This is a genomic window from Streptomyces sp. SP18CS02 (genome assembly GCF_036322365.1).
Taxonomy (GTDB): Bacteria; Actinomycetota; Actinomycetes; order Streptomycetales; family Streptomycetaceae; genus Streptomyces.
The window spans coordinates 1-112981 of the sequence record NZ_JAQYXC010000291.1; the positions used below are offsets into that span (position 1 = coordinate 1).

The 112981-nt window shown below is 71.8% G+C and carries 101 protein-coding genes and 3 pseudogenes (1 of these 104 cut by a window edge); 54 read left to right on the top strand and 50 right to left on the bottom strand.

Annotated features, from left to right (window positions below):
- From PUR26_RS22675 to PUR26_RS22715, 9 genes are all read right to left on the bottom strand, one after another.
- The coding region (locus PUR26_RS22675; protein ID WP_329874348.1) for an LLM class flavin-dependent oxidoreductase at window positions 1-255 on the bottom strand (255 nt) is incomplete at its 3' end.
- A 117-nt stretch (window positions 256-372) separates the two neighbouring features.
- Window positions 373-1116, bottom strand: coding sequence for a GPR1/FUN34/YaaH family transporter (locus tag PUR26_RS22680; protein WP_329874350.1), 744 nt, complete (start codon window positions 1114-1116; stop codon window positions 373-375).
- A 17-nt stretch (window positions 1117-1133) separates the two neighbouring features.
- Entirely contained in the window at window positions 1134-3020 is a 1887-nt protein-coding gene (locus PUR26_RS22685) for an amidohydrolase (protein WP_329874352.1), read from the bottom strand.
- Window positions 3017-3970, bottom strand: coding sequence for an alpha/beta hydrolase (locus PUR26_RS22690; RefSeq protein ID WP_329874354.1), 954 nt, complete (start codon window positions 3968-3970; stop codon window positions 3017-3019). The genes PUR26_RS22685 and PUR26_RS22690 overlap by 4 nt, the downstream gene beginning before the upstream one ends.
- Window positions 3971-4226: 256 nt before the next feature.
- Entirely contained in the window at window positions 4227-5057 is an 831-nt protein-coding gene (locus PUR26_RS22695) for an alpha/beta fold hydrolase (protein ID WP_329874356.1), read from the bottom strand.
- A 134-nt stretch (window positions 5058-5191) separates the two neighbouring features.
- Window positions 5192-6619, bottom strand: a complete 1428-nt coding sequence (locus tag PUR26_RS22700) for a dihydrolipoyl dehydrogenase family protein (RefSeq protein ID WP_329874358.1) — start codon at window positions 6617-6619, stop codon at window positions 5192-5194.
- Window positions 6619-7206, bottom strand: coding sequence for a Dps family protein (locus PUR26_RS22705; RefSeq protein WP_329874360.1), 588 nt, complete (start codon window positions 7204-7206; stop codon window positions 6619-6621). Before PUR26_RS22705 ends, PUR26_RS22700 begins: the two co-directional genes overlap by 1 nt.
- A gap of 126 nt (window positions 7207-7332) precedes the next feature.
- Window positions 7333-7845, bottom strand: a complete 513-nt coding sequence (locus PUR26_RS22710; protein WP_329874363.1) for a DoxX family protein — start codon at window positions 7843-7845, stop codon at window positions 7333-7335.
- Between the two features lie 5 nt (window positions 7846-7850).
- Window positions 7851-8513, bottom strand: coding sequence for a hydrolase (locus PUR26_RS22715; protein WP_329874365.1), 663 nt, complete (start codon window positions 8511-8513; stop codon window positions 7851-7853).
- A 537-nt stretch (window positions 8514-9050) separates the two neighbouring features.
- Between PUR26_RS22715 and PUR26_RS22720 the strand changes: the two genes are divergently transcribed.
- From PUR26_RS22720 to PUR26_RS22730, 3 genes are all read left to right on the top strand, one after another.
- Complete coding sequence (locus PUR26_RS22720) at window positions 9051-10271, top strand: low temperature requirement protein A (protein ID WP_329874367.1); 1221 nt, start codon at window positions 9051-9053, stop codon at window positions 10269-10271.
- Between the two features lie 114 nt (window positions 10272-10385).
- Window positions 10386-11237: an nSTAND1 domain-containing NTPase gene (locus PUR26_RS22725; protein WP_329874369.1), complete on the top strand. Its 852-nt coding sequence runs from the start codon at window positions 10386-10388 to the stop codon at window positions 11235-11237.
- Window positions 11159-12274, top strand: a complete 1116-nt coding sequence (locus tag PUR26_RS22730; RefSeq protein WP_329874371.1) for a WD40 repeat domain-containing protein — start codon at window positions 11159-11161, stop codon at window positions 12272-12274. The genes PUR26_RS22725 and PUR26_RS22730 overlap by 79 nt, the downstream gene beginning before the upstream one ends.
- A 96-nt stretch (window positions 12275-12370) precedes the next feature.
- On the opposite strand, the gene PUR26_RS22735 is transcribed toward PUR26_RS22730, so the two are convergent.
- Window positions 12371-13732, bottom strand: a complete 1362-nt coding sequence (locus PUR26_RS22735; protein WP_329874373.1) for a bifunctional o-acetylhomoserine/o-acetylserine sulfhydrylase — start codon at window positions 13730-13732, stop codon at window positions 12371-12373.
- Window positions 13733-14323: 591 nt separating this feature from the next.
- On the opposite strand from PUR26_RS22735, the gene PUR26_RS22740 reads away from it, so the two are divergent.
- Window positions 14324-14980, top strand: a complete 657-nt coding sequence (locus tag PUR26_RS22740; protein WP_329874375.1) for a maleylpyruvate isomerase N-terminal domain-containing protein — start codon at window positions 14324-14326, stop codon at window positions 14978-14980.
- A gap of 39 nt (window positions 14981-15019) precedes the next feature.
- On the opposite strand, the gene PUR26_RS22745 is transcribed toward PUR26_RS22740, so the two are convergent.
- The gene (locus tag PUR26_RS22745) at window positions 15020-16384 is read right to left on the bottom strand and encodes a pyridoxal phosphate-dependent decarboxylase family protein (protein WP_329874377.1); all 1365 of its coding nucleotides are present in this window, start codon (window positions 16382-16384) and stop codon (window positions 15020-15022) included.
- 504 nt (window positions 16385-16888) lie between these two features.
- Between PUR26_RS22745 and PUR26_RS22750 the strand changes: the two genes are divergently transcribed.
- Together PUR26_RS22750 and PUR26_RS22755 are read left to right on the top strand one after the other, a co-directional pair.
- Window positions 16889-17266 carry a winged helix-turn-helix transcriptional regulator gene (locus PUR26_RS22750; RefSeq protein WP_329874379.1) on the top strand — a complete coding sequence of 126 codons (378 nt, stop codon included), beginning with the start codon at window positions 16889-16891 and terminating at the stop codon, window positions 17264-17266.
- Between the two features lie 277 nt (window positions 17267-17543).
- Entirely contained in the window at window positions 17544-19052 is a 1509-nt protein-coding gene (locus PUR26_RS22755) for an alkaline phosphatase family protein (protein WP_329874381.1), read from the top strand.
- Between the two features lie 167 nt (window positions 19053-19219).
- Here PUR26_RS22755 and PUR26_RS22760 read toward each other — a convergent pair whose 3' ends face one another.
- Entirely contained in the window at window positions 19220-19492 is a 273-nt protein-coding gene (locus PUR26_RS22760; protein WP_443077137.1) for an RICIN domain-containing protein, read from the bottom strand.
- A 186-nt stretch (window positions 19493-19678) separates the two neighbouring features.
- Between PUR26_RS22760 and PUR26_RS34730 the strand changes: the two genes are divergently transcribed.
- Window positions 19679-19762, top strand: a complete 84-nt coding sequence (locus PUR26_RS34730; RefSeq protein ID WP_443077146.1) for a putative leader peptide — start codon at window positions 19679-19681, stop codon at window positions 19760-19762.
- A 225-nt stretch (window positions 19763-19987) separates the two neighbouring features.
- A complete protein-coding gene (locus PUR26_RS22765) occupies window positions 19988-21460 on the top strand; it encodes a hypothetical protein (protein WP_329874383.1) in 1473 nt (490 codons plus the stop codon).
- 189 nt (window positions 21461-21649) lie between these two features.
- Here PUR26_RS22765 and PUR26_RS22770 read toward each other — a convergent pair whose 3' ends face one another.
- A complete protein-coding gene (locus PUR26_RS22770) occupies window positions 21650-22285 on the bottom strand; it encodes a GNAT family N-acetyltransferase (protein WP_329874385.1) in 636 nt (211 codons plus the stop codon).
- A 94-nt stretch (window positions 22286-22379) separates the two neighbouring features.
- The gene (locus PUR26_RS22775) at window positions 22380-23858 is read right to left on the bottom strand and encodes a glutamate--cysteine ligase (RefSeq protein WP_329874387.1); all 1479 of its coding nucleotides are present in this window, start codon (window positions 23856-23858) and stop codon (window positions 22380-22382) included.
- A gap of 452 nt (window positions 23859-24310) precedes the next feature.
- Here PUR26_RS22775 and PUR26_RS22780 point away from each other — a divergent pair, with 452 nt between their 5' ends.
- From PUR26_RS22780 to PUR26_RS22805, 6 genes are all read left to right on the top strand, one after another.
- Entirely contained in the window at window positions 24311-25543 is a 1233-nt protein-coding gene (locus tag PUR26_RS22780) for a Cmx/CmrA family chloramphenicol efflux MFS transporter (protein ID WP_329874389.1), read from the top strand.
- Between the two features lie 1137 nt (window positions 25544-26680).
- Complete coding sequence (locus PUR26_RS22785; RefSeq protein WP_329874391.1) at window positions 26681-27907, top strand: cytochrome P450; 1227 nt, start codon at window positions 26681-26683, stop codon at window positions 27905-27907.
- Between the two features lie 4 nt (window positions 27908-27911).
- Complete coding sequence (locus PUR26_RS22790; protein ID WP_329874393.1) at window positions 27912-28157, top strand: ferredoxin; 246 nt, start codon at window positions 27912-27914, stop codon at window positions 28155-28157.
- 306 nt (window positions 28158-28463) lie between these two features.
- Window positions 28464-30701: an MMPL family transporter gene (locus PUR26_RS22795; RefSeq protein WP_329874395.1), complete on the top strand. Its 2238-nt coding sequence runs from the start codon at window positions 28464-28466 to the stop codon at window positions 30699-30701.
- A 254-nt stretch (window positions 30702-30955) separates the two neighbouring features.
- Window positions 30956-33109 (top strand): DUF4139 domain-containing protein, encoded by a 2154-nt coding sequence (locus PUR26_RS22800; RefSeq protein WP_329874936.1) that lies wholly within the window; start codon window positions 30956-30958, stop codon window positions 33107-33109.
- 7 nt (window positions 33110-33116) lie between these two features.
- Window positions 33117-34679 carry a DUF4139 domain-containing protein gene (locus PUR26_RS22805; protein ID WP_329874397.1) on the top strand — a complete coding sequence of 521 codons (1563 nt, stop codon included), beginning with the start codon at window positions 33117-33119 and terminating at the stop codon, window positions 34677-34679.
- A 157-nt stretch (window positions 34680-34836) separates the two neighbouring features.
- Here the strand turns inward: PUR26_RS22805 and PUR26_RS22810 are convergent, their stop codons facing one another.
- Entirely contained in the window at window positions 34837-34992 is a 156-nt protein-coding gene (locus PUR26_RS22810) for a hypothetical protein (protein WP_329874399.1), read from the bottom strand.
- A 312-nt stretch (window positions 34993-35304) separates the two neighbouring features.
- On the opposite strand from PUR26_RS22810, the gene PUR26_RS22815 reads away from it, so the two are divergent.
- On the top strand, window positions 35305-36213 hold the full coding sequence (locus PUR26_RS22815; RefSeq protein WP_329874401.1) for a YihY/virulence factor BrkB family protein: 909 nt from the start codon (window positions 35305-35307) through the stop codon (window positions 36211-36213).
- 198 nt (window positions 36214-36411) lie between these two features.
- Here the strand turns inward: PUR26_RS22815 and PUR26_RS22820 are convergent, their stop codons facing one another.
- The 3 genes from PUR26_RS22820 to PUR26_RS22830 all read right to left on the bottom strand — a co-directional run bounded on the left by PUR26_RS22820 (window position 36412) and on the right by PUR26_RS22830 (window position 39614).
- Complete coding sequence (locus tag PUR26_RS22820) at window positions 36412-37020, bottom strand: TetR-like C-terminal domain-containing protein (protein ID WP_329874403.1); 609 nt, start codon at window positions 37018-37020, stop codon at window positions 36412-36414.
- A 128-nt stretch (window positions 37021-37148) separates the two neighbouring features.
- Window positions 37149-38762, bottom strand: a complete 1614-nt coding sequence (locus PUR26_RS22825) for an MDR family MFS transporter (RefSeq protein ID WP_329874938.1) — start codon at window positions 38760-38762, stop codon at window positions 37149-37151.
- Between the two features lie 159 nt (window positions 38763-38921).
- The gene (locus PUR26_RS22830) at window positions 38922-39614 is read right to left on the bottom strand and encodes a TetR/AcrR family transcriptional regulator (protein WP_329874405.1); all 693 of its coding nucleotides are present in this window, start codon (window positions 39612-39614) and stop codon (window positions 38922-38924) included.
- A gap of 313 nt (window positions 39615-39927) precedes the next feature.
- Here PUR26_RS22830 and PUR26_RS22835 point away from each other — a divergent pair, with 313 nt between their 5' ends.
- Entirely contained in the window at window positions 39928-40287 is a 360-nt protein-coding gene (locus tag PUR26_RS22835) for a hypothetical protein (RefSeq protein ID WP_329874407.1), read from the top strand.
- A 122-nt stretch (window positions 40288-40409) separates the two neighbouring features.
- Here PUR26_RS22835 and PUR26_RS22840 read toward each other — a convergent pair whose 3' ends face one another.
- The 7 genes from PUR26_RS22840 to PUR26_RS22870 form a co-directional block, all read right to left on the bottom strand.
- Window positions 40410-40757, bottom strand: coding sequence for a DUF3140 domain-containing protein (locus PUR26_RS22840; RefSeq protein ID WP_329874409.1), 348 nt, complete (start codon window positions 40755-40757; stop codon window positions 40410-40412).
- 8 nt (window positions 40758-40765) lie between these two features.
- On the bottom strand, window positions 40766-41002 hold the full coding sequence (locus tag PUR26_RS22845; protein WP_329874411.1) for a DUF2945 domain-containing protein: 237 nt from the start codon (window positions 41000-41002) through the stop codon (window positions 40766-40768).
- A gap of 179 nt (window positions 41003-41181) precedes the next feature.
- Window positions 41182-41526, bottom strand: a complete 345-nt coding sequence (locus PUR26_RS22850) for a MerR family transcriptional regulator (protein WP_329874413.1) — start codon at window positions 41524-41526, stop codon at window positions 41182-41184.
- A 927-nt stretch (window positions 41527-42453) separates the two neighbouring features.
- Complete coding sequence (locus PUR26_RS22855) at window positions 42454-42741, bottom strand: SHOCT domain-containing protein (RefSeq protein ID WP_329874415.1); 288 nt, start codon at window positions 42739-42741, stop codon at window positions 42454-42456.
- Window positions 42742-42773: 32 nt separating this feature from the next.
- Window positions 42774-43196, bottom strand: a complete 423-nt coding sequence (locus PUR26_RS22860) for a DUF6325 family protein (protein WP_329874940.1) — start codon at window positions 43194-43196, stop codon at window positions 42774-42776.
- A 161-nt stretch (window positions 43197-43357) separates the two neighbouring features.
- Window positions 43358-44593 carry a PP2C family protein-serine/threonine phosphatase gene (locus tag PUR26_RS22865; protein WP_329874417.1) on the bottom strand — a complete coding sequence of 412 codons (1236 nt, stop codon included), beginning with the start codon at window positions 44591-44593 and terminating at the stop codon, window positions 43358-43360.
- A 172-nt stretch (window positions 44594-44765) separates the two neighbouring features.
- Window positions 44766-45497: a TioE family transcriptional regulator gene (locus PUR26_RS22870; RefSeq protein ID WP_329874942.1), complete on the bottom strand. Its 732-nt coding sequence runs from the start codon at window positions 45495-45497 to the stop codon at window positions 44766-44768.
- A gap of 57 nt (window positions 45498-45554) precedes the next feature.
- On the opposite strand from PUR26_RS22870, the gene PUR26_RS22875 reads away from it, so the two are divergent.
- Entirely contained in the window at window positions 45555-46757 is a 1203-nt protein-coding gene (locus PUR26_RS22875; protein WP_329874419.1) for an erythromycin esterase family protein, read from the top strand.
- Between the two features lie 617 nt (window positions 46758-47374).
- On the opposite strand, the gene PUR26_RS22885 is transcribed toward PUR26_RS22875, so the two are convergent.
- Complete coding sequence (locus PUR26_RS22885) at window positions 47375-48862, bottom strand: extracellular catalytic domain type 1 short-chain-length polyhydroxyalkanoate depolymerase (protein ID WP_329874421.1); 1488 nt, start codon at window positions 48860-48862, stop codon at window positions 47375-47377.
- Window positions 48863-49238: 376 nt separating this feature from the next.
- On the bottom strand, window positions 49239-50006 hold the full coding sequence (gene map / locus PUR26_RS22890; RefSeq protein ID WP_329874423.1) for a type I methionyl aminopeptidase: 768 nt from the start codon (window positions 50004-50006) through the stop codon (window positions 49239-49241).
- Between the two features lie 513 nt (window positions 50007-50519).
- Here map and PUR26_RS22895 point away from each other — a divergent pair.
- Entirely contained in the window at window positions 50520-51245 is a 726-nt protein-coding gene (locus PUR26_RS22895; protein WP_329874425.1) for a dienelactone hydrolase family protein, read from the top strand.
- Here the strand turns inward: PUR26_RS22895 and PUR26_RS22900 are convergent.
- From PUR26_RS22900 to PUR26_RS22915, 4 genes are all read right to left on the bottom strand, one after another.
- Complete coding sequence (locus PUR26_RS22900) at window positions 51235-51435, bottom strand: hypothetical protein (RefSeq protein WP_329874427.1); 201 nt, start codon at window positions 51433-51435, stop codon at window positions 51235-51237. The two genes, PUR26_RS22895 and PUR26_RS22900, sit on opposite strands and share 11 nt — an antisense overlap.
- 91 nt (window positions 51436-51526) lie before the next feature.
- Window positions 51527-51898 (bottom strand): cupin domain-containing protein, encoded by a 372-nt coding sequence (locus PUR26_RS22905; protein ID WP_329874429.1) that lies wholly within the window; start codon window positions 51896-51898, stop codon window positions 51527-51529.
- A gap of 676 nt (window positions 51899-52574) precedes the next feature.
- The gene (locus tag PUR26_RS22910; protein ID WP_329874430.1) at window positions 52575-53357 is read right to left on the bottom strand and encodes a sporulation protein; all 783 of its coding nucleotides are present in this window, start codon (window positions 53355-53357) and stop codon (window positions 52575-52577) included.
- Between the two features lie 203 nt (window positions 53358-53560).
- Window positions 53561-54388 carry a GntR family transcriptional regulator gene (locus PUR26_RS22915; protein WP_329874432.1) on the bottom strand — a complete coding sequence of 276 codons (828 nt, stop codon included), beginning with the start codon at window positions 54386-54388 and terminating at the stop codon, window positions 53561-53563.
- Between the two features lie 192 nt (window positions 54389-54580).
- Between PUR26_RS22915 and PUR26_RS22920 the strand changes: the two genes are divergently transcribed.
- From PUR26_RS22920 to PUR26_RS22940, 5 genes are all read left to right on the top strand, one after another.
- Window positions 54581-55837 carry an extracellular solute-binding protein gene (locus PUR26_RS22920; RefSeq protein ID WP_443077138.1) on the top strand — a complete coding sequence of 419 codons (1257 nt, stop codon included), beginning with the start codon at window positions 54581-54583 and terminating at the stop codon, window positions 55835-55837.
- 25 nt (window positions 55838-55862) lie between these two features.
- On the top strand, window positions 55863-56885 hold the full coding sequence (locus PUR26_RS22925) for a carbohydrate ABC transporter permease (protein WP_329874434.1): 1023 nt from the start codon (window positions 55863-55865) through the stop codon (window positions 56883-56885).
- A 98-nt stretch (window positions 56886-56983) separates the two neighbouring features.
- Window positions 56984-57733 (top strand): carbohydrate ABC transporter permease, encoded by a 750-nt coding sequence (locus tag PUR26_RS22930; protein WP_329874946.1) that lies wholly within the window; start codon window positions 56984-56986, stop codon window positions 57731-57733.
- A gap of 8 nt (window positions 57734-57741) precedes the next feature.
- On the top strand, window positions 57742-59256 hold the full coding sequence (locus tag PUR26_RS22935; protein ID WP_329874436.1) for a beta-N-acetylhexosaminidase: 1515 nt from the start codon (window positions 57742-57744) through the stop codon (window positions 59254-59256).
- Window positions 59253-60683 carry a cellulose binding domain-containing protein gene (locus PUR26_RS22940; protein WP_443077139.1) on the top strand — a complete coding sequence of 477 codons (1431 nt, stop codon included), beginning with the start codon at window positions 59253-59255 and terminating at the stop codon, window positions 60681-60683. Before PUR26_RS22935 ends, PUR26_RS22940 begins: the two co-directional genes overlap by 4 nt.
- A 316-nt stretch (window positions 60684-60999) precedes the next feature.
- Here the strand turns inward: PUR26_RS22940 and PUR26_RS22945 are convergent, their stop codons facing one another.
- Window positions 61000-61770: a response regulator gene (locus PUR26_RS22945; RefSeq protein WP_329874437.1), complete on the bottom strand. Its 771-nt coding sequence runs from the start codon at window positions 61768-61770 to the stop codon at window positions 61000-61002.
- A 108-nt stretch (window positions 61771-61878) separates the two neighbouring features.
- On the opposite strand from PUR26_RS22945, the gene PUR26_RS22950 reads away from it, so the two are divergent.
- Together PUR26_RS22950 and PUR26_RS22955 are read left to right on the top strand one after the other, a co-directional pair.
- The gene (locus PUR26_RS22950) at window positions 61879-63483 is read left to right on the top strand and encodes a sensor histidine kinase (protein ID WP_329874439.1); all 1605 of its coding nucleotides are present in this window, start codon (window positions 61879-61881) and stop codon (window positions 63481-63483) included.
- A gap of 11 nt (window positions 63484-63494) precedes the next feature.
- The gene (locus PUR26_RS22955; protein ID WP_329874441.1) at window positions 63495-64688 is read left to right on the top strand and encodes a PP2C family protein-serine/threonine phosphatase; all 1194 of its coding nucleotides are present in this window, start codon (window positions 63495-63497) and stop codon (window positions 64686-64688) included.
- Window positions 64689-64877: 189 nt separating this feature from the next.
- On the opposite strand, the gene PUR26_RS22960 is transcribed toward PUR26_RS22955, so the two are convergent.
- A complete protein-coding gene (locus tag PUR26_RS22960) occupies window positions 64878-65612 on the bottom strand; it encodes a hypothetical protein (RefSeq protein ID WP_329874443.1) in 735 nt (244 codons plus the stop codon).
- A 77-nt stretch (window positions 65613-65689) separates the two neighbouring features.
- Between PUR26_RS22960 and PUR26_RS22965 the strand changes: the two genes are divergently transcribed.
- Both PUR26_RS22965 and PUR26_RS22970 read left to right on the top strand, forming a co-directional pair.
- Window positions 65690-66262: an ArsR/SmtB family transcription factor gene (locus PUR26_RS22965; protein WP_329874445.1), complete on the top strand. Its 573-nt coding sequence runs from the start codon at window positions 65690-65692 to the stop codon at window positions 66260-66262.
- A gap of 157 nt (window positions 66263-66419) precedes the next feature.
- Window positions 66420-66776, top strand: coding sequence for a hypothetical protein (locus PUR26_RS22970; RefSeq protein WP_329874447.1), 357 nt, complete (start codon window positions 66420-66422; stop codon window positions 66774-66776).
- 66 nt (window positions 66777-66842) lie between these two features.
- On the opposite strand, the gene PUR26_RS22975 is transcribed toward PUR26_RS22970, so the two are convergent.
- The gene (locus PUR26_RS22975) at window positions 66843-69776 is read right to left on the bottom strand and encodes an AfsR/SARP family transcriptional regulator (RefSeq protein ID WP_329874449.1); all 2934 of its coding nucleotides are present in this window, start codon (window positions 69774-69776) and stop codon (window positions 66843-66845) included.
- 80 nt (window positions 69777-69856) lie between these two features.
- Between PUR26_RS22975 and PUR26_RS22980 the strand changes: the two genes are divergently transcribed.
- From PUR26_RS22980 to PUR26_RS22995, 4 genes are all read left to right on the top strand, one after another.
- Window positions 69857-70402 carry a carboxymuconolactone decarboxylase family protein gene (locus tag PUR26_RS22980; RefSeq protein WP_329874451.1) on the top strand — a complete coding sequence of 182 codons (546 nt, stop codon included), beginning with the start codon at window positions 69857-69859 and terminating at the stop codon, window positions 70400-70402.
- Between the two features lie 174 nt (window positions 70403-70576).
- Window positions 70577-71608, top strand: coding sequence for a GNAT family N-acetyltransferase (locus PUR26_RS22985; RefSeq protein ID WP_329874453.1), 1032 nt, complete (start codon window positions 70577-70579; stop codon window positions 71606-71608).
- 49 nt (window positions 71609-71657) lie between these two features.
- Window positions 71658-72230 (top strand): dihydrofolate reductase family protein, encoded by a 573-nt coding sequence (locus PUR26_RS22990; RefSeq protein WP_329874455.1) that lies wholly within the window; start codon window positions 71658-71660, stop codon window positions 72228-72230.
- Window positions 72227-73018, top strand: a complete 792-nt coding sequence (locus PUR26_RS22995; protein WP_329874457.1) for a VOC family protein — start codon at window positions 72227-72229, stop codon at window positions 73016-73018. The genes PUR26_RS22990 and PUR26_RS22995 overlap by 4 nt, the downstream gene beginning before the upstream one ends.
- Before the next feature lie 231 nt (window positions 73019-73249).
- Here the strand turns inward: PUR26_RS22995 and PUR26_RS23000 are convergent, their stop codons facing one another.
- The 6 genes and pseudogenes from PUR26_RS23000 to PUR26_RS23025 form a co-directional block, all read right to left on the bottom strand.
- Window positions 73250-73723 (bottom strand): hypothetical protein, encoded by a 474-nt coding sequence (locus PUR26_RS23000; RefSeq protein WP_329874459.1) that lies wholly within the window; start codon window positions 73721-73723, stop codon window positions 73250-73252.
- Window positions 73724-74021: 298 nt separating this feature from the next.
- On the bottom strand, window positions 74022-75632 hold the full coding sequence (locus PUR26_RS23005) for a glycoside hydrolase family 13 protein (RefSeq protein WP_329874461.1): 1611 nt from the start codon (window positions 75630-75632) through the stop codon (window positions 74022-74024).
- Between the two features lie 121 nt (window positions 75633-75753).
- The gene (locus PUR26_RS23010; protein ID WP_329874463.1) at window positions 75754-76629 is read right to left on the bottom strand and encodes a carbohydrate ABC transporter permease; all 876 of its coding nucleotides are present in this window, start codon (window positions 76627-76629) and stop codon (window positions 75754-75756) included.
- A 15-nt stretch (window positions 76630-76644) separates the two neighbouring features.
- Window positions 76645-77604, bottom strand: coding sequence for a carbohydrate ABC transporter permease (locus tag PUR26_RS23015; RefSeq protein WP_329874465.1), 960 nt, complete (start codon window positions 77602-77604; stop codon window positions 76645-76647).
- A 121-nt stretch (window positions 77605-77725) separates the two neighbouring features.
- Window positions 77726-79138 (bottom strand): extracellular solute-binding protein, encoded by a 1413-nt coding sequence (locus PUR26_RS23020; protein WP_329874467.1) that lies wholly within the window; start codon window positions 79136-79138, stop codon window positions 77726-77728.
- A gap of 493 nt (window positions 79139-79631) precedes the next feature.
- A pseudogene (locus PUR26_RS23025) lies at window positions 79632-79997 on the bottom strand (LacI family DNA-binding transcriptional regulator); the annotation flags it as partial.
- A gap of 231 nt (window positions 79998-80228) precedes the next feature.
- Here PUR26_RS23025 and PUR26_RS23030 point away from each other — a divergent pair.
- The 9 genes and pseudogenes from PUR26_RS23030 (at window position 80229) to PUR26_RS23070 (ending at window position 87611) form a co-directional block, all read left to right on the top strand.
- Window positions 80229-80984: a (Fe-S)-binding protein gene (locus tag PUR26_RS23030; RefSeq protein ID WP_329874469.1), complete on the top strand. Its 756-nt coding sequence runs from the start codon at window positions 80229-80231 to the stop codon at window positions 80982-80984.
- A complete protein-coding gene (locus tag PUR26_RS23035) occupies window positions 80981-82405 on the top strand; it encodes a LutB/LldF family L-lactate oxidation iron-sulfur protein (protein ID WP_329874471.1) in 1425 nt (474 codons plus the stop codon). Before PUR26_RS23030 ends, PUR26_RS23035 begins: the two co-directional genes overlap by 4 nt.
- Window positions 82402-83046 carry a LutC/YkgG family protein gene (locus PUR26_RS23040; protein WP_329874473.1) on the top strand — a complete coding sequence of 215 codons (645 nt, stop codon included), beginning with the start codon at window positions 82402-82404 and terminating at the stop codon, window positions 83044-83046. Before PUR26_RS23035 ends, PUR26_RS23040 begins: the two co-directional genes overlap by 4 nt.
- Before the next feature lie 13 nt (window positions 83047-83059).
- Window positions 83060-83207 (top strand): annotated as a pseudogene (locus PUR26_RS23045) (IS5/IS1182 family transposase); the annotation flags it as partial.
- Between the two features lie 115 nt (window positions 83208-83322).
- On the top strand, window positions 83323-84060 hold the full coding sequence (locus PUR26_RS23050) for a VOC family protein (protein ID WP_329874475.1): 738 nt from the start codon (window positions 83323-83325) through the stop codon (window positions 84058-84060).
- A 153-nt stretch (window positions 84061-84213) separates the two neighbouring features.
- The gene (locus PUR26_RS23055; RefSeq protein ID WP_329874477.1) at window positions 84214-84417 is read left to right on the top strand and encodes a cold-shock protein; all 204 of its coding nucleotides are present in this window, start codon (window positions 84214-84216) and stop codon (window positions 84415-84417) included.
- Between the two features lie 376 nt (window positions 84418-84793).
- Complete coding sequence (locus PUR26_RS23060) at window positions 84794-85354, top strand: GNAT family N-acetyltransferase (protein WP_329874479.1); 561 nt, start codon at window positions 84794-84796, stop codon at window positions 85352-85354.
- A 1122-nt stretch (window positions 85355-86476) separates the two neighbouring features.
- Window positions 86477-86692 carry a hypothetical protein gene (locus PUR26_RS23065; RefSeq protein ID WP_329874481.1) on the top strand — a complete coding sequence of 72 codons (216 nt, stop codon included), beginning with the start codon at window positions 86477-86479 and terminating at the stop codon, window positions 86690-86692.
- A gap of 715 nt (window positions 86693-87407) precedes the next feature.
- Window positions 87408-87611 (top strand): hypothetical protein, encoded by a 204-nt coding sequence (locus PUR26_RS23070; protein WP_329874483.1) that lies wholly within the window; start codon window positions 87408-87410, stop codon window positions 87609-87611.
- 28 nt (window positions 87612-87639) lie between these two features.
- Here PUR26_RS23070 and PUR26_RS23075 read toward each other — a convergent pair whose 3' ends face one another.
- On the bottom strand, window positions 87640-87975 hold the full coding sequence (locus tag PUR26_RS23075) for an EthD domain-containing protein (protein WP_329874485.1): 336 nt from the start codon (window positions 87973-87975) through the stop codon (window positions 87640-87642).
- Window positions 87976-88042: 67 nt separating this feature from the next.
- On the opposite strand from PUR26_RS23075, the gene PUR26_RS23080 reads away from it, so the two are divergent.
- The 5 genes and pseudogenes from PUR26_RS23080 to PUR26_RS34735 all read left to right on the top strand — a co-directional run.
- On the top strand, window positions 88043-88417 hold the full coding sequence (locus PUR26_RS23080) for a MerR family transcriptional regulator (protein WP_329874487.1): 375 nt from the start codon (window positions 88043-88045) through the stop codon (window positions 88415-88417).
- Window positions 88418-88862: 445 nt separating this feature from the next.
- Entirely contained in the window at window positions 88863-89705 is an 843-nt protein-coding gene (locus PUR26_RS23085; RefSeq protein WP_329874489.1) for a ribosome-inactivating family protein, read from the top strand.
- 810 nt (window positions 89706-90515) lie between these two features.
- Window positions 90516-91268, top strand: a complete 753-nt coding sequence (locus PUR26_RS23090) for a hypothetical protein (RefSeq protein ID WP_329874491.1) — start codon at window positions 90516-90518, stop codon at window positions 91266-91268.
- 163 nt (window positions 91269-91431) lie between these two features.
- Window positions 91432-91836 (top strand): hypothetical protein, encoded by a 405-nt coding sequence (locus PUR26_RS23095; protein ID WP_329874493.1) that lies wholly within the window; start codon window positions 91432-91434, stop codon window positions 91834-91836.
- Window positions 91837-91848: 12 nt separating this feature from the next.
- Window positions 91849-92051 (top strand): annotated as a pseudogene (locus PUR26_RS34735) (hypothetical protein); the annotation flags it as partial.
- A gap of 22 nt (window positions 92052-92073) precedes the next feature.
- On the opposite strand, the gene PUR26_RS23100 reads toward PUR26_RS34735, so the two are convergent.
- A complete protein-coding gene (locus tag PUR26_RS23100; RefSeq protein WP_329874495.1) occupies window positions 92074-92577 on the bottom strand; it encodes an N-acetyltransferase in 504 nt (167 codons plus the stop codon).
- A gap of 315 nt (window positions 92578-92892) precedes the next feature.
- Between PUR26_RS23100 and PUR26_RS23105 the strand changes: the two genes are divergently transcribed.
- Complete coding sequence (locus PUR26_RS23105) at window positions 92893-94278, top strand: MFS transporter (RefSeq protein WP_329874497.1); 1386 nt, start codon at window positions 92893-92895, stop codon at window positions 94276-94278.
- Window positions 94279-94332: 54 nt separating this feature from the next.
- On the opposite strand, the gene PUR26_RS23110 is transcribed toward PUR26_RS23105, so the two are convergent.
- The 6 genes from PUR26_RS23110 to PUR26_RS23135 form a co-directional block, all read right to left on the bottom strand.
- Complete coding sequence (locus tag PUR26_RS23110; RefSeq protein ID WP_329874499.1) at window positions 94333-96225, bottom strand: helix-turn-helix domain-containing protein; 1893 nt, start codon at window positions 96223-96225, stop codon at window positions 94333-94335.
- 61 nt (window positions 96226-96286) lie between these two features.
- Window positions 96287-97090, bottom strand: a complete 804-nt coding sequence (locus PUR26_RS23115) for a 3-hydroxybutyrate dehydrogenase (RefSeq protein ID WP_329874501.1) — start codon at window positions 97088-97090, stop codon at window positions 96287-96289.
- A 55-nt stretch (window positions 97091-97145) separates the two neighbouring features.
- Window positions 97146-97628, bottom strand: a complete 483-nt coding sequence (locus tag PUR26_RS23120; protein WP_329874503.1) for an NUDIX hydrolase — start codon at window positions 97626-97628, stop codon at window positions 97146-97148.
- Window positions 97629-97658: 30 nt separating this feature from the next.
- The gene (lnt, locus tag PUR26_RS23125) at window positions 97659-99254 is read right to left on the bottom strand and encodes an apolipoprotein N-acyltransferase (protein ID WP_329874505.1); all 1596 of its coding nucleotides are present in this window, start codon (window positions 99252-99254) and stop codon (window positions 97659-97661) included.
- 234 nt (window positions 99255-99488) lie between these two features.
- Entirely contained in the window at window positions 99489-100046 is a 558-nt protein-coding gene (locus tag PUR26_RS23130) for a hypothetical protein (protein WP_329874507.1), read from the bottom strand.
- 98 nt (window positions 100047-100144) lie between these two features.
- On the bottom strand, window positions 100145-100942 hold the full coding sequence (locus PUR26_RS23135; protein WP_329874509.1) for a glutamate racemase: 798 nt from the start codon (window positions 100940-100942) through the stop codon (window positions 100145-100147).
- Window positions 100943-101000: 58 nt separating this feature from the next.
- On the opposite strand from PUR26_RS23135, the gene PUR26_RS23140 reads away from it, so the two are divergent.
- From PUR26_RS23140 to PUR26_RS23160, 5 genes are all read left to right on the top strand, one after another.
- Window positions 101001-102239, top strand: a complete 1239-nt coding sequence (locus PUR26_RS23140; RefSeq protein ID WP_329874511.1) for a glycosyltransferase — start codon at window positions 101001-101003, stop codon at window positions 102237-102239.
- Between the two features lie 491 nt (window positions 102240-102730).
- Window positions 102731-103213: a DUF6643 family protein gene (locus PUR26_RS23145; RefSeq protein WP_329874513.1), complete on the top strand. Its 483-nt coding sequence runs from the start codon at window positions 102731-102733 to the stop codon at window positions 103211-103213.
- Window positions 103214-103250: 37 nt separating this feature from the next.
- The gene (locus tag PUR26_RS23150) at window positions 103251-104087 is read left to right on the top strand and encodes an MOSC domain-containing protein (protein ID WP_329874515.1); all 837 of its coding nucleotides are present in this window, start codon (window positions 103251-103253) and stop codon (window positions 104085-104087) included.
- A gap of 269 nt (window positions 104088-104356) precedes the next feature.
- The gene (locus tag PUR26_RS23155) at window positions 104357-104965 is read left to right on the top strand and encodes an Rv1733c family protein (protein ID WP_329874516.1); all 609 of its coding nucleotides are present in this window, start codon (window positions 104357-104359) and stop codon (window positions 104963-104965) included.
- A gap of 82 nt (window positions 104966-105047) precedes the next feature.
- Window positions 105048-107492 carry a right-handed parallel beta-helix repeat-containing protein gene (locus tag PUR26_RS23160; protein ID WP_329874518.1) on the top strand — a complete coding sequence of 815 codons (2445 nt, stop codon included), beginning with the start codon at window positions 105048-105050 and terminating at the stop codon, window positions 107490-107492.
- On the opposite strand, the gene PUR26_RS23165 is transcribed toward PUR26_RS23160, so the two are convergent.
- Complete coding sequence (locus PUR26_RS23165; RefSeq protein WP_329874520.1) at window positions 107462-109846, bottom strand: hypothetical protein; 2385 nt, start codon at window positions 109844-109846, stop codon at window positions 107462-107464. The genes PUR26_RS23160 and PUR26_RS23165 overlap by 31 nt on opposite strands.
- 194 nt (window positions 109847-110040) lie before the next feature.
- On the opposite strand from PUR26_RS23165, the gene PUR26_RS23170 reads away from it, so the two are divergent.
- Window positions 110041-110883 (top strand): DeoR/GlpR family DNA-binding transcription regulator, encoded by an 843-nt coding sequence (locus PUR26_RS23170; protein ID WP_329874522.1) that lies wholly within the window; start codon window positions 110041-110043, stop codon window positions 110881-110883.
- Window positions 110884-111002: 119 nt separating this feature from the next.
- Entirely contained in the window at window positions 111003-111518 is a 516-nt protein-coding gene (locus PUR26_RS23175) for an SRPBCC family protein (protein WP_329874524.1), read from the top strand.
- A 91-nt stretch (window positions 111519-111609) separates the two neighbouring features.
- Here the strand turns inward: PUR26_RS23175 and PUR26_RS23180 are convergent, their stop codons facing one another.
- Window positions 111610-112707 (bottom strand): PLP-dependent cysteine synthase family protein, encoded by a 1098-nt coding sequence (locus PUR26_RS23180; RefSeq protein WP_329874526.1) that lies wholly within the window; start codon window positions 112705-112707, stop codon window positions 111610-111612.
- 261 nt (window positions 112708-112968) lie between these two features.
- Between PUR26_RS23180 and PUR26_RS23185 the strand changes: the two genes are divergently transcribed.
- Window positions 112969-112981, top strand: partial view of a hypothetical protein gene (locus PUR26_RS23185; RefSeq protein WP_329874528.1) — the 5' end (the start) only. 359 nt of this gene lie beyond the right edge of the window; 13 of the gene's 372 nt are visible here — the first part of the coding sequence; it begins with the start codon at window positions 112969-112971; the stop codon falls past the right edge of the window.

The window sequence follows — 112981 nt, forward strand, 5'->3', positions numbered from 1 at the left end:
GGTGGTGATCAGCGTCGTGGACGTCGACAGGATCAGGTTCTGCGTGCGGGCCGCGATGTGGCCGAGCATGGTGGTCGGCGACGACGGCACGAACGGCGGGTTGTGGTGCTCACCGGTCGCGAAGACGTCCAGGCCGACCTCCTCCGCCTTGAGCGCGATGGCCACCATGGCCTTGATCCGCTCGTGCTCGGTGGGTGTCCGCCCCGAGGTCGGATCGGGCGTGACGTCGCCCACCGTGAAAATGCCGAACTGCACAGGTATCACTCTCATCAGGACATGGGTTGGTGTGGCGGCGCCGGGAAGGGTCGCCGGTGGTGGGGCCCCGGACCAGGGCCCCGCACGCGTGGTGGTCCACGGGGAGCGGGCGGCGTCTCACAGGGTGCGTCGCACGCCCGCCTGGCGTTCCAGGTTGCGCAGCTGTACCGCGAGGTCGCCCTCGACCGCGGTGTGGGCGGGGCCGCTGCGGCCGATGGGCAGGACCTCCTCGCTGCGCATGTCCTCCAGCATCAGGGCGAACGCCGCGTAGGTCGCGACCAGGGCCACCAGGATCCCGAGGGCGCCGGCCGTGTACGTGAGCCACTCGGCTCCGGTCAGCCCGGCCAGCCCGGTGGCCGTCCACCGGGGCAGGGAGACCACCAGGACGAGCCACAGCGCGCGTTTGGGCCGGGTCACGGCGGTCATCAGTGCCCCGAAGCACAGGAACGCCAGGTTGAACACGCCCAGCACCCGGTGCCCGCCCGCCGCGCCGGTCGCCATGACGAGGGCGTACGCCAGCCAGCTGCCGGCGAACGTCCCCATGAGCGTCGCGGCGATGACGTCCCGGGCCCCGAAGGCCAGCACGCTCACCAGGAGCTGGAGGGCGAACGCGGGCAGCACGCACAGGGCGACGGCGGTGCGGTCCGCGGCCTCGAAGACCCCGAGCTGCATGCAGCCCGTCATCACGGAGGCGATGGCCACCGTGAAGAAGCCCAGCGGCATGGGCGAGGCGATCGGGTGCAGGTTGATCCGGGTCATCGAGCGGAGGTCGGGTTCGAAACGGCGTCCGGGCCGGGTGCCCGCGCCTTCGCCGGGCTCACCGCCGGCGCTCTCGGCGCCGGCGGCGGAGTCGGTACTCATCTGGTGGGTTCCTCTGATCAGTGCGTGAAGCAGGGGTCGACGAAGGGCGCGGGCTCCGGGGACGCGTGACCGCGCGCCACGCGCCACTGACGGTGCTCCTCGGACTCGGCGACGGCCTCCGCCATGAGCAGCGCCTGGCGTGCGCCGCGGGACCGGTATCCGCCGAAGCGGGCCACCGGGCTCCACTCCGGGCTGACCGGCGGGACGGCCTCGTCGAGGCCCTCGTACTCTCCGCTCGCGTAGACGATCCGGCCGCCGACGACGGTGAGCACGGCTTCGATGTCGGGGATGGCGGCGTCGGGCACGGTGAAGTAGTCGTCCGACAGGATCACGAGATCGCCGTAGCAGCCTTCCCGGAGGGTGCCCTTGACGTCCTGTTCGCCGGTGAGCTCCGCGCCGCCCCGGGTGTAGAGGCCCAGCGCGGTCTGCCTGCTGATCAGGTTCGCGGCCGGGTAGAGCGCCGTTCCGCCGACGGTACGGCCGGTCACCAGCCAGTGCAGCGCGACCCACGGGTTGTACGAGGACACGCGCGTGGCGTCGGTTCCGGCGGCCACGGTCAGTCCCCGGTCGAGCATGGCCCGGACCGGAGGGGTGTGGGCGGTGGCCTCGGCGCCGTAGCGGTCGAGGAAGGCGGTGCCCTGGAAGGACATCCGGTTCTGCACGGACACGGCGCCGCCGAGAACCGCGATCCGGTCGAGACTGTCGGCCGAGACGGTCTCCGCGTGGTCGAAGAGCCAGCGGTTGCCGTCCGGGAAGAGCCCTTCGGCCGCGAGCTTCTCGAACACGGCCAGGTCGCGGCGGATCGTCTCGTCGTAGGTGGCGTGGAGCCGGAAGCCCCAGTCGTTCTCCATCAGCAGACGGACCGCCTGCTCGAACTCGGCCTCATAGCCGTCGGCGAGCTCGGGCCGGGGTTCGGAGAAGTTCTCGAAGTCGGCGGCGGCCCAGGTCAGGTTCTCGCCGGCGCCGTTGAGGCGGAGCCACTCGTCCCCGTCCCCCGGCTTCACCGTCCCGGTCCAGCGCTTCAGGTCGGCGATCTCCTGACCGGCCGTCTGCGGGAACAGGTGATAGGCGATCCGCAGTGACAGCTCCCCCGACCGGGCCAGGTCGATGACGGTGGCGTAGTCGTCGGGGAAGTTCTGGAAACCGCCGGCGGCGTCGACCGCCGAGGTGAGCCCGAAGCGGTTGAGCTCGCGCAGGAAGTGCCGCGTCGAGGTTCGCTTGTCGGCCTGGTCCAGGGTCGGGGCCTTGGCCAGGGTGGAGTACAGGATGAGCGCGCTCGGCGCAGCCAGGAGCACCCCGTTCGGTTCGCCGTTCCGCCCCCGCACGATCTGCCCGCCGCGCGGGTCCGGGGTCTCCCGGGTGAATCCGGCGGCCTGTACGGCGGCGCGGTTCATCAGCGCCGACTGGTAGAGGTGCAGGACGAAGACCGGGGTGTCGGGCGCGGCGGCGTTCAGCTCGGCGACGGTCGGCATCCGTCGTTCGGCGAACTGTTCGGCGGTCCAGCCGCCGACGACCCGGATCCACTGGCCCTTGGGGGTGCGGCCTGCCTGTTCGCGCAGCATGGCCAGTGCCTGACGGAGGCTGCGCACGCCGTCCCAGCGCAGCTCCAGCACGTAGTTCAGGCCGCCCCGGATGACGTGCAGGTGCGCGTCGTTGAGTCCGGGGATCACCCGGCGGCCCAGCGCGTCGACGACCTTGGTCGACGGTCCTACGAGGCCGGCGAGGTCGTGGTCGTCGCCGAGGGCCATGACCCGGCCGCCGCGGACGGCCACGGCGCGAGCCTCCGGGCGGGCGGGGTCGCCGGTGAACACCTTCGCGTTGCGGACGAGGAGATCGGCCGCCGGCCGTTCCCGGCCCTCGGCGGGGACGACGCCCGCGACGGGCATGCCGGTCGTGCCGCTCATGCCAGCGCCTCGCGCAGGGTGTCGGCCGCGAGACCGATGGCGAGCTCCGCGGCCCGCGTCTCGCGCAGTGCGTCGAGCATGACGAAGTCGTGGATGGTCCCGAGCACGCGCAGGGCGGTGACCGGGACTCCGGCGGCGCGGAGCCTGGCGGCGTACGCCTCGCCCTCGTCGCGCAGGACGTCGGCCTCGGCGGTGATCACCAGGGCGGGCGGCAGGCCGGTGAGCTCGTCGAGGGAGGCGCGCAGCGGGGAGGCGGTGATCCGCGCGCGCTCGCCCTCATCGGTCGTGTACTGGTCCCAGAACCACTGCATGGCCTCGCGGCGCAGGAAGTAGCCGGTGGCGAAGAGGTGGTACGAGTCGGTGTCGAAGGCCGCGTCGGTGACCGGGTAGAAGAGGACCTGGTGCACGATGCGGACGTCACCGCGCTCCTTGGCCATGAGGGTGAGGGCGGCGCTCATGTTCCCGCCGACCGAGTCGCCCGCCACGGCGATCCTCGTTCCGTCGAGGTCCTTGTGGTGTCCCTCGCGGGCGACCCACTGGGCGACGCTGTAGTTCTGCTCGATGGCGACGGGATAACGGGCCTCGGGCGAGAGGTCGTACTCGGGGAACACGACGGCCGCCCCGGCGCCGACGGCGAGTTCGCGGACCAGCCGGTCGTGGGTGTGGGCGTTGCCGAAGACCCAGCCCGCGCCGTGGATGTAGAGGACGACGGGGAGGGGGCCGGTGGCGCCACGGGGGCGGACGATCCGGGCGCGGACGTCCCCGGTGGGACCGCCCTGGACGGTGATCCACTCCTCGTCGACGGCGGGCAGGGGGACGCCTTCACCGCTCTGGACGTCGTCCACGGCCTTGCGTCCGTCCGCGGGGGGTATCTGGTAGAGGTACGGCGGCTGGGCGGTGGCGTCGGCGAAGGCCTGGGCGGCGGGCTCGAGTACCGGCTGGTTCGGCATGTCAGGTCTTTCTCTCGGAGGTACTGCGGGGAACGTGGCAGGGGTCGCCGGCGGCACGGGCCGGGTGCTGTACGGCGGTGCCGCGGGCGACCGCCCGGCGGGCGGCCGGGAACCCGCTTCGGGCCGGCGGGCGTCGAGAAGCACGCCGGCGTCCGCTCCGGGCGGGCGGCCGCGACGGTGCGCGAGGTGTTCACCCCGTCGTGCGGGAGCCGGCCCGTCGCGCCGTCCGCCGCCCGGCTGCGGGCGGCGGGCGTGCTCAGCCCAGGAAGGCGAGCAGCGCGGTGTTGACCTCGGCGGCGTGGGTCCGGATCAGACCGTGCGGGCCGCCGGGCACGATCTGCAGCTCGGCACCGGCGATGAGCCGGGAAAGCGGGATCGCGGTGGCCTCGATGGGCAGGGTGCGGTCGGCGTCGCCGTGGATGATCAGCGTCGGCACGTCGATGCGCGGCAGGTCCGCGCGGAAGTCGGTGAGCCAGGCCTGGACGCAGTCGAGGGTGCCCTTGGCCGACGCGCCGACGGCGACGTTCCAGCTGGCCTGGACCGCCTGCTCGCTGATGCGTTCGCCGCCCAGGACGTCGACGTTGTAGAAGTCGGCGAGGAAGGAGGTCATGAACGCGAACCGGTCGGCGACGATGGCCTCTTCTATTCCCTTGAAGACGCTCGCGTCCACGCCGCCCGGGTTGTCGTCCGTCTTGAGCAGGAAGGGCGGGACCACGCCGATCATGACGGCCTTGGCGACGCGCTCGGAGCCGTACGTGCCGAGGTAGCGGGTCACCTCGCCGCTTCCCATGGAGAAGCCGACCAGAACGGCGTCGCGCAGGTCCAGCGCGGTGAGCACCTCGTTGAGGTCCGAGGCGAAGGTGTCGTAGTCATAGCCGTCGGCGGGCTGGTCGGAACGGCCGAAACCGCGCCGGTCGTAGGTGATGACACGGTGGCCCGCGGCGAGCAGGGCGACGGTCTGCTTCTCCCAGGAGGCCCCGTTCAGCGGCCAGCCGTGGATCAGCACCACCGGCTGTCCCGTGCCGTGGTCCTCGTAGTAGAGCTCGACGGGGGCGGAGTTGCCTTCGGCGACCTTGATGAACGGCATGGGTGTGCTCCTCTGTTGCGTATGCGCGTGTGTTGCTCTGTCGAGCGGGTGGGACGTGAGGGAAGAGGGCGGGCCGGGCGCCGTGCCGGCCGGCCGTGTGTCCGGGGTCCGGGACGGGACCCGGCGGACACGGCCTAAGGGCCGTAGGCCTCCAGCAGGCGCAGCCAGACCTCGCTGACCGTGGGGAAGGCGGGGACCGCGTGCCACAGGCGATCGAGCGGGACCTCGCCCACGAGGGCGACCGTGGCGGTGTGGATCAGTTCGCTCGCGAGCGGTCCCGTGAAGGTGCAGCCGACCACCACCCCGCGGGTCTCGTCGACGACGAGCTTGGCGTGCCCGCGGTAGCCGTCCGCGTACAGCGCGGCTCCGGCCACGTCGTCGATCCGGTACTCGACCGCGCGCACCGCGATGCCGGCTTCTCGTGCGGCGCGTTCGGTGAGGCCGACGCTGGCGATCTCGGGGCGGGTGAAGACGGCCTGCGGGACGGCGACGCGGTCGGCGTCGGCGCTCCAGACCCGCCACCGGCCGGGGTCGGCGGGGCGGCCCGCGGCACGCTCGGCGATGGCCGCGGCACAGGCGCGGGCCTGGTACTTCGCCATATGGGTCAGGGGCGCGCGGTGGTTGACGTCGCCGACGGCGTACAGCCAGTCGCCGTCCACAGTGGTGACGCGGCAGGTGTCGTCGACCGGGAGCCGGCCCCCGCCGGGCAGGCCGACGTTCTCCAGGCCGAGATCGGCGGTGCGCGGCCGGCGGCCGACCGCGGCCAGCACCTCGTCGCAGACGAGGGTGGCACCGTCGTCCGTCCGCACGGTCACGGCGCGAGTGGTCTCGTCCCGGGCGACCCGGGTCGCCGAGACCCCGAACCGGATGGTGACCCCGAGGCCGGTCAGCCCCCGGGCCACCTCTTCGCCGGCGCACGGCTCCCAGCCGGTCAGCAGGGCCTGGCCACGGACGAGCAGGGTGACCTCGGAGCCGAGGGAACGCCATGCGGTGGCCATCTCGCAGGCCACCACTCCCCCGCCGATGACGACCAGCCGTGCGGGCACCGTGCCGGCCGTGGTGGCCTCGCGGTTGGTCCACACGCCGATCCCGTCCAGTCCTTCGACGGGTGGCAGAACAGCTTGAGTGCCGGTGCTGAGGACGACGGCGAGCCGGGCCCGCAGCGTGCGGACGCCGCCGTCGGTCCCGGTGACCTCCACCCGGCGCTCCCCGGCGACGCGCCCGTGGCCCCGTACGAGCGCGATCCCTGCGCCGCTCAGCCAGTCGGCCTGGCCGGTGTCCTCGCCGCGGCCGGTGAACCGGTCGCGCCGGGCCAGGACGGCGGCCGGGTCGAGGTCTCCGGTCACCGCCTGGCGTGCCCCGTCGACCGACCGCGCCGCCTCCCGGGCCGCGCCGGGGCGCAGCAGGGCCTTGCTCGGTACGCACGCCCAGTAGGAACACTCGCCGCCCACCGCGCCGGCCTCGACGACGGCGGCGGTCAGCCCGGACCGGACGATCCGGTCGGCGACGACCTCTCCGCCCGGGCCCGCCCCGACGACCACGACGTCGTACGTCGCGTCCATCAGGCGCGCACCAGGGGGGTGTCGACGAGGTGTTCGGCCAGGAACCACACCTGTGCCTCACCGGTGCGGACGACCTCGGAGACGAGCAGGTCGTTGCTGCCCTCGTCACCCTCGGCGGCGATCCGGGCGGCGGCGTCCCGGGCGTCGCACAGGATCCGCTCGTGCGCGTCGAGGAGCCGCGACAGCATCACGGGCACCTGCTCCACCCCGTTCGGCGGGCGGGGGACGGACGTCAGCTCCGCGACATGGCGGGGGTCCCCGACCGCGACGCCGCCAAGGCTCTGCACCCGCTCGGCGAGCGCGTCCACGATGGCCAGCTGCTCCCCCGCGTGCTTGTCGAGCAGCAGGTGGAGCGAGTAGAAGGTCGCCCCGCGCATCAGCCAATGGTGCTTCTTGTACAGGGAGTACAGGATCTGTGTGTCGGCGAGCACCTGGTTCAGCCGCTGGCAGGCGTAGAGGCGGGTGTCGTGACCGAGGCCGATCGGGAGCTGCTTGAGGGTGCCGAACGACTGGGTCTCCTCGCCCTTCTGGTGCAGCAACGGCTGACCGCCGCCGCGCGTGGGTGCGGTGGTGGGTGCGGATTCCATCGGGTGCTCCTGATCATGGCTCTTTCGAGCGTCGGGGTGAGGTGGGGAATGCGGGTGGGTGGGCCCGGCCGCCCGCGCAAAAGGGGGTGTACACGGACGGCCGGACCCGGTCTGTGTGTCCGGCGCTCAGCGCCGGACGGCGGCCTGCGCCGTCGCCGGGGGCCGGTGCAGCAGGAGCCTGGTCAGCAGGCCGCTGCCGACACCCGCCGCGAGGACGAGGCCCGTCCACCACAACGGGTACGGCATCAGGCCGAACACCGCGTCGAGGGACCAGGCCCCGGGGCCCGTGGCGGCCAGGGCGGCGGCGGTGACGATCAGGACCAGGGGGTACTCGTAACCATCGTTCTGCGCCCAGAGGCCGTTGTGCCGTTTCACGGTGAGGGCGACGGTCATGACCCCGATGGCCCCCATGGCGGCCAGTGGGGTCAGGAAGCCGAGGGCCAGCAGGAGGCCCGATCCGATCTGCCCGCCGCCCGCCGCGAGGGCGGTGAGGGCCCCGCCGCGGAAACCGTCGGCGCGGAACTCGTCCGCGCCGCCGTCGAGTCCCTTGCCGCCGAGGTGTGAGCTGATCTTCTGCACCCCGTGTCCGGCGATGAGCAGGCCCACCAGCAGACGCAGGATCAGAATGCCGGTGTCCAAGGGACTCAGCCGGCCGCGTGCGCGCCGATGACGGTCTGCGCGTACACGACACCCAGGCCGTACGCGCCTGCGTGGGCCTTGACGATCTCCATCACGGCGCCGTAGGTCTCCTGGCGCGCCCAGTCGCGCTGGAGCTCCAGCAGCACCTGCACCCAGGTCACCGGCACGGCGCCGGCGGCCAGCATCCGCTCGATCGCGTGCTCGTGCGCGGCCGGGCTGACGCCACCGGAGGCGTCGGTGACCACGTAGATCTCGTACCCCTGGCCCAGCGCGGACAGCGCGGGCAGCACCAGGCACACCTCGGTCCACAGACCGGACAGGACGATCTTCCTGCGCCCGGTCGCCTTGACCGCCTCCACGACCGCCTCGTCCTCCCAGGCGTTCATCGTCGTGCGGTCGAGGACCTCGTGCCCGGGGAACACCTCGGCGAGCTGCGGCAGCAGCGGTCCGGAGAACGACTCGGCGGCGACCGTGGTCAGCACGACGGGCACGTCGAACGCCTTGGCAGCCTTCGCGAGACCCACCGTGCTGTTGATGATCGCGGCGCGGTCGCCGCTTCCGGTGCCGAAGAACATCTGCGGCTGGTGGTCCACGAAGAGCATGACCGCGTTGTCGGGCGTGAGCAGGTCCGCGCTCGGGGCAGCCTGCACCTGGGAGATGTCGAACATGAGGGTGTCCTCTCGGAACGGTCAGGAGTAGCGCCTGCCGCGTTCCCACGGCCCGGCACACCCCGAAACTACGACCGCTGCGGCCGTCCGACTTTTCCTCCCGTGCCCGGGAGTTGGCCCGACAGTGCACTGCCGGGTCCTCCGGCCGGTCCGCCCCGCCCGCGTCCCGGCATCCGGGCGGCGACTCCCGGCGAGGGCGGCGGCCTCCGGTCGCCGGCACCCGCCCGCTCGGAACGCGGTGGTCGGCACCGGCTCACGTCACCTCCAGCGGCGGTACCCCGCGCCGAGGAAGGCGAACTCCCGGCGCGGACCGGCGGCGCCGCCGGCCAGGGGAGCCGGACACGACCGAGGAGCGCGGGTCCCCTCGCGATCGCGCGTTCTCGGGCAAGTGCGCGTGCACGGGCGGACAGGTGCTGTCCGCCGGCCGCCGTAGCCTCGACCGGATCGCGCACCCGCGGTATCGACAACGAGGAGAGCCCGGATGAGCCCGGATGAGCAGGCGGACACGGTGGCCGAGACCGCGCCCGGAGGCCGTCGATGAACCCGCCCCTGGCCGGAGGTACGGGCCCGGTGGTCCGGCGCACCATGCTGGGCCGCGACCCCGGGGAAGCGCACCGGCCCGCCACCTCCCTCGAACTGCTCTACGACCTGTGCTTCGTCGTCGCGGTGGCCCAGGCGTCCGAGGGCCTGCTGGAGGCGCTGTCCCAGGGGAAGCACACGACCGGGGCCCTGAGCTTCGCGCTGGTGTTCTTCACCATCTGGTGGGCGTGGATGAACTTCACGTGGTTCGCCTCCGCCTACGACGTGGACGACGTCCCGTACCGGCTCATGGTGCTGGTGCAGATCACGGGGTCGCTGATCCTCGCCGCCGGTGTGCCCCACGCGTTCGAGGGGGGCGATCTGCGGATCATCACCTTGGGGTACGTCGTGCTGCGCACGGCCCTGGCCGCGTCCTGGCTACGGGCCGCGTACTCCGATCCGGCTCGGCGGACCACCGCCCTGCGCTTCGCCGCGGGGGTGACCGGGTGTCAGCTCGGCTGGGTCGCGCTGCTGTTCCTTCCGGCCGGGGTGAGGCTGCCGGGCATCGCCCTGATGATCGCGGCGGAGGTTTCCGTGCCGATCTGGGCGCAGTCCGCCGGGATGACCCCCTGGCATCCGGGACACATATCCGAGCGCTACGGACTCTTCACCCTCATCGTCGTCGGGGAGTCCGTCGCGGCCACCACCGTGGCCGTCCAGGGCGCCTTCGCCCGCCACCACGGCACGGGTTCGCTGTACGCGCTGGCGGCCGGGGGCCTGTGCACGGCGTTCGCCATGTGGTGGCTCTACTTCACCCGGCCCGCGCACACCCTGCTGGCGACCACCCACCGGGCCCACCGCAGGCGCTTCACCTGGGCGTACGGCCACTACCTGATCTTCGCCTCGGCGGCCGCCGAGGGGGCCGGCCTGGCCGCGTACGCCGAGTACGTCACCGGCCACTCGGCCGCCTCGCCGCTCGCGGCCGGTGCCGGGGTCACCGTCCCCGCGGCGGTCTTCCTGCTCACGGTCTGGGCCGTACACCTGCGGCCGCACCGGGCATCCGCCGCCGAGCGCGTCCCGTACCCGGTCGCCGCCGCCGGCATCCTGCTGTCCACCGGCACCCCGGCCCCGGCGCTCGCCGCCGGTGCGCTGCTGGCGGTCCTGGTCGTGGTGGTCACGGTGCGGCGCCGGCGAAATCCCCCCGCACCGCTCGTACCGGGTGGGCCGCTCCCGGGGTGACCGACCCGGTGAAGCGGGCGGCAGGCCCCCAGTGGTTCAGGCGTCAACTACGCCTGGGCCGCCGAAAAAACGTACATTGGTCCTGAGCGGACTGAACGAAGTTGATGGCGATGGATGAGCGTGTCGTCGGCGGCCGCGGCCCTGGTGGGGGCGATGACCACCGACGCCTGGCAGCAGGCCCGCGCGGCCCTCGTCGCCTGGTGGCGCCGTATGCGCCCCCAGCAGGCCGACCGGGTGGACGACGCGCTCGCGGAGTCCCGGGAGCGCGCGCTCACGGCCCGCCGAGCGGGGGACGAGAACGCCGAAGCGCACCTCGTCGCGGCGTGGGAGGCCCGTCTGACCGCGCTGCTGTGGGAGGACCCCGGGCTGGCGGTCGAGCTGCGGCGGGCGGGCCATGTCCTCACCGTGGACGGATACGAGTCCACCGGCGGTATCGCGCACAGTGTGACGGCCGAGGCGGACCGCTGCTTCGACCGGCTGGATCCGCGGGCCCGACGGACGGCGGAGGACGTGTTCCTGCGTCTGGTCAAGTTCGGCGACGGCACCGACGACACGCGTCGACCGGTGCGGTACCGCGAACTGGTGAGCCATGGCGCGCACTCGGCCGAAGCGGCCGAGGTCATCGAGACGTTCACCCGGGGGCGGCTGCTGACCTGCGATAAGGACACCGTCACCATCACCCATGAGGTGCTGCTGCGGGCCTGGCGGCGCCTGCGGCAGTGGATCGAGGCCCACCGCGCGCAATACGTGGTCCGCCAGCGGCTGGAGGACGCGGCCGCGGCGTGGTCGGACGCGGGCCGTGATCCGGGGCTGCTGTACCGGGGCAGCAGGCTGGACGAGGCCCGCGCCCTGGCCGACGACAAGGAACGGGCGGGCTCGATCCGGTCGTGTCCGCCTTCCTGGCCGCCTCGGTACGACAGCGGCGCCGGGCGCGCCGGATCCGCGAGGGCGTCATCGCCGGTCTGACCGTACTGGCCGTACTGGCCGTACTGGCCGTGGCCTTCGCGGTCTTCGCCTTCCAGCAGCGAGGCACCGCACAGCAGGAACGCAACACCGCGCTCCTCGGCCAGATCAGGGCCGAGGCCGACAAGGTGCGCTGGACCGACGCGTCGCTGGCCGCCCAGCTGGATCTGGTGGCCCACCGAATGTCACCGGCCGCGTCGACGGAGACCAACCTGCTCAGCGCCCAGAACATGCCGCTGGCCACCGTGCTGACGGGTCACACGGACCGGGTGAACGCCGTGGCCTTCAGCGACGACGGACGTCTTCTGGCCAGCGCGGGCGGCGAGGGGACGATCCGGCTGTGGACCATCGCGGACGCCGGCCACGCCACCCCTTCGGGTGCCCCGTTGCGCGGCCACCAGGGGGCGGTCCGGGCGCTCGCCTTCAGCCCCGGCGGCACGATGCTCGCCGGCACCGGCGACGACGGCACGGTCCGGTTGTGGGACGTACGCGACCCGCGGCACCCGGCCGGTCACGCCGTCCTTGCCCGGAGCGGCGCGGGCGCCCTGAGGACGCTCGCCTTCAGCCCGGACGGACACGCCCTGGCCGCCGGGGGCGACGACGGCCGCATCCGGCTGTGGGACACCACCGGCCCGGGGCAGCCGCAGCCTCTCACCGAGCCGTTCCCCGCCGCCGTGGGCGAGGTCAGCGGCGTCGCCTTCAGCCCGGACGGACGCACTCTGGTCAGCGGCGGTCTCGACTCGACAGTGCGGTTGTGGGACGTCCGCGACCGGGACCACGCGCGGGCGCACGGCATGCCGCTGACGGGCTTCCCCGACTGGGTGAACGCCGTCACGTTCTCCCCCGACGGGAAGTTCCTCTTCCTCGGCTCCGGTGAGAAGACGGTACGCGTTCTGCCGCTGTCCGCCCGGACCGCCGCCGACTATGTGTGCCGGTCCACCGGTGACCTGCTCACTCCCGCGCTCCGGCGCACCTGCATCCCCCGACTGCCGTACGACCCGCCGTGCACGGGGCGCGGCCGCGCCGGCCCCGGGCGGTGACGCGGCGTCCGCCCCGCCACGCCCCTGCCGACGCGCGCCCGCCGCCGGGGGGCCGCCGCGGGCGGTCCCCCCGGCCGCCGGCCGGCCCCCGTGGTGTCAGGACGCGCCCTTCGCGGCGCGGAAGCCCGCCTCCAGGTCCGCCTTGAGGTCGGCCAGGTTCTCGATGCCCACCGACAGGCGCACCAGGCCCGGGGAGGTGCCGGTGGCGGTCAGCTGCTCGTCGTCGAGCTGGCTGTGGGTGGTGGAGGCCGGGTGGATGATGAGGCTGCGGACATCGCCGATGTTGGCGAGGTGGCTGAAGAGTTCGACGCCGTCCACGAAGCGCTTGCCCGCCTCCACGCCGCCCCGCAGCTCGAAGGAGAGCACGGCCCCGGCGCCACGCGGGAGGTAGCGGCGCCCGGCCTCGTACCAGCGGTTGGACGCCAGTCCGGGGTAGTGGACGGCCGAGACCTCGTCACGCTGCTCCAGCCATTCGGCCAGCGCCTGGGCGTTGGCCGAGTGGCGCTCCAGGCGCAGGCTCAGCGTCTCGACGCCCTGGAGGAGCAGGAAGGCGGAGTGCGGGGCGATGGCGGGGCCGAGGTCGCGCAGCAGTTGCACCCGCAGCTTGACGGCGTACGCGCCGGGGCCGAGTACGGGCCAGTACCGCAGTCCGTGGTAGCTGGGGTCCGGCTCGCTGAAGTCGGGGAACCGCTCGGGACGCGCGCCGAAGTCGAAGGTTCCGGCATCGACGACGACGCCCCCGATGGTGGTGCCGTGACCGCCGAGGAACTTGGTCGCCGAGTGGACGACGACGTCCGCGCCGTGCTCGATGGGGCGCAGGAGGTAGGGGGTGGGGACGGTGTTGTCGACGATCAGCGGGAGACCGGCCTCGTGGGCGACGTCGGCGACGGCGCGGATGTCCAGGACGTTCCCGCGCGGGTTGCCGAGGGTCTCCGCGAACAGTGCCTTGGTCCGGGGCCGGACGGCGGCCCGCCAGGCGTCGAGGTCGTCCGGGTCGTCGACGAAGGAGACCTCGATGCCGAACCTGGGCAGGGTGTGCCGGAACAGGTTGTAGGTCCCGCCGTAGAGGGACGTGCTGGAGACGATGTGATCGCCGGCGCTCGCCAGGTTCAGGATGGCGAGGGTCTCCGCTGCCTGCCCCGAGGAGAGCGCGACGGCGGCGACGCCCCCTTCGAGGGCGGCGACCCGCTGCTCGAAGACGTCCTGGGTGGGGTTGTGGATGCGGGTGTAGATGTTGCCGGGCTCGGCGAGCGAGAAGAGGGCGGCCGCGTGCTGGGTGTCACGGAAGACGAACGAGGTGGTCTGGTAGATCGGGACCGCACGCGCGCCGGTCGCCGGGTCCGGTGCGGCGCCGGCGTGGAGCTGCTTGGTCTCGAACGACCAGGCGGAGGTGTCGGGGCCGGTGGCCTCCTCCTCGGCGGTGTGACCGGCGGTGACGGCGTCGATCGGCTGGCTCATGCTTCTCCTTGGTACGCGTGCGGTGTCCGGAAGGGGCAGAGGTGGGGCCGGTGAGCGGTGGGCGCACGGAGCCTCGGAGAAGCGCGTACGCCGGGGGGTGACGGCGCGGAGAGGAGTCACCGCGATGCCGCGCCCGGCGCCCACGGGACGGGGCGGAGCGGCGAAGGCATCGGGAAGGGGCGGCCCGAAGGGGCCATGACGCCGCCTCAGCGGGCGGTGCGACAACCCGTGGTCGTGACACGCGCGTAGTCCACGTGGCGACGGGTCACGAGTACGGTCATGGGCCCAGGTAACCACAGTCGGGTGGCGCGCACCAGCGCCTTCCACCGTACAGATGAGGATGCGGACGGGTGTGCTGCGGCGGCTGTCCGAACCGGCCGCCCGCCCACCGTTCGGCAGGCGGATTCCCCTGGGGCGGGCGGCAGTTGTGGGTGACGGCCTTCCGGCCAGGGTGTGTGCGTCCTGTGCGGTGAGGGCCACCGGGGGGCGGGAACGGCGGCTGCGGCCGTGGCCCCGCCCGGTCCTCGCGGGCGCGGCCCTGCTGCCCGCGGGTGCTTGTCCGCCGTCGCGGTCACGCACTACCGTTCCGGGGTGCACCTCTTCTCACGCTCGTGGACGGCGTTGCGCACGGCGGTCACCGAGCTCCCGGACAAGGACTTCGAGCAGCCGTCCGGCTGCGCCGGCTGGCTCGTACGGGATCTCGCGTGCCACCTGGTCATCGACGCGCAGGACGTGCTGATCACCCTGGCCACCCCCGCCACGGCGGATCCGACCGTCGACGCGGTGACGTACTGGAACGTCGAGGACCGTCCGCCGACCGGCGAGGACCCGCTCGACGCGCTGACCGTCCGGCTGGCCGCGGCGTACGGGGAACCGCGCCTGCTCACGTTCCACCTGGACGACGTCGGGTCCGCCGCCGGACGCGCCGCCGAACTCGCCGATCCGCGCGCCCGGGTGAGCACCCGCGAGGAGGTCCTCACCGTCGGCGACTACCTCACCGCGTACGTCCTGGAATGGACGCTGCACCACCTCGACCTGATCGCGCACCTCCCGGACGCGCCGAAGCCGCCCGCGGAGGGCCTGGCCGCATCCCGCGCGATGCTGGAGACGATCGCCGGCGCCGCGTTCCCCTCGTCGTTCTCCGACGAGGACGCGCTTCTGGTCGGTACGGGCCGCCGGGCACCGACCGACGCGGAGAAGGCCGAGCTCGCGGAGACGGCCGCGCGTCTTCCGCTCGTCCTCGGCTAACTCGCCGCCGTTCGCGCGGCGGGGAGCGGGGGTGGCGGGTCAGGCCGCGCAGCGGCGGATGGCCGCGAGCGTCCGTGCCACGTCCTCGTCCGTCGTCGACCAGTTGCTCACCGAGATGCGCATGACGCGACGGTCCCGCCACGTGGAACCGCTGATCCACGCCGTTCCGTCGTCGAGCAGCCGGGACAGCACGCGTTCCGTGCGCCCGTCGTCCCCGAACACGGCGCAGACCTGGGTGAACACGACGTCGTTGAGCACCCTGGCCCCGTCGATGCGCGCGATGCCCTCGGCGAACGCCTCGGCGTGCCGGCACAGACGCTCGACGAGTGCGGCGACACCCGACCGTCCGAGCGACCGCAGGACGGCCCACACCGTGAAGGCCCGTCCCCGCCGCGAGAGCTCGGGCACCTTTTCGAAGGGGTCGCCGCGCTCGTCGTCGTGGATCAGGTAGGGGCCGTGCAGTCCCATCGCGGCCCGCAGGGCGCCGGGGTCCCTTACGACGGCGAGACCGCAGTCGTAGGGCACGTTGAGCGTCTTGTGGGCGTCCGTGGCCCAGGAGTCCGCCCGCTCGCAGCCCTCCGTCAGATGCGCGTACCGGGGAGAGGCCGCGGCCCACAGTCCGAAGGCTCCGTCGATGTGCACCCACGCGCCGACGGCGTGTGCGGCGTCGACCGTCTCCCGGAAGGGATCGAACGCCCCGCTGTGGATCTCCCCCGCCTGGAGCGCCACCACCGTCGGTGCCGGTCCGCCGTCCCCGAGGGCGCGCACGAGCGCTTCCGGAACGATCCGGCCCTGATCGTCCGCCTCCACCGGTTCGGGCCGCCCCAGCCCCAGATAGCGCAGCGCCAGGTCGATGGCCATGTGCCGTCCCTCACCGACGAGGACGCGCAGGCGCGGCGCGCCGGTCAGCCCGTCGCGGGCCACGTCCCAGCCGGCCCGCCGGAGCACCTCGTCCCGCGCGGCGGCGAGGCAGGTGAAGTTCGCCATGGTGGCCCCGGTGGTGAACCCGACGGCGCTGCCGCCGGGCAGTCCGAGCAGTTCCAGCAGCCATGCCTCCGCGATGTCCTCCACGGCCGTGTGGGCCGGCGACACCTGGCGCATCACGCTGTTCTGGTCCCAGGCGCTCACCAGCCAGTCCGCCGCGAGCGCGGCCGGCTCACCGCCCCCGACCACGAATCCGTAGAAGCGGCCGCTCGGGAACGCCGTGAGGCCGGGCTCGCAGGCCGTGGCGAGGAGATCCACGACCTCCGCGGGCGGGCTCGGGCCGTCCGGCAGGTCGGGACCGAGGGCCCGTACGACCTCCTCGACCGAGGCGCGGGCCGGCACCCGGCGGCCGGACAGACTTGCCAGCCAGCGGACGGCATGGCCGTACGCCTGCCGCAGCGCCGCCTCGCGCGCGTCCATGTTCCGCACTATGGCCCTCCCCGGGGCGGGTCGCAACAGGACGGCGTGCGCCCCGGGCGGGGCGGGGGGACGGCGTCCGTGACGCCTTGGTTCGCGCACAGCGGCGTGCGGCGGCCCGCCGCCCCGGTGTGCCGCACCGCTCCGCGGGCGGGGCGAGGGAGCCGGCCGTCGGGACCGGGGCCGAGGGCGCGGTGGCCGCGGGACCGGACACCACCTCCCCGAGGTCCGAAGCCCGTCCTGCCGGCAGCCGTGAAACCGTCGACGCCCACGAGCAGGCGGCCCGACCGACACCCGGGACGCGCTTCGCGATCCCCTTAACCGGCAGGCCGCGCTCGACGGACGCCCGCGGAGGGCCGGGCTGCCGCCGGGCCGGAGCCGAATGACGCACCACCGCCTGTTCGATCCCATGGGCCGGCACCGAAGCCGGGCCGGTAGGGTCGACCCGTACCGGCTGATCGGTCGGGTGCGCGCCCTCGTCGGCAAGCAGCCCTTTGAGGAGGGTGGATGGCAACATCGGCACGCCGTGGTCCCTATTTCTGCGGCATCGACGCGGCGATGGACGTCGTCGCCGGCAAGTGGAAGTCGCTGATCCTCTGGGAGCTGCACCACCACGGGACGCGCCGCTTCGCCGAGCTTCGGCGTGGTCTGCCGGGGGTCAGCGAGAAGATGCTGGTCCAGCATCTGCGGGAGATGGAAGAAGACGGGCTCGTGCGTCGTGAGGTGTACGCCGAGGTGCCGCCGAAGGTCGAGTACTCCCTGACGGAGCACGGCGTCTCGCTCAACACCGCGTTGGCGGCCCTGGGGGAATGGGGCTCGGAACGCATCCAGCGGATCGGGGCCGACAAGGTCTCCGTCGACGGGGCCGCGACCGTGCGCCGATAGAGGCCCGGTCGGCGCCGGCCTGCCGGGGTGACGGTCCCGCCGCGCGCGGCGTACGGCTGCTCCAAGTCCCCCTCCTCTCCCCCGCCGTTCTCGTGACGGTGACGTCCGACAACCCCCTTCATCACGAAACGATAACGGGTCTGAGCCAAAAGTCGCCGCCTGTTCAACTCCGTGGAGTTCCGCCGAAACCCGTGGTGGGTCCGGGCGCCCCATGCTCATGACCGCCGGCCGCCCGGCCGCGTCACACCGTTCACGCAGAGCCTCCCAGGGAGATCCCGTGCACCTGACCCGATCCCTCCGCGCCGCCCTCGCGGCCGCCGTCGCGGCGACGCTGCCACTGGTGGCCGCCGTTCAGGCGGACGCGGCGGGCAGCAGCGACACCGCCGGAACCCACGGGGCCAAGCGCCCGAAGTCACTGGTGATCGGCATCGACGGGGCGACGTTCGCCGCGTTCGACAAGGCCGGAATGCCGAACATCAAGAACCTCATGGCGACCGGCATGACCGCCACCAGCAACCTCTACGCAGCTCCCATGGCTCCCACATCCTCGGGTCCGGGCTGGTCATCGATCGCGACCGGCGTGTGGCCCGACAAGCACAAGGTCGTGGACAACGCCTTCACCGGGGCGGACTTCGCGCGGTACCCGGACTACGCCACGCGCATGGAGGCCGCCGCCCCGGCGCTGAACACCCTCGTCGTGGGCACGTGGAGCCCGGTAGCCACCACCGTCTTCGGACCCGCCACCGACACCCGCCTCACCGGGGCCGACGACGCCGACACCACGGCGAAGGCCGTCTCCCGGCTGGCCTCCACCGACGCGGACGCCACGTTCGTCCACCTCGACGAGGTCGACGGAGCCGGTCACTCCTACGGCGCCGCCTCGCCCACGTACCTGAACGCCCTCACCACCGCCGACGCCCGGGTGGGCAAGCTCCTCCAGGCCGTCACCTCCCGCCCCGCCTACGGCGACGAGGACTGGCTGATCATGCTCACCGCGGACCACGGGCACACGGACGGCGGCGGCCACGGCGGCAACAGCCAGCAGGAGCGCCAGACCTTCGTCATCGCCAACGGGGCCGGCTTCGCACCGGGCTCCGTCCGGCACGACGTCAAGGTCACCGACGTCGCACCGACAGTCCTGGACCACGCGGGGATCACCGTCGACCCCGCCTGGCGGCTGGACGGGGAAGTCATCGGCGCCGCGGCTCCCGACGCGTTCGACACGCTGCGCCCCTCCCTGCGCACCCGGGTGGACGAGTCGGGCCTGCCGTCCACCCGCAAGGGATGGACGAACACGCCTCCGTCCGGCTGGACCATCGACAACTCCGCGATGCCCACCGGCGGCGTGACCGAGTGGCGGGGCTGGTCGTTCGCGACGGACGAGTTCTGGACCAATGCCGCCCTCGGCCAGGGGCGCGAGACGAACGTCCGCGCGCGGGACGTCTTCGCCCTGGCGGACTCCGACGAATGGGACGACAAGGCGCACGGCGCCGGGCAGTTCGACTCGACGCTGATCAGCCCGGCCTTCGCCGTGACCGGAGGCGCTCCCGCGACGGTGTCGTACGCCACCCACTACAAGGTCGACGGCCCGCAGACGGGTGACGTCCTCATCTCCTACGACGGCGGGGCGCCGCAGCCTCTGAAGTCGTACCGTACGGATGTCAACACCGTCGAGCGGATCGCGTTCGGCGTGCCGGCCGGAGTCACCTCCGCCCGCCTGCACTTCCGCTACACCGGCACCAACAGTGCGTTCTGGACGGTCGACCGGGTCTCCCTCACCCGCTGACCCGGATGGCCCCGCTCCGCGGGCGCTCCTCGGGACGCGCCGACGGCCCCCACCGCTCCGCCGGGCGGTGGGGGCCGTCGCGCGGCGGGCCCGCGCCGGGCCTGTTGCCCGCGAGGTGCGGGCAGGGTCTCGCGTACGGATCAGGCCCGTCCGGTGGACGACACGGCTCAGCCGGCCAGTGTGAACGTCTGGCCGGCGGCGGTGGTGCGGGGCTGCTGGGACAGCCGAGCGCCGTCGGCGGTCGAGCCGTTGTCGACGGTGAGGCACGTGCCGCTGTGGCGAGCGGTGAAACGGTACGTGCCGGTGGTGCCCACGGGCTCGGGGCGCCACTGCTGGTTGGTACCGCCCTCATAGGTCCACAGGTGGACCCTGGCGCCGTCGCCGGTGGCGGGCGTTCCGTGAGCGACTCGGCCGACCCGTCCGCGTACCCGGTGATCCACTCCGTCCCGCGGCCTGCGCGGGCGCGACGGGCACGGGGGCGACGCGGGCGCGAGTTCGCGGTGACCGGAATGCAACTCCGTTCCCCGCACGACCGGTTGGGGTGACCTCCCGCCTCCGTCCCACTCCGTGGGACACGGGTCGGCGCGCCTTGACCCCATCGTCGGGCGCCTGCTTCGATCATGTCCATGCAGCTCCGGTGCCCGATCCTCACGCGACGACGTCACGTCGATCTCGCGCGGACGTCCGGCGCCCTCTGTCGCCTGTTCTGACCGGGGCGCCCGCCGTTTCCCGGCGCGCCGGCACCGTCACCACTCGTCGGCACCGTACGTCGGTACTGTCACCGCCGCGTTCCCGCGACCGGCCCGGCCCCCGCGCGCCGCGTCGGCGTGCCCACTCCGCACCCGTCCCGGCCGTAGGGGCCGCGTCGCCGTGCGTGGGCCTCCCCTGCTCGCCCGTACGAGCCCACCGTCACCCGGAAGGACCCCGGCCCCGCCATGCCCCTTTCGCCCGTCCGCCGCCGTGTACACCGCGGATCACTGGTCGCCGCGCTGATCTCCGTCCTCACCCTCACGGCCGCCCCCGGACCGGCCGGCGCGGTTCCGGCCGCCGTCGCTCCCTCCACCGCCCCCTCGCACAACCCGTACACGGGTCCCGACGGCACGGCCACCATGCACGGTGACACGGCGTCCTCGGACACCACCCCGCTGGCCGGCCCCGGCGCCGGGAGCCTGGCGTCGACGCGGGTGGCCCTCGCCTCGGCGTGCCCCACCGTGCTCGTGGGTTCCGACGGCCACCCGGTCGTGCTGTGCACACCGATCTTCGGCCAGGTCCCGACCGTCCATCTCCTCGACCCGGCCGACGGCTCCTCCCTCGCCTCCCTCAAGCTGACGAAGGGATCGCTCCTGGGCGGGGTCTACGCCTACCTGGACCACCAGGACCGGCTGGTGGTCGCGGACGGCAGCCGGAACCTGCTCCGCGTCGGCCACCGCCGGGACGCGTCCGGCACCTGGCGCCTGTCGATCGACCAGAGCCTCTCGCTGTCCGCCGTCCTTCCCGAGGGCGACGCGGTCACCGGGCTGTCGCCGGACTGGCAGGGCCGCGTCTGGTTCGCCACCGGCGGCGGTGTGGTCGGTGTGGCCGACGACCGGACGGGACGGGTGACCTCGCTGCGCCTGCCGGCCGGCGAGCGGGTCGCCAACAGCATCTCCACCGCCCCCGAGGGCACTGCCGTCACCAGCACCCACGCCACGTACCTGCTCACCGCCGACGCGGACGGCACGCCCAGGGTCGCCTGGCGCCAGGCGTACGACCGAGGACAGGCCCGCAGGCCCGGGACGTTGAGCTGGGGCAGCGGTTCCACCCCGACGTTCCTCGGCCCGGCCACGGGAACCGATTACGTCGCGATCGTCGACAACGCCGACGCCACCGTCCGGCTGAAGGTGTACCGCACCACCACCGGGGCGGAGGTCTGCTCGGTGCCGGTCCTCAAGGCCGCCGACGGTCCCGCGAGCGAGAACTCCCCCGTCGGCGCCGGCAGCAGCGTCTTCGTCGCGGGCACCTACGGCTACCCGTACCCGGCGCTCCCGGAGGGAGCGGGCGACTCCGTACCGGCCTCCGCCGATTTCGCCGGCGGTCTGACCCGGGTGGACATCCGGCCCGACGGCACCGGCTGCGCGGTCGTGTGGGACAACACACTGCGCTCGGCGGCCGTCCCGAAGCTGTCCACCGCGACCGGCACCCTGCACACCGTCGTGCGCGACCCGCTCGTCCCCGGCACCAGGGGCACGGGACCGCTCGACCCCTTCCGGTACGTCGAGATCGACCCGGCCACCGGGCGTGTCACCCGCTCCGAGCAGGTCGGCGTCGGCTTCCTGTACGACACGCTCCAGATGGCCGGGACCGTCTCCCCTGACGGCGCCTACCTCCAGGGCACCACGACCGGGGTCCTGCGCATCACCGCGGGTTAGCCGGACAGGGCCGTCGCCCGCCCCGACGGGCTCGTGGCGCGAGCCCGTCGAGGGTCCCCGCCCGGGCACTCCGCGGCAGCGCGAGCACCTCCGTCCGCCACCCCTCGCGCGGCGCGTGCGCCGGCGTGGGAGCGGCTGCCGTGCCGCGCGGAGCCGCCCGGCCACGCGGCCCCGTGGCGGTGGCGATCGTCAGCGTGTGGTGGTGACCGGTGCCCGGACATCACCGGCCGGGCGGCGCGGTTCACGCCACATCGTCCACAACACCGGCCCGTCCCCCGGCAGCCGCATCTCGTCGCGCACCGCGAAGCCGAAGTGCTCGTAGAAGGGCAGGTTGGACGGCTTGGACGACTCCAGGTAGACGGGCATTCCGGTCGCGTCGGCGTTGGCCAGGCCCGAGCGCAGCAGGGCGGCCCCGTGCCCCTGCCCCTGCGCGGCCGGGTCGGCGCCGATCACCGCGAGGGACCAGTGCGGCTCCTGGGGTGTGTGGGCAGCGGCCGTCTCGACAGCCTCCCCGAACAGCCGGGCCCGGTCGCCGAGGAGGTCCTGGAGCTCGCGGATGGTCCCGGCGTCCGGAACGGCCTTGGCCTGCGCCTCCGGAGCCACCCAGAACGCGGCCGCCGCCCCGGTGCGCTCGCACACTCCGTGGTGGACGTACTGCCGGGTGAATATCGTGGTGAAGTAGCGGCCCAGCGCGGCCTCGCGCGAGGCGTCGTCGGGGAAGAACCACCGCATCATCGGGTCGTCGTCGAAGGCGCGGGTGAACGTGCGCCCGATGAACGGGGCATCGTCGATCGTTGCTGTCCTCGGAGTGTTCGTCAGCGACATGCACAGCATTCTCCACCCTGTTGATCTTGGTCGACGGGGTGGGGTCCGCCCGGCCGCGAAGCGGCCTCAGCCGCACGGGACGCGGGAGCCGGGGTCAGTCGACCGGCCAGGTGTGGGCGGGAGCGTTCATGTGCATGTAATCGATGTACTGCCTGGTCATCCGCCTCAGTGCCTGGTGCCGGTTCTCGTGGGCGGTGTCGTGGAGGTGGTGGAACATCTCCGACTGCCACACCGCGCCGTTGCGGCCGCTGACGCACCGCTGCTCGATGATCCCCAGCAGCGGCTCCCGCCAGGCCGGGTCCATCCCCGACCGCTCCAGCCCGCGGTGCGCCAGCGGCAGCAGCCGCCGCAGCACCAGTTCGGTCACCGGGACCTCGCCCATCCCGGGCCAGTACAGCTGCGCGTCGATCCCGTGCCGGGCCGCGGCGTGCAGATTGTCCTCGGCGGCCGAGAACGACATCCGCGACCAGACGGGCCGGTCCTCGTCGACCAGGGCGCGGGTCAGCCCGTAGTAGAAGGCACCGTTCGACAGCACGTCGGCCACCGTGGGGCCCGCGGGCAGCACCCGGTTCTCCACCCGCAGGTGCGGTACGTCGTCGACCACCGCGTAGACGGGCCGGTTCCAGCGGTAGACCGTCCCGTTGTGCAGAGTCAGCTCGGCCAGCCCGGGGGTGCTGCCGCGGTCGAGCGTCTCCTTCGGGTCCTCGTCCTCGCACAGCGGCAGCAGGGCCGGGAAGTACCGCGCGTTCTCCTCGAAGAGATCGAAGACGCTGGTGATCCACCGCTCGCCGAACCACACGCGGGGCCGCACGCCCTGCACCTTGATCTCGTCGGACCGGGTGTCGGTGGCCTGCTCGAACAGCGGAATGCGCGTCTCACGCCACAGCTCCTTGCCGAAGAGGAACGGCGAGTTCGCCGCCAGCGCCACCTGTACCCCCGCGACGGCCTGTGCGGCGTTCCAGTAGTCCGCGAACTCGTCGGGTGAGACCTGCAGGTGGAACTGGGTGCTGGTGCACGCCGCCTCCGGCGTGATCGTGTCCGCGTAGGTCCGCAGCCGCTCCACCCCGTCCACCGAGATCAGCAGGTCCTCCCCCCGGGCGGCGAAGATCTGCTCGTCCAGCAGGTGGTAGCGCGGGTTCTCGGACAGCGCCGCCGCGCCCACGTCCTTCAGCCCGAGCGTCGGCAGGATTCCGATCATGACCAGGTGCGCGCCGATCGCGGCGGCCTTCTCCTCGGCGTGGTTGAGCGCTCCCTGGATCTCCCGCTCCCAGGCGTCGGGACCGCCCGCCGTGAGCTGCCGCGGTGCGATGTTGATCTCCAGGTTGAACCGGCCCAGCTCGCTCGACCAGGAGGGATCCGCGATCGCCTCCAGGACGTCCGTACTGCGCATGGCGGGCTCGGCGGCGCCGTCCACGAGGTTCAGCTCGATCTCCAGGCCGACCTGTGGGCGTTCGAAGTCGAACCGTGACTCCCGCAGCATCCGGGCGAGCACGTCGAGACAGCTGTGCATCTTGTTCCGGAATCGGCGACGGTCGTCACGGGTGAACACCAGCGCCGGGACGTCACGTCCCATTCGGCCCTCCCGAGTCTCGTTCGGCACGGACCCGCAACCTCCAGAATCCCACTCGCGGAGCCGCCCAACCACCGAGAGCGGCGGTGAGCGGGACGCGGAGGCCCGGCCGCGCCCCCGCGACTTCGCCGCTCAGGCGGGTCACGCGGGTACGGCCCCATCTCGGAGGCTCCCGCGACGTCCCGCGACGTCGGCGACGCGCTCGAAGCCTGTGAGGTCGAAGCCGGTGAAAACGAGGTGCCTCGATGGCCGGCGGCCGGGTACGGTGCGGTCCATGTCGAGCCCCGAGTCGGACGAGGTGGGGGCTTTCGGTCACGCCGTCAGCCCCCGGGACCACTGAGTTCTCCGCCCTGCCGTCCCGCCGCGATCCGCGGCCGGGCGGATGCGCCCCTGGGTGCTGACCGCGGTGACGAGAGATGCCCTTCTCGTACTTCTCCTCACCTCGGAGCGACTCGATGCCTCTGCCCCTGTACCTGCTCGCCGTGGCGGTCTTCGCCATGGGCACCTCGGAATTCATGCTCGCCGGCCTCCTGCCGGACATCGCCTCCGACCTCGACGTCACAGTCGGGACAGCGGCCATGCTCACCTCGGCCTTCGCGATCGGGATGACCGTCGGCGCCCCGCTCATGGCAGGGATCGCGCGCGACCGGCCTGCCCGGTCCGGCCTGCTCGGATGCGTCCTCGTGTTCTCGGCGTCCCATGCCGTGGGCGCCGCCACGTCGAGCTACCCGCTCCTGCTCGCGACGAGGGTGACCTCGGCCCTGGCGAACGCGGGTTTCCTCGCCGTTGCCCTGACGACCGCCGCCGCACTGGTCCCGTCCGACAAGAAGGGACGTGCGCTCTCGGTCCTGCTGTCCGGCACCACGGTGGCCACGATCGCCGGTGTGCCCGCAGGGTCGGCACTCGGCGCACAGCTCGGCTGGCGGGCCGTCTTCTGGGCCGTCGCCGCTCTCTGCCTGCCCGCGGCCGCCGGCATCCTCGCGGGAATCCCCGCACGCCGTGCGGAGCGGGACGTGGCCGGCGGACCGGCCCTGCGGTCGGAACTCGCGCAGCTCAGGAGCCCGCGGTTGCTCCTGGTCATGCTGCTCGGCGCGCTGGTCAACGCGGCGACCTTCGGGAGTTTCACCTTCCTCGCACCCGTCGTGACCGACACCGCCGGGCTGGGTGAGCTGTGGATCCCGGTGGTCCTGGTGCTCTTCGGCGCCGGTTCCCTGGTGGGTGTCACCGTCGCCGGACGGCTCTCGGACCAGCGCCCCGGCCTGGTCATCGCAGCCGGTGGTCCGCTGCTGCTCCTCGGCTGGCCGGCCCTGGCCATGCTCGCCGAGGAGCCGATCGCTCTGCTCGTCCTCGCCTTCGTGCAGGGCGCGTTGTCGTTCGCGCTGGGCGGCACGCTGATCACACGGGTCCTGTACGAGGCGGCGGGAGCCCCCACCATGGCCGGCTCGTACGCGACCGCGGCGCTCAACGTCGGGGCCGCCGTCGGACCGGTCATCGCCGCCACCACCCTCACCACCGCGGTCGCGGACCTCGGGCCCCTGTGGGCGAGCGGAGCCCTGGTGGCCGTCGCCCTGCTCATCGCGTTCCCCCTCCGGGCCGTGGTCGCGGGGCCGAAGCGCCGCGATGCACCGGTGACACGGGCGAACGCCCCCGTGAACGTCGAGGGACGCAGAAACCCCGTCGAACACTGACGCGGCCGACCGGATGGCCGGAGGGCCGGAGGGCCGGAGGGCCGGGTGGCCGGAGGGCCGGAGGGCCGGAGGGCCGGAGGGCCGGGTGGGCGCTCGGTCGGCCACCGGCGGCGGGGAGAGGGGCAGCACGTGCGGGTTCCGCCCCTCCCCCGTCCGTGGTGTGCGAGGCGGTTCAGGCGTCCGGGCGACGCTTGGCGAGCCAGGTGACATCCCGGGGTCGTGGTGATCGAGGAACAGCGCGCCGGCGGTGTCGAGGGCGGAGATTCCGGGCCTCCGGTCGTCGGTGAGCCGGAAGTCGAAGACGTCGACGTTCTCCGCCGTACGAAGAAGTGCCGAGCAGCAGCGGTGAGGCCCGGCCCACGCCGTCGAGCAAACGGCGGGCGACCGCCGTCTCGAAGGACGGGCCCGGTCCGCGCCCGGGCGCAGTGAACCGCACGATGGCACCGCCTGGCATCACGACGACACAGCGAAGGTCCAACATGGCGCCACATTCACTTGCGGTGGCGCCATATTGGTGCCACTATTCACCCATGGACCTCACCCCCTCCGTCGATGACCTCCACCATGCACGCGCGGCCGCCGCCCCCGCCGACAGGGGCGAGGCGCGCGGCCCGGCAGGGCAACCGACCACTCTTCGATGTCGACTGCCCGGTCCGCCTGCCTGAACCCGCTGTTCACAACGGAGTTGGCGCAACATCCGACGGATGAGCGCCACCAAGGGGCCGACGCCGAGTCCATGGCGACGACTCCGCCCACCCGGGAATCGATGAGCGAGGGCCCGTCCGGCATGGCGGAGTCCATGGCGCCACCTCGACGCCATCGGCGCCACTCGACGGCACCATCGTCAAGGGAAACAGGGCACGACCGCTCCCGGCGCACCTCAGGGGCCGGATCCGAGGACCGGCGTCGGCAGGTGCGGCCCGGCGACCCGAGCCGTACGACGCCGGGGCCGGCCCGGACGGCTTCGACCCGCCGGCGTCCATGCGAGGCATCGCCCCCGCCCGCGCCGGCCATGCCGGGCACGGTCGCGCCAAGAGGCCCCCGAAGACCTTTTCCGCGGACCGCTTCACCCACCACGACACCTGTGCACCGCACCGCACCACTCACACGGCGCATCACTCTCCTACGGAGGACACCATGCAGCACGAACCGTCGCCCCGGCCCGGGAGCGCCGAGCCCGTCACGCTTCCCACGCAGCGCGCCGCCGGCTGCCCCTTCGACCCGCCCACCGGTCTGGCGGAGCTGCGCGAGGCGCGTCCGCTGACCCGGATGACGTACCCCGACGGGCACGTGGGCTGGCTGGCCACGGGCTACTCCGCAGTGCGCACGATCATGGGGGACAGCCGGTTCAGCTCGCGGTACGAGCTGATGCACTTCCCCTTCCCCGGCGGCCCCGACGGCCCGCTGCCGCCCGCCCCCGTCGGTGACATGACCGGGATGGACGCCCCCGAGCACACCCGCTTCCGGCGACTCCTCATGGGCAGGTTCACCGTCCGGCGGATGCGGCAGCTCGCCGAGCGGGCCCGCGAGATCACCGCCGAGCACCTGGACGCGATGGAGCGCCGCGGTCCGGGCACCGACCTGGTCGAGGCGTTCGCCCGGCCCCTCCCCGCGCTGATGATCTGCGAGCTGCTCGGCGTGCCCTACGCCGATCGCCGGCGTTTCCAGGACCACGCCCAGACGATCATGTCCATGGACGCGGCACCCGAGGACACGCACGCCGCCATGACGGGGCTCCAGGAGTACATGGCGGAGCTGGTCGCCGCCAAACGCGCCGAGCCCTCCGACGACCTGCTCGGGGACCTCGCCCGGGACTCCGACCTCACCGACGAGGAACTCGTGGGCGTCGGCGGCTTCCTGCTCGCCGCGGGGCTCGACACCACCGCCAACATGATCGCCCACGGTACTTTCGCGCTGCTCAGCAACCCGGCCCAGGCCGAGGCCCTGCGTACGGACCCGGACCTCGCGCCGCAGGCCGTCGAGGAACTGATGCGCTATCTGACGATCGCCCACACCAGCGTCAAGGCAGCGCTGGAGGACGTCGAACTGGACGGCCAGCTGATCAGGGCCGGTGAGTCCGTCACACTCTCGCTGGAGGCCGCCAACCGGGACGCGGAGAGGTTCCCCGACCCGGATGTCCTCGATCTGCACCGCAAGGCGACAGGCCACCTGGGCTTCGGACACGGCATGCACCAGTGCCTGGGCCAGCAGCTGGCCCGCGTCGAGCTGACTGTGGCCCTGCCCGCACTGCTCGGCCGGTTCCCCACGCTGCGGCTCGACGTACCGGCCGGGGAAGTGCCGCTGCGGACGAACATGAACATCTACGGCGTGCACCGGCTGCCGGTCACCTGGGACGAGGACTGATTCCATGGACGTCCGTGTCGACCGCGACCGGTGCATCGGTGCCGGGATGTGCGCCCTGACCGCGCCCCAGGTCTTCGACCAGGATGACGACGAGGGCCTGGTCGTCCTCCTCGACACCCGGCCGCCCCGCGAACAGCACGCCGCGGTCCGCATCGTCACCGGCGTGTGCCCGGCCTCGGCCGTCAGCGTCACCGCCACTGCCACTGCCACTGCCACTGCCACTGAGCAGGGTTCCTCCCCCGCCTCGTAACCGCGGCGGACTCTCCTCCGGCGTCGCCGACGCGCGACGCGCGATCCCCCGTCCGCCCGCGTCGATCTCCGCGGGCGACTCCCGGCACCGGTCCGGGCCATGGCGGCTCCACAACCCGCCCTGCCGGTCGACGCCGTCCGCCGCCCCCACCCTCGCGGCTCCCCCGGCTCCGGTCCGGGCCCCGCGCGTGGTCCCCGGTGCCCGGTGCGCACCGTTCCTCACCTCCGACATCCCGATCGCGTCGCCGACGGCACCCCTGGCGTGCCGTCGGCGACGCGATCGCCCGACCGACAGGACTCCTCCACCGTGGCTACGTTCCTCTCAGGACTGGGCCGTTTCGCCTTCCGACGACGGGGCCTCGTCGTCCTCCTGTGGCTGCTGGCCCTGGTCGGCGCGGGCTACGCGGCCTCCACCGCCGCCGCCCCTCCCGCCGACACCTTCTCGATGCCGGGCACGGAGTCGCAGAAGGCGTTCGATCTCCTCCGGAAGAAGTTCCCGGACGCCGGCGCGGACGGCGCCGCCGCGCGCGTCGTCATCCGCGCTCCCGGCGCCGAGAAGATCACCTCCCCCGCCCGCACGGCGCAGGTCGAGCGGCTCGTCTCCGACCTCGCCGAGGCACCCGAAGTGGCGGGCGTGGCGGACCCGTTCCAGGCCGGCGCCGTGAGCGGCGACCGTACGACCACGTACGCCTACGTCACGTACCGGGCGAAGGCCGCCGAGCTGACCGACGCGGCCCACGACGGTCTCACCGACGCGATGGAGCGGGCCCGGGGCACCGGTCTCGTCGTCGAGGCGGGTGGCGACGCCGTCGAGATCGATCAGGCGATGAGCGGTACGGGTGAGAAGCTCGGCATCCTCGTCTCCGCCGTCGTGCTGCTCCTCACCTTCGGCTCCCTGGTGGCCGCCGGAATGCCGCTGCTGACGGCCGTCATCGGCGTCGGCATAGGCATCAGCGGCATCACCGCGCTCGGCAGCACCTTCGGCCTGTCGTCCACCACCTCGACACTCGCCATGATGATCGGCCTGGCCGTCGGCATCGACTACGCCCTCTTCATCGTCTCCCGCTACCGTTCCGAGATCGCCGAGGGACGTGAGCGGGCGGATGCCGCCGCCCGTGCCGTCGGCACCGCGGGCTCGGCCGTCGTCTTCGCCGGGCTCACCGTGATCATCGCCCTGGCGGGGCTCGCGGTGGTGAACGTCCCGATGCTCACCAAGATGGGTCTGACCGCGGCGGGCACGGTCGCCGTCGCCGTACTCGTCGCGATCACGTTCGTGCCCGCGCTCCTCGGCTTCGCCCCGGTCAGGGTGCTGTCCCGCATCGACCGCAAGCGGTACCTCGGCAAGCCGCTGTCGAAGCGTCAGCAGCGCGGGGCAGCCAAGCGCGAGGCCCGCCGCAGGCCCAACCTCGGCGCCCGATGGGCCGGTCTGGTACTGCGCCGGCCCGTCACCGTCCTGCTGCTCGGTGTCCTGGGCCTGGGCACCGTCGCCGTACCCGCCGCGAGCCTCGAACTGGGGCTGCCGGGCGAGGGCACCATGGCCCCGCAGACCACCCAGCGCAAGGCGTACGACATGCTGTCGGGCTCCTTCGGCCCCGGATTCAACGGGCCACTGATGATCACCGTCGAGGCGAAGGACGCGAAGGCCGCGGCCGAGCGGGTCCGTACGGCACTGGAGGAGGTCCCCGGGGTCGACGCCGTCTCCCCCGCCACTGTCAACCCGTCCGGCGACACCGCTCTCGTCAACGTCGTCCCCACCACCGGTCCAACCGACAGCAGGACCGAGGACCTGGTGCGCGCCCTGCGCGGCATGGCGGCCGGACTGGAGTCCCGGTCGGGCGCCTCCGGGATCCTGGTCGCCGGCCAGACGGCGATGTTCATCGACTTCTCGCAGACCCTGGACGACGCGCTGCTCCCCTATCTCGGCCTGGTGGTGGGGCTGGCCTTCCTCCTGCTGATGCTGGTCTTCCGGTCCGTGCTGGTCCCGCTCAAGGCGGCGCTCGGCTTCCTGCTGTCGGTGACCGCGGCCCTCGGTGCCGTGGTGGCCGTCTTCCAGTGGGGCTGGCTCGCCGACCTCATCGGTGTCGACCACCCGGGCCCGGTCATGAGCACCCTGCCGATCTTCCTGATCGGCGTGGTCTTCGGGCTGGCGATGGACTACGAGGTCTTCCTGGTGTCCCGGATGCGTGAGGCGTACGTCCACGGCGCCCGGCCCGGCCAGGCTGTCGTCACCGGGTTCCAGTACGGCGGCCGGGTCGTCGGCGCCGCCGCGATCATCATGACCAGCGTCTTCTCCGGCTTCGTCATGGAGGACAACGACTTCGTCAAGATGATGGGCTTCGGACTGTCCACCGCCGTCCTCTTCGACGCCTTCGTCGTCCGCATGGCGATCGTGCCGGCCCTGTTCGCGCTGCTGGGCAAGTCCGCCTGGTGGCTGCCGAGGTGGCTCGACCGGCTCCTGCCGAACGTCGACGTCGAGGGCGAGAAGCTGTCCCGGCGGCCCGGTATCCCCTCGGAGACCGCACGGGAGAAGCACCTCGTGGGCTGACCTGCCCTCACTCTCCCGCCCCCCGGCCCGGCCGAGGCGGCCCGGAACGCGCGCGGCCCCCTGGTGGCCGCGCGCACTCCCGTACCCGGCGCGTGCCCTCCCCGTGCCCGGACGCCCCGGACTCACCCGCCCTTCACCGGTGGTCGCCTCGGGCCGCCGGTCGACCGGGCGGCGGGTCAGGCACCGGCGCGGATGTGTGGTCGGCGTCGGCGTAGTCTTCGCTCAGCATGGACGCAGCGGGGGGGGCGGAGCACATGACGGCCGAGACAGCGCTCGGATGGGGGTCGACCCTCGATTCTGTCGTGGTGTACGCCCAGGGGGCCTTGTGCCGCCGCCTGGCCCGGGGCAGCGTGCCGCCGGACGGCCGGGTGCGGGTGACCGGACTGCCCCGCTCGCTCGACCCGGGCTCGCTACGGGCCAGGGTGCTGGGCGCTCCTGGAGTGCGCGTCACCGAGGCCCGGGTGGAGTACGGGGCCGGGCCGCTCGAAAACGCCCACGGCGACGGCAACGGCAACGGCAACGGCAACGGCAACGGCACGATGGGCACGTCCGACGGGTTGCGGCACGAGGTCGAGCGGCTGCGCGAGGAGAGCGCGGCGGCGCGGGCGCGCCGGGACCGGCAGCTCGGTCTGATCGAGGAGATCAGGACTCTGCACCCCGCTCCGCCGGCCCGCAGGCGCGAGGACCCGCACCGCCGCACCCCGGTCGACGCGTGGCTGGAGCTCGCCGACTTCGTCGACGCGCGGCTGACGGGACTGCACACCCGCCTGGCCGAACAGGAGGAGGCGCTGCGCCGCGCCGAGCACGCGCTCCTCGTCGCCGAGGACCGGCTCGCCCGCACCTCGGAAGGTGCGGCACCGTCAGCGCATGTGCGGACCACGGTCTCCGCGCTCCTCGCACTCGACGGCAGCGGCGACGCGACGGTGGAGCTGGAACTGGAGTACGGGGTGCCGGGCGCCGTCTGGGTGCCGGCCTACCGTCTCGCCCACCGTCAGGGCGAGCCCACCGGGCGTCTGGTGCTGCGCGCCTCGGTCGCCCAGCGCACCGGCGAGGACTGGACCGGCGTATCCGTCGCCCTGGCCACCGCCGACCTGTCGCGCGGCAGCGACCTGCCGAGGCTCCGCTCGATGCGGATCGGACGCCGTCAGCCCGACCCCGCGCCCTCCGGCTGGCGCGAGCCCCCGGCAGGGCTGGCCGACCTGTTCACCGGGTACGACGCGGCAGGCCCCCGCCCCGCCGTCGCCACGGCCGTCGCGGTCGGCTCCGCGCCCAGGGCCGCCGCCGGCGGCCCCGTGTCCGGTCCCGTTCCCCTGGCCTCAGCCGGCGGTCCCGTACCGCCACCGCCGCCGCAGGGCTACGGCGGGCCGCCCGTCGCGCTTCCGGCGCCCGGGGGCCCGGCCGGGGGCCACCCGGTGGCCTTCGGCGGCGGGATGCCCGCCCCCGCGCAACCGGTGCGGTCGCGACCGGACGCGAGACCGCGTCCCGGGGGCAGGGCGCGTTCGGCCCCCGCCGGCCTGGCCCCCTCGGCTCCGGGCCGGGCCGCCCCGCCGCCACCACCCCCCGCGGCCGGGCCGCCGCAGCCGCGAGGCGCCGAGCTCGACTACCCCGCCCTGGTCCTGTGCGGCCCCGACGAGCAGGGCGGTCGCCGAGGCCGGCTGTTCCCCGGCTCTCCCTTCGACCCGGTGGCGGACGAGTACCGCCGCCGCGCCGAATCGGTGGCCGCACTGCCGCTGCCCGGGCACGCCGTGCGGCCCCGCGAGTCGGCGGGTTCCTTCGACCACCGCTTCGACGCCGCCGCCCGCGCCGACATCCCGTCGGACGGCACCTGGCACACCGTCACCGTCGGAGAGATCCCGGTCGGGCTGCGCACCGAGTACCTGTGCGTGCCGTCCGTGGAGCAGACCGTGTACGCGACCCTGGTGCTCTCGAACGCCACCGGTCAGGCCCTGCTGGCAGGCCCGGTGGAGGTCACCGTCGGCGACGACTTCCTGCTGACCGCCGCACTGCCCACGCTCCCTCCCGGCGGTGAGTGCCGGGTGGGGCTCGGGCCGGCCGAGGGCATCCGGGTCGCCCGCCGCACCCATCTGCGCGAGTCGACCTCGGGTCTGCGCGGCACCACCACGGTGCTCGACCACCGGGTCCATGTGGAGCTGGCCAACCGGCTCGCGACGCCGGTCACCGTCGAGGTCCGCGAGCGGGTGCCCGTCACCTCCGAACCGGACGTCCGGATCGAGGAACGGAGCGACTGGACGGCACCCGAGGACGGCGCGGGCGCGGAGCACCACGCGCCGGGCACCCGTGTCTGGCGGGTGGACCTGCCCGTCGGTGGCACCGCCGCCCTCGACGGGGGTTACGAGATCCGCATACCGGCCGGCAAATCCCTGGTCGGCGGAAACCGCAGGAGCTGAACACCCCATGCCCACGGCACCGAAGCCGATCGCCCTTCCCGTCACCGCCGTCACCTGTCTGGAGGACCGCGCCCACATCGAGCGCGCCGCCGTGCTCGATCTGGATGCCGGGGTCCAGCGGCTGCTCCTGGGGCCGGTCAGCGCACTGGCCGTCGACCGTACGCTGCACGCCGAGCTGAGCGCCGGTCACCCCGCGACCGTGCTCGATGCACGGATCGTCCGCGCCTGGACCCCGCGCGGGCCGCTGCCGTCCGCCGACGACGACTCCGCCCTGCGCCGCTTCGTGCACACGCTCGAAGAGGAGCGGCTCGCCCTGGAGCAGCGGCGCGACCGGCTGTACGCCCGCCTGGACGTGCTGGGGCGCCTCGCCTCCGATCTGCTGAGGGAGATCCGCGAAGGCTCCGGTTCCGGGGAGGCCGAAGGGCCGCGCTGGGCAGGCGAACTGGACCGGGTGGACCACGAGCGCGACGTGTGCGGCGAGCGACTGCGTACCGTGGAGGCCCGGCTGACCTCCCTGGCCGCCGAGCTCGTGGAGGCCCGTCGGACCCTTGACCTCTCCGAGGAGGAGCCCGCCGAGCTGGTCGGCCACATCGAGCTGACCGTGGAGAGCGCGGCCGCCGGGCCGGTGGGGCTGCGCCTGAGCCACCTCACCTCCTGCGCGCTGTGGCGGCCCGTCTACCGGGCCGTGCTCGACGGGGACTCCCTGACGCTGGAGACCGACGCGATGGTCTGGCAGCGCACCGGTGAGGACTGGTCGGACGTGCGGCTGACGTTGTCGACGGCCCGTTCGGCATCGGCCACCGACCCGCCGCGGCTGGGCGAGGACCGGCTGACGCTCCAGGACCGCTCCGCCGAGGAGCGCCGCACCGTCGAGGTGGAGCTGCGCGAGGAGGAGATCGCGGATCTCGGCCCGGCGACGGTGCTCGGCCTGCCGGGAGTGGACGACGGCGGTGAGGTCCGGGTGCTGCACGCCCCCGCACCGGTCTCGGTACGCGCGGACGGCCGCGCCCAGCGCGTACCGCTCTCGTCCTTCACCACGGCCGCGAGCGGCGAGTACGCCTGCTCGCCCGAGCTGTCCCCGCTGGTGACCCGGCTGGTGCGGTTCGACAACCTGTCCGGCCACGCACTGCTCGCCGGGCCCGTGGACCTCATCCGCGGCAGCGGCTTCGTCGGCCGCGGCACACTGGACTTCACGGCCTCCGGCGCCCGCGCCGAACTCGCCTTCGGCAGCTGTGACGACCACCGGGTGGTCCGCCGGGCCGAGGAGACCCGCGACACGGCCGGCATCACCCAGCGGACCGTGCTCACCCGGACGGTCCGGCTGCACCTGTCCCGGTTCTCCGCGCCCGGAGAACACGGCGACAGTGTGGTCGTGGTCCGGGAGCGGATCCCGGTCTCCGAGGTCTCGGCGGTGCAGGTGCGTCTGCGCGGCGAAGCCTGTTTCCCCGCCCCCGACGTCGTCGACGCCGACGGCATCGCCCGCTGGGACATCCCCCTGCCGCCCGGTGGCCACCGGTCGGTCACCCTGGTCTACGAGTTGTCGACGAGCGCCAAGGTCGCCGGGATCTGAGCTCCGGCCCGCTTCCTCGCAAGGCCCGCCGCCGGGTGCCGCGTCGGGGCCGGCGCTCGCGGTCCGTCCTCCCCGGGAGGCGGGGACGGCTTCGCGACGGCGGGCCGGAGCCTTGCCGAGCCGATGCCCGGAGCCTCTGCCGGTCACGGTGGCACGGTCACGGCGTCCGGGTGCTGTCGCCCTCGTCCTCTCCCTCCGCCGTGGTGGGCGGGGGCAGCGGGATGCGGGTCTGGCCGTCGATCGGTGGCGGTGTCCGCTCACCGAGCCGTTCCTCTAGCTGCCGCAGCCTGGTACGTGCTTCCGGTGTCGTCATGTTCTCCTCATCACCACTTCGGCGGCCCGGAATCAGGAAGCGGTCCCGTCCCCTCCTCGACGCCCGTGGCGGCCGAGCAGCGTGCGCCGGGCCGTCGTCCGCCTCTGTCCCCGTACGAGCCGGCGGGTACGCTTCACGGGCCGCCCGGTGCGCGAGCCGTGTCGCGGGGTGCCGCCGTACCGTGCCGAGTCGCGCGTTCCCCGCTATGGCGTGATGTTGCCGTCGCGGGGCAGCAGGGAGGAGACCGTGCCGGTCTCCTCCCCCCGGAGGCGGCGGCCGGGTGGTGGCGGGCCGGAACGGAGCGGTGGTTTCATGACGATCGGTGTCCCCGCGAGCGCCTCGGCGTCCGGTCGGCGGCGCGAACGCGGGGCGTATGCCAGGGCCCTGGCCCGCACGCCGGTCGCCGTCTGGGAGGACGACCTCACCGACTGGGCGGCGGCGCTGACGTACTACGCGGTCCTGGCGGTCTTCCCGGCCCTGCTGGTGCTCGTCTTCTCCATAGCGCTGATCGGCACCGGCTCGCCGCAGGAGGCCCTCGCGCAGCTGGGAGCCTTCGTGCCGAAGGCGGCCCGCCCGGTGCTCGCGGAGGCACTGGGCAACCCCCGGAACGAACCGTCGGTGCGCTGGGTGCTCGTCGTGGTGACCGCCGGCGCCGCTCTGTGGTCCTCCTCCAGCTATCTGGCCGTGTTCCGGCGCGCCCTGCACGCGATGCACGGGGTGCCCGACTGCCGTCCGGCGTGGCGCACCTTTCCCGCCATCGTGCTCAGGGCGCTGGCGGTGCTGGCCCTGCTGGTGAGCGGCGTACTGACACTGACCGCCACCGAGCGGGTCGCCCGCGCCATCGGCCGGGGGACGGGTACGGACCATCAGGCGGCCCTCGTCTGGTCGGGCTTGAAGTGGCCGTTGCTGCTCGCCGTGGTCGTCGCCCTGGTCCTGCTGCTGTTCCGGTCCGGGCCGCCCGAGGCGCGCGGGGTGCGGCAGACGGTGGCCGGCGGGACACTGGCGGTGCTGCTCTGGCTGCTGGCGTCGATGGGGTTCGCGTTCTACGCGGCGCACATCGCGACGTACGACCGCCTCTACGGTTCGCTGGCCGGCGTGGTGGCGTTCCTGGTCTGGCTGTGGGTGTCCCACGTGGTGCTGCTGGCCGGCGCGCAGTTCAACGCGGAACTCGCGCGGGACGGCCGGCCGAAGCGGCCCGATCCCTGCTCCTCGGCGGCGTGAACCCCTCCTCGTCGCGGTGGGCGCCGGGGTCGCGGCGGCCGGGGCGAGGGCCATGGCGGCGCCGCCCGCGCCCTCGCCCTCATGACCGGTCCTCTCGCCGTACGGCCCCTGACCGTCCCTGACCGTCCCTGACCGTCCCTGACCGTCCGGTCGCGGCAGCGGGTCGGTCCCGGGTCGACGGTCAGGTCCGGTCGGCGGTCAGGTCCGGTCGGCGGTCATCAGATCGTCCACTTCGGCGGCGAAGAGCAGGGCCGGACCGAAGCCCATCCCGGTGAAGTGTCCGGCGGGTTCCAAGGAGAGGGCGCCGTGCAGCCGGGTCCAGAAATGCAGGGCCCGGTGGAGGACCGCGGTCGGGACGGCGCGGCCGCCGGCCCAGTGCCGATGGTCTTCGAGGTGGGTGGCGAACGGCGCCGTCGAGCCTTCGGGAGCGAGCGCCGTACAGGCGTCGAGCAGGGTTCCCATGATCTCGTCGGCGATGCCGGTGATGTCCTCGGGCGCGTGGTATCCGGGGACGGGGGTGCCGTAGACGAGGAAGTACCGATGCGCGTCCTCCAGGGCCCAGCCGCGCAGGGCGTGAGCCAGCCCGGCGAGGTCGGCACCGTCGGCGGAAGCCGTACGGAGGGTGTCGGCGAGGCTCCGGCAGGCGTCCCGGACAAGCTCCGTGATCAGGTCGTCGCGACTGGCGAAGTAGCGGTAGAGCGCGGGACCGGTCATGCCCATCTGCCGAGCGATGGCGTTCAGGGAGAGCGCGGATGCCCCCGCCGCGGCGATCTGCTCCCAGGCGCGTTCCTTGACCTCTGCGCGCACCTCTTCCCGGTAGCGCTCGCGAGGATTCTTCGCGTCCGTCTTCGGGACGGCCGGTCCCGGGCGGAGGTCATCAGGGACGCCCCCGCCCGGGACCGGTGCCGCACGCGGACGCCCGATGGCGGCCTCCGTCAGTGGATCTTGGCCGGCGACGACGCGGTACCGGCCTCGGCAGCGGTGCCGGACTGCCCGGAGGGGACGGCCGCGGCCCCCTCGTCGTCATTACCGGACTCCTCGGAGAGCCGCTCCATGCCGCTGGTGGTCTTCAGCGGCTTCTCCTTGATGAACACCACGGCGATCAGGGCGAGCAGCGCGAAGGGCGTGGCGACGAGGAAGAGGTCGGCCGTGGCCACGCCGTACGCGTGCTCCACGATCTCCCGCATCGGTGCCGGCAGGGTGGTCATGTCGGGCACTCCGCCCTCCGCGGCCCGGTCCGTCCCGACCGCGACGCCCGCCTGCTCAAGGCCCTTGGTCATCTCGGACGTGACACGGCTGGCCAGGATCGCGCCGAGCACGCTGGTGCCGATCGTGCCGCCCATGCTGCGGAAGAACGACAGCACGGAGGTGGCGGAGCCCAGTTCCGCGGCGGGAACGTCGTTCTGCGCGGCCAGGACGAGGTTCTGCATCAGCATCCCGACGCCGATGCCCAGCACCGCCATATAGACGCTGAGGAGACCGAAGTGGGTCTCCGACCCGATCGTGGAGAGCAGCGCGAGCCCCGCCGCCATGATGGCGGCGCCTGCCACGAGGTACACCTTCCACCGGCCGGTCGCGCTGATGATCTGCCCGGCGACGGTGGAGGAGACGAGCAGGCCGAGGATCATGGGCAGGCCCATCAGGCCCGCGATCGTGGGCGTCTTGCCGAGGGAGACCTGGAAGTACTGGGACAGGAAGACGGTGCCGCCGAACATGGCCACACCGACGAACAGGCTGGCGACCGTGGTCAGCGCCACGGTGCGGTTGCGGAAGATGTCCAGCGGGATGATCGGCTCGGGTACCCGCGCCTCGACGAACACCGCGGCGACCAGCAGGATTACGCCCCCACCGGCCAGAGCGGCGGTCTGCCACGAGGCCCAGTCGAACTCGTTCCCGGCGAGGGTGACCCAGATCAGCAGCGCGCAGACGCCCGCGACGATCAGGAAGGCACCCAGGAAGTCGATCTTCGCCTCACGACGGACGGCGGGCAGCTTGAGGGTGCGCTGCAGCAGCACGATGGCGAGCAGGGCGAACGGCACGCCGATGAAGAAGCACCAGCGCCACCCGAGCCAGGACGTGTCCACCAGGACGCCGCCGATGAGCGGTCCGGCGACGGTACCGACGGCGAAGACGGCACCGAAGATTCCGGCGTACTTGCCCAGTCTGCGCGGCGGGATGATCGCCGCCATCACGACCTGCGCCAGAGCCGTGAGGCCGCCCGCGCCGATGCCCTGGGCGACCCGGCTGAAGATCAGCAGTCCCACCTCGTGGGAGAAGCCCGCGAGCAGCGAGCCGACGACGAACAGACCCAGGGAGAGCTGGAGCAGCAGTTTCTGGTTGTACAGGTCGGACAGCTTCCCCCACAGCGGCACCGTCGCCGTCATGGCCAGCAGTTCGGAGGTGACGACCCAGGTGTAGGCGGACTGGCTGGCTCCCAGGTCGGCGATGATCCGGGGCAGCGCGTTGGAGACCACGGTGCCGGCCAGGATGGCGACGAACATGCCTGCCATCAGGCCGGACATGGCCTGGAGTATCTGCCGGTTGGTCATGGAGGCGGGTGACGCCTCCACCGGCGCCGCTGATGAGTTCACTGCGTCTCTCTCGGTTGTCGATGGGGGCGGCTCGCGTGCCCACGTGTGGGCGACGGGCGCGGCCGCAGGGAAGAAGCAGGAGGGAAGGAGGAGGAAGAAGCACGCGGGGACAGCGGGTCAGTGCTTGCCGGTTCCACGCGGGGACGGTGCCGGAAGGCCGGCGGCGAGGTGGTCGAACGTCTCCCGGAAGACCTCCGTGAAGGTCACCTCCTCCCGCCGCAGGCACCAGTGCTCGATGGCGACGCGGACGGCGGTGGTGCCGACGGCGGCCAGCAGGCGGGGGTACAGCCCCAGGGCCCGTCTGCGGTCCTCCTCGTCCTGCGGGGACACCGCGGGGTCCGCGGAGAGCGGCGGCGAGTCCGCGCCGATGCGCTCGGCGAGCGCCGTGGCCAGACCGAGTTCGTCGGCCAGGTGCGCACCGATGCTGCGCGCGAGCAGATGCGGTGACTTGCGCAGCACTTCGGCGTGCAGGCGCCACAGCTCCTGCTGCTGCTCCACCTCGTCAAGCTCCGCGGCGATCGCATCGCGCAGCGCCCGCAACGGGGTCAGGTCCGGAGAGGCCGCGCGTACGGCGTCCCGGACCCGCTGGTTCGACTCCGCACCGACCATGACGAAGACGTCGTCACGGGTGTCGAAGTAGTTGAAGAACGTACGGGGAGAGACGCCGGCCGCCTCGCTGATCGCGTCGACGGTGACGTGCTCCGCCCCCTGCTCCGCGGCCAGGCGCATGGCGGCCGCCACCAGGGCTGCGCGGGTCGCCCGCTTCTTGCGCTCTCGCAGCCCCCCGGAGGGAGGGCTCACTTCACTCATGACTTGCACGATATGCAAACTTGCACTCTCTGTAAAATTACTCCCCCGTCAGCTCCGCGCCGTCCCCCGCGAGTCGGCGCCCTCCACGGGGTCGGGGGCAGGACGCGTGATGCCGACCGCCGGGTTCGGTGAGCCGCTTGACCGCCACGGATCCGTGGGCCGGCTCCGGGCTGCCAGGACAGGGCGTTCGAACAGATATCGGTCATTGTCGGGCCGAGGCTCACCCACGGCAGCGGGAAGAACTGTCCGGTAGGCCAACACAAGCAGGACAAGGGGTTTCGTGATGCACGTACGCCAACCAATGGTCCGGTCCGTGACACCCGCGCGTCGACGATCCATGACGGTCGCGGCGGCTCTCGCCGTCACCGGCGCGCTGGGGCTGGTGACCGCGGCACCGGCGAGTGCCGAGGTCAAGTCCACATGCGGGACCTACATCTGCGTCGCCACGGCCTATCAGGCCGACTACGTGCAGGACATCACGGTCACGACCAGGGACGGGCTGCCGGGGACGCTGCGCGCGTTCGTGGGCGACCACCGGGACAGCAAGGCGGGTGTGTCACGCTGGCGGTTCGTCGTCAACCAGGAGTTCAGGGCGTACCCGCGGCTGGCTGTCTGCGGTGGCCTCGACCGCAGCGGCAGGGTCATCGAGAACCACTGCGTCATGATTCCCTGACTGCCCGTCGGCCATTGTCCGGCCCGCGAGGGGGCGGAACGGCCGTCGTTCGCGAGCAAGGGGCTCGTGGCGGGGTGCCGCCGGACGGGTCCGCCTCCTGTGCGGGTGCGCCTACGGGTGCGTCAGTCGGACTTGCCCGGGGTGGGGTCATGGCCCCAGTTCATGAGGGAGTGACGCCACCGCGTGTCGCGTACGTCTCCCGACGGCCGCTGCGCGAGGTGACGGCGGATGTAGCCGTTCACCTTGCGCATGTGCTGGTAGTCGGCAGCCGAAAGGTCGCTCTTCTTCTTGCGCAGGATCTCGACGATGGCGCGGCCGGAAGCGTGACCGGTCGACTCGCCGCCGTCCTTGTGCTGTCCGGCCGCCCGCGACTCGTCGCGGGCCAGCCACTTCTCCAGGGCGGAGGGCGTCATGTTGACCAGTTCCTGGAAGGTGTCCCGGATCTCGCTCCGGTCGTCCTCGGTCGGCACGTCGGCGCCTACTTCTTCTTCTTCAGAGCGGAAGGCTTGTGGACGGCCGTACGACCGGACTTGTCGCTGCGTACCTCGTACTGCGGTTCGTCCGGAGAGGCGTCCACGGTGCGCCCGGAGGCCTTTGTCCGCTTGGAGATCTTCTTCTCCACGGTGCCCGTGGTCTCGCTGCCGTGACTGCGCCAGGCGACCTTGTCCCCCTTGGCGGGCTCGTTCTTCGCCGAGGAGTCCTTTTCCTTCGCCATGGTTCCCTCTCCCTCGGAGGCGATGTGCGGCCGGTTTCCACCTTGCGGTCCGATGCCGCGCTTCGCACCCGGAGGTGGCGTCGGGAGGGGCCCGTGGCCCCGTCGCCGACGGGACGACGCCGTCGGACGCAAGGCGGCCCGGCGCGGCGGTGGGGGCCTTCACCTGCCTCCCGGCGGCTTCAGACGGAGGTCTTCGGCTGCGCCTCGGCGGCCCGGGCCTGGGTACGCAGCTGCTCGTTGATGCGCTGGGCTTCCTCGAGCTGGTCTTCGAGGACGACGATGCGACAGGCGGCCTCGACGGGGGTGCCCTGATCGACGAGTTCGCGGGCGCGGGCCGCGATGCGCAACTGATAGCGGGAGTAGCGGCGGTGACCGCCCCCGGAGCGCAGGGGAGTGATCAAGCGGTGTTCGCCGAGGGCACGGAGGAAGGCGGGGGTGGTGCCGAGCATTTCGGCGGCCCGGCCCATCGTGTAGGCCGGGTAGTCGTCGTCGTCGAGACGGCCGTAGGAGTCATCTGCTGTCATCTGCACCTCTCCGTGCAACGCGTCGAGGGGCCCTGGCGCCATAACGGCACCAGGGCCCCGAAGGAACTGCTACACCATCTGCCGACCTCAGCGCTGCGCCGGCCTTCTGTGTCCGCGGCCCCGGCCGGAACGGCGTCGGGGGTGCGGGGATCGCGGTTGCGTGACCGGAGACCACCTGCCTTCGATGTCCTGCGGTACCCGGACCCATGTGCGTGTCCGGGCGATCCTGATGGTGCTCAACCCCTCCGTTCTTCCCTCTGAGGGATCCACTTGCCTCACATGCGGAACCGGAACTGCGTATTGCTGATACTGCGAACCGCTGGTGGCCTCGAACAGCGCCACCCTCCGGCAGCCGGCCCGGTCGCCCTTCCCGCGTCTGCTGCGACCCGGAACCCCGCTGCCGAACTCCTCGGTACGCGCGCCCGCGGCCAGACGCCTTTACCGAGGAACCACTCAATGCCGCACTGCTGATACCGCTGGTACTGCTCATGGCGGCCCCTGGAAACCGCGGGCCACCCGGTCCGGCGGTCAGCCCCGTCGCCGTCCTGCCATCGCTCTGGCTCCGGAACTCCACCACCGCACCGTCCTGCGCACTGCAAACACGGGTACAACTGCTCGGCAGTTCATCTCTGCCGGGCCTTCTCGATCTCGGCTACAAGAGAAACCATAACCGTGCTACCCACCAATGTCTACTCTGGCCGTCATAGATTTTCGCGTGTTCGAGGGTGAGATAGTCGGTCTCGAACAGGGCGGGCAGCGGCGGTGGGACCGGGGGCCGACGCCTGCCGCGTCATGAGCACGCAGGCGCCGCACGGCGGATGCGGCCGGGCGTCCGACGCGCCGCCGTGTCGGTCGCGCCTCACCGGCCCGTGACCGTCCTCGACCGGGTCCCGGGCGCACAACCGATCCGCCGGGACGGGTCAGGGATCAGGAACCGAGGAGCTTGCGCTTCTGGTCCTCGAACTCCGCTTCCGTGAGGATGCCTTGGGCCTTGAGATCGCCCAGCTGCTTCAGTTGTTCGATCCGGCTGGTCATGTCGGAGGCCGACGGATCCGTGGGCTGTACGCCGACGGGTGCCTGCCGCGGAGCGGGCGCCTGGTCCTCGCGCTGCGCCGCCCATCGCCCCTGCTGTCGGCGGGACACCCGGTTCGACACCGCGGTCGCGGTGCCGGCGACGACCGCCGTGCGCGCGACCCCTCGGATGAGTCCCGGCATGGGGATCTCCTTTCTCGCTTCCCGCTCGCTCCTCAGGGAGCGGGTTCGGTCGCGTCGAGCGCGGCAAGGACGGCCGACACGGGGATCCTCCCGGAGGCGACCAGCTCGGCACCGCCGCGGCGCAGGGCGGCGGCGAACGGCGCGGCCCACAGATTCTCGTAGACCAGGACGCCGGCGGAGCTGCCGGGCTCCAGCGCGGCAGCCGCCTCCTCCAGGTCGTCCTGGCCCAGCAGCCCGGAGGACGCACCGTCGAAGACGGCCAGGTCCAGTTCGCCGTCGCCGGTGAGATCGGCGATCTCCAGTCCGGCGACGGAACCGTCGGTGTCCTTGCGGATGAACGTCAGATCGAGGATCCGGATGAGGCCGCGGTCCACCAGATCGACCAGGAGGGGGAAGCCCTCGCCGGTCATTCGGTTGCCCGGGAACTCCACGACCAGATAGTCGATCGGCCCCATCTCGCCGGATGCGTCGATTTCGTCGATTGCGTCGCTCACGGGTCACCTCCGGGCTCGTGGCTGTTCCCCTTGCCCCCTGCCATTGCAGCATCGGGCCGCGGCGGTCGCACGTCGTGCTCCGAGCCGGCCGAGGGGTGAGCCGCACAAGCGGACGCGACAGGTCACAGGCGGATGATGACCAGGGCCGCGTCGTCGGTGGAGCCGGTGGGCGGCAGGAGCTCGGCCAGGAGGGCGTCGGCCAGGTCCTCGGCGTCGGCCTGCCGATGGCGGACGAGGCAGTCGGCGAGGCGGGCCAGACCGATGTCGATGTCCTCGCGGCGACGTTCGACCAGGCCGTCGGTGTACAGGACCAGGACGGCGCCTTCGGTGAAGGCCGTACTGGCCTCCGGCCTCGGAACGTGCTCGGGGCGCGCACCGAGAGGCGGATCGGTCGCCTGGTCGAGAAAGGCCACGGTGCCGTCGTCGTGCAGCAGGGCGGGTGGAGGGTGGCCGGCGGAGCTGTAGGTGATGGTGCGGGCCGTCCAGTCGATGAAGGTCTTCACCACAGTGGTCGACTCGGCACCGTCGACATGCCGGGCGTACAGGCCAAGGGCATCCAGAGCGCGGGCCGGGCCGTCGGCGACACGGGCGGCCGCGCTCAGCGCACTGCGCAACTGCCCCATGACACAGGCCGCTTCCAGGCCGTGACCGACGACGTCGCCGACAGCCACCGCGATGCGGTCGCCGGGCAGGTCGACCAGGTCGTACCAGTCGCCGCACACGTTCAGGGAACCGACCGCGGGCCGGTAGCGGACGGCGGCCCGGTGGTGTCCGACGGGCGTGGGGACGGGCAGCATCGCCGCCTGCAGGGCCAGGGCCACCTCGCGGTCACGCGCCTGGGTCCGGCGCAGACGCTCGTTCACCTCCTGCAGTTCACGGGAGCGGGTGTAGAGCTCGGCCTCCAGCACACGGGCCTGGGTGCTGTCGCTGCCAGCGCCGCGGGCGCGGGCGCGGATGAGTTCGGTGACCTCCTCCACCCGGTGCACGACGAGCGCCACTTCCCCGTCCGGTCCGAGCACCGGTGCGTTGACCGGGCTCCAGAAGTGCTCCACCCATCGGCCGGGGCGTCCGGAATCCTCGATGTCGTAGCGCAGCAGCGCCATCGTGTCGCGCTCGCCGGTGGCCACCACGCGCAGCATCGACTCCCGGGTCTCCTGCATGCCGGCCGCGGCGGGGTCGTGGGGGTTCTCGGGGAAGACGTCGAAGATGTAGCGGCCCAGCAGTTGCTCGCGGGAACGCCCGGCCAGCCGGAGGAAGTCGTCGTTGGCGTCGACGTACACCAGATCGGGGGTGAGCAGAGCCACCATGCCGGGGAGCGCCCGGAACACCGCCGAGTAGTCGATCCGCGGTTTCCTCATGCGCTGCCCGCCTTGGTGCCGACCGTCACTGTGCTGCTCCACGATAGGAGGGAACGCGCCATGGAGCCCGGGACTGCCCCCGCCGGCCCACGGCGGTCATCCGGGCGGCCCGTCACGAGAAGGCACCGGCCCGCGCCGGCAGCGTGCGCGGCCGTCCGCCGTCCGGGAGCCCTCATCCGCGCCCGCGGAGGTACGTCTCCAGCTCGGCGGCCCCGGTCAGCAGCGCCCGTCCCCGGGCGGACAGCCGACGGTGCCAGTCGCACAGTGCGGCCTCCAGCGGTTCGAGCCCGCCGGCCGCCCGCACCTGGGCGATCAGCGGGGCGATCTGCTCCAGCAGGTAGCCGCCCCGCCTGAGCTGGTGGGCCAGCCGGGCATCCCGGACATCGGCCTCGCCGTAGACGCGGTACCCGGTGTGCGGGTCACGGCGCGGGCGGAGCAGTCCGGCGCGCTCCCATTTGCGCAGTGTCGCGGGCCGGATTCCGAGGCGCTCCGCCAGCGGCCCGATGAACATGCCGTCGGGCACGGGGCCCCCACCGGCCTCGGGCGCCGTGGTGGGTTCCAGGTCGCGCAGGGCGCTCTCCACTGCCTGGAGGGTCCGTCGGTCGTCGAGAAGCTGGGCATGGCTCTCGTCGATGAGGCGGAACGCCTCCTCGACCGCGCCCTCGTTCACGGCCCGCATGATCGACGTCGCCGTCCTGTGGCCATGCCCGGGCACCAGTGCGAGAAACGCGCTCAGCGCCCCCGCGTGCAGTGGCGTGTAGGTGCGGTAGCCGTGGGAGGTACGGCCGGCCGCCGGAAGGATGCCGGCCTCCTCGTAGTTCCTGATCGCCTGCGTGGACAGACCGTGCCCGCGCGCCAGATCAACCGGCCTGAGTCGTTCACTGGTTTGAAGGTTTCGTCCCACGGTCTCGCCGTTGTCGCAGAAAGTTTCCACCGAAGGTTCAACGATACCGTTTAAGGCATGGCTACTGACACCAAGAACAGCGCCCATGCCGTCGAGGCAGCCGCCGTCATGGGGCTGCTCCCGGCCCGTCCGCGGCTGCTCGCCCTGGGCGAGCCCACCCACGGCGAGGACACTCTGCTCGACCTGCGCAACGAGCTCTTCCGGCAGCTCGTCGAGCAGGAGGGCTACCGGACGATCGCGATCGAGAGCGACTGCCTGGCGGGCCTGGTCGTGGACGCGTACATCACCTCGGGCACGGGCGATCTCGACGAGGTCATGACTCACGGATTCAGCCACGACTGGGGCACTTCCGCGGCCAACCGCGAGCTCGTGCGCTGGATGCGCGCCTACAACGACGGCCGGCCCCCGTCCGAGCGGCTCCGCTTCGCCGGATTCGACGGCCCGCTGGAGATCAGCGGCGCCGCGAGCCCCCGGCAGGCCATCACCGCACTCCATGACTACCTCTCGGCCCGGGTGGACGCGGACCTGCTCCCCTGCACCGCGGAAACACTCGACCGCCTGCTCGGCCCCGACGACCGGTGGACCTGTCCCGCCGCGATGAGGGACCCTGCCCGGTCAGTGGGGCGGTCGGCCGAGGCCGGGCGGTTGCGACTGCTCGCCGACGAACTGGGGGCGCTGCTCGACGAGCAGACGCCGCACCTGATCACGGCGACACCGCGGGACGCCTGGGACCGGGCGCGCCTTCACGGGCGCACCGCCCTGGGCCTGCTGCGCTACCACTACTGGATGGCCGACACCTCACCCGCCCGCTTGACCCGACTGGTGGGCGTGCGGGACCGGATGATGGCCGACAACCTCCTCGCCCTCGCCGACCGGGGTCCGGCACTCGTCCACGCCCACAACTCCCATCTCCAGCGCGGGAAGAGCACGATGCGGATGGGCGGGACGCCGTTGGAGTGGTGGAGCGCCGGCGCCCTGGTGAGCGCTCGGCTCGGCGAGGACTACGCCTTCGTGGCCACGGCCCTCGGCACGATCCGGCACCAGGGTGTGGACACCCCGCCGCCGGACACCGTCGAAGGTCTCCTGTACGCGCTCCCGGAGGACCGCTGCCTCGTCGGCGCCCCTCGGCTGGCCGCCGCCCTCGACGGCACACGGCTCGCACCGCGCGTGTCCCCCTGGTTCGGCTACGCCCCGCTCGACCCGGCCCGCCTGGCGGACAGCGACGGGATCGTGTTCGTCAAGGACGTCCCGCAGGTATAGGGAGTGTCCGGGGGGCGGCTGTCGTCCCGCCGCGGCGGCCGGGATGGACAAGGGCCCCTCACCGCCGGCCCCTTCACCCATGCCACCGTCCCCGTGCGGATCACGGCGCGAGCACGGCGCATGGACACCCGGATCTCCGGCACCGGGCAGGTCGTCGCGCCCCTGCAACAGAGCCCGGCCCGCAGCGACGCGCCCGTGGAGACGGTCACGCTCATCCCCATGGGAGCCGCGAGACTGCGCGTCTGGGTCTTCCCCATCGCCGCGCCGGACGGACACGTCCGGGTTCCCGCCCCCCTTCCGGCGCGTCCTCAACAGACACAGCGGAAGGGTGCTCGGCGTGGACAACATGTCCACGCCGACAGCGCCCACGTCGTCCAGTTCGACAACACCGGCACTGGGGTCCCGGCCGTCGAGCCGTCGCGGGCCGCACCTCGCCCGCCGGCGGCGGACGGGGGCGGGCTCGTCCCCGGTGGCGGCGGTCCCGTTGCCGGCGTCGGCCGCCGGACGAGCGGAAGCGGCGCGGCGTCGGCGAGGCCGTGGCCGCTGCCACACGGCGACCCCGACGCAGGCAGGGGTGACCCACGGGGTCACCCCCACCGGGGCCGCGTGGAGGGGCGTCAGGCCGGGCAGCCGGAGTCGGCGAGGACGTAGGAGCCGGGGGACGTCTGCTGGAGGGTGTGCGTGGTGAACGCGTTCCACAGTCCCATGGCCTGGCCGGAGCCCTTCGCGAAGGTGTAGCCGCCGCTCTGGTAGGCGCGGCCGGCGGTCGTGTGCTCGTAGTTGCTGGCCGTGTGGCACGTGGGCGTGTGCCCGGTGGTGGTCGCGGTCACGGCCGAGGAGACCGCACCCGCCACACCCGTCGTATCCACGGCCGCCACCGTGTAGCCGTACGTCGTCCCGCTCGCCAGGCCGGTGTCCGTGTAGCTGGTCGAGGTGGCGGTGCCGACCTTCGCACCGCCGCGGTGGACGCTGTACGAGGCCGCGCCGTCGACGGCGTTCCACTTCAGGGTGACGGCGGAATCGGTGTGGCTGGTGACCGTCAGCCCGGTGGGGGCGGGCAGGGCCCCGCCGCCCTGGCCGCCGCCGTCCAGCCCCCAGAAGCGGGCCGTGTGATAGCTGGAGCAGATGGTGTCGAGGTAGTAGGTGCCGGTGGTGCCGCACTGCTCGGTGCCACTGCCGGGGTCGACCGCGAGTCCGTGCGCCATGCCGGAGACGGAGTAGACCTGGACGGCGGGCCGGCCCGACGGGTCGTCGTAGACGCTCAACGTGGTACCCCCGGTCAGGCTCTCGGTACGGGAGGGCGTCTGCCCGATGCCCCACACGTCGGTCCACTGGTCCCGCAGCCCGGTGGCGTTGGCGGGTACGACGGTGGTGTCGGCCGTGCCCTGCCAGATCGCCACACGGGGCCAGGAAGCGGTGCCGGCGGGTGCTGCGGAGCGCACGAGGGACCCCCACTGGGCGGGCGTCCTGCCCGGCGGGCTGTACATGCAGGTGTAGGCGGCGGACACACTGTTCGCGCAGTACGCGGGGAGGCCGGAGTCGATGGCTCCGCCGGCGAAGACGTCCGGGTAGGCGGCGAGCATGTTCGCGGTCATGCCCCCACCGGCGGACAGGCCGGTGATGTACACGCGCCTGGTGTCGCTGCGGTATTGCGCGACGGCCTTGTCGACCATCTGCTTGAGGGACAGCGCCTCGCCCTGTCCTCGCGTGCTGTCGCCCGGCTGGAACCAGTTGAAGCACGAGTTCGCGTTGTTCGCGCTGCTGGTCTGGGGGAAGACCAACGCGAAGTGGTGACGATCCGCGAACTTCGGCCAGCCCGCGTTGTTGTAGTAGTCGCTCGCGCTCTGCGTACAACCGTGCAGGGCGATCACGAGCGGTGCGCCGGCGGGCAGGGTGCCGGGCGCGTAGGTGTACATGGACAGGTTCCCGGGGTTGGATCCGAAACCGGTGACCTGGGTCAGACCCGCGGCGGAGGCCTGCGGGGCGGTGGCCACCAGACCGGCGGTAAGTGTCAGAGCCGCCACGGCGGCGGCGGCCCAACGACGGGCGCCGTCGACGAAGCGGCGTCCCTTCCCGGGGTGGCCCGGAGGGTGCGGCTGTCCCATGGCGACTGCCTCCTCAAGTCATGGGTTCGTTCTGGGACCGGTGCCGAACGGACCCGGCCACCGATGTGGCGTGAATCATCCGGGCGTCCGTGTCGGCGATGACATGGGCAAGACAGCCAGAGTTGCGCGAAGCCCTGTATGACGACCATCCATGGCTGCGCTGGTGAACGGAATGTATGGCGCCGGACCCGCCTCCGTCGACGGCTTGTCCGCCCTGGCCCAGCACCCCGGCGGAAGCCCGCGGGACCGGCGGCAGTGGTCCGCCGACGGCTGTCCCCGGCACCGTGATCCTTGGCCTGGACCGGTGGCACCTGGAGGCGTTCCAGTTGCCGAGAGCACCCGGCGTGTCCGGCTGCCGGGTGGAATCGCACAAAGGTCAGGGCAGGGTGAGGATGCGGGGGCCGTCCTCGGTGACGGCGATGGTGTGTTCGATGTGGGCGGCCCGGCTGCCGTCGATCGTGCGCAGGGTCCATCCGTCGGGGTCGGTGCGGTAGTCGTTGCGCCCTCCGGCCATGAGCATGGGTTCGAGGGCGAGGGTGAGGCCGTGGCGCAGGGGGAAGCCGCGGCCGGGTCGACCGTGGTTGGGGACGTGGGGGTCTTCGTGCATCCGGCGGCCGATGCCGTGGCCGCCGAAGTCGGCCGGCATGCCGCAGTCGGCCTTGCGGGCGACCGTGCCGATGGCATGGGAGATGTCGCCGATGCGGTGGCCGGTGGTGGCGGCGGCGATTCCGGCGTCCAGGGCCCGCTGGGTGGCGGCGATGAGTTCGAGGTCGGCCGGGCGAGGGGTGCCGACGGTGAAGCTGATCGCGGCGTCGCCGGTCCAGCCGTCGAGTTCCGCTCCGCAGTCGAGGCTGACCAGGTCGCCGTCGCGCAGGCGGTGGTCGTCGGGGATGCCGTGCGCGACGGCGTCGTTGACGGACGCGCAGATCACGGCGGGGAAGGGGATGGGGGCGAAGGAGGGCTGGTAACCCAGGAACGGAGAGCGCGCTCCGGCCTCGGCGAGAACGGCGCGGGCGGCTTCGTCGAGCTCGCGCAGACGGACTCCCACGGCCGCCGCTGCCCGGGCAGCCGCAAGCGCGTGGGCCACGACGCGTCCGGCCTCTCGCATCGTCTCCAGCGCCGTGTCGGTCTTGATCTCCACCATGTGGCGTACTCCCTGCGATGCCAGCTACCCAATACTTATACCGGTATTAATATCACGGGCGGCATGGGGGTGGGTTCCCCGTGAACCCGCGGGAGCGGTGAGACGGGGAGCGGTTCGGCGTTCCGCACCGCGCGGACCCCGGCGACCGCGGCATGGAGGACGCGACAGCCGCGGCTGCCGGGACGTCCCCCGGAGGCACTGGGCAAGTCCGGTACTGGCAGGGCCCCCTGGCACGGAAGTGCAGTCGCTCGGGAAGCCTCCGGGCCCGGTGCCCCCGCCGACGTCGAAACACTCACCCGCCGCATCGGCGAGCTGGAGCATCGGATCCTCGCCCCCCGCTCCGAACTCGCCGAGCACGTCGAGGACCTGGCCGCCGCACGCGCCGCGAACCGCGACGTGATGGCGCGGCTGAACCGGCTGACGGGGCGGGTCCGCGGTACGCCGGATACCTGCCTTCCGCCAGCAGCAGAACACCGGCCCGACCGGGCCCGGCGATCACTACAGTCCAGGCGCATGACGACGGTTACGACACGCACGATCGCATACGCGGCCGACGGCCTGACGATGATCGGGCACCTCGCGCTCCCGGCCGGTGACGACCGCCGGCCCGCGGTCCTGGTCGGGCCTGAGGGGACGGGGCTCAGCGACGTCGAGCGCCACCGGGCCGATGTACTGGCCGAGCTGGGATACGTGGCGCTGGCCTTCGACCTCCACGGCGGGCGCTATTTGGGCGACCCTGAGGAGATGCTTGCCCGTTGCCTGCCGCTGCTCGCCGACCCCGACCGGATGCGGGGTATCGGCCACGCGGCGCTCGACGTGCTCCGTGCCGAGCCGCGGACCGACCCCGACCGGATCGCCGCCGTCGGCTACGGCACCGGGGGCGCGATCGCGCTGGAACTCGGGCGCGACGGCGTCGACCTGCGCGCGATCGGAACGGTCAACGGACTGACCACGGGCCGACCGGGCGAGGCGGCGCGCATCCGCTGCCCCGTGTGGGCCGGGGTCGGGTCGGAAGACCCGATCATGCCGCCCGCGCAACGGGACGCGTTCACCGCCGAGATGCGGGACGCGGGCGTCGACTGGCGCCTCGTGGTCTACGGCGGCGCACTGCACGCCTTCCACCACCCACCGGTCGACCACACCGTGGTCCCCGGCGTCGGCTACCACCCACGGCACGCGCAGCGAGCGTGGCGTGACGTCGTCGACCTGCTCGCCGAGTGCCTGCCCCTCACGGAGTGATCTGGTCGACGATCCGCACGTCGGCCCAAGCGACCCGACGCGAGGCAGGGGCCGGCAGGTTCCGCGCCCGGACCAGGTACGTCGCGGCCCGATAGTGGTCCAGGACAACGTGCGTCGCCACGATCACCGCAAGCGCGAGCGGGGACTGCGTGATCAGCGGGAACGCCAGCCCCTCCGTGGTGACGTGCACGATCGCGGGCCACCACCGCTTGACCGAGGTTCGTGGCGCTCCCCGCCCCGCGGAAGCACCGTCCCTCGCCGATCACCATGCCCGGCAGCACTCATGGGCGCGGCCCTTCAGAAGCCGCACCGACGGACCGCAGGCACTCCGGACCGGTCCCCTCGGGAGGGTTCGAGATGCGCTCGATGATGACGAGCGTGCCTCGGCTGCCGGGGCGTACGGCGTGCTCCACTCCCGCCTCGACGACGTACATCTCCCCCGCGCGCACTTCGACCTCGCTGCCGTCGACCGTCAGCTGCAGTGCGCCGTCCACCACCAGCAGCACTTCCGCAGTGTCATGGGATTCCGCTTCCAGGGGGCGCCGGTCCATTCGCAGCACCTTCACTTCCGTGCTCCCCACCTGTCCGAGCACGAGCGAAGTCCAGCCGTCCGGCAGTTCCGCGGCCTTGCTCCGGGTGTCGATGACGTTCATGACATGCCTCCTGACGGGATGTCCCACCGGAGGGCCGGGAAGCCGCCGGAGACACCCGCGATCGCGTTCAAGGGATGCTGCGAGGTTACGACGTGGCGGCGCACCGCTGGTCGACCGTCGGGTAAAACCTCTCCGTCGCGGTCACGCCCGGCTGTCGGGGCGGAGAAGGGCCGCGCCGGGCGGGGGGTGCGGCCCCGGGACCCAGCCACCGGCCGAGAGAGGCGGGGGCAGTTCCGCGTGGTGACCGTGCACCGGCCGAAGAGCGGCCGCCACCACGTTTCGTCCCCAGGGGGGCCCTCCGGGCACGGGGATACCCCCACCGCGTCGCCTCCCTCCTTCGCCGTGCGATGCGTCCCCTCGGCCGCGGAGGGCCTGCGGACGCCCCAGGCACCGACGCCGCTCACCGATCCGGCCCGATCGACAAGACACGTGCCGGGGGTCCAGAGCGGTGTGTGCGTGGCGCGTTCCAGCGCGCGGCCGACGGGGCAGAGCGGCTGTGGTGACCGAGTCGGTGCCCTCCGGGCCGTGGCGCCGAGCGGTGCGCCGACCAGCTCAAGCGGTGGCGCGGCCTTGCCACGACAAGGCCGCCGGCCTCTCCCCGGCCGCGCGGTTCCGCCGGGGAGAGGTGTCGGGGTCTTTCGCCCGGGTCGGCCCGGCAGGATCCGGACGAGAGGCCCTAACCGTCCAGGAGCGCGAGGGCGGCGAGCGCGCTGCGCACCCGCTCGCCGAGGTCGGCCTGCCCCACCTCGTGGTGCGCGGCCGGGAAGGAGCGCACCGGGGGCTTCTCCGACCACTGGAACGAGGAACGGGCGGCTCGGCGGACGTAGACCATCGCGCCGATCACGTTCTGCAGGAAGACGACCTCGAGTTCCGCGAACCGGTCCGTCCCCCGCGTGGGGTCGCTGACGAAGAAGACCTGGTACAGCCCCCTGCGTGCCTCCGCGTCCGGGATGTACTCGTCGAGCAGCTGCGAACCGTCGACGTGGTACCCCTCCTGGGCGAACGCGTCCAGGACCGCCTCGTACAGCGGAGGCGCGGCGATGTGAAGGAAGTCCAGATCCCGGACCGGTGATTCCGATTCCCACTGCAGCCGGGTGGTCAGCGACACATCGACGCCGAGAGCGCGGCCGCCGAGTTCGGTGACGGGGCACTCCCACGGAAGCCGACCGCTGAACGGGACCTGTACCTCCGCGCCGGGTGCCACGCTCAGCGAGTGGCGACGGGGGCTCAGGCCGGTCACCTCGTCATCATTGAGCGTGCCGTTGTAGTAGTAGCCCTTGGCCACCACATCGAGGTTGAGGTGGTCGACCTTGAAGCCCTGGCTGCCGCCCCTGAGAAGGACGATCCCCTCAACGGTGTGGCCGGGCAGCAAGGCGACCGTGGTGATCTGTGTGTCGATCTCCGGCGGCTCCTGGTCGCGGCCGTTGTTCTCCAGCCCGAACAGTCTGCGAAAGCCCATCGCGCGTCCCCTCCCCCTGTGCGTGTGGCGCAGCATAGCCGCTGGTCACACTCCCGGGTGACGGGGCTCCCGGGAGCAGCGGAATGTGAACGCGGGCTGCCGTCCGCCGTGTTCCGCGTGGTGACGCACCTCGGGCTTCCTTCACCCCCGCCTCCTCCCGGTGGGGGGGCTCTTCACCCGTCCGCGAGCGCGGGGCGCCCCGGTCAGCGCGCGTCTCCGGTCGTCGACGACGTGATGATGTCCCCGTGTGCGAAGTCGCCCGGTGGGATGCCCGGGTGATGGCTCTCGGGACGTGACCGCGGGGCAGTGGCACCCAGGGCGAGCCGGGAGACGATGCGGTAGCGGTCGCCCCGGTAGACCGAATGGACGTACTCGACCGGGTGGCCGGCGGTGTCGGTGGTCAGGCGCTCGATCAGCAGGGCGGGTGAGAGGACCGGGACGTCGAGCACGCCGGCTTCGGCCTCGTTGACGACGGTCGGCTCGATGGACTGCACCGCCTGGTCGACGTGGACCTGGTGGTGCTCACGCAGATGGTCGTACAGGTCTCCTGCCTCCAGCTCCTGGGGGCCGAGGGAGGGGACCAGGGCGGCGGGGAGGTGAAGGTGCTCGATCGCGATCGGCGTCCCGTCGACCAGCCGCAGCCGGGCGATGTAGACCACCTCGGCGGCCGGGGAGATGCGCAGCTTGCGGCCGATGCGGGCGCCCGCACGGATGGTGTCCAGTCGCAGCAGCCTGCTGGACCAGGCGCCCCCGGCCCGGGGCACGGCGAAGGCGGCGTCGTCGGAGACGAGCTCCTGGGTGATCTTGGCAGGGGCGACGAACATGCCGCGGCCGTGTTCGCGTACGAGCTGTCCGGTGGCGACGAGTTCGTCGACCGCCGCGCGCAAGGTGGGGCGGGAGACGCCCAGTTCGGCGCTGAGCGTGCGTTCCGAGGGGATGGCGTCGCCGGGACTGCGTACCTCGATCAGGCCGAGGAGGAACTCCCGGACCCGCTCCCGCTTGAGTACGGCACCTGAGGAGCTGCTCTCCATGACTCCGACCTCTCTGCCTCGCCGCCCGCAACTGGTCAGCTGGTAAAGGTCAGTTTAGGCATGCACCTGCCTCCGGCCTACCGAACAACCCTTATTTCGTGGGGGGTTGACGACCACATTGGTCTATGCCACCTTCAAGCCACATCGTTGTCCAGTTGACCAACTGGTCAACTCTCTTCCGAGGTGGATCCAGTGAAGATGCGCTTCATCCCCCCTGCCACGGCACTCGCGGCCGCTTGTGCGCTCACCGCCTGCAGCACCTCGCCGTCCGGGTCCGGTCAGGCGTCCGGCCCCGGCACACTGACCGTATGGATCATGAAGGACAGCGTCTCCGCCGCGTATCTGCAGCGATTCGAGGAGGACTTCGAGCGGCAGCACAAGGACACCGTCCTGGACATCCAGATACAGGAGTGGGAAGGCATCGGCGAGAAGATCACCGCCGCGCTCGCGAGCAAGGACTCCCCCGACGTGATCGAGGTGGGCAACACCCAGGTCGCGCAGTACGCGCAGAGCGGCGGCGTCCTCGACCTGAGTGACAAGGTCGGGGAACTGCGGGGCGGTGACTGGCTCCCCGGCCTCGCCGAGCCGGGGAAGATCGACGGCAGGCAGTACGGCGTCCCCTGGTACGCGGCCAACCGCGTCGTGATCTACAACAAGGACCTCTTCAGAAAGGCCGGGATCACCTCCCCGCCCAGGACCCGCGAGGAGTGGCTGCGGATCACCGGAAAGCTGAACCGGGGCAAGACGCAGGGCATCTATCTGCCCGGTCGGAACTGGTACGCCCTCGCCGGCTTCGTATGGGAGGAGGGGGGAGAACTCGCCGTGAAGGACGGTGACCGGTGGAGGGGTTCGCTCGACAGTCCGGCAGCTCTCAGGGGCATGGACTTCTACCAGCGGCTCCAGGCGCTGGGCAAGGGCCCCAAGGACTCCGACGAGGCCAGGCCGCCACAGGCGGACGTGTTCGCCAAGGGGGACGTCGCCCAGATCATCGCCGTTCCCGGCGGCGCCAGGATCGTGGAACAGGCCAACCCGGCCCTCGCGGGCAAGCTCGGCTTCTTCCCGGTCCCCGGCGGTACGGCGGGGAGACCGGGAGCCACCTTCACCGGCGGTTCGGATCTGATCGTTCCCGCTGCCTCCGCCCACCCGGACGCGGCATACCAGCTGGTCAAGTCCCTCACCGGTGAGAAGTGGCAGAGGGATCTGGCCAGGACCATGAGCTACGTGCCCAACCGGACGTCGCTCGCCGACGCCCTGGAGGACGACGAGGGCACCGCCGCCATGGCCGCGGCGGCCGCGCGTGGGCGCGCGACGCCCAGCACCTCGCAGTGGGCCGCCGTCGAGGCCACCAACCCGATCAAGGAGTACATGACCGCGGTGCTGACCGGAAGCGACCGGCAGAAGGCCGCGAAGGACGCCTCCGACGCCATCAGCAAGACGCTGAACCCATGAGCGGGGCCCGGTCGGGGAAGAGAACATGACGCGCCCCACCGCCCGCCCCGGCACGGGAGCCGCCCCGGTCGCAACGGCGACAGCTCCCGCTTCCGCGCCCGCCCCGTCACCGGCGCCGGCGCCGGCACCGGCCTCCGCTCCGGCCGGACGCCGACGCGCCGCTCCCGCCGCCCTGTGGCCCTACCTGCTCATCGCGCCCACGGTCGTCGGCGTCGTCTTCCTCCTCGCCTACCCCCTGGCCCGCAATCTGCTGATCTCCCTCCAGCACTTCGGCATGGCCGAACTGATCCGGGGAGGCGCGGACTTCGCCGGCCTGGAGAACTACCGTGAGATCCTGCGCGACAAGGAATTCTGGCAGGTCGCCCGGCGCACGCTGTGGTGGACCGGGATCAACGTCGTACTCATCATGGTGATCGGTACGGTCGTCGCGCTGATGCTCCAACGGTTGGGCAAGCGGATGCGGACCCTGCTCCTGAGCGGACTGGTGCTCGCCTGGGCCGGCCCCGTCATCGCCACCACCACCGTCTTCCAGTGGCTCTTCTCCTCCCGCCTGGGAGTGGTCAACTGGCTGCTGGTGCGGATGGGGTTCGGCTCCTTCCAGGACTACTCCTGGCTGGCGCACGGGCCGGCGGCCTTCACCGTCCTGGTCCTGCTCGTCGTATGGCAGTCCGTGCCGTTCGTCGCCCTCACCCTGCACTCGGCACTGACCACGGTCCCCGGCGAGCTCTTCGAATCGGCCCGGATCGACGGCGCCGGCGGCTGGCGCGTCTTCCGCTCGATCACCCTGCCTCTCCTCAGGCCGGTCTTCGGACTTCTCCTGAGCCTCGAAGTCATCTGGGTCTTCCGGTGCTTCGCCCAGATCTGGGCCGTCACCGGGGGCGGACCCGGCGGGGCGACCACCACCCTGCCCGTCTACTCCTACCAGGTGGCCCGGTCACTGCACCGCTACGACCTCGGAGCGGCCGCGGCGACTCTCACCGTACTCATCCTGATCGCCGTGCTGATCCTCCACTTCCGTCAGATGTTCCGGCAGGAGGCCGAGCTGTGAACCTCGTCCCCGCCTCCGCGTCCCGCGTGCTGCGGCGGCTGCCCCTGAACGCGGGCGCGCTGGTCGTCTTCGTGCTCTGCGTCTTTCCCGTGTACTGGATGGTGCTCACCGCCTTCAAGCCCACTCCCGACATCCAGGCCGAGTCGCCCGTCTTCCTGCCCACGTCACTGACGCTGGAGCACTTCTCCGCAGCGGTGGACGCCGACGGATTCTGGTCGTTCTGGCGCAACAGTCTCATCGTCACGGCCGGCTGCGTGCTGCTGGCCCTCGCGGTCGCTCTCGGCTCGGCCTTCGCGGTGGCGCGGTTGCGCTGGAAGGGCCGCCGCGGTTTCGTCCTGATGGTGTTCATCGCGCAGGTCGCGCCCTGGGAGGCGCTTCTCATCCCGATGTACGTCATCGCACGCGACACCGACATGCTCGACCGGCTCGCCACCCTCACGCTCGTCTACTTCATGATCACCCTGCCGTTCACCATCGTCACCCTGCGAAGTTTCCTCACCGCGATCCCCAGGGAACTGGAGGAAGCCGCCCAGGTCGACGGCTGCACGCGTGCCGCCGCCTTCCGCAGGGTCACGTTTCCCCTCCTCGCCCCCGGCCTGCTCGCCACCTCGCTCTTCGGGTTCATCACCGCCTGGAACGAGTTCGCCTTCGCCAACATGCTGATCATCAAGAACCAGGACGACCGCACCCTTCCGGTCTGGCTCTCCTCGTTCTCGAACGTCTTCGGCACCGACTGGGGCGCCACCATGGCCGCCTCCACGCTCTTCGCCCTGCCCGTCCTCATCCTCTTCCTGGTGCTCCAGCGCCGGGTCGCCGCCGGCCTGGCCGGCGGCGCGGTCAAGGGATAGGAGTCACCGTGTTCCCACCGACCGCGGACCCCGGGCTTGTGCCGGGCCCCTTGAAACTCAGCCGTTCAGCCGGGGCTTTCACCCTCGACGACACGACGGCGATCCGCGTCAGCCCCGGGGCCGCGCCCGCGGCCGCCCTGCTGCGCGCCCTGCTGGCCCCCGCCACCGGTCTGCCCCTGCCCCTCGCCCCGGACGGCCGGATGGTCCTCGTCCTCGACCCCGGCCTCACCGGCCTCGGCGCGGAGGGCTACGGCCTGACCGTCAGCGGCGAAGCCGTACTGCTGCGCGCCGCGTGCGCCGCCGGACTGCGCCACGGCGTCCAGACCATCCGGCAGCTCCTGCCCGTCGCCGCCCTTGCGGCGGAGCCGGTACGCGGGGTGCGATGGTCCCTCCCTGGCGTCGAGATCACGGACGTGCCCCGGTACGCCTGGCGCGGCGCGATGCTCGACGTGGCCCGTCACTTCCAGCCCGTCTCCTTCCTGCGGCGCTTCACCGACCTGCTCGCCCTGCACAAACTCAATGTGCTGCATCTGCATCTGACGGACGACCAGGGCTGGCGGATGCCCGTCACGGCGTTCCCCCGGCTCACCGAGGTCGGAGGGGTGCCGCACGGCGGTGCGTACAGCCGCGAGGAGTTGCGCGGCCTGGTCGCGTACGCCGCCGACCGGGGCGTCACCGTCGTTCCGGAGATCGAGATGCCGGGTCACGCGCGTGCCGCCCTGGCCGCCTACCCGCACCTCGGCAACTTCCCCGAGCGGCGACTGGGAGTATGGCGGAGCTGGGGAGTGTGCGACACCGTCTTCGGTGTCGCCGACGAGGTGCTCGACTTCTGCCGCACCGTACTGGACGAGGTCATGGACCTCTTCCCCTCGCCCCGCGTCCACGTCGGCGGCGACGAGTGCCCGCATACCGAGTGGCACCGCTCCCCCGCCGCGCTGCGACGCGTGGCGGACGAGGGTCTCGCCGGGCCCGACGCGCTCCACGGCTGGTTCATGGAGCGCGTCGGGAGCTTCCTGACCGACCGCGGGAGACGGCCGCTGGGGTGGACCGAGACCGGCCATGACCTGCCGGAGTCCTTCACCGCCCTGGCCTGGCGCGACGAGCGGCACGGTCTGGCGGCGGCCCGCCGCGGCCAGCCCGTGATCATGGCCCCGCACCGCTCCACGTACCTCGACTACCCCCAGTCCTCCCTTCCCGGCGAACCGCCCGGCCAGGCCGGCCCGGCGGTCGGCCTGTCGGCCGTGTACGCGACCGAACCCGCGCCGGCCCACTGGGAGACGGCGGCCGCCGCCCAGGTGCTCGGCACCCAGGCGCAGCTGTGGACCGAGTACGTCGCCACCGCGGCGCACGCCGAGTACCTCGCCTTCCCCCGGCTGTGCGCGCTGGCCGACACCGCCTGGTCCGGCGGCCGCGACTGGCCCGGGTTCCAGGCACGGCTGCACCACCACAGATCCCGGCTCGACGCTCTCGGAGTGCCGAGCCGGCCCCCCGCGATCCTTCGTCCTGAGAGGACCACCAGGTGACCAGCATCAGCACGAGCACGCGCGCACGCACCATACGGATACGTACGGCCCTGGCCGCCGCCGTCGCGGCCGGCCTCGGCTGCGCCACCCTGCCGGCGGCACCGGCCGCCGCGGCCGGCGAGTCACTGACGGTCCAGTACCGGCAGAGTGCCGCCGGCAGCGACCAGGCCGAGCCCTGGTTCAAGGCCGTCAACACCGGCACCACCCCGGTCTCCCTCAGCCAGGTCAAGATCCGGTACTACTTCAAGGCCGACGCCGGCGCCTCGTACACCTTCGCCTGTTCCTGGGCGGTCAAGGGCTGCTCCCACATCACCGGCGCCTTCGGCACCCTCACCCGGCCGACCGCCACCGCCGACCGCTACCTGGAGATCGGTTTCACCGCCGGCGCCGGAACCCTCGCGCCCGGCGCGGACACCGGCGACACGCAGCTGCGCTTCCACCGCTCCGACTGGCAGCCGCTGAACCAGAACGACGACTACTCCTTCGGGCCCACCCAGACCTCGTACGGCAACTGGCCCAAGGCCACCGCCAGTGTCGGCGGTACGCCGGTGTGGGGGACGGCACCCGAGGGCAACGATCCGGGACCCGGGCCGGACCCGACCGATCCGCCGGCCGGGGGCGCCACGCTCTTCGACGACTTCGACTACACCTCGCACACCGATCCGGCGATCGGCGCCCACGGCTGGAGCGTGCGGGCCAACGCGGGCGGGCCGGGGGTCCCGGGCGCGACCTGGGCGGCGCGGAACGTCACCTTCGCCAAGGAGGGGACCAACTCGATCATGAGCCTGGAGACCTCGACAGCCGGCACGCCCGAGTCCACGAGGCACGCCGAAGTCCTCACCAGGGCGTCCAAGTTCAAGAACGGGACCTACGCGGCCCGGGTCCGGTTCTCCGACGCGCCGAAGTCGGGTCCTGACGGCGACCGCGTCGTGCAGACGTTCTTCACCATCAACGACCTCAAGGCCCCGATGGCCGACGACTACGCCGAGTACGACTTCGAGTACCTGCCCAACGGCGGCTGGGGCGAGCCCGCCCACATCCTCTACACCACATCGTGGGAAACCTACCGGCCCGACCCCTGGGAGGCCGTCAACCAGCACTCGGAGTCGCGCACCAGCTACGCGGGCTGGCACGACCTCGTCGTCACCATCGACGACAGCAACATCACCTACTACGTCGACGGCCAGGAGTTCGGCCGTCACGACGCCCGCTATCTGCCCGAACGGCCGATGTCCATCAACTTCAACCAGTGGCTTATCGACCTGGCGGGCCAGACCAGCACCACTCCGCGCGCCTACGACCAGAAGGTCGACTACGTGCTGCACGTCAAGGACCGCGTACTGACTCCGGCCCAGGTGGCCGCAGAGGTCGCCGCACACCGGGCGGCGGGCACGTCCTTCAAGGACACGGTGCCGGCGACCCGGTGACTCCCGGCCGCGGGCGGACGCCGCGTGTGCGTCCGCCCGCTCACTCCCGCGGCCGGGATCGGCCTCGGCCACCGGGAGTCCGGTCCACTGCGCGTGTGCGGTCCATCGGTGCGGCGTCCGTACCCCTGGTCCACCGTCGAGCCCGGAAGGACGCCGCGGCCGGCAGCGGCGGGCCGGTGCGTGCCGAGGCCGCGGGCGCCCGGTGGAAGGCGGTCAGCGGTGTGAGCCCGGAGGAAGGTCATCCGGAAGGCTCTGTTCCGCCACCCTTCGACGCTGCGCCCCTCGGCCGCTGCGTCAGCAGCGGATCCTCAGCGCTTCAGGGGCGGGGACGGGTGGCGGTGTCGAGGTAGAAGGCGTCGATGCTCTGCACGGCCCGCTCGAACTCCTCCAGGTTCACGGGCTTGGTCACGTAGGCGTTGGCGTGACTGCTGTACGCGCTGGTGACGTCGTCCGGAGCGGTGGAGGTGGTGAGGACGACCACGGGGATGGTCTGCAGGTCCTCGTCGTTCTTCAGGACCTTCAGCAGCTCCCGGCCGTTCATCCGGGGCATGTTCAGGTCGAGGACGATGAGGTCGGGACGCGGCGTGCCCGGGGTGCGCAGATGTTCCAGAGCGGCGACTCCGTCGGTGACCTGGACCAGATTGCGGGCCCCGCGCTCGGAGAGGGCTTCCTCGATGAGCATGGCGTCGGCAGCGTCGTCCTCGACGAGCAGGACGTCGAAGGGGCGGGCAGGGGTGGTCATCATCGGATGCTCCGTCGGTTTTTCGCTTGAGTGGTGGAAAAGGCCCGGCCAGCGGCGCCTGGCGCCCTGGCGGGTCATGCCGCAGGCAGCGCCGATCTGCGGGTATCCGGCACCCGCGCGGGCGGCAGCGGCGGCAGCTTCCCTTTGGAGCCGTTCAGTGGCCTGCTGGAGATGGTCCAGCACGTGGAGCATGGCCAGGGCCTGTGCCGGGTCGTCCGGTGCCGGGGGTGCCGAGGCTTCCAGCATCTGACGCGCGAGTCGCCGCGCGAGGTCGCCGACCGCCGCGTCCGCGAGGACGGCCGTCTCCCTCGGGTCGGTCCGCAAAGCAAAGTTCTTACCGGGCACACTGGCACTCTAGGTCCCGGAGCAGCCGCGCGACAACAAGTGTTGTCGCCCTCTAAGGTGTGCTGGCCGCACCTTGAAAGGCGGTCGTCACAGCGAGGAGCTCACAGAATGACCGGCGATGAGAGGCAACCGCGTCCACGGGGACTGTCCGCATGGACGACCCGGCGGTGGCTTCGCGTGGGGGTGGCCGTTTCTCTGGCGGTTCTCGCCCTGCTCGGGGTGGCGGGGACATGGGTCCTGTCACGGACCGAATCGATCAGCAGGGACCTCGTGGACACGCGGTCTCCCGCGCTGACCACCGCGATCCGCCTGGAATCGGCCATTCTCAACCAGGAGACCGGAATCCGCGGTTACGGGATCACCGGCACGCCGGAGTTCATAGCCCCCTACCGGCAGGGGATCGCCACGCAGGAGGAAAGCACCGCGCGACTCGGCGAGCTGCTTCACGACGAGCCCGCCGGCCTCGACGACCTGAAGGCCGTACGGGACGCCACGACCAGGTGGCAGCAGAGGATCGCGCGACCGATCGCCGCCGCGCCACCCGGCTCGCCCCCGCCGCTGGCCGCCGAGCGGGCGGCGGAGGGCAAAGCCGCCTTCGACGACGTACGTGCCGCCCTGAGCCGCCAGCAGGAGCGACTGCGCGCGGACCGGACCCGGGCGAGGGACGATTTGATGGCCACGATGGCCCTGCGGAACTGGGTGTTCAGCGCCATCGGGATGTTCATCGTCGTTCTCACGGCTCTGGTTTTCGAGGGGCTGCGCCGCGGCATCAACGGGCCGCTGGACCGGCTCGGCGCGGACGCCCGCGCCATCGCCGGCGGTGACTTCGACCACCCCATCACCCCGACCGGCCCCGCCGACCTGCGGCGCCTCAGCGGTGAGATCGACTTCATGCGCCGGCGCCTCGTCCGGGAACTGGCCTTCACCGAGGAGGCACGTCTCCGTCTCGACGCGCAGGCCGCGGATCTTCAGCGGTCCAACGCCGAGCTGGAGCAGTTCGCGTATGTGGCCTCCCACGACCTGCAGGAGCCGCTGCGCAAGGTCTCCAGCTTCACCCAGCTCCTGCAGCGTCGCTACGGAGGGCAGCTCGACAGCCGGGCCGATCAGTACATCGACTTCGCGGTCGACGGGGCGAACCGCATGCAGACCCTCATCAGCGACCTGCTCGACTTCTCACGGGTCGGGCGGCTGCACAACGCCCAGCAGAGCGTCGATCTGGACAAGGTGCTGGAGCGGACCCTGTCCACGCTGAGCGTCGGCATCGAGGAGACGGGGGCGACGATCACGCACGATCCCCTGCCGACGCTGGTCGCCGACCCCACGCAGATGGGCATGCTGTGGCAGAACCTGATCGGCAACGCCGTCAAGTTCCACCGCCCGGACGAAGCACCGGAGATCCACGTCACGGCGGCCCGGGAAGACGGGCTGTGGCGATTCACCGTCACCGACAACGGCATCGGCATCGCACCGGAATACGCCGAAAAGGTCTTCGTGATCTTCCAGCGGCTGCACACCAAGGACGTCTACTCCGGCAGCGGCATCGGCCTCGCGATGTGCAAGAAGATCGTCGAGTTCCACGGCGGCGCCATCTCCGTCGACCCTGACTACCGCGACGGCGCACGTATCGTCTTCACCCTGGCGCCGGAGCCGCCGGCGACCCCCGGCCCCTCCTCCCTGCCGCAGGCCACCCGCTCGGGCCTGGAGCAGGCGTGATGACCTCAGCCATGACAGCCGCACCGGGAGCGGTCTCCGGCGAGCCGACGTACCGCATTCTTCTTATAGAGGACGACCAGGGTGACGCCCTGCTCGTCGAGGAGCTTCTCCACGACACGGGGCTGCGGTTCGAACTGACCACCCGGTCCACTCTGGCCGAGGCCCGTACCGAACTGGCCGGCACCCCGATCGACTGCGTCCTCCTCGACCTGCACCTGCCGGACGTGTCGGGCATCGACGCGGTCGCCGCCGTCCGGGGGCTGGCCCCCCACACCGCGGTGATCGTCCTGACCGGTCTGTCCGAGGCCCAGGCGGGCACCGACGCCATGGCCGCCGGAGCCCAGGACTACCTGGTCAAAGGAAAGGTCGAAGCGGACCTGCTGCACCGGACGGTGCGTTATGCCGTCTACCGGAGCCAGACCGAACGCGCGAGCGCCCAGGCCCAGGCCACCCGGCTGCGGGCGGAGGAGAACGCCCGCTTGGAACGCGGGCTGCTGCCCCAGCCTCTCCTCGACACCTCCACGGTGCGAGTGACCTCCCGTTATCTGCCCGGGGCCGCGATGGCACTGCTCGGCGGGGACTTCCTCGACGTGGTGGAGGGGGACGACGGCCTGCTGCACGCCGTCGTCGGTGACGTCAGCGGACACGGCCCGGACGCCGCCGCACTCGGCGTCTGTCTGCGGATCGCCTGGCGCTCCCTCGTACTCGGCGGACACCGCGGCGACGACCTGCTGCACCTGATGGAACGCATCCTGATCGCCGAACGCGGCAGCCAGCAGCTGTTCGCCACCTGCACCCTGCTCACCCTCGACCAGGACGCCGCCACCGCCACCTTCCACCTCGCCGGCCACCATGAACCGCTCCTCACCACAGCCGAGGGGACCCGGGAGCTGACGGCGGAGCACGGCATCGCTCTGGGAATCGTTCCCGGGCTGCGCAGCTGGCCTCCCACCGTCCTGCCCCTCCCGGCCTCCGGAGCGCTGACCCTCTACACCGACGGCCTCACCGAAGGGCACAACGGGGCGACGGGTGAGCGGCTCGGCGTCGAAGGACTGCTCGCGCTGATCGAGACCCTGCCCCCGTCCGATCCGGCAGCCCACGTCGACCTCCTCATCAAGGAGACCCTGGAGCTGAACGCCGGACGGCACTCCGACGACCTCGCGGTGCTCCGCCTCGACTGGGGCAGCCGGACTGCCCCTCCCTGAACCGGCCCCGCCCTCCGGACCGGCCCGCCGTCCCTGGACGCCGGGCCGGGCGACGCCCCGCCGGACAGGCCGCCGGCCGGTGTTCCGCCCCTCGGAGCTCGGCCGTCCTGGACGCAGCAGGCCCCCGGGACGGCCGAGCGCGGCCCCTGTCCCTGGCGAAGGCTTCGGGCCGAGTCGACCGGGACCGGCCTACTTGTAGGGCCGGATGGCCACCGTGACATCCATGTCGAAGACGTTCGCCCCCGCCGCGGAGGGCAGTCCCAAGGCCCGGTCGAGCGCGCGGCTCAGGGGGCCGCAGCCACTGGTCCCCGGGGCGGCGAACGCCGCGTCCTGGGCACCGAAGGCGACCACCAGGAGTTCTCTGGATATCACCCGGGTGGGAACGGTGTCCTTGAGCACCAGGTGGACCGCGTTCCCGGCGCTGCCCACCGAGCAGTCCGACGGCGACAGGGCCGGAAACCCGTGTGCCGAGCCCAGGGCGAACGTGATGTCGAACTCGCCGCGCCGGGTGTCGTCGGACAGGAAGTCCGAGTAGCCGCCGTACTGCGGAGTCAGGGTCAAGGGGGTGCGTCCCACCCGCATGGGCGCAGCGGTCATCTCTCCGAAGACCTGGCGGAATGCACCGTCCACCCGGCCTTCCGCGAAGGTGATCCGCAAAGGTCCGTTGAGCGGCTCGTCGACGGCGCCCATGCGCAGACGCCCCGTGGCGTGCATGACCTCGCAGCGCCAGGTCCCGGGGTCCGCGCCGGCGGGCAGCTCATCGACGGCCGGGCAGGCGGAGAAGTCGAACTCGGGCAGATCCGCGACCCGTTCAGCTCCATACGCGGGTGCGGCGCCCAGGGCGAGTCCAGCAAGCAGCGCCCCTGCGGCAGCACTGGTGAAGCGGTGGATGGTGCGATTCGAGGTCGCTCGGTTCGGCGTCATGCACCCGAGCATTGCAGAGATTTCTCTGCAGACAAAGGTCTGCAGAGAAATCTCTGCGGTCCGGGTAGACTGCCGCCATGACGAAAGAACGGAGAGCGGAAGCCGCGGCGCGGCGCACGGTCGACAGCCCCGAGGTCCTCAAGGCTCTGTCGCACCCCCTGCGCCTGCGCATCCTGCGCCACCTCGGCGCGGCGGGCCCCGCCACCTCGACCACGCTGGCCACCGCTCTCGGCGAGAACACCGGGACGCTCAGCTACCACCTGCGCATGCTGGAGCGCAGCGGCCTCATCGAGGACATCCCCGAGCGCTCCACCGGGCGTGAGCGCTGGTGGCGCGGGGTGCGCGGCCTTGACATCCGCAGACCGCCGCAGGGTGAGCTGACGGAGGCCGAGCGCGCCATGTCGGCCGAGCTGGACCGGATGAGGATGGCGGAGGACATCGATCTCACCCGCCGGTTCGCCGCCGGGCAGGCGGAATCCGAAGGCTGGATGCGGGGTTCACGCAGCCTCATCCACCTCACGAAGGGTGAGCTGGACGCGTTCCATGACGACTATCTGGCCCTGCTCGCACGCTATGCCCGAGGCCCCGAGGACGCCCCCGACGACGCACGACCCGTACTCCTGCGCTGGTTCGGCCTGCCCGCTGACTGATCGGCGCCCGGCCGACGAACCGTCCGGTCGACCGACCGACCCACGGACGGGTTCGCGGCGCGCCGGACATCAGCCGCGCATCCATGTCGTCACCCTCCCGGCGAAGTCCTCCGCCCTCGCGGGGGGCGTTGTCAGAGCCGTGTTGGAGGATCACTCCATGTTGATTGCAACTGATGAGGCGGGGCGCGTGGTGAAGAAGCCCTCGAAGCCGGCGATAGGCAGGATGCTGGCCAACCTCCGACGCGGCGACGCGCATCTGGTCCTGGAGCGCGTGGAGGAGGACACGGAGCGCGGCCGGTATGTCCAGGTGCTGCTGCGTGACGACAACACCTACCAACTCGAATTCCGCGACGGCGTAGCGGCCCGGCGCTGTCAGACGCGAACCATCTCCCAGGAGAAGGTGCTGACCGCCCTGCTCGGCTGGGCGGTCGGCAAGGAGGACTGGAAGGACGGCTTCATGTGGAACGACATCAGCTCCACGTCCGGGGCCGATGACGCTCGACAAGAGCGCTGACACGACCTTGGGCCGGCGGAAGGTCCGCCACGGTGGGCCTCTTCTACCGGCACCGCGAAGTGGCGTTCAGGACGGCTGGTCGGCGGTGGATGCCTCCGGTGGTGCGGGCTCGTTCGCGGTCGGCGGCAGCCCGGTGAGGAAGGTGCGCATCTCGTCGGCCTCGGGGACGGCGAGGGCGGTGTAGAGGTCGAGGGCCTGCCGGGCGTGGTCGTGGGCGAGGTCGATGCGGCCGAGGTCGCGGTGGACGCGCGCCAGGCCGTCGTGGGCGCGGGCCTGCTCGGGGCGGTAGCCGAACTCGCGGGCGAGGGTCAGCGCGGTGTCGTGTTCGGCCGCGGCCCGGGCGAGGTCGCCCATCGACCGGGCGGCTTCCGCGAGGGCGTTGAGCGACTCGGCCTCGTCTCCGGGGAAGTCGAACCTGCGGCTGAGCTCCAGGGCGTGGCGGTGATGGTGCCGGGCCTCGTCGTAGCGGCCCTGCCGTTGGCACAGCAGCCCGATGTTGTTCAGCACGACGGTCTCGCCGATGCGGGAACCCGTCTCGCGATGCACGTGCAGCGCTTGCCGGTGGTGCTCGTGGGCGTCCTCGTGCCGTCCTTGACGTTCGTGGACGATGCCGAGGTCGGTCAGGCATCTGGCTTCGCCACCGCGGTCCCCGAGCTCGCGGAAGAGCGCGAGGGCCCGCGCGCTGTGGTCATGGGCCCGGTCGTAGTCCCGCCGCCGCCTGGAGACGGCGGCGAGGGCCTGCAGTGCGCCGGCAGCCGCGCCCTGGTCGCCGATCCCGCGCGCCAAGTCCAGGGCGTGCCGGTAGTGCTCGGCCGCCTGCTCGTAGGCGCCGTGCCACCAGAAGTGCACCTGGCCCAGATCGATGAGCGTGCGGGCTTCGGCGGCCGTGTCGCCGCTCCGGCGGGCGGCTCCCAGTGCCAGGCCGTTGAGGGCCAGCGCGTCGGCCTGGTGGGCGTGGCCCAACAGATAGCGGTGCAAGGTGGCGGCCAGTTGGCCGGTGTGGGGGAACCAGTCGTGTTCGGCAGCGTACTGGCCGATCGCCATGAGGTTCGCGCGTTCTCTGTCCAGCCAGGTGATCGCCTCGGCCTCATCCTGTGGGGGTGAGGCCGGGGCGTCCGGCGCCGGAATGCGTGGCCTGCGGTTCTTGCCGTCGGGGTAGAGGTGGTCGACGGCCGCGCTCGCGGTATGGAGATAGTGCTGGAACAGCCGGCCGAGGGCATCGCGCTGGGCGCCGGCGGGTTCCTGGGCGACCGCGGTGGCGAGGGCGTGTTCGCGCAGCAGGTCGTGGAAGGTGTAGCGGCCGAGCTGGTGCTGCGTCAGGACGTGGGCGTCCAGCAGGTCTTCCAGCAGGGCCTCGGCCCGCTCCAGCGGGAGATCCGCCAGCGCGGATGCCGCCTCGGGGCTGATGTCACGGCCCGGCTGGAGCCCCAGCAGCCGGAACATGCGTTGCTGATCCGCGGTCAGCTGCTCGTAGGAGAGCGTGAACGCCGCTGCCACGCCTCGCTCCGAGGTGGCCAGCTCGGAGAGTCTGCGGCGTTGGTCGCGGAGCCGGTCGGCCAGGTACGCGACGGTCCAGCGGGGCCGATGGTGCAGGCGGGCGGCGGCGATGCGGACGGCCAGCGGCAGGAATCCGCACAACTGCAGGACATCGAGGACGGCCAGGGGTTCGGCGTCCGCCCGTTCGCCGACGATCGCCGTGAACAACTCCATGGCCTCGGCGGCGGGCAGCACGTCCAGGGACAGGGCGTGTGCCCCGTCCAGATCGGTCAGCCGTCGGCGGCTCGTGATCAGGACGAGGGTGCGAGAGGCTCCGGGCAGCAACGGACGTATCTGCTCGGCGCCGAGGGCGTTGTCCAGCACGGCCAGCACGCGACGGCCGGAGAGTTCGGACCGCCACAGCGCGGCGCGATCGGCGACCGACGCGGGTATGTGCTGTGCGGCCAGACCGAGTTGGCCCAGGAGGATTTCGAGCGCGGCGCCGGCGTCGAGCGGCGCCTGGCCCGCGGTGTGCGCCCGCAGGTCGACGAAGAGCTGCCCGTCCGGGAAGTGGTCCGCGAGGCGGTGCCCCGCGTGGACCGCGAGCGTCGTCTTGCCGACCCCGGCCATCCCGTCGATCGCCGAGATCGTGACGACGCCGCCGCTGTTGCCCGACCACAGGCGGACCAACCTGTCGAGCTCGCCTCCACGTCCGGTGAAGTCCGGGACGTCGTACGGCAGGAAGTTGCCCCCCTGCGGCTTCTCCTGCGCGGTGACCGGCGGCCGCAGACCGGGGGCGTCCCGCAGGATGTCCTGTTCGAGCTTGCTGAACGCGTGCCCGGGATCCAGTCCCTGCTGTTCGGCAAGGGTCGCCCGGAAGGTTCTCGCCATATGCAGCGCGTCGGTCTGGCGTCCGGCGCGGTGCAGGGCGAGCATCAGCTGGCCGCAGAGCCGTTCCCGCAAGGGGTTGGCCGCCGCGTGGACGGACAGTTCGTCGATGAGGTCATCGTGCCGCCCCCGGGCCAGTTCCAGCTCGGCCAGGCGCTCGACGGCGGTCAGCAGCTGCCCGTTCAGCCGTGCTCTGGCGCTCTCGGCGTAATGGGCGGTGATGTCGGCCAGCGGCTCCCCCCGCCACAGCGCCAGCGCCGCACGTATCCGGCCCGCGGTGTCCCCCGGGTCCTCGGAGACGGCCGCTGCCTTGGCCATCAGGCTGGTGAACTCGTCCAGATCGAGTTGCCCGGGCTCGGGGGTGATCACGTACCCGGCCGGCCGCGTGGCCAGCATCCGGTCGGCTTCCGAGGCGCGCAGCATCCGCCGGATCGCGGCGATCGTGGTCTGGATCTGCGCGCGGGCGGAATCCGGCGGCAGCGGCCCCCACATCGCGTCGATCAGGCGATCCGTACTGATCGGGACCCCGGAATGCAGCAACAGGTAGGCGAGCACCGCGCGATGCCGGGGTGCCAGGCCGGGCGCGGCGGAACCGGGAGCCACGGCCTCCACCGGGCCGAGGATCGTGAACCGCATGCCGTCACTCCAGGGGTCGCCATCGCGTGCATCGGAGAAGCATCGGGAATGTATCAAGATCAACCGGCAGGGTTACCGGCATGCAAGCACTCCACACCGTTGAACCGGAGATGGCGACCGGTGACGCCGCAGCCCTGTTCACCGCCACCCACCAGGCCCTGGGAGTCGTCCCGAACCTGGCCAGGGTGATGGCCAACAGCCCGGCCGTGCTGAAGGCGTACGTGGGCGTCGTCACCGCCCTGAGCGCGGAGGGAACCCTGTCGGCGGGCGTGCGGGAGAGCATCGCGTTGCTGGTGGCGCAGGAGAACGGGTCCGACTACTGCCTGTCCGTACATACGTTCCGCGGGACCAGGACAGCCGGGCTGACCGCGGCCGAGGCCACCCGCGCGCGCCGGGGCAAGGCCGACGCCCCCTGGGCCGCCGCTGTCCTGGATCTGGCCGCCGCGACGGTCCGCAACCGCGGAACCGTCACCGACGAGCAGCTGGCCGCGGCCCGGCGCGCCGGCCTGTCCGACGGGCGGATCGTCGAGGTCATCGCCCATGTCGCTCTCAGTATGTTCACCACCTACCTGGCCACGGCTGCCCGTGTCGACATCGACTGGCCGCTCGTGCGCCACACCGACTGAAGGAACGCGAACGCGATGGCACGGTCGGAGCGGGATCGTCCGAACCGAATTGCCGCGGACCCTCCTGGCCGCCTCCGTGTTGCGGTGCCTCGGCCGACCAGAGCACGCCAAGCGCCATCCCGACGTACGACCGGCCCGACGTACGACCGACCCGACGTACGACCGGCCCGACGTATGACCGACCCGACCACGAAGGCCATCACTTTGCCCACATCAGTACACGTCATCGCGCTCCAGCGCGCTTCTGCCGCCGACGCCATCGCGTGGCACCAGGTCGTCGCGGCCTCGACGGCCCACGACCTGCCCGGAGTACCGCCCCCCGACGCCGGACAGATCCACGCCCAGCTCACCCGGCCCGCTCTGGGCAGCCACCGGCTGGCCTGGCTGGCCGTCGGCGCGGACGGCGTCCCGGTCGGGGTCGCCGGCCTGCGGGTGTTCACCTCCCCGGGCCAGGAGCACCTGGCCGAGCTGGAACTGCACGTCGACCCCGCACACCGACGCCTGGGAGCCGGCTCTCTCCTGCTGTCGGCGGTCGTGGCGGCCTGCCGCACCGAGAACCGGCGCAGCCTGATCGCCGCAGCCGCGGCCGATGGCCCGGGCGAGGTGTTCGGCGAACGCCACGGCTTCCGACGGGCTCTCACCCTGGACCACCTCATTCTGCGCCTCGACGGGCCGGCCGAGGACGAACTGCCGCGCCTCGCCGATGCCGAGCACCCCGGCTACCGTCTGACCGGCTGGACCGGAACGGTTCCCGACGACCTCGCCGACGCCTTCGCCGAGGCCAAGAACGCGATGAACGACATGCCCGTCGGCGGCCTGGACTACGGCAGCGTGACCTGGGACGCCGGCCGTGTCCGCGCCATGGCCGAGGTGATCGCCGATCGCGGCGACACACTGCTGACCGTCGCCGCGGTCCACGACGACGGCACCATGGCCGGTTACACCGAGATCCTGCTTCCCCGAGCAGCGCCTGAGCGCGCCCAGCAGTACGACACGGCGGTCGTGCCCGCCCACCGCGGCCACGGCCTCGGCCTGTGGGTCAAGGCCGCCATGGTGTGCCGACTGCGCGCGGGTCACCCCGGTGTCGTCGAGATCGAGACGGACAACGCCGACGACAACGTCCACATGCCGGCGGTCAACCACCGGCTGGGGTTCCGCTCCTACCGGCGCACGCGGGAGTTGCAGCTCGACGTGCCCCCGGCGTGATCCGTATACACCCACACCCCACTCTCCGACCCGAAGAAGCGAGAAGCACATGCGCAAGCTGACCTACTACATATCCGCCACCCTCGACGGCTACATCGCGGGACCCGAGGGCCAGTACGACTTCCTCCCCTTCGAGGGGGAGGAAGCCGCCGCGATCCTGGCGGACTTCCCCGAGACCATGCCCACGCCCGCGCGTGAGCCGTTCGGCGTCACCGAACGGGCGGCCCAGCGGTTCGACACCGTCATCATGGGCCGAGCGAGCTACGACCCGGGCCTGAAGGCCGGGCTCACCAGCCCGTACGCCCACCTGAAGCAGTACGTCGTCTCCCGCACGCTCGTCAGCCCCGATCCGGCGGTGACGGTCGTCGAGGACCCGGTCGCCCTCGTCCGTGCGCTCAAGGAGCAGGACGGCATGGACATCTGGCTGTGCGGCGGTGGCAAGCTGGCGGCCGTCCTGCGCGACGAGATCGACGAACTGATCATCAAGCGCCACCCGATCCTCATCGGATCCGGCATCCCCCTGTTCGACGGTCCCTTCACCCCGACGAGCTTCACCCCGGTCGGCACGCGGTCCTTCGACTCCGGGTTCGCCATCACTCACTTCGCGAAGGTGCTCTCATGAACGTCTCCTCCTCCACTCTCTCCCTGACCGTCGCCGACGTGGACGCCTCCCGCGCGTTCCTGTGCACCCACCTCGGCTACGAGGTGGCCGTGGCCGACGACGGCTTCGTGTCCCTGACGCGCGGGGACGCCGCCGTCGACGTCGTCCTGCTCCGCGCGGGCACGGACGTCCTCCCGCCCGAGCAGCGTGACCAGCGGGTGGCCGGTCTGATCCTCGCGCTCACCGTCACCGGCCTCGCGGCGGAGGAGGCCCGGCTGCGCGCGGAGGGTGCCCCCATCACCATGCCGCTGCGTGAGGAGCCGTGGGGCGAGCGGCTGTTCCAGATGACCGACCCGAACGGTGTCGTCGTCCAGCTCGTCGAATGGGCGGCCGCCGACGACACCGACGGTCCGGCCGACAGCGACGAGAGCGCCGCCATGGTCGTGATCACGCCCTCCACCGACCACGTCACCATCTCCCCGAACGCCACCATGGCCGGTCTGGCGGCCCCCAGCCGCGGCAGCGCCGAACTCAGCACCTGGACGGTCACGATGGACGCCGGCGCCACCGGCCCCGAGCACTCCATCAGCCGTGAGCAGGTCTGGACGGTCACCGCGGGCGCGCTGGAGGTGACCTGCGGCGGCCGTACGGAGAAGGTCCTGGCCGGCCAGACCCTGATCCTGCCGCCGGGCCTGCTCCGCCGGATCCACGCCCCGGAACGGACCGAGGCCCACGTCTCGATGCCCGCCGAGGGAGTCGCCTCCGTTCCCGGCACCGAGGGCACCCGCGAACTGCCGTGGGCTCGGTGATTCAGCAGAGACAGCTGATCGCTCCCACTGGCCCGCCGTCCTGAGTGCGGGGTGGCAGCAGTGCGGGGCGGCGACACCGTTCGCTACCCGGGTCGCACCGCAGGACGGTCGGCCCGGGCAGGGAACCATGGCGCCGCTGCTGCCGCCCTTGCCTGAGCGGCGCCATCGTCACCCCGGGCGACTGCGCGTTCCCGACCCGCGCGATCGGGGCGAAGGCGCTCCGGGCCGGATCTACGACGCGGTATCGGCCAGGCCACCGACCGTGTAGGTGTCGTAGATGTCGAGGAGGTCCTCCTCGACATCGAGCAGGACATCGGGAGACATACGGCACACCAGTGCCGACCACCGAGCCAGGGCGGTCAGCCCCGGCCCTGCGCCTCGCCCTGCCGGCGGACTCGCGTGTGGCCATTCGTCCCTGAGCCGCGCGAGGCAGTCGCGCCGTGAGTGTTCCTCCGCCACGTCCGGACGGTCGTCCGAGACGTGCCAGAGCCCCTCCGTGGGGATCGGTCGGCAGGCGCGCACGACACAGCGACGCGACTGCGGCTCCATCTCCTCCCAGGAGTCCGGCAGAGCCCGTCCGTCCAACGCGTCCGAGGCCAGTGTCTCCGCCTCCTCCAGCCGGTCGGCCGCCAGACCGACCGCTGTGAGCCCGTAGGGAGGTTCCCCGTGCCAGACGAGCGCGTAGACGATCTCGGAACCGGTCATTCGATGCACATCTTTGTATATCCGAAGAGATCGTTCTTGTCATGGTCCTGCACCGTCGACGGATCGCGGGCGTCCGCACCGCATGAACCGGCGCCGGCCCGTCCGGCGCCGGAGACCTCAGGGGGAGGGCCACCGTGGTGACCGGACCACCGGACCACCGGACCGGCGGTGCCGGCGGGCGGCTCCCGGCCTGCCGTGCCCACCGTCGAGGGCCACGCGCGCTCTCGGAGAACAGCGGGCCCGGAGCGCGGACCCCCGCAGGGGACCGCGCGCCGGGCATCCCGCCGGGGCGTCGTGATCAGGGACGCAGCCAGACGGCGGTGTCCGAGGGGAGCGTGCCGTCCGTCGGCAGCTCGTCGCTGCCCAGCAGGACGTCGGTGTGTGGCGGAAGAGGTACGGGGTCGCGGGAGAGGTTCACGACGCAGAGGAGGTTCTCCGCGCGGGCGAAGGCCAGCACCCCCTCGGGCGACGGGAGCCATTCCATGGGGCCGTCTCCGAGTCCGCTCTCCCCACGACGCAGGTACAGCGCCGTGCGGTAGAGGCTGAGCATCGAGCGGGGGTCGACGGCCTGCCGGTCGACCGCGTAGCGGGCCCAGTCGGCCGGTTGCGGCAGCCACGGCTCCGTACCGGTGGCCGTGCCGAATCCGTACGAGGGGGCGTCGGCCTCCCACGGCAGGGGTACGCGGCAGCCGTCACGGCCGGGGTCGATGCCGCCGGAGCGGGCGTGCATGGGGTCCTGGATGCGCCCCAGGGGGATGTCGGCCTCGGGCAGACCCAGTTCCTCTCCCTGGTACAGGTAGACCGAGCCGGGCAGGGCGAGGGTGAGCAGGGCGGCGGCACGGGCGCGCCGGGTCCCCAGTACGAGGTCGGTGGGGGTACCGAAGCGCTTTCCGGCGAAGTCGAAGCCGGTGTCCTCGCGGCCGTAGCGGGTCACGGTGCGCGTCACGTCGTGGTTGCACAGGACCCAGGTGGCCGGGGCGCCGACGGGGGCGTGCTCGGCGAGGGTGTCGTCGATGGTGCGGCGCAGCCGGTCCGGCTCCCAGGGGCAGGAGAGGAAGGTGAAGTTGAACGCGGTGTGCAGCTCGTCGGGGCGGAGGTAGCGGGCGAAGCGCTCGGCGTCGGGCAGCCAGACCTCACCGACGAAGACGCCGCCGTACTCGTCCGCGACGGCCCGCCAGGAGCGGTAGATGTCGTGGTTGTCGTCGAGATCGATGTACGGGTGCGGGTCGACGCCCTCGACGAAGTCGCGGAGGCCGGCGTCCTTGGCGAGCAGGGCCGCGGAGTCGATCCGGACGCCGGCGACTCCTCGTTCGAACCAGAAGCGCAGGACGTCCTCATGTTCGCGGCGTACGTCCGGGTGGGCCCAGTTGAGGTCGGGCTGCTCGGGCGTGAAGAGGTGGAGGTACCACTCGCCGTCCGGGACGCGGGTCCAGGTGTTCCCGGAGAACTGCGACGGCCAGTCGTTGGGCGGCAGTTCGCCGTTCTCACCGCGGCCGGGACGGAAGTGGAAGCGTTCGCGCTCGGGGCTGCCGGGGCCGGCGGCGAGCGCGGCCCGGAACCACGCGTGCTGGTCGGAGACGTGGTTGGGGACGATGTCGACGATGGCCCGGATGCCGAGCTCGCGGGCCTCGGCGATCAGTTTCTCGGCGTCGCCGAGGGTACCGAAGGCAGGGTCGATGGTGCGGTAGTCGGCGACGTCGTAGCCGCCGTCCACCAGCGGCGAGAGGTACCAGGGGGTGAACCAGACGGCGTCGACGCCGAGCTCGGCGAGGTGGGCCAGTCGCGCCCGGACGCCCGCGAGGTCCCCGGTGCCGTCCCCGTCGCCGTCGGCGAAACTGCGTGGATACACCTGGTAGATGACGGCGTCGCGCCACCAGTCGTCGGTGCGGGACGGATGAGGGGCTGCCACGGGACGGTCCTTTCGGGCAGGGTGGTTCTTCGCCGCCGGCCCTGATGGCGGGGCGGCGGTCGGGCCGGCGGCGAAGGCTTACGGGGTGATGGTCCGGGGGGATCGGGGCGAGGGGGCCTGGTCAGCCCTTGAGGCCGCCGGCGGTGAGACCGCTCATGATGTTCCGCTGGAAGATCATGAACATCAGCAGTGTGGGTAGGGAGGCGATGGTGAGCGCGGCGATCAGCACGTTCACCGGAACGCCGTTGGAGAGCGAGTAGATGCCCACGTTGAGGGTCTGCTTCGACGGGTCGGGCAGGGTGAGCATGGGCCAGAGGAAGTCCTTCCAGACCCCGACGACCGCGAAGATCGACACGACGCCGAGGATGGGCCGGGAGATCGGCAGCACGATCGACCACAGGACCCGCACGGGCGAGGCCCCGTCCATCGAAGCCGCGTCGAGCAGTTCCTTGGGGATGGAATCGAAGAACCGCTTCAGCAGGAAGATGTTGAAGGCGTTCGTGACGGCCGGCAGCCAGATCGCCCACGGCGTGTTGAGGAGATTCCGCTCGACGACCGGTACGTCGAGCACGGTCAGGTACTGCGGCACGACGAGCACCGTCGCCGGGATCATCAGCGTGGCGAGCATCATGCCGAGGATCGCCCTGCCGAACACGGGCCGCAGCTTCGAGAGCGAGTAGGCGGCCGCCACGTCGAGGACCAGCTGGAAGGCGAGGGCGCCGAACGCATAGTACAGGGTGTTGAACAGCAGGGTGGCGAGGTCCATGACCTCCCAGGCCCGCGAGTGGTTCTCGGGCTCGAAGGTGATCGGGACCAGGGTGGGCGGGGTCTGGATGACCTCTTGAGCGTCCTTGAAACCGCTGGACACGAGCCAGTAGAGGGGGCCGAGGAAGACCAGCGTGAACAGCAGGACGACGGCGGCGAAGACGGTCCGGTGGAGGACCTTGCCGCGGGGCCTGGCGAGGGCGGCCGGCGAGATGAGCGTACGTGTGGACATGGCTGGTCTCCGCTCCTACTCGTCCTCGGCGCGGCTGAGCCTGACGTACACCGCCGAGAAACCGGCGAGGAGTACGAGCAGGAGCAGGCCGAGCGCCGCCGCGGCACCGTAGTTGTTGAAGTTGAAGGCGTACTGGTAGATGAGGTAGACGATCGTGGTCGTCGAACCCTCGGGGCCGGCGCCGCCGGTGAGCAGGAACGGCTCCACGAAGACCTGCATGGTGGCGATGACCTGCATGAGCGCCATCAGGGACAGGATGAGGCGCGTCTGCGGGACGGTCACGTGCCAGATCTTGCGCAGCAGTCCGGCGCCGTCGAGCTCGGCGGCCTCGTACAGCTCGCCGGGGATGGACTGGAGCGAGGCGAGGTAGATCAGGGTCGCACCGCCCATGTTCATCCAGGTCGACGCGATGACGACGGCGAGCATCGAGATGTCCGGGTCCTGAAGCCACTGCTGCTCGGGCAGACCGATCGAGGCGAGAAGGTCGTTGAGGAGGCCGTAGCCAGGGTCGTACAGGTACTTGAAGAGCAGGACCGAGGCGACCGGCGGCAGCATCACGGGCAGGTAGACCAGCAGCCGCAGATATCCCTGGCCGTGCCGGAACTCATTGATGACGATCGCCGCGAGGAACGGCACCGCGAAGCCGAGGACCAGCGCGAGCACGGTGAACAGGGCGGTGTTGCCCCACGCCTGCCAGAAGGCCGGATCGTTGAACACCGTTTCCAGGTTGTCGAAACCGACCCAGGTGGTGCGCCCGTCCTCGGTCTTCTGGAAGGCGAGGAGGAACTCCCGCACCATCGGGTACCAGGAGAAGACGCCGAAGCAGAGCACCGCGCCGATGAGGAAGGCGTGGGCTGTCAGGTTGCGCCGCAGGCTTGCGGCGAACCGGCCGCCGGCCGGTGCCGGGCCCTCCTCCCGTGGCGGGGAGGGGCGGGGCGTGTCCGCCTTGCTCGTGGTCAGACTTGGGGCCGACATCGTCTCTCCTCGGTACTGTCCGCCGGGTGTGGGGCCCGACCTCGTCGGGCGGTACGGGCCGGGGCCGGTCGACGGGTGACCGGCTCGCGGGTGGGGCGGGCCCCGGCCCGCCCGGACGCGCCTACTGGTGGGCGAGGACCTGGTTGACCTGTGCCTCGGCCGTGGAGAGAAGCTTGTCGACGTCGGCGTCCTTGTTGGTGAGAACACCCGACATCACGTTGTCGAGGACCTTGTAGACCTCCTGCGCCTTGGGCGGCTCGGCCTTGCCCGCGACGGGGTTGTCCGTGAACGTCTTGAAGTTCGCCACCGGCATCGTGGCGTGCTCGGCACGCGCGGCGTCGTCCTTGGTCTTGGACTCGTTCAGCCAGAAGTTGGGTTGCGGTACGCCGACCGGCAGGCCGTCGGCCTTGATGCGCGCCCAGTCGAACTGCCCCTTGCCGACCGTGAGGTTCTTGAAGTTCAGCCAGGCGATCGCGGCCTTGATCTTGTCGCCGGAGATGCCCTTCTTGATCACGTAGTTGTTGCCCCCGGCCAGGGTGTTCCTGCCGCCGGGGATCGGTCCCATGCCGAACTTCTCGTAGGTGGCGCCCAGCTGCTGGACCATGTACGCGATGTCGTCGGGGGCGGCGAGGAACATGCCCAGCTTGTCGGTGGCGATCTGCTTCTGCAGATCGCCCCACGCCAGCAGCTGGGTCCTGCCCATGGAGTCGTCCTCCCAGCGCATGGCGTGGAGGTTCTTCGCGACCTGCCTGCCGAGGTCGTTGTTGAACGCGGCCTTCTTCCCGTCGGCGTCCACCACGTCGCCGCCGAGGCTGTACATCTGCGCGGTGAAGTGCCATCCGCCGGTGTTCTTGGCGCTGTACTCGCCGAATCCGGAGATCCCCTTGCCGAGTCCGGCGATCTTCTTGGCCGCGGCCCGGACCTCTTCCCAGGTGCGCGGGGGCGCGTCCGGGTTCAGGCCGGCATCCTCGAAGAGCTTGCGGTTGATCAGCAGGCCCATCGTGTAGTTGCTCGTGGGAAGGCCGTAGAGCTTGCCGTCCTGCTTGAGGGAACCGAGGACGTTCGGATCGATGTCCTTCAGGGCCGGGACGCTCTTGTCGTGGACGTAGGCGGTGATGTCCGCGGCACCGTCGTTGTCCAGGACCTGCGGCAGGTCGGTGAAGTACGTGTAGAACACGTCCGGCTGTGACTTCGCCTTGAGCATCGCGGTGAAGCGCGGGGGCTCCAGGCACTGTCCGGGGGTGGAGCGGCCCTGGATGGTGACGTTGGGGTAGGTCTTGTTGAACGCGGCGACGTCCTCCTTCCACTCCTTGAGCTCGGCCGCCTTCGCCGCGGGAGGCATGCAGTCGATGGTGAGCGTCACCTTGGTGTTCGGGTCCAGTGGTGCGGTGGGGTCGGACGCCCCACCACCCTCGGAACCACCGCTGTCGTTGCTGCTGCTCGTGCCGCAGGCGGCGAGCGCGGTCAGCGTGAGGGCGGAGACGAGGGCGATCGCGCTGGCGCGGCGGACACGGCGGAACCGAGCACTTCTCATGGGTGGTCCCCTTCGGGCATGAACGTGGAAGTCGCCCCACCGCCGGTGCGTTGCAGGGCGCGGCACACTCAACCACCACGATCAAGTGGACGCAAGATCTCGCGTTAATTTCGTAATTGCCTGACAGTAATGCGTAACGCAACCGTGATCGACACACACCGAGGCGACCGAGCGGCTCCCGGACACCGGAGTTCACCCTCGCCACGGCAGGAGGAATCGCCCTTCGCTTCACCCGCCGGGCGCGCTCCGCCCTTGGGGCTCAAAGGGGTTTCCCGGAAACCGTGACGCCAGGGGGGGGCCACCGCCGTGCCCCCCCGCTCCGGGGCGCCTTCAGCGCCGCGGAGTCTCGACACGCCTGGTCACGGGGTGCTGATGACGAACTGCGAGCCGGGTTCCTTGACGACGCCTCCCTCCGCCGAGTTGGCGATCGTCGCATTCGGCAGTGTGGCGCTGCCACGGGTGCCGCTCATCGCGAGGACGCCGGAGCCGTTGGGCCGCCGAAGATCACCCCGGATACCTGCTGCTGCAGGAGCAGTTCCACGCGGTCGGCCTCGGAGACGCCGCCCCTGGTCCGAGTGCAGAGCACGGGCGGGAGACCCTGCTGGGCCGGCGAACCGCCGATGGCCTCGGCGGAAGCGAAGGATGGGGTTCTGGAGTTACGGCAGCACAAGGCCGACCAGCCGTGCCCGCTCCCCCCGCAGCTGCGTGGGCCGCTCGTACCCCAGGACGTCCAACGCGGTGAGCACCGACTGGCGGGCCGCCTCGGAGTCCCCCGGCTTGCCGTTGAGCACCCGGCTGACCGTGGCACGCCGACTCCCCATTCTTCATTCTTCGCCACTTGAGCAAGTCGTCGTGTCACGCGCGCAAGCCTGACGCAAGAAGAGCAAGCCAGTTGCGTAGACGTCTGGCTGGCGCCGTTCTCGTACACGGAGCGGGGATCGCCCCGCGTACGAGGCGGCAGGGCGTGCCGTCGGTCGATCACGTGTCTGATCGCCTCCACCCAGCACCTGCGGCACTACACTCCCCGGGGTGACACCGGCGCCTGGGACGCGGCCGCCGCCCGACTCGACTCCGCCCCGAGGATCCCCTGATGCGCGTCGCCCTCTTCGCCACCTGCGTCAACGACGCGGTCTTCCCCTCCACGGCCATCGCCACCGTCAAGCTCCTCGAACGCCTCGGCGTCCGCGTGGACTTCCCCGCCGCCCAGACCTGCTGCGGACAGCCCCAGTACAACACCGGCTACCGTCGTGAGACCGAGCCCCTGGTCCACCGCATGGCCCGTGCCTTCGAGGGCTACGACTACGTGGTCACCCCGTCCGGGTCCTGTGTCGCCATGGTGCGCGACAACTATCCGAGGATCGGCCGGAAAGCCCGCGCCGAAGGGCGCGGCGACACGCTTGCGCAGGCCTCCGACTCCCTCGTCCCGAGGACGTACGAGCTGACGGAGTTCCTCGTCGACGTCCTCGGTGTGACGGACGTGGGGGCGTACTTCCCCCACAAGGTGACCTACCACCCGTCCTGTCACGGGCTACGGGTGCTCGGCCTGGGCGAACGCCCGCGCCGGCTCCTTCAGGCGGTGAAGGGCCTGAAGCTGGTGGAACTGCCGGGCGCGGAGGAGTGCTGCGGCTTCGGCGGCACCTTCGCGGTGAAGAACCCGGACGTGTCGGCGGCCATGGGGGCCGACAAGATCCGCAATTCGCTGTCCACCGGCGCGGAGGTCCTGTGCGGCGCCGACAACTCCTGCCTGATGCACCTCGACGGGATGCTGCGCCGCCAGGACGGCCCGCAGCGCGCCCTGCACATCGCCGAGATCCTCGCGAGCACGGAAGAGGAGCCCCTGGTATGAGCGGGACCTTCATCGGCATGCCGGCCTTTCCCAAGGCCGCGCACGACGCCGTACGCAACGACACCCTACGGGCCAACCTGCGGCACGCCACGCACACGATCCGCGACAAGCGGGCGGTGGCCGTGGCCGAACTCCCGGACTGGGCCGAACTCCGCGAGGCCGGAAAGCAGATCAAGGACCGTACCCTCAGCAGCCTCGATCATTACCTGGTCCAGCTGGAGGAGACGGTCACGATCGCCGGCGGCACGGTGCACTGGGCAGCGGACGCGGCCGAGGCCAACCGGATCGTCGCGGACCTCGTCAGGGCGACCGGTGAGAGCGAGGTCGTCAAGGTCAAGTCGATGGCCACGCAGGAGATCGGCCTCAACGAGGCGCTGGAGGCCGAGGGCATCCGGGCCTATGAGACCGACCTCGCCGAACTGATCGTGCAGCTCGGCGAGGACCGCCCCTCCCACATCCTGGTTCCGGCGATCCACCGCAACCGCGGCGAGATCCGCGACATCTTCCGTGAGGAGATGGGCAGGTGGGGCCGGGCCGCACCGGACGGCCTCACCGACGAGCCGGCCGAGCTCGCCGAGGCGGCACGGCTGCACCTGCGGGAGAAGTTCCTGCGGGCGAAGGTCGGGATCTCCGGGGCTAACTTCATGGTCGCCGAGACCGGCACACTCGTGGTGGTGGAGTCGGAGGGCAACGGACGAATGTGCCTGACCCTCCCCGAGACACTGATCTCCGTCGTCGGCATCGAGAAGGTGGTGCCCACCTGGCGGGACCTGGAGGTCTTCCTCCAGACCCTCCCCCGCTCCTCGACGGCCGAGCGCATGAACCCGTACACCTCGATGTGGACCGGCACCACCGACGCGGACGGACCGAAGACCTTCCACCTCGTCCTCCTCGACAACGGGCGCACCGACACCCTCGCCGACGATGTCGGCCGCCAGGCGCTGCGCTGCATCCGCTGCTCCGCCTGCCTCAACGTCTGCCCGGTCTACGAACGGGCCGGCGGACACGCGTACGGCTCCGTCTACCCCGGTCCGATCGGCGCCATCCTCACGCCCCAGCTCCGGGGTACACAGAGCGAGATCGACGCCTCCCTCCCCTACGCTTCCTCGCTCTGCGGTGCCTGCTACGACGTGTGCCCGGTCGCCATCGACATCCCCGAGGTCCTCGTCCACCTCCGCGAGAAGGTCGCCGGGCAGGGCGGACCGGGACACCGGCTGGAGAAGGCCGCCATCAAGGCGGCGGGCTGGGTACTCGGCAATCCCCGGGTCCTCGCGGCGGGCGAGCGCGTCGCGTCGAAGACCCGCGCCCTGCACCCGAAGAAGCTGCCCGGCCCCGGCGCCCGCCAGTGGACGGAGAGCCGCGACCTGCCCGACATGCCCGCCGAACCGTTCCGCGACTGGTGGAAGAAGAACCGCACATGAACCAGAACTCCCGCGAACGTGTCCTGGGCCGCATCCGCCGGGCGCTCGCCGACGCGCCACTCCCCCCGGAACCGGCACGCGACTACCTCACCGCCCACACCCCTGACGACCCCGCCGCGCTCCTGGACCTCCTCCACGAGAACCTCGCCGACTACCGCGCGATCGTGCACCGCGCCACGGAGAACGAACTCCCCACCCTGGTGGCGGAACTCCTCGACCGGCACGGCGCCCGCACGGTCGCCGTCCCACCCGGACTGCCCGCCGCGTGGCTGTCCGCGACGACGGCAGAGCGGCGCCACGACTCGGACGCCGTCCTCACCCCGCACGAGCTGGACGCCACGGACGCCGTGGTCACCAGCTGCGCCCTGGCCATCGCCGAAACCGGCACGATCGTCCTGAACGGCGGTCCCGGCCAAGGCCGCCGCGCCCTCACCCTCGTCCCCGACCTGCACATCTGCGTCGTACGCGCCCCCGACCAGGTCGTCGCCTCCCTCCCCCAGGCCCTGCCACGCCTCGACCCGACCCGCCCCCAGACCTGGATCTCCGGCCCCTCCGCCACCAGCGACATCGAACTCGACCGTGTGGAAGGCGTACACGGCCCAAGACGGCTCGGTGTGGTGCTCGTCGGTCACGGAGAATGAGGTATCGGCGGCAGTCCTGATCGTGGACGGAGCCCTGATGACCACCCGCGACCACACGGTGGCCGAGCAGTCGAAGGACTACCGGTGCCCCCCACCACCACCAGGCCGTCATCGACGCCGGCGCCCGGCCGGTCGTTGCCGTCGGCCGAGCTGTTCGGGGAACCTCTACAGGTGGCCGCGGCGACGCCGGAAGGGGCGATCATGGTCAGCACCGGGTCGAACGCATGTCCGATCACAGCAGGATCCGGGCCGGCGGCAGCTTCTAGGATCTGAGACATGGCAACAAGACTCGTGCAGATCAATATGAAGGCCCAGGACGACTCCGTGCTCGGCCGGTTCTGGGGGCAGGCGCTCGGCTGGGGTGTCGACAGCGAGGGACCCGGCGTGACCAACCTCGAACCCGTGGGCTTCGCCTACCCCGACCCCGTGGCCGTCTGCATCGACATCATCGCCCGCCCGGAACCCAAAACGATGAAGAACCGGGTGCACCTTGATCTGGCCACCACCTCGACCGCCCAGCAGGCGGAGTTGGTCGCGCGCCTGACGGATCTCGGCGCGACGCCCGCCGACGTGGGTCAGGGCGACGTCCCCTGGACGGTCATGGCAGACCCGGAGGGCAACGAGTTCTGCGTCCTGGAGCCCCGTCCGATCTACCGGGACACCGGGCCGATCGCCGCGGTGGTGGTCGACTGCACCGACCCACGAGGGATGGCACGGTTCTGGGGCGAGGCGATGGACTGGACGCTGCACGAGGTCACCGACGACCACGCGACCATGCGATCCGCCAAGGGCGTCGGCCCCTACCTGGAGTTCCTCCGCACCCCCGACGTCAAGAGCGTGTGGAACCGCGTCCATCTCGACGTCCGCCCCTACCCCGGTGACGACCTGGCAGCAGAGGAAGCCCGACTGCGCGCCCTGGGCGCCACCGACCCTGGAATCGACCAGTCCGCAATTCCCTGGACGGTTCTGGCCGACCCGGAAGGCAACGAGTTCTGCCTCCTCGCCCCTCTCTGACCCTGAGCAACGGCTCATGCCGTCGGTCATTCAAGGAACAACGCTTAAGCAGGGCGGTCGGGGGTAGAACGGCTGCTGGCCCGCGCTGTCGCGGGGGCCGGAACACGCCCGGACGAAGGGCTGTTCCCGAGAATGAACGAAGGATCGACCAGTATGGCCAGCGGTACCGTGAAGTGGTTCAACTCCGAGAAGGGCTTCGGCTTCATCGCTCAGGACGGCGGGGGCCCGGACGTCTTCGCGCACTACTCCGAAATCCAGGGCAACGGGTATCGGGAGCTGACGGAGGGCGAGCACGTCACCTTCGACATCGGTCAGGGGCAGAAGGGCCCGCAGGCCCAGAACATCATCCGCAACTGACCCGGCAGGGGAATGGAGCGAGGCGGCTGCCCCCTGGGGCAGCCGCCTCGCTCATGTCCTCCCGGTCACGGCCAAGCATCCGTCACGACCGCATCAGGCCGGGTCCGTCGTCGAGTCGACAGACCGTCGCCCAGCCCAGGGGCGGGATGTCCCGCATTCGGCCGCCCGCCGGTGGCGTGCCGCTCGCGTCCGAGTGCTGCCCGTGGCCGATCGATCCGGCCTTTCGCCACTGTGCGCCGGCCGACCAAGATGATCACCGGCTTTCGAGCCGGGCGTCCCGGTCGAGCGATCCGAGGCCCGCGCGGCGAGCACCATCGTCTGCCGCCGGTCGGAAAATCCGTGGCATGTCCGGCCCGCCCATGGCGAGGATCGCGGCATGACCACCTTCCTGGAGACCGGCCGGCTCGTCCTGCGCGCGTTCACGGCGACCGACATCGACGTCCTGTTCGCCCTGGACAACGACCCCGAGGTCATGCGCTTCATCAACGGTGGCCGCCCCACAAGCCGGGAAGCGATCGGTACAAGGGGTCTCCCCCGGCTCCTGCACGACTACCCGTGCTGGAAGACCCGCGGTTACTGGGCCGCGGAGGAGAAGCCCACCGGCACCTTCCTGGGCTGGTTCGAGTTCCGGCCGCTGGAGGAACACAGCCCCGCCGTGGTCGAACTCGGCTACCGGTTGAACCGGGCGGCATGGGGGCGAGGCTATGCCACCGAGGGGTCTCGGGCCCTGGTTCACAAGGGGTTCGCGGAACTCGGGGTCGAGCGGGTCACCGCGAACACCATGGTCGTCAACACCCGTTCCCGTCGCGTCATGGAGAAAGCGGGCCTGACCTTCGTCCGGAACTTCACCGGGGACTGGCCGGAGGTGATCGAGGGCTCCGAGCACGGTGAAGTCGAGTACGAACTCACCCGGGCACAGTGGGAGCAGCGTCGATGAACAGCGACGGCCCACTCCATGACCCCGGCGACTGTTCATTCGCTGACCGGCTGGAAGCCCGCTGTCCCGGCGTCGGATGAGCAGCGAGGTGTTCCCGCGTCGGCACGGCAGACGGTGAAGCGTCCTGGGCGTGGTCCGCGGCGGCGATCCGCGGCTCCGGTCCCAGCTGCCGGAGCGTTCCGCGTCCCGGGCAGCCTGCGTGTGCGGCCGCCGGCCTCTGGTGAGGTGCGGATTCCAACCGTCTCAGGCCGCGGTCGTCGGGGTGGCCGCTTCAGCCGCGCGGCGGTACGGGTCGTCGACGGGCTGGGCCTCTTCGGCTGGTCTTCCGGGACGATGACGCGGCAGCGAGGCGACCGCAGGAGTCGTCTGCTGTCGTCGCACCTCTCCGCGGGAAGCGTGGAGGGGCCTTGGTGCCGTACGGCACCAAGGCCCCGAAGGAACTGCTACACCATCTGCCGGCCATGACGCTGCGCCGGCCTTCTGTATCCGCCGCCCCGACCGAGATGCCGTCGGGGGCGCGGGGATCGCGGTTGCCTGACCGGAGACCACCTCACTATCGATGTCCTGCGGTACCCGGGCTCCAGGTTTCCGCCCGGGCGATCCTGATGGCGTTTCGCTCCTCCGTTCTTCCCTCTGCGCACTGCCTTCCCAGCGGTAGTGCGTCCTGCCGGTACTACTTACTCCTGGTGATGCGAACCGCATGTGCGGGTACTGCCACGGCGGCCCCTGATCACCGCGGGCCGCCCGGTCCGGTCGCCGGTCCCGTCGCCTTCCTGCACCAGCCCTGGCTTCGGAACTCCACCACCGCACCGTCCTGCCAACTGCAACCGCGTGTACTGCCGACCGGCAGTTCGTCTCTGCCAGGCCTTGCGGTCCCTCTTGACTACGACAGAAACCATAACTGCACCACCACCCAATGTCTACTCTGGCCGACATAGATTTCCATGTGTGTCGTGGAGAGGTTCTGACCTCCGAGTCGGTGGAGGCCGTGCGCATCCCTGCCATCGGTTGGTGGGTGGGCAGGCTGGCGGGTGGCAGCCGAGGGGTTCACCGGGGACAAGGGCTGCTCCGGCGCTCTGCCCGGTCGGCGATCGCGGAAGGCGATGAGGAGGAGCGGGCAGCTTGCGCGAGTGGCGCGACACCCAGGGAGCCGCCCGGCCGGCGGCCGCAGGCCAGCTGTCCCGGTCGGCAGACGGCCATCGAGATGGCGAGGCCGTGCGCGGCGAAGGGTGCCACGGTCAGGGCGTGGGAGACCTCACCGAGGGCCACGGCGAGCTCGTCGCGGCCTTCGCCGCCGCCGGTCTCGCCGACCGCGTCGACTTCGGCGTCCGCGCCTGACCCCATGTGCGTCCCGCGCGAACGCCGGACACGGCCGGGCGCCGGCCGACAGAGACCCGCCGCGACTGTCGGCCGGCGCCACGCCAGGCCGTCGCAGCTGACTGAACCACGTCCCGCACGGCGCCCCCAGCAGGCCACCGCCCACTTGAGCCAGGTCCAGCGGGACTCCGGCGCCGACGAACTCACCATCGGCAATGTCGGCCACTCCGTCCGGGCCCGGCTGCGTGGCACCGAGCTGATCGCCGACGTCTACGGCATGCCCGACAGTCCGCGCCGACGCGGGACGGGCGGCCCCGGGCCCACCAAAGCCCCCTGCTCTTCGCGGCCAAGTCCACTGATTCTTCCAGGAGTTACCGCCCGGGTCTCCGTGACCCCCGTCCTCACCCTGCCCCGCAGTCCGTCCCGCACCGTCGCTGCGGGTGCGGGGCTTCACGCGGCATCGGTCCGACCACCCGTCGGAACGCTTCGCCGCGTCGATCGGAGCGGACCTCCAGGACACGGACCACGTTCGAGGCACGACGGGCCCTTCACTATGGCGACTTGTGCGGAATTCCAATGTGGCGTCCGCTGATGTTGTGCCGTTTTACGTTGATTACTTCTCGAGGCGGTTGCTACGTTTTTCTGACTGGCCCACGTCGCCAGAGTCGGTTTCGGTAAATCAGCACTCCTCATATGGAGGGTTCAGTTGGCTGGAAAGCTCAGAAGACTTGTCGTGGTGGCACTGGCCACCTTCGGGATGATGGTCGGGACAACCAGCGGCTCGGCATGGGCGATCGATCATGTCCCGTGCAACAACAACGAGTTCGTGAACGCCGAGATTCACTACCGCTTCGCCGGCGGAGGCAACGCTTGTTTCGCCAACGCTGGCGAATTCCATTTCTGGGACCAGTACGCAGAGGGCATCTGGCGCAGGAGCTGAGTTCGCATCCGCCCGTCGAGCCGGTCCGTCAGATGATCTCCTTCTCCTCAGTGACCATCACGGCCACCGAGTCCCTGTCGATGAAGCGTGCTTCATCGGGGTTGACCAGCGTCCGGTAGTTGTCGGAGGCGAAGAAGGCGTCGTGGTCCTCCCAGTCCTCGAACCAGATTTCCGTCAGGCCGTCGTAGGCCCGGGGCGGGTACTTCCCAGCGGGGACCGGGTGGGACACGGTGTACCTGCGCACGTAGCGCTCCGCCTCCGGGATGGAGGTGAACAGCGCCGCGTGGCGATCCCGGTGGTGCGCGACGAAACGCTCGTACGACATTCCCTCGACGCGGTTGATCATGAAGATGAGCTTCAGCATGGAGTTAACCTAAAAGCTGACATCAATGTCAGGGGCAAGTGGGCCAGGAGCACGGGAGGAGTTCGGCATGCGGATCGGTGAACTGTCCGCCCGGACGGGAGCCAGCCGCCGGTCGCTGCGCTACTACGAGGAGCAGGGCCTGCTCGTCAGCTCCCGCTCGCCCAGCGGACAGCGCCACTACGAGGACGAGCACGTCCAGCGGGTGCGCCTGGTACAGGCGTTCCTTGCGGCGGGCATGTCCAGCGGCACCATCGCCGACATGGTGCCCTGCATGACCGAGCCGAGCGAGGACAGGGCGAGGCAGGCACTGGAGATCATGGGCCGCGAGCGGGCCCGGCTGTCCGGGAACATCGACGCCATCGCCGCCGCCCGGGACGCGCTGGACCATCTCATCGAGGACAACCACGCGTACCTGACACGGTCGGCGGACGACGAGGCGTGAACCGGGCGGCCTGCGGATCGGCGTGCGGACCAGAGGAAGACGCCTGCGACGTGGCGTCCGGCCGGGCAGAGGTCGCGGTCCTCTCGTAGCGGACGGCGATGCCGCGCCACTGCTTCAAGCGGGTGATGCACCGCTCGACGGTGGTGCGCCGCTCGTCCCCCTGCCGATCGAAAGCAGGCGGTCTGCCACCGGCCCGTCCGCGGCGCATCCGGTCGGCCCGTTCCGGGACCCCCGCGCGGATACCACGCCTGCTCAGAGGGCTTCCGATCTTCCGGTGGGAGTACGCCTCGTCGGAGCCGGCGATGACGTGGGCATGCGGTCAGCACCGGACCAGCACGGTGGTCAGCACGGCGTTCCTCACCCGCTGGCTTCTGGAGATCTCCCCGGGCGTTTTCGTGGGTAATCTTGCTCGGTGTCCGTCGCATGAGCAAGCAGAGCGTGGCCATTGCCCGCGTACGCCGCCGCGACGAAGACCTCGAACACCGCGGAGGCGTACAGTCCCGTCACCGCTGCAAATTCCTATGACGGCATGCTCGCCCCGCTGCGGGAAATCGTCGGCACGATGCCTCCGTATCACGGTGCCACGTTCAGCCTGACCACCAGGCGGACGGACAGCTATGTCGAAGTCGCCCTGATGGACTATTCGGAGACGGTGCCGCACCGCCTGTCCGTCATCGTCAACGCAAACAACCTCTACACCGAAGGGTTTTTCACCCCGCACGACAGGTACCTGTGCCGGGGCAGGGACATGAATCCCATTCTCAGTGCATACAACTCCGTGCACGGCGGGCTCCAGGCGAGCCACCTCACCTATCTCCCGTTCGGCGAGAACTACAACCAGTTCTCCCGCGATGAATGGCGCCAGAATCAGTCGTTTCTCAGCCTTCGCGGTGACATCAACTACCTTGTCAACTTGTACGGGGTTATCGGGCAGAACACTCCTCCGGCCACTCAGGCCGGAATGTCGCTCACTCAGGTCATCGCCGCCGTCTCCGAGGCAGCACGATTCGGGTGGATCCAGAACCGCATCCTGAACACGACCCGGAGCGGCTCCGACATCGACGGAGCCAATCGGTACAGCCATCTCGGCGGTCTCGGCGCCGAAATGGAAGCCAGTTGGGCCGCTCTCACTCATCTTCTCGCCGACAGTGCGGCAGATAGGCCGACCATGCCGGTGACCGTGAACAACCGGACCTATAGAACCGCTCAGGAGATCGAGTACGGGGACAGCGGTCGGCACATGCCCGCCATCGACGTGAACGTAGGCCTCGGATCCCAGTACCGATAGTGGAAACCGGTCCACAGTGCCACCGCGGTGTGTGCCATGAAGGCGCGCATCGCGGCTGCGGGTGTTGCCCGTCAGGCGTTGCTCATGCTCTCCCGCGACTCGGGAGGGTCTGTCGATCGGCAGAGTCGGCGCAGTGTTCCGCCGGTACTCAGAGCGGCGACCCACTTGTCCGGATACTCGTCCGGATCTGTGGCAACCAGGGCATACGGGCGGCGCGGTCCCCCTTCCAGCTCCGCCCCCGAGCCGTCAAGATCGAACAGCGTCAGCCGTACGGGACGCTTCGGCGACGGCTCAGCGGTCTCACGATGATGCGGTTCGCGCCCTCAGCGAGAACCGCGGGCCGTCGACGGCCCCCACGAGCAAGTGGTCTCGGGGCGCTATGGCAGGCGACAGTCCAACCGTCGGAGCACCATCGACCTCAAGATCCGTGCGCCGTCGCAGCGATCCTTCGTCGGCGTCCAGTGCCGCGAGGGTTCCGGAGCTGCAGGCCACGTAGACCGATTCGCCCTCGGTATCGATGGCGGTGGCGGTGGCGGTGGCAGGGTGATCGGAGCGGTGTTCCCACTGCCCAGCACCGCGTTGGGATCGCCGAACGACGCAAGCGCCACCGGCTTGCAGCTCACGACCAGCGTGCGCGCTGCCGGCGTACCCGAGGGACTCCCCGATCCCGACCGCCGGACCGCCGAAGTCGAATCCTTGAGTACTCGGTCAGGCGCTGACCGCGGGTTGCCCCCACATGGTCGTCTGAGGGCATGGCATTACCCTCGGGCCGATTCGTTCGAGTCATTCGAAACCCGTCATACTTCCCGCATGCAGAATAAAGACGCGGAGGTGGCGCGGCGTTGGCTGGCCGACCAGGGCGTCAGCCAGGTGCGCGGCGGGTGGGTGAGCGACGAGGAGCCGGACGTGGTGCTCACGGCCAACCAGGTGGCGCATTCCTGGGCCGCCGATGTGTTCGCCGAAGACGTGGAGGCGGCCGACCAGGTGCGGCTGGCCTTCGGTCTGCTGGACCTCCTCGACGAATACTGGGTCACGTACGAGATCCGGATCGCGGACGACAGCGCGGAAGGCCCCCTGCCGGCCGACGTGCTGTGGGACGGCTACCGTCAGCGGTTGGAGGCGGAGCGGGGCCTCGGGGCCGTCGCCTACTCGCTGTGGGTGGACTGGTTCGAGGATCACACCACTTCGGATACGGCCTTCGCCGAAGTACTCGGCAGCGACATCGACCGCGTGGTGGCCGACCGGTCGGAACCTCTGATTCGCCGGGCCCGTCGGGTCCTGGAGTGCTCGGGGCCGGTGCGCTGGGGCGTGAAGGAGCCGACGTACCGCACCGCCCTGCGGGTCCCCGCCCTGCACTGTGCCCTCTTCCGGGGCCTCCTGACGAGCTTCCACGACCTTTACGGCGACCTGGAGCCGGCTGCCGCGCTGGCTCTCCTCGACCAGTTGGACCTGCCGGCGAACACCCGGCACCGTGCGGAACTGCGCCATGTGCTCACCGCCGGTCACAGGAACCATTACCGCAGCGCCGGCGCCTGGGAGGCCGCGGTGCGCTCCTGCTCCTGAGTCGGAGGCCCGCATGAACGTGCAACGTCAGGGGCACCGGGCGACGGGGACGGGTAGAGGCCTGATCCCGCATCGCCTGCGTCCAGCGGCCCGCCTCCTCCCGTCAGCCGCTCGTGGATGATGCCGGTGCCTCGTCATGGCTGCTGTGGGGCAGCATGGGGCGATGCACATCGATCACCCACTGCCTCGCGAGGTCAAAGTCATCGATTCGGCCTCGCTGTGCAGGTTGGAGGAACGGGCGTGTGACCTGAGCCTGAACTCGCGACTGGACCCGGCGTGGGTGCAAGCGAATGCGGCACCCGACGGCACCCACTACCTGTGGCCGGCTGTGTGGAACAGCCTGTTCCCCCGGTCCGACGTTCCGCGTCAACTGCGGTGCGAGCTGTTGATGACCCTGCGCGGCGGAGAGCGTGTGGTGAGTTTCCTGGATGTGCTCCCCGACGACTTCACCCCGCTGCCCCGGGTGACCTCGCGCGACGAGGGGATGGAAGTGGGGCGGCTCCTGGACCGGTCTCCTTCGGTCAGGGAATGGCTACGGCGGGAGGGCGGGGGATCCGGTCTGGGGTGACACGGGTCGCCGCAGAAGGCCGCCCGCGACCGGGACCCGGACGGCGACACCAGCACCCCGGACGCGCGCCGGAACTCACCTGCCCTGGGCTCGGCCCGATCGAGGGCACCCCGGTGCGCGTCGCCGGGCTCTTCGACGGCGGCCTGCACAGCACCACACCGGGCGGCTGGACCCTGGGCGTCGTGAGCCCCGAGTGGCTTCACGACCGCGTCATCGATCGGTACGGGCGACAACCACTTACGTGCCGGGGTGCTCCGGCAGGGCGAGCCAGTCCGACCAGGAGATCTCGCGGCCGAGGAAGCGCGGCTGCTCGAACGGCCAGTCGGCGGCGATCCACTGCGGCACCAGCGCGTCGAGGGCCTGCTCGACCTTGGTGCCCACCAGCTCGTCCACCACCCACCAGGAGATCTCGCCGTCCGCGCCGGCCCTCTCCGGTGGGTCGATGTAGACACAGCCGAGCAGAGCTGTCTCCGCCGCGTCGAACAGCGCGTAGTTGAAGGACTGGTGTGCGGCGATCTCCTTCTCGTGCCGCAGCAGGTCGGCCTGGTCGGCCTCGTAGGTCATGGTGGCCGCGGGCCAGCCCCACGCCGGGCCGAAGATGGTCCACAGCCGCTCGCGCGAACCCATCACAGCCGGATAGTCGAGCGGGGTGTCCGCCTCCCGGATCGGCCGCAGGTGATGGCCACCGCCCGGCAGCGGTACCAGGACGGGGTGGACGAAGTCATCGGGGAGCCAGCTCATGGTGCCCGACCGTAGCAGCGCGCGGCCGTCCGCTCCCCTGGATTTTCCCCGTATACCGCCAGGCCCTGCTCTCATGCCGAGCAGGGCCCGCAATCACGCGATCGAGACTCCCGTTACCCCGAACCGCACTTCCCGGACAGCGCTCGTTCCGGCCTCCCCCGGGCCCCTCAACCGCCCTTCCCTGAGTCAGCATGGTGGCCGCACGCATACGCAGACCCCGAACTATGTTGCCCCGCCACATGTGCGCCTGACCTGCGTGTTTCTACGGTGTGCCGATACCTACCCGTCCCCACCGCACACGAGGAAGTGGCGCACATGGCCTCCGGAACCACCGCTCCCCCGCCCCCCGCCAGTCTCAAGCGCATCGTCGCCGCGAGCCTCATCGGGACCACCATCGAGTGGTACGACTTCTTCCTCTACGGGTCGGCCGCCGCGCTCGTCTTCAACAAGCTGTTCTTTCCCGAGTCCGATCCGCTCGTCGGAACGCTGCTGTCCTTCCTGACGTACGCCGTCGGCTTCGCCGCGCGGCCCCTGGGCGCGCTGGTCTTCGGGCACTACGGCGACCGGCTGGGGCGCAAGAAGCTGCTCGTGCTCAGTCTGCTGCTGATGGGCGGGGCCACCTTCGCCATCGGCCTGCTGCCGACCCACGCCACCGTCGGTACGGCCGCGCCCGTGCTGCTGACCGTGTTGCGGCTGGTGCAGGGTTTCGCGCTCGGGGGTGAGTGGGGCGGTGCCGTGCTGCTGGTGTCGGAGCACGGTGACGCCCGTCGCCGTGGATTCTGGGCGTCGTGGCCCCAGACCGGCGCGCCCGCCGGTCAGCTGCTCGCGACCGGAGTGCTCTCCTTGCTCACCGCGACGCTGTCGGACGCCGCGTTCACCTCATGGGGCTGGCGCATACCGTTCCTGCTCTCCGGTGTGCTCGTCATCGTCGGTCTGTGGATCCGGCTGTCCGTCGACGAATCCCCGGTCTTCAAGGCCGCGTTGGCACAGGCCGAGCTGCGCAAGGCGGAGGCCGGGCAGGTGGAGAAGATGCCGCTCGTCGCCGTGCTGCGTCACCACTGGCGTGATGTGCTGGTGGCGATGGGCGCGCGGATGGCCGAGAACATCAGCTACTACGTCGTCACGGCGTTCATCCTCGTCTACGCGACGACCTCGGCCGGGCTCAGCAAGCAGACCGCGCTGAACGCCGTACTCGTCGCCTCCGCCGTGCACTTCGCCGTGATCCCCGCGTGGGGTGCCCTCTCCGACCGGATCGGCCGGCGTCCCGTCTATCTGATCGGCGCGATCGGCATCGGTGCCTGGATGTTCCCGTTCTTCGCGCTGATCGACTCCAAGAGCTTCGGCAGCCTCCTGCTCGCCGTGACCGTCGGGCTGATCCTGCACGGAGCGATGTACGCGCCGCAGGCGGCGTTCTTCTCCGAGATGTTCGCGACGCGGATGCGGTACTCGGGTGCCTCCATCGGCGCCCAGTTCTCCTCGGTGGCCGCCGGAGCCCCGGCACCGCTCATCGCGACCGCGCTGCTCGCCGACTACGGCAGCTCGACGCCGATCGCGCTGTACGTCATCGCCGCCGCGCTCCTCACCGTGGTCGCGATCGCGTGCGCGCGCGAGACCCGGAACAAGGACCTGGCCGATCCGGAGGAGGGATCGCGCGACGCGCGGGCCGCCACGGCCGCGGACGTGGACGCCCGTATCGGCTGAGCCGGTGCCGAGGAGTCCGGAGACGACGGCCGACCGCCCACGCGGTCGGCCGTTTCACTGTACGACCGCGGCCGACATGACGTGCAGCCGCAGGGCCAGCTGGATCTCCAGCGCCCGTGCCGGCGACTGCCAGTCGGAGCCCAGGAGCCGGCCGATCCGTTCGAGGCGCTGGGCCACCGTGTTGACGTGTACGTGCAGCTCGTCCTTGGTGCGGGCGGGGCTCATCCCGTTGGCGAAATACGCGTCGAGCGTACGCACCAGGTCCGTGCCGCGGCGCCGGTCGTACGCGACGACCTGGCCGATGGTGCGGGTGACGAAACCGCCGATGTCCCGGGTGTCGGCGAGCAGCAGGCCCAGGAACCCCAGGTCCTGGGCGGCGGCGCCCTCCCCCGAGCGGCCGAGCAGCGCCAGCGCGTCGAGGCACCGGCGGGCCTCGGCGTACGCGGGCGCTATCGCGCCCGGACGGGTGGCGGGCTCGTCGACGGGGGCCGAGGCCCCGACGGTGACCGGTTCGCGCAGTGCGCCGCCCAGGTGTCCGGCGATCCGGCGCGCGAGCTCGGCGACGCTCTCGCCGGGGCCCAGCGGCAGCAGCAGGACGGTGCCACCGTCGCGTGCGGACGCGAGGCCGTGGCGGGTGGCGGCCAGGTGCGAGGCGGCCGACCAGAGCCGCTGCCGGTCGGCGCTCTCCCGGTCCGTGGTGGGCGAGGCCGGCCGGTCGATGCGGGCGGCCAGGACGACGTGCGGAACGTCCAGGTCGGTTCGGAGCCGGGCGGCGCGCTCCTTGAGCAGCAGCCGGTCGCGGTCGGGCGCGTCCAGCAGGTCGTCCAGCAGCTCGCCCCGTACCCGCTGTTCGGCCTCGCCGGCGGAACGGCGCGCGAGCAGCAGAAGGGAGGTGACCATCGCGGCTCTCTCCAGGGTCCGCCGGTCGACGGGGTCGAGGACCGGGAGCCCCCGCAGGACGAGGGCGCCGAACACCTCCCCGCCCGCCGAGACGGCCGCCACCCAGTCGTCGGCGTGCCGGACGGCGTGGCCGTCGACGCACGCCCGGGGCAGCGGCCCGTCGGTGAACTCCACCACTCCGCCGAGGACTTCGGAGAGCGCGGCGGCGACATCGCGCACCCCGCCGCCGCGCAGAACCAGTTCGGTGAGCCGGTCGTGGACCTCCGAGGCCCGCTCGATGACTCCGCTGTGGGCCCGGATGATCTCGTTGGCCCGCTCCAGTTCGGCCAGGGCGGACCTGGTCTCGGCGAGCAGGTTGGCGGTGTCGATCGCGACGGCGGCGTGGGCCGCGAACGAGCCGAGGAGCGCGACCTGTTCCCGTTCGAAGACCCGGGCGCGGCGGTCGGCCGCGAACAGCACACCGATCACCTGGCTGCCCAGTGTCAGGGGCACGCCGAGGATTGCCACCAGTCCCTCGTCCCGGACGCCCGAGTCGATGGCGCGGGTGTGCTGGAACCGCGCGTCGTCGAAGTAGCTGTCCGTCACGTAGGGGCGGGCGGTCTGGGCGACGAGTCCGCCGAGGCCCTCCCCCATGCCCAGACGCAGCTGCTGGAAGCGGGCCGACACCGAGCCTTCGGTGACCCGCATGTAGGTGTCGCCGGCGGCCGGGTCGTGCAGGCTCAGATAGGCGACCTCGGTGCCCAGCAGGGACCGGGCGCGCTGCACGATCGCACGCAGCACCGCGTCGAGGTCGCGCAGGCCGGCGAGATCGTGTGCGGTCTCGAAGAGCGCGGACAGCTCGGCCTCGCGACGACGCCGTCCCTCCAGCTCCGCGCGGACCCGCAGGGCGAGCTGCTTGGCGTGCTCCAGCGCGGCGAGGGTCTGCGGGCCCGCGCCGTCGGCGCGGGCGAGCAACGCGGGCCGGTCGTACGCCTCGCCGGCCGCGCCGCGGGCGAGGAGCTCCAGGTAGGAGACCTGCTCGGGTGAGGAGAGCTGTTCTTCGGACATGGTCACAGGGATACCTGTCGTACGGGTGGTCGCACCAGCCCTGTGGATGACCGCGGCACCGTCAGTGCGCGGTCCAGCCGCCGTCGAGGGCGAGCGAGGTGCCGGTGATGAACGACGCGTGGGGTGTGCAGAGGTAGGCGACCGCTTCGGCCACCTCGTCGGGTTCGACGAGCCGCTTGAGGGCCGAGTCCTTCAGCAGGACGTCGGTCAGGACGCGTTCCGCGGGGATCCCGTGGGCAGCTGACTGGTCGGCGATCTGCGCTTCGACAAGTGGTGTGCGCACATAGCCGGGATTGACGCAGGTGGAGGTGACGCCGTGCGGTGCGCCTTCGAGCGCGGCGGTCTTGGACAGCCCCTCCAGCCCGTGTTTGGCGGCCACATAGGCGGACTTGTACGCAGAGGCGCGCAGCCCATGGACTGAGGAGATGTTGACGATGCGGCCCCAGCCCTGGGCGTACATGTGCGGCAGGGCGCCCCTGATCAGACGGAACGGCGCCTCCAGCATCACGGTGAGGACGGTGTGGAAGACCTCCGGCGGGAAGTCCTCGATGGGGCGCACCAGCTGCAGTCCGGCGTTGTTGACGAGGACGTCCACGCCCCTCGCCGTCTCCTCGGCGGCGTCGAGGTCCGTGAGGTCGAGTTCCTGCGGTTCGACGGAGCCCGGCAGCCCCCGCGCCTGTGCCACGAGTTCGGTCAGGCCCGCCGGGTTCCGGTCGACGGCCCTGACCTTCGCCCCGGCGGCCGCGAGCCGCAGCGCGCAGGCACGGCCGATGCCGCCTGCGGCACCGGTGACGAGCGCGGTGCGGCCGCCGAGGTCGAGAGCGACGGAACGGGGTGCGGGACCTGGGGTGGTGAGCGGGGTCATGCTCCGCACCCTAAGGAGCGTGCGCCCCTCAACCGATGTGGGCTGGCCACATACTTCAGCTGAGGGGGGTAGTGGCGAACCATGTGGGCCCCTCGCCGAGGGCCTGCTTGATCCGGAACAGTTCACGGTCCCTGAGCGGCGGCAGGGCGTCCACCGGGAACCAGCCCACGTCCAGCGACTCGTCGTCGTTGACCCGCGCCTCGCCGCCCACGGCCCGGCAGAGGAAGGTGATGTCCATGAACTGGCACTGGTCGCCGTTGGGGTAGACGACGGGCTCCGGCTGTGCCTCGACGAGCACCACCCGTTCCACCACGCACTCCACGGCGGTCTCCTCGTGCACCTCGCGCACGGCGGCGATCGCGGGCTGCTCCCCCGGCTCCGGGATGCCGCCGATGAGGGACCACCTGCCGTTGTCGGAACGCCGCGCCAGCAGGACGCGTTCCTCCTCGTCGAGGACGACGGCGGTGACGCCCGGCAGGAGGAGAAGCTGGTGGCCCGCGGTCGCGCGGACGGCACGGATGAAGTCAGGAGTCGCCATGCACCGACCCTATGCGTGCATAGTCCATCTTCACGAGGCGGGTCGCCGACGGCGTACGGCGGCGACGGCCACCCATCCGAGCCCGGCCCCGGCGAGCACCGCGAGCGCCCCCTCGGGCAGCGTGCCCATCCGGGTCGCCGGGGTCAGCGAGGAGCGCAGCGGCACCTTCTCGACGAGCGCGTCCGGGGTGAACATCCCCGACTCCCGCACGATCCTTCCGTCGGGCAGGATGATCGCGCTGACGCCACTGGTGACGGGTACCACCACCGACCGGCTGTGCTCGACGGCCCGGACCCTGCTCATCGCCAGCTGCTGGTAGGTCATCTCGCTGCGACCGAAGGTGGCGTTGTTGCTCGGTACGGAGATGAGCTGCGCGCCCTCGGTGACGGTGTCCCGCACGGCCCAGTCGAAGGCCGCCTCGTAACAGGTCGCGAGCCCGACCTTGGTGCCCGCGAGGTCGAACACACCGATCGTGTGGCCCGGTCCGAAGTCCCGGCTGACCCGGTCGACGTTCTTGTTGAAGACGCGCACGACGGAACGCATCGGGATGTACTCGCCGAACGGCTGTACGTGCCGTTTGTCGTAGGTGTCGACGGGCCCTCGGCGCGGGTCCCACTGGATCAGTGTGTTGCGCAGCTTGCCCGTGTCGGGCGTGAGCACCGCGCCGACCACGGTCGGCACACCGATGGACGCGACCGCCTCGTCGATGACGAGCCGGGCGTCGGCGTTGCGGTAGGGGTCGAGGTCCGAGGAGTTCTCGGGCCACAGCACGAAGTCGGGCTTCGGCACCTTGCCGGCCTTCACGTCGGCGGCGAGCTGCTCGGTGCGGCGGGCGTGGTTGTCGAGGACCGCGCGCCGCTGGGCGTTGAAGTCCAGGCCGAGGCGCGGGACGTTGCCCTGGATCGCCGCGACGGTCGCGGTGCCGTCCTCGGCGGCGTCCGAGACCAGTGGAAGCGCGGCGAGGGCCGCGGTGACCGGAACGAAGGCGCAGAGCGCGGCCGAGGCGAGGGGGCCGCGCGGCAGTACGCCGTCGGCCCGGTACGCGCGCAGGACGCGTACGGCCTCGTAGAGCCCGAAGCCGCACAGTGCGACGGCGAAGCCGAGTACCGGCGTGCCGCCGACGGCCACCAGGGGCAGGAAGATCCCGTCGGCCTGGCCGAAGGCGATCTTCCCCCAGGGGAACCCGCCGAACGGGACACGTGCCCGTGCCGCCTCCCCCAGGACCCACACCGCGGCGGCGAACACCGGCCAGGCGGGCAGCCGCGACACAGCGGCGATACCGAGACAGGTGGCGGCCACGAAGACCGACTCGGCGGCGACCAGGGCCAGCCAGGGTCCGGGGCCGACCTCCTCGCCGGTCCACACCAGCAGCGGCAGCAGGAAGCCGAGGCCGGCGAGCAGGCCGAGACCGAAGCCGGCCCCGAGGCGACGGCCGCGCAGGGTCCAGGCGAGGAGCGCGAAGGCGGGCAGCGCGAGCCACCACAGGGGCCGGGGCGGGAAGCTCAGGAACAGCAGGACCCCGGACAGTGCCGCGGCGCCGGACCTGGCCGTCCGTCGCAGCAGCCGTACGGGACGCCGTTCGGGGGCGGGCCCTGGGGCCTCGACGGGGGTGATGGTGGTGCTCACGTGCCGGAGTCTACGGCGAGCGACTGTGCGGACGGGCGGGGGCGCCGGGGACGCGGGGGCGCCTCCGCCCCGGCAGACACCGGCAGACACCGGGAGGACAGCCGGGCAGCCGAGTGGTCGGACCGTCGGGCAGCCGGGCGGTCGGCGGGCAGCCGGCCCGTCGGGCAGCCGGGCGGCCGGGGCGCGTCACGGCGGAACCCCGGCCGGAAACCCCGCGGACGGCCCCGCAGAGCGTCACAGACGCGCGCGGTACCCCGGCTGTTCCAGGAGACGGCGGCGGATGACGTCGACCGCCGCTTCCGCGTCGTCCACCGTGACCGTGAAGTAGCGCCCGTCGTCGAGGGTCAGGACGAGGCCCTCGCCTCGGCGGACGATCACCGCAGTGCCCTTCTCCGGGCGCCAGCGGTAGCCCCAGCCGCCCCACTGGCAGGGCGTCACCGAGGGAACGAACTCGGCGCCCAGCACCTCGTCCAGGGTGATGCGTCGGCGCGGGACGCCCATGTGGCCGCAGCGCACTTCGAGGGCGTGCCGGTCCACCGTCATCTCGACGTGGACGAAGGCGAGCGTCCCGAAGAGGACCAGCAGGCCCACCGCGACACAGCCGATGACCGCCATCAGGAGCGCGGCGACACCCGAGGTCCAGGTGGAGCCGACGGCCAGCGCCACGCCGAGGGCCGTACAGGCCGCGCCGGCGATCGCCAGCACCCACTGGAGGCGGTTGCTCGCACGCCCCGTCCAGATCTCGGGCTCCGGATCGGGAACGGACCGTTCGATACGGGGATGGTCCCTCATGCGTAGCAGCGTACTCACGAGGTGCGCCGGTGGCTTCCCGGCGAGGGCCGCCCGGTGGTCTCCCGGTCCCGGCGCCCGTGCCGGGGCTCCGGGCGGGTTCAGCGGGCGGGGCTGACCGCGCCCAGGAGACGACCCTCGGCATAGGTGAGCGCGGCTTCCGGCAGCTCGGCGGGGCGGCCGCTGAGCAGGACGGTGAGCCCCGCGCCGGGCGCGGCGCCGGGCGCGGGACGCGCGCCGACGCGACGCAGCGCCTGTGCGGCGACGGCGCCGGCCGAACCGTGCAGCACGACGGGCGGCAGACCGGCGGGGCGGTGGGAGGGCTGGACGGCCAGACGGATGCGTTCGGCGACCAGCTCGTAGTGGGTGCAGCCCAGCACGACGGCCCGTACGTCGGCCGGGGTCAGCGCGGCGGCGGCGGCGATGGCCAGGTCGATGCCCGCCTCGTCGGCGTACTGGACGGCGTCGGCCAGCCCGGGGCAGGGGACCTCCGTGACCTGGGCGGCGCCGGCGAAGTCCTGGATGAGCCCGCGCTGGTAGGGGCTGCCCGTGGTGGCCGGGGTGGCCCAGATCGCCACGGGGCCGCCGCCCGCCGCGGCCGGCTTGATCGCGGGGACGGTCCCGATGACCGGGATGCCGGGTTCGAGCGCCGCCCGCAGGGCGGGCAGGGCGTGCACGGAGGCGGTGTTGCAGGCCACGATGAGCGCGTCGGGGCCGTGGGCGGCCGCGGCGCGGGCGACGGCCAGCGCGTGCTCGGTGACATCGTCCGGCGTACGCGGGCCCCAGGGCATGCCGTCGGGGTCGGAGGAGAGGACCAGATCCGCGTCCGGCCGCAGCCGGCGCACCGCGGCGGCCGCCGCGAGGAGGCCGATTCCGGAGTCCATGAGCGCGATCTTCACCCGGTCACCCTAGCCGACGACCCTTGCGCTCCCGCCGTTGTGGGGCAGACTGCGACGAATGAGCACCATTGCGTGGATCGCCCTGGGGTCGCTGGTCTCGTGGGTGTGGCTGCTGGTGGGGCAGGGTTTCTTCTGGCGCACGGACCAGCGTCTGCCGCGGCGCGAGGTCCCGAGCGCGTGGCCGTACGTCGCCGTGATCGTCCCCGCGCGGGACGAGGCCGAGGTGCTGCCGCTGAGCCTGCCCTCGCTGCTGGCCCAGGACTATCCGGGCCGTGCCGAGATCTTCCTGGTGGACGACGGCAGCGCCGACGGTACGGGCGATCTGGCCCGTGGACTGTCGGTACGGCACGGCGGGCTGCCGCTCACCGTGACCTCGCCGGGGCCGCCGGACGAGGGCTGGACCGGGAAGCTGTGGGCGCTGCGCCACGGGATCGCGCTGGCGCGCGCGAGGGGCGGGGCGGACCGCGGCGACGGATACGGATACGGGGACGGGCTGCCGTGCGGGCGCGACGGCGGCGCCCCCGAGTACCTGCTGCTGACGGACGCGGACATCGCCCATGAGCCCGACAGCCTCCGGGAGCTGGTCTGCGCGGCCACGGCCAACGAGCTGGATCTCGTCTCCCAGATGGCGCGGCTGCGGGTGGCGAGCGCCTGGGAGCGGCTCGTCGTACCCGCTTTCGTGTACTTCTTCGGCCAGCTCTACCCCTTCCGCCGGGTCAACAAGGACGGGGCGCGGACGGCGGCCGCGGCGGGGGGCTGTGTGCTGCTGCGGACGGAGATGGCCGTCCGGGCGCGGGTGCCGGAGTCCATCCGCCACGCGGTGATCGACGACGTGTCGCTGGCGCGGGCCGTACGACGGGCGCGCGGGCGGATGTGGCTGGGCCTCGCGGAGCGGGTGGACAGCGTCCGCCCCTACCCCCGGCTGAGCGATCTGTGGCGGATGGTGTCGCGCAGCGCGTACGCGCAACTGCGGCACAACCCGGTGGTGCTGGCCGGCACGGTGGCGGGACTCGCGCTGGTGTATCTGGTACCGCCGGTGGCGCTGGGCGCCGGGTTGTTCGCGGGTGACGTCGCGGCCGGGTGGGCGGGCGGCGCGGCGTGGACGGTGATGGCGGGGACGTACATCCCGATGCTGCGCTACTACCGGCAGTCCCTCTGGCTGGCGCCCACCCTGCCGTTCACGGCGCTGCTCTATCTCTCCATGACCGTCGATTCGGCGGTGCTGCACCACCGGGGCCGCGGCGCGCCGTGGAAGGGGCGCACCTACGCGCGTCCGACGGCGGTGCGGGAACAGTGAGGGGCCCGTGGCTCCCCGTCCGGATCCTGCCCGGCTCGCGCGCCCCGGTCCCGCGCCTCGTCCGGAACGGCCCGTGACGCCGGCCGCCGGCGTCCGTCACGCGCGCCGCGAAGCTCTCCCCGTTCCCGCGAGGTCGCCGCGAGGTCCTCGCGAAGTCCCCGCGAGGTTCCCGGGAATCCCGCCGCACCCGCGAACTTCCTGTGGCGAGCCCGGGAACATTCACCGCCCCGAGCATGAACATGATCATCTCGGCGCCTCGTCGCACAGCGGTCGACGCGGGTGTCCGGCGCCCCTCCCGGAGCATTCGTCGCGCTGCGTGCCGACCCGCCGGTAACCCCCTCCCAGCTCGGTCTTTACACGATCCGAACGTTGCGGCGCGACCGATTTTCACGGATTCGCTCGCATTGGGGATCCGCAGCCGATCACAACCGGTAAAACAACCCGCTTATCAGGCTCCCCAACCAGCACATCGTGGGCTTAACTTATGTGCCATGACCTCCCCCCGTGCCTCCTACGGCGGCGCTTACTACAACGCGCCGTCGTTCCCGGACACCCCCATCTACGACTCCCTGGTCGCGGAGCGGGGCACGCCTCAGATCGCCCCGATCCGAGTGCCTTCCGCGTACGACACCGGCAACTCCTACCTGCCGGCGCTTCCCTCGGCCCTCCCGGCCCTTCCGGCGGCGCCCTCCCACCCCCAGCCCGTGCCGTCCTACGGAGGCGGCGGCTCGTACGGCTACCCCCAGCCGATGCAGCAGCCCGCCCCGCTGCAGCACGCGCCCGCGCCCTACATCCCGCAGCAGCAGATGGCTCCCCGCGGCGGCTACCCCGCCCCGCAGCAGCCCCAGCAGCCGAGGCCGGTCCCCACCGGGTACGAGGCGATGCGTCCGGCCGCGCCGCGCCCCGCGCCGGCGCCCGCCCCCTCGCCGTACGACGACCCCTACAACCGTCCCTACCAGGGCGGCGGGTACTGACGCCGAAGACGCCGGGAGGGGCTGGCAGGATGAGGTCATGCCCACTCCTGTACTGCGATCCCTGCACGTCCGTCCGGTCAAGTCCCTCGGAGGATCCGCGCCCGCCGAGGCGGCGGTGGAGCCGTGGGGGCTCGCCGGGGACCGCCGCTGGATGCTGATCGACGCCACGTCGAAGGTCGTCACCCAACGCCAGCACGCGACACTGGCCCTGGCGTCCGCCGCGTGGCTGCCGGACGGCGCGATCCGGGTGTCCGCCCCGGGACGTGAGCAGCTGGACGTCGCCGTTCCCGAACCGTCCTCCACCGTCGTCGGGGAGATCTTCGGCACGAAGGTGGAGGCGGTACCGGCCGGTGCCGCCGCCGACGAGTGGTTCAGCGACCACCTCGGCGAGAAGGTGCGGCTCGTGCACCTGGACGACCCCGCGCACCGCCGCCCCATCGACCCGGACCACGCCCTGCCGGGCGAGACGGTCAATTTCGCGGACGGCTACCCCCTCCTGGTCGCCACCACCGCCTCGCTGGACGCCCTCAACTCCCTCATCGCCCAGGGCGACCACGCCGACGAGGGTCCGCTCCCCATGGACCGCTTCCGTCCCACCGTGGTCGTCGACGGCACCGCGCCCTGGGCGGAGGACGGGTGGAAGCGCCTGGCCATCGGTGACGTGACCTTCCGGGTGGCGAAGCCGTGCGGCCGGTGCGTGGTGACCACCACCGACCAGCTCACCGCCGAGCGGGGCAAGGAGCCGCTGCGTACGCTCGCCCGCCACCGCCTCATCGGCAAGAAGATGGTCTTCGGCCAGAACCTCGTCCCCGAGGGCACGGGCACCCTCCGGGTCGGGGACCCGGTCGAGATCCTCGAACGTACGGAGCGGTAGCGCTTCGCCGAGGGGCGCTGCCGTCAGGGCTGCCACCGGGCGGGGCTCCGGATGCCGGATGCCCCGCGGGTGCCGGCCCGGGCCGGAACCGCGCAGGGTCCCTTGGCACGGCACGCGCGACGACGCGCCGCTGAACAGGACGCGGCCCCGGAGAAGGCGGATCCTGGAAGCGGACACCGAACCGCCACCGCATGGTCGCCGCCTTCCCGGGAATCCGGCACGGCGGTGGTCGCGTGGGAGCGGAGCAGCCGCGGAAGGGGGTGCGGAACGTGCGCGCAGCCATCGGACTGTGGCGCTGGCGGCACAACCCCCTGCGCCGCGGGACCGATCTCGCCGAGGCGTGGCTGGCGCTGCTCGCCCTGGTGCTGCTGTGTTTCGCCGCTCCGGCCGTCGGCTGGGTCTCGGGTTCCCTGACCGACGCCTCCCTCCAGAAGTCCGTACGGCTCCAGAACGAGCAACGGCATCCGACGACCGCCCATGTGCTGGGGCCCGAGTCCGGTGCCCGCGCGCCCTCCCGTGACCCCGAGGCGTCCGGCGAGCACCGGATGCGCGCGTCCGTGCCCGCCCGCTGGACCGGGCCGGACGGCGCCCGGCACACGGGCATGGTGACCACCGCGCGGCAGAGCCCGGATCCCGGCGACTCCTTCCGGATCTGGACCGACGCACGCGGCAGGCCCGTCAACCCGCCGCTGAACACGGACACGGCGCGTGAGCACGCCGTCGTCGCGGGGATCGGCGCCATGCTCGTGACGGCGGGACTCGTCGAGGGCGGCAGGCGGCTCGTCGTATGGCGGCTGATGCAACGGCGGTACACGCGCCTGGACCAGGCGTGGGCCAAGGCCGGTCCCGACTGGGGCAGGACGGACGCGGGGGGCTGACCGGTCAACTCGTGCTCGCCGCGCGCGCTACGGTGGTGCGACCGTTCGGCAGCGACGCACGAGGTGGGGGCAGAGCAGCACCATGGCACAGGGCACGGTCCAGGTGACGCACACCGGCACATCGAGGTGGCGCCGCCGCACGGGCGAGTACGCCTCTCTCACCGCAGCCCTGGAGGCCGCCGCGGACGGCGACATCCTCACCATCTCCCCCGGCACGTACCGGGAGAACCTCGTCGTGCGACGCGCCGTCACCCTGCGTGGTGCCGAGGGCGCGGTGGGCTCGGTCCGGATCGCGCCGGCCGACGGCGTACCGCTGACCGTGCGCGCCTCCGCCACCGTCCAGGACCTCCACGTCGAGGGCCAGGACACCGCGGCACCCGCTCTCCTGGTCGAGGACGGCACCCCGGAACTGCTGGACCTGCGCATCGTGACCCGCTCCGCGTCCGGACTGGAGGTGCGCGGCAGGGCGCGGCCCACCGTGCGACGCTGCACCGTCGACAACCCGGCGGGTGTCGGGATCGGCGTACTGGACGGCGCGGGCGGCCTGTTCGAGGAGTGCGAGGTCGTCGCGGCCGGGCAGTCGGGCGTCTCGGTGCGCGGCGGGGCGCACCCCCGGCTGGAGCGCTGCCGGGTCCATCACACGTCCGGGGCCGGCCTGTCCGTGACCGGTGAGGGCAGCGGCCTCGAAGCCATCGGCTGCGAGGTGTACGAGATCAAGGGCAGCGGCGTCCAGGTCTCCTCGCGCGCCTCGGCGCATCTCACCGACTCGTCGGTGCACCGGACGTCGTCCGACGGCATCACGCTCGACACGGACGCGGTGCTCACCCTGTCGGACTGCGACATCCACGACGTGCCCGAGAACGCCGTGGACCTGCGTTCGCGTTCGGTGCTGACGCTGACCCGTTCGACGGTACGGCGGTTCGGCCGCAACGGCCTGTCCGTGTGGGACCCGGGCACCAGGGTGGACGCCAACCAGTGCGAGATCCACGACAGTACGGGCGACTACCCGGCGGTCTGGGTCAGTGACGGCGCGACGGCCGTGCTCGACTCCTGCCGTGTCCACGACGTGCCGGACGCGCTGTTCGTGCTGGACCGGGGCTCGCGCGTCGACGTCGTCGACAGTGATCTCTCCCAGGTGCGCAACACGGCCGTGTCGGTCAGCGACGGGGCGACCGCGCAGCTCGACGACTGCCGCATCCGTGAGGCGTCCACCGGGGCCTGGTTCCGCGACCACGGCAGCGGCGGCACCCTGAGCGGCTGCACCATCGACGCGGTGCAGACCGGTGTCATCGTCACCAAGGGCGCCGACCCGGTGATCGAGCGGTGCACGGTGACCTCCCCCGCCGAGGCGGGGTTCTACGTCTCGGCCGAGGGGCGCGGCACGTTCAGCGGCTGCCGGGTGACGGGCAGCGGGGGCTACGGCTTCCATGTGATGGACCGCTGCCGTACGACGCTGAGGCGCTGCCGTACCGAGCGGTGTGCGCGCGGCGGCTACGAGTTCGGCGAGGACGGGCCGGTCGCCGAGGACTGCACCAGCGACGAGAGCGGGGTCCTGCCCGGCTTCGCCAGGAACGACGCGGCGCCCGTCTCGGTGGCGACGGCGCAGACCGGCGGGCTGCTCGGCGCGCTTCCGGCGCGGACCCCCGCCGTGGCGCGGCCCGCCGTTCCGCCGGAGCCCGGTCCGGAGCCGCGTCCGGGGCCCGGGACGGCCGTGGTGCGCAGTTCGCAGGACGTCCTGGGCGCGCTCGACGCCTTGGTGGGCCTGGACAGCGTCAAGCGCGAGGTCCGCACCCTCACGAACATGATCGAGGTGGGCAGGAAGCGTCAGGAGGCAGGTCTCAAGGCTGCCTCGGTCCGCCGCCATCTGGTTTTCACCGGCTCCCCCGGCACCGGCAAGACGACCGTCGCGCGGCTGTACGGAGAGATCCTCGCCTCGCTCGGAGTGCTGGAGCGCGGGCATCTCGTCGAGGTGTCCCGGGTGGATCTGGTCGGCGAGCACATCGGCTCGACCGCGATCCGCACCCAGGAGGCGTTCGACCGGGCGCGCGGCGGTGTGCTGTTCATCGACGAGGCGTACGCGCTGTCGCCGGAGGACTCGGGGCGGGACTTCGGACGCGAGGCGATCGACACCCTGGTGAAGCTGATGGAGGACCACCGCGAGGCGGTGGTGGTGATCGTCGCCGGGTACACCGCCGAGATGGAGCGCTTCCTGACGGTCAACCCCGGTGTCGCCTCGCGTTTCTCACGGACCATCACTTTCGACGACTACGTGCCGGACGAGCTGCTGCGCATCGTGCGACAGCAGGCGGAGGAGCACGAGTACCGCCTGGGCGCGGGCACGGCCGAGGCGCTGCTGAAGCACTTCACGGCACTGCCCAAGGGCCCCGCCTTCGGCAACGGCCGCACCGCGCGCCAGACGTTCGAGTCGATGGTGGAGCGGCACGCGGGCCGGGTCGCCGAGCTCACCGAGGTGAGCACCGACGACCTCACCCTCCTCTACCCCGAGGACCTGCCCGAACTGCCCTGAGACGCGTCGGCGCGCTGCGTCGGCAGGGGCAGCGGCAGCGCGGGCGGCAGCCGGTCGAGCAGAACGGTGCGTTCCTTGGCGAACACCGGGTCGGCCTGGTAGTCGGAGTGGCCGAGGACCGGTTCCGGCAGCGGATGGTCGTCGGTGCGCCCGTAGACCACCGGGTCGCGCAGCGCCCTGTGGTCCACCTCCGGCTTGTCCCCCTCGGCGGGCAGGTTGACGGGCCCGCCTATCGGGTCGGTGCGGCGCCACAGGTTGCGCCAGCAGTGCAGTTCGCGGTGGAGGGCGCCCAGCGGTCCCGGACCGAAGTAGGCGGGGAACCACCTCCCGTACAGCCGCTCCAGCGGTGAGCCGTAGGTGAGCAGGGCGACCCGGCGGCGGGTGCCCTCGGGAAGCTGCCAGACCGCCGCCGCCGCCAGCACGCTGCCCTGCGAGTGGCCGGAGATGACCAGGCGGCCGCCCGTGCGGCCGGTCCAGGAGGACATCCGCCAGGCCAGGTCCGGAACGGCCCGCTCGGCATAGCAGGGCGGCGCGAAGGGGTGGGCGGCGCGGGGCCAGAAGGTGCCGACGTCCCAGAGGATGCCGATCGTGCGGCGGGCGGAGGCGTCCTTGTAGGCACGCCGGCCCCAGGTGACGAACAGTATGAAGCCTAAGCCGATCAGCCAGGATCCGAGCGCCTGCGCCGACTCGGCGACGCTCTGGACGAACGGGTGGCTGTCGGAGAACGCCTTCCCCGGCACCTCGCCGCTGACCCACGCGCCCGCGACGGCGCCCGCCCCCAGCAGGAGGGCGGCGCCGGACACGGTGCCGACGACGACGGGCGCCGCGTCGGTGAGCGCCGCACGCGCGCGGGTGGCGGCGATGCTCCGGGTGCGGACGGGGTCCGGCTGCTCCCCGGTGTACTCGGCCTCGACGACGGGCTCCAGACGGCGGGCGGCGAGGGCCGTCCGGACGCCCAGGGCGAGGGCGGGGACCAGCAGCAGGAGCAGCAGGACCGGGATCACGGACGCCTGCCAGCTGAGCAGGACGGGCGGCCCCTGGATGAGGCCCTCGCCCGTGCCGGGGGTGCCGGGGCCGTCGAGCCAGTCGGCGACGCGCTGGGCGACCCCGCCGGCCATCACCCCGCCCAGGGCGCAGGCCAGCATGGCGACGGCGGGCCCGCCGAGCCCGTGCAGGACGGTACGGCGGTGGGGCGCGCGGCGGTGGAGTCGCAGGGCGACGACCGCGAGGGCGAGGACGAGCACGCCCTGGGCGAGGGCGATCACGCGGAACGCGACGTCGCCGGGGAGGGTGCCGGTGGAGTGCCAGCCCGGCCTGGACCACGCGGCGTACAGCATCGCGAGGACGAGCAGGGTGATGGCGGCGGCGGGCAGACAGGTGACGAGGGTCCGGTCGAGCCGGTTGTCGAGCCGCCGCTCGCTGCGGCCCCGGCGGCACACCACCCAGGTCACGACGGCGCCGGCCAGGACCATCGCGGCCTCCAGGGCCCAGCCGAGGGTCTCACGGACGGCGCTCTGGCCGCCGCGGTCGTAGCGGGCGGCCGCGCCGCCGACCGCCGCGGCGACGGTGAGGAAGCCGGCGGCGGTGTGGGCGGCGCGCAGCCGGGCGACGAGCCGGCGGCCGTACCAGAACCCGGGCCGGCCGAGCGCGGGCCGCTGGGGGCGCGGTGTCGTGCGGTCTCCGTCGTCCTCTCCGCGTGGGGAGTCCCCGTCGTTCCCCTCGCCGCGGGGCGGGCGCTGGGCCTCGTAGGCGCTCCAGGTGCGGTTGGAGAGGTACCACAGCAGCCCGACCAGGGCGGCGGGCAGCAGGGCGGCGACGGTGAGCCTGCGGCCCGGCTGGGCCCACCAGCCGTCCCGGGCTGCGGACAGGAAGCCCAGCCAGGACCGCTGTTCGGCGCAGGCGGCGGCGCCCGCGCACTGCCAGGCCGTCAGGTCCAGTGCGACCTCGCAGACGGCGGCCGTGAACAGCACGGTGAGGCTCAGCGCGACGAGCCGCACCAGCACTCCGTACAGCCGCACCGACGGCGCCTGTCCGTCGGTGGGCGGGCGCATCCAGTGGGCGAGGTTGGCCACCATGAACGGAAGGAGCAGCAGCCACAGGGCGCGTGAGCCGTTGCCGGAGGTGAGGTTGGACCAGCAGTACGCCTCCGGTACCGGCCCGTTCAGGAACCGTTCGGGTTGGCGTTCCGCGTCGCGGTCGTCGGCCCGCCGGTGCATGGCGGCGGTCCTGTCCCCGGTCACCCGGACCGTGCGGGGGTCGTCGAGCATGTCCTGCGGGGTGGCTCCGCCGACGCCGTGCACCAGCAGTTCGAGCGCGGCGCCGGGGCTGGTGGGCTCCGGGGTGGCAGGGGACACTTCGGGCTCGCTCTCTGGGGGCGCGTACGTGGAGGGAGGCGGGGGCGCGTGAGGGCGGGACCCAGAATCCCCGATCCCGGTGGCGTGCCGCAGCGCTCTCACTGAATCTCCCCGTCGTCCGCCAGGATCAAGCGCGTGGCAGGATGAGCACCCTTGGCCAGCGGTGTTGACGATCGGAAGGACCGGCCCCTGCGGTGAGCGACAACCAGAACCTCCTCGCGGAGCAGCGGCGTGCCTTGATCCTGGACGAGGTGAGGCGCCGCGGCGGGGTGAGGGTCAACGAACTCACCCGCAAGCTGAACGTCTCCGACATGACCGTGCGCCGGGACCTGGACGCGCTGGCTCGGCAGGGCGTCGTCGAGAAGGTGCACGGCGGCGCGGTGCCGGTGGCCGAGGCGAGCACGCACGAGCCGGGGTTCGAGGCGAAGTCGTCGCTGGAACTGCTCGCCAAGGAGGACATCGCACGGGCGGCGGCCACCATGGCGGTGCCGGGGAGCGCGATCGCCCTGTCGGGCGGTACGACGACGTACGCACTGGCGCAGCATCTGCTCGACGTGCCGGATCTGACCGTCGTGACCAACTCGGTGCGGGTCGCCGACGTCTTCCACACGGCGCAGCGGACCGACCCGGCCGGAGCGCCCCGCCCGGGTGCGGCGACCGTGGTGCTCACCGGCGGGGTGCGGACGCCGTCGGACTCGCTCGTCGGCCCGGTCGCCGATCAGGCGATCCGCTCGCTCCACTTCGACGTGCTGTTCCTGGGGGTGCACGGGATCTCGGTCGAGGCGGGCCTGTCGACACCCAACCTGGCGGAGGCGGAGACGAACCGGCGTTTCGTCAGGTCGGCACGGCGTGTCGTGGTGGTCGCCGACCACACGAAGTGGGGCACGGTGGGTCTGAGTTCGTTCGCACGGCTGGACGAGGTCGACACCCTGGTGACCGACGCGGGTCTGACCGACGACGCCCGGGCGGAGATGTCGGAGCACCTGCCGGGTCTGGTGGTCGCGGGCGAGGACGCGGACGCCGGCGCGGACGCATGACGCATGGCCGCTGATCGCGGCTCACTGCTCACTGCCCACTGGCGGTCGGCCGCCGACAGGCGGGCGGTCGGCGGCTGTCATGGGCGGTCTCCCGTGGCCGCTCGCCGTACCATCGCGAAGTGGCCGCCTTCACCGTACGACGCCGTACCCCGCTGACCACCGCCGAGGTGTGGCGGCGGTTGACCGACTGGCCCGCTCACGCGCGGCGGGTCCCGCTGACGCGGGTCACGGGCGTGACCCCGGGGCCGGCCGCGGGGACGGTGGGGGTCGGGACCCGGTTCACCGTGCGCACGGGCGTGGGGCGGTTCGGCTTCGACGATCCGATGGAGGTCGTGCGCTGGGAGCCGCCGGGGCCGGGGGCCGCGGCGACGGGCTCGTACCGGCTGGAGAAGCGGGGCCGTGTGATCACCGGCTGGGCCGAGATCACGGTCGACGGTACGACCCCGGCCGGCGCCCGGGTGGTGTGGACGGAGGACCTGCGCATCCGGGGCTTCCCCCGCGTCCTCGACCCGGTGGTGCGGGGAACGGGACGCGTGGTCTTCGGCCGTGCTCTGAGCGGACTGCTGTCGTCGCCCGCGAGCGACGGGACCGGTGGCGACGGGGGAGACAGGGGAGACAGCGCCGGGGGCCGATGAGCCCGGTGGTGAGCGGACGGGCCGCCCCCCCTGCCGACCGCTGGGGTCGGTGGGGGCAGGAGGGTCGGTGGGGCAGTGGGGTCGGTGGGAGTCAGTGGGGCCAGACGCCGGTGCCGAGGAAGGTGTCGAGGGCCGCGCTGTACGGAGCGATGTCGAGACCTTGTTCGGTCAGCCAGGCATCGGAGTAGTACTTGTCCAGGTAGCGCTCGCCCGGGTCGCAGAAGAGCGTGACGACGCTTCCGGCACGGCCGTCGGCCACCATCTCGGCGACGATCTTCAGAGCGCTCCAGAGGCCGGTGCCGGTGGAGCCGCCCGCCTTGCGCCCGATGGCGTTCTCCAGGGCCCGTACGGCGGCGACACTCGCCGCGTCCGGGACCTTCATCATCCGGTCGATGGCGCCGGGCACGAAACTCGGCTCCATCCTGGGCCGCCCGATGCCCTCGATCCGGGAACCGCGCTCGCTGGCCGCGTGGGTGTCGCCCGTTGTCCAGCCCTCGAAGAAGCAGGAGTTCTCCGGGTCGGGGACACATATGCGGGTGTCGTACTGCATGTAGTGGACGTAGCGGGCGATGGTCGCCGAGGTGCCGCCCGTGCCGGCCGTGGCGACGATCCAGGCGGGCTCGGGGTACCGCTCCAGTCTCAGCTGCTGGTAGATCGATTCGGCGATGTTGTTGTTGCCGCGCCAGTCGGTGGCCCGCTCCGCGTAGGTGAACTGGTCCATGTAGTGGCCGCCGGTGTCGACGGCGAGCGCGGCGGACTCCTCGTAGAGCCGGCGCGAGTCGTCCACGAAGTGGCACCGCCCTCCGTGGAATTCGATGAGCCTGATCTTCTCGGGGCTGGTGGTACGCGGCATGACCGCGATGAACGGCACCCCGATCAGCTTGGCGAAGTACGCCTCGGAGACGGCCGTCGAGCCGCTGGACGCCTCGATGACGGGCCTGTCCGGCCTGATCCATCCGTTGCACAGGCCGTACAGGAACAGGGAGCGGGCGAGCCGGTGCTTGAGACTTCCCGTGGGGTGGGTGGACTCGTCCTTGAGGTAGAGGTCGATGCCCCACTCCTCGGGCAGCGGGAAGCGCAGCAGATGGGTGTCGGCGGACCGGTTGGCGTCCGCCTGGACCTTGCGCACGGCCTCTTTCAGCCAGGCGCGGTAGGCCGGATCGCTGCGGTCCACATCGATGGTCGCCATGGGGCAGACCACCTCGCTCGTCCCGTTCGCACCTGTCGGCTCAGCATGCCCAATGGTGCCCATGCGCGCCACTCCTCGTGTTGTCCAACGCTGCCCCCACTTCGAACATACCCCCCTCACCTGCGCAAACATTGACTTTGGGTTTCTCATAGGCTGCGTATGCGGGCCACTTGCGTACGCATGTCGCCACGCGTACTGGTGCGGTCGTGCGTCCTTGTGCAGACTGACCGGCAGAAGCCGGTGCGAAGGGGGCGGAAAGGCATGGCTGAGCCCG

What these genes read in the sequence shown, in the direction of transcription:
- PUR26_RS22720 (WP_329874367.1), top strand. Translation starts at nt 9,051, where the DNA reads ATGAACCCGCCCCTGGCCGGAGGTACGGGCCCGGTGGTCCGGCGCACC.
- PUR26_RS23015 (WP_329874465.1), bottom strand. Translation starts at nt 77,604, where the DNA reads ATGTCGGCCCCAAGTCTGACCACGAGCAAGGCGGACACGCCCCGCCCC.
- PUR26_RS23040 (WP_329874473.1), top strand. Translation starts at nt 82,402, where the DNA reads ATGAACCAGAACTCCCGCGAACGTGTCCTGGGCCGCATCCGCCGGGCG.
- PUR26_RS22790 (WP_329874393.1), top strand. Translation starts at nt 27,912, where the DNA reads ATGGACGTCCGTGTCGACCGCGACCGGTGCATCGGTGCCGGGATGTGC.
- PUR26_RS23110 (WP_329874499.1), bottom strand. Translation starts at nt 96,225, where the DNA reads ATGTCCGAAGAACAGCTCTCCTCACCCGAGCAGGTCTCCTACCTGGAG.
- PUR26_RS22735 (WP_329874373.1), bottom strand. Translation starts at nt 13,732, where the DNA reads ATGAGCCAGCCGATCGACGCCGTCACCGCCGGTCACACCGCCGAGGAG.
- PUR26_RS22810 (WP_329874399.1), bottom strand. Translation starts at nt 34,992, where the DNA reads ATGACGACACCGGAAGCACGTACCAGGCTGCGGCAGCTAGAGGAACGG.
- PUR26_RS22690 (WP_329874354.1), bottom strand. Translation starts at nt 3,970, where the DNA reads ATGCCGAACCAGCCGGTACTCGAGCCCGCCGCCCAGGCCTTCGCCGAC.
- PUR26_RS22955 (WP_329874441.1), top strand. Translation starts at nt 63,495, where the DNA reads ATGACAGCCGCACCGGGAGCGGTCTCCGGCGAGCCGACGTACCGCATT.
- PUR26_RS22700 (WP_329874358.1), bottom strand. Translation starts at nt 6,619, where the DNA reads ATGGACGCGACGTACGACGTCGTGGTCGTCGGGGCGGGCCCGGGCGGA.
- PUR26_RS22725 (WP_329874369.1), top strand. Translation starts at nt 10,386, where the DNA reads ATGAGCGTGTCGTCGGCGGCCGCGGCCCTGGTGGGGGCGATGACCACC.
- PUR26_RS22930 (WP_329874946.1), top strand. Translation starts at nt 56,984, where the DNA reads ATGGTGCTCACCGCCTTCAAGCCCACTCCCGACATCCAGGCCGAGTCG.
- map (WP_329874423.1), bottom strand. Translation starts at nt 50,006, where the DNA reads ATGGTGGAGATCAAGACCGACACGGCGCTGGAGACGATGCGAGAGGCC.
- PUR26_RS23020 (WP_329874467.1), bottom strand. Translation starts at nt 79,138, where the DNA reads ATGAGAAGTGCTCGGTTCCGCCGTGTCCGCCGCGCCAGCGCGATCGCC.
- PUR26_RS23035 (WP_329874471.1), top strand. Translation starts at nt 80,981, where the DNA reads ATGAGCGGGACCTTCATCGGCATGCCGGCCTTTCCCAAGGCCGCGCAC.
- PUR26_RS23055 (WP_329874477.1), top strand. Translation starts at nt 84,214, where the DNA reads ATGGCCAGCGGTACCGTGAAGTGGTTCAACTCCGAGAAGGGCTTCGGC.
- PUR26_RS23120 (WP_329874503.1), bottom strand. Translation starts at nt 97,628, where the DNA reads ATGGCGACTCCTGACTTCATCCGTGCCGTCCGCGCGACCGCGGGCCAC.
- PUR26_RS23150 (WP_329874515.1), top strand. Translation starts at nt 103,251, where the DNA reads ATGCCCACTCCTGTACTGCGATCCCTGCACGTCCGTCCGGTCAAGTCC.
- PUR26_RS22780 (WP_329874389.1), top strand. Translation starts at nt 24,311, where the DNA reads ATGCCTCTGCCCCTGTACCTGCTCGCCGTGGCGGTCTTCGCCATGGGC.
- PUR26_RS22805 (WP_329874397.1), top strand. Translation starts at nt 33,117, where the DNA reads ATGCCCACGGCACCGAAGCCGATCGCCCTTCCCGTCACCGCCGTCACC.
- PUR26_RS23080 (WP_329874487.1), top strand. Translation starts at nt 88,043, where the DNA reads ATGCGGATCGGTGAACTGTCCGCCCGGACGGGAGCCAGCCGCCGGTCG.
- PUR26_RS22970 (WP_329874447.1), top strand. Translation starts at nt 66,420, where the DNA reads ATGTTGATTGCAACTGATGAGGCGGGGCGCGTGGTGAAGAAGCCCTCG.
- PUR26_RS23010 (WP_329874463.1), bottom strand. Translation starts at nt 76,629, where the DNA reads ATGTCCACACGTACGCTCATCTCGCCGGCCGCCCTCGCCAGGCCCCGC.
- PUR26_RS22980 (WP_329874451.1), top strand. Translation starts at nt 69,857, where the DNA reads ATGCAAGCACTCCACACCGTTGAACCGGAGATGGCGACCGGTGACGCC.
- PUR26_RS22875 (WP_329874419.1), top strand. Translation starts at nt 45,555, where the DNA reads ATGGCTACTGACACCAAGAACAGCGCCCATGCCGTCGAGGCAGCCGCC.
- PUR26_RS22885 (WP_329874421.1), bottom strand. Translation starts at nt 48,862, where the DNA reads ATGGGACAGCCGCACCCTCCGGGCCACCCCGGGAAGGGACGCCGCTTC.
- PUR26_RS22850 (WP_329874413.1), bottom strand. Translation starts at nt 41,526, where the DNA reads ATGACAGCAGATGACTCCTACGGCCGTCTCGACGACGACGACTACCCG.
- PUR26_RS22950 (WP_329874439.1), top strand. Translation starts at nt 61,879, where the DNA reads ATGACCGGCGATGAGAGGCAACCGCGTCCACGGGGACTGTCCGCATGG.
- PUR26_RS22775 (WP_329874387.1), bottom strand. Translation starts at nt 23,858, where the DNA reads ATGGGACGTGACGTCCCGGCGCTGGTGTTCACCCGTGACGACCGTCGC.
- PUR26_RS23115 (WP_329874501.1), bottom strand. Translation starts at nt 97,090, where the DNA reads ATGACCCCGCTCACCACCCCAGGTCCCGCACCCCGTTCCGTCGCTCTC.
- PUR26_RS23130 (WP_329874507.1), bottom strand. Translation starts at nt 100,046, where the DNA reads ATGAGGGACCATCCCCGTATCGAACGGTCCGTTCCCGATCCGGAGCCC.
- PUR26_RS23105 (WP_329874497.1), top strand. Translation starts at nt 92,893, where the DNA reads ATGGCCTCCGGAACCACCGCTCCCCCGCCCCCCGCCAGTCTCAAGCGC.
- PUR26_RS22910 (WP_329874430.1), bottom strand. Translation starts at nt 53,357, where the DNA reads ATGGGCTTTCGCAGACTGTTCGGGCTGGAGAACAACGGCCGCGACCAG.
- PUR26_RS22915 (WP_329874432.1), bottom strand. Translation starts at nt 54,388, where the DNA reads ATGGAGAGCAGCTCCTCAGGTGCCGTACTCAAGCGGGAGCGGGTCCGG.
- PUR26_RS22800 (WP_329874936.1), top strand. Translation starts at nt 30,956, where the DNA reads ATGACGGCCGAGACAGCGCTCGGATGGGGGTCGACCCTCGATTCTGTC.
- PUR26_RS22825 (WP_329874938.1), bottom strand. Translation starts at nt 38,762, where the DNA reads ATGACCAACCGGCAGATACTCCAGGCCATGTCCGGCCTGATGGCAGGC.
- PUR26_RS22845 (WP_329874411.1), bottom strand. Translation starts at nt 41,002, where the DNA reads ATGGCGAAGGAAAAGGACTCCTCGGCGAAGAACGAGCCCGCCAAGGGG.
- PUR26_RS22860 (WP_329874940.1), bottom strand. Translation starts at nt 43,196, where the DNA reads ATGGGGCCGATCGACTATCTGGTCGTGGAGTTCCCGGGCAACCGAATG.
- PUR26_RS22990 (WP_329874455.1), top strand. Translation starts at nt 71,658, where the DNA reads ATGCGCAAGCTGACCTACTACATATCCGCCACCCTCGACGGCTACATC.
- PUR26_RS22765 (WP_329874383.1), top strand. Translation starts at nt 19,988, where the DNA reads ATGCCCCTTTCGCCCGTCCGCCGCCGTGTACACCGCGGATCACTGGTC.
- PUR26_RS23090 (WP_329874491.1), top strand. Translation starts at nt 90,516, where the DNA reads ATGCAGAATAAAGACGCGGAGGTGGCGCGGCGTTGGCTGGCCGACCAG.
- PUR26_RS23100 (WP_329874495.1), bottom strand. Translation starts at nt 92,577, where the DNA reads ATGAGCTGGCTCCCCGATGACTTCGTCCACCCCGTCCTGGTACCGCTG.
- PUR26_RS23145 (WP_329874513.1), top strand. Translation starts at nt 102,731, where the DNA reads ATGACCTCCCCCCGTGCCTCCTACGGCGGCGCTTACTACAACGCGCCG.
- PUR26_RS22680 (WP_329874350.1), bottom strand. Translation starts at nt 1,116, where the DNA reads ATGAGTACCGACTCCGCCGCCGGCGCCGAGAGCGCCGGCGGTGAGCCC.
- PUR26_RS22715 (WP_329874365.1), bottom strand. Translation starts at nt 8,513, where the DNA reads ATGTTCGACATCTCCCAGGTGCAGGCTGCCCCGAGCGCGGACCTGCTC.
- PUR26_RS22960 (WP_329874443.1), bottom strand. Translation starts at nt 65,612, where the DNA reads ATGACGCCGAACCGAGCGACCTCGAATCGCACCATCCACCGCTTCACC.
- PUR26_RS23050 (WP_329874475.1), top strand. Translation starts at nt 83,323, where the DNA reads ATGGCAACAAGACTCGTGCAGATCAATATGAAGGCCCAGGACGACTCC.
- PUR26_RS23160 (WP_329874518.1), top strand. Translation starts at nt 105,048, where the DNA reads ATGGCACAGGGCACGGTCCAGGTGACGCACACCGGCACATCGAGGTGG.
- PUR26_RS22770 (WP_329874385.1), bottom strand. Translation starts at nt 22,285, where the DNA reads ATGTCGCTGACGAACACTCCGAGGACAGCAACGATCGACGATGCCCCG.
- PUR26_RS22750 (WP_329874379.1), top strand. Translation starts at nt 16,889, where the DNA reads ATGGCAACATCGGCACGCCGTGGTCCCTATTTCTGCGGCATCGACGCG.
- PUR26_RS22695 (WP_329874356.1), bottom strand. Translation starts at nt 5,057, where the DNA reads ATGCCGTTCATCAAGGTCGCCGAAGGCAACTCCGCCCCCGTCGAGCTC.
- PUR26_RS22925 (WP_329874434.1), top strand. Translation starts at nt 55,863, where the DNA reads ATGACGCGCCCCACCGCCCGCCCCGGCACGGGAGCCGCCCCGGTCGCA.
- PUR26_RS22995 (WP_329874457.1), top strand. Translation starts at nt 72,227, where the DNA reads ATGAACGTCTCCTCCTCCACTCTCTCCCTGACCGTCGCCGACGTGGAC.
- PUR26_RS22865 (WP_329874417.1), bottom strand. Translation starts at nt 44,593, where the DNA reads ATGAGGAAACCGCGGATCGACTACTCGGCGGTGTTCCGGGCGCTCCCC.
- PUR26_RS22855 (WP_329874415.1), bottom strand. Translation starts at nt 42,741, where the DNA reads ATGCCGGGACTCATCCGAGGGGTCGCGCGCACGGCGGTCGTCGCCGGC.
- PUR26_RS23140 (WP_329874511.1), top strand. Translation starts at nt 101,001, where the DNA reads ATGAGCACCATTGCGTGGATCGCCCTGGGGTCGCTGGTCTCGTGGGTG.
- PUR26_RS22745 (WP_329874377.1), bottom strand. Translation starts at nt 16,384, where the DNA reads ATGGACGCGCGCGAGGCGGCGCTGCGGCAGGCGTACGGCCATGCCGTC.
- PUR26_RS22985 (WP_329874453.1), top strand. Translation starts at nt 70,577, where the DNA reads ATGACCGACCCGACCACGAAGGCCATCACTTTGCCCACATCAGTACAC.
- PUR26_RS22905 (WP_329874429.1), bottom strand. Translation starts at nt 51,898, where the DNA reads ATGAACGTCATCGACACCCGGAGCAAGGCCGCGGAACTGCCGGACGGC.
- PUR26_RS22705 (WP_329874360.1), bottom strand. Translation starts at nt 7,206, where the DNA reads ATGGAATCCGCACCCACCACCGCACCCACGCGCGGCGGCGGTCAGCCG.
- PUR26_RS22685 (WP_329874352.1), bottom strand. Translation starts at nt 3,020, where the DNA reads ATGAGCGGCACGACCGGCATGCCCGTCGCGGGCGTCGTCCCCGCCGAG.
- PUR26_RS22895 (WP_329874425.1), top strand. Translation starts at nt 50,520, where the DNA reads ATGACGACGGTTACGACACGCACGATCGCATACGCGGCCGACGGCCTG.
- PUR26_RS23180 (WP_329874526.1), bottom strand. Translation starts at nt 112,707, where the DNA reads ATGGCGACCATCGATGTGGACCGCAGCGATCCGGCCTACCGCGCCTGG.
- PUR26_RS22785 (WP_329874391.1), top strand. Translation starts at nt 26,681, where the DNA reads ATGCAGCACGAACCGTCGCCCCGGCCCGGGAGCGCCGAGCCCGTCACG.
- PUR26_RS22830 (WP_329874405.1), bottom strand. Translation starts at nt 39,614, where the DNA reads ATGAGTGAAGTGAGCCCTCCCTCCGGGGGGCTGCGAGAGCGCAAGAAG.
- PUR26_RS23075 (WP_329874485.1), bottom strand. Translation starts at nt 87,975, where the DNA reads ATGCTGAAGCTCATCTTCATGATCAACCGCGTCGAGGGAATGTCGTAC.
- PUR26_RS22975 (WP_329874449.1), bottom strand. Translation starts at nt 69,776, where the DNA reads ATGCGGTTCACGATCCTCGGCCCGGTGGAGGCCGTGGCTCCCGGTTCC.
- PUR26_RS22965 (WP_329874445.1), top strand. Translation starts at nt 65,690, where the DNA reads ATGACGAAAGAACGGAGAGCGGAAGCCGCGGCGCGGCGCACGGTCGAC.
- PUR26_RS23000 (WP_329874459.1), bottom strand. Translation starts at nt 73,723, where the DNA reads ATGACCGGTTCCGAGATCGTCTACGCGCTCGTCTGGCACGGGGAACCT.
- PUR26_RS23060 (WP_329874479.1), top strand. Translation starts at nt 84,794, where the DNA reads ATGACCACCTTCCTGGAGACCGGCCGGCTCGTCCTGCGCGCGTTCACG.
- PUR26_RS34730 (WP_443077146.1), top strand. Translation starts at nt 19,679, where the DNA reads ATGCAGCTCCGGTGCCCGATCCTCACGCGACGACGTCACGTCGATCTC.
- PUR26_RS22815 (WP_329874401.1), top strand. Translation starts at nt 35,305, where the DNA reads ATGACGATCGGTGTCCCCGCGAGCGCCTCGGCGTCCGGTCGGCGGCGC.
- PUR26_RS23030 (WP_329874469.1), top strand. Translation starts at nt 80,229, where the DNA reads ATGCGCGTCGCCCTCTTCGCCACCTGCGTCAACGACGCGGTCTTCCCC.
- PUR26_RS23095 (WP_329874493.1), top strand. Translation starts at nt 91,432, where the DNA reads ATGCACATCGATCACCCACTGCCTCGCGAGGTCAAAGTCATCGATTCG.